General features: G+C 65.1%; 99 protein-coding genes and 4 tRNA genes (2 of these 103 only partly in view). 81 read left to right on the top strand and 22 right to left on the bottom strand.

Features of this window, described 5'->3' with window-relative positions:
* The 7 genes from NE591_RS05490 to smc form a co-directional block, all read left to right on the top strand.
* On the top strand, positions 1-277 hold the 3' portion of the coding sequence (locus NE591_RS05490) for a hypothetical protein (protein ID WP_022739695.1). 182 nt of this gene lie to the left of the window's left edge; only the last 277 of its 459 coding nucleotides appear in the window; its start codon lies beyond the left edge, outside the window; the stop codon is at positions 275-277.
* A gap of 119 nt (positions 278-396) precedes the next feature.
* Positions 397-954: a DUF177 domain-containing protein gene (locus NE591_RS05485; RefSeq protein ID WP_173113283.1), complete on the top strand. Its 558-nt coding sequence runs from the start codon at positions 397-399 to the stop codon at positions 952-954.
* 136 nt (positions 955-1,090) lie between these two features.
* A complete protein-coding gene (locus NE591_RS05480; protein WP_173113280.1) occupies positions 1,091-2,464 on the top strand; it encodes a chloride channel protein in 1,374 nt (457 codons plus the stop codon).
* Between the two features lie 129 nt (positions 2,465-2,593).
* A complete protein-coding gene (rpmF, locus tag NE591_RS05475) occupies positions 2,594-2,773 on the top strand; it encodes a 50S ribosomal protein L32 (protein ID WP_022739698.1) in 180 nt (59 codons plus the stop codon).
* Between the two features lie 227 nt (positions 2,774-3,000).
* Positions 3,001-4,059 (top strand): phosphate acyltransferase PlsX, encoded by a 1,059-nt coding sequence (gene plsX / locus NE591_RS05470; RefSeq protein WP_256156436.1) that lies wholly within the window; start codon positions 3,001-3,003, stop codon positions 4,057-4,059.
* Entirely contained in the window at positions 4,056-4,928 is an 873-nt protein-coding gene (rnc, locus tag NE591_RS05465) for a ribonuclease III (RefSeq protein WP_114549725.1), read from the top strand. The genes plsX and rnc overlap by 4 nt, the downstream gene beginning before the upstream one ends.
* Before the next feature lie 6 nt (positions 4,929-4,934).
* Positions 4,935-8,513 (top strand): chromosome segregation protein SMC, encoded by a 3,579-nt coding sequence (smc, locus tag NE591_RS05460; protein ID WP_173113273.1) that lies wholly within the window; start codon positions 4,935-4,937, stop codon positions 8,511-8,513.
* A gap of 5 nt (positions 8,514-8,518) precedes the next feature.
* Here smc and NE591_RS05455 read toward each other — a convergent pair whose 3' ends face one another.
* Together NE591_RS05455 and NE591_RS05450 are read right to left on the bottom strand one after the other, a co-directional pair.
* Positions 8,519-8,881, bottom strand: coding sequence for a hypothetical protein (locus NE591_RS05455; RefSeq protein ID WP_256156433.1), 363 nt, complete (start codon positions 8,879-8,881; stop codon positions 8,519-8,521).
* A complete protein-coding gene (locus NE591_RS05450; RefSeq protein ID WP_256156431.1) occupies positions 8,878-9,354 on the bottom strand; it encodes a hypothetical protein in 477 nt (158 codons plus the stop codon). The genes NE591_RS05455 and NE591_RS05450 overlap by 4 nt, the downstream gene beginning before the upstream one ends.
* A gap of 711 nt (positions 9,355-10,065) precedes the next feature.
* Here NE591_RS05450 and NE591_RS05445 point away from each other — a divergent pair.
* From NE591_RS05445 to NE591_RS05435, 3 genes are read left to right on the top strand one after another with little or no spacing between them, the layout of a single operon-like run.
* Positions 10,066-12,714, top strand: coding sequence for a molybdopterin-dependent oxidoreductase (locus NE591_RS05445; RefSeq protein WP_114549542.1), 2,649 nt, complete (start codon positions 10,066-10,068; stop codon positions 12,712-12,714).
* A gap of 3 nt (positions 12,715-12,717) precedes the next feature.
* Positions 12,718-13,341 carry a 4Fe-4S dicluster domain-containing protein gene (locus NE591_RS05440; protein WP_114549541.1) on the top strand — a complete coding sequence of 208 codons (624 nt, stop codon included), beginning with the start codon at positions 12,718-12,720 and terminating at the stop codon, positions 13,339-13,341.
* 12 nt (positions 13,342-13,353) lie between these two features.
* Positions 13,354-14,046 carry a molecular chaperone gene (locus tag NE591_RS05435; RefSeq protein ID WP_173113261.1) on the top strand — a complete coding sequence of 231 codons (693 nt, stop codon included), beginning with the start codon at positions 13,354-13,356 and terminating at the stop codon, positions 14,044-14,046.
* Between the two features lie 170 nt (positions 14,047-14,216).
* Here NE591_RS05435 and NE591_RS05430 read toward each other — a convergent pair whose 3' ends face one another.
* Positions 14,217-14,540 carry a heavy metal-binding domain-containing protein gene (locus NE591_RS05430; RefSeq protein WP_114549539.1) on the bottom strand — a complete coding sequence of 108 codons (324 nt, stop codon included), beginning with the start codon at positions 14,538-14,540 and terminating at the stop codon, positions 14,217-14,219.
* Positions 14,541-14,647: 107 nt separating this feature from the next.
* On the opposite strand from NE591_RS05430, the gene NE591_RS16225 reads away from it, so the two are divergent.
* The 7 genes from NE591_RS16225 (at position 14,648) to NE591_RS05395 (ending at position 21,500) form a co-directional block, all read left to right on the top strand.
* Entirely contained in the window at positions 14,648-15,241 is a 594-nt protein-coding gene (locus tag NE591_RS16225; protein WP_173113258.1) for a helix-turn-helix domain-containing protein, read from the top strand.
* Between the two features lie 69 nt (positions 15,242-15,310).
* On the top strand, positions 15,311-16,063 hold the full coding sequence (locus NE591_RS05420; RefSeq protein ID WP_241521407.1) for a Crp/Fnr family transcriptional regulator: 753 nt from the start codon (positions 15,311-15,313) through the stop codon (positions 16,061-16,063).
* 188 nt (positions 16,064-16,251) lie between these two features.
* The gene (locus NE591_RS05415; protein WP_256156429.1) at positions 16,252-18,684 is read left to right on the top strand and encodes a molybdopterin-dependent oxidoreductase; all 2,433 of its coding nucleotides are present in this window, start codon (positions 16,252-16,254) and stop codon (positions 18,682-18,684) included.
* Entirely contained in the window at positions 18,621-18,974 is a 354-nt protein-coding gene (locus NE591_RS05410) for a molybdopterin dinucleotide binding domain-containing protein (protein ID WP_256156428.1), read from the top strand. Before NE591_RS05415 ends, NE591_RS05410 begins: the two co-directional genes overlap by 64 nt.
* Before the next feature lie 13 nt (positions 18,975-18,987).
* Positions 18,988-19,596 (top strand): 4Fe-4S dicluster domain-containing protein, encoded by a 609-nt coding sequence (locus NE591_RS05405; RefSeq protein WP_114549535.1) that lies wholly within the window; start codon positions 18,988-18,990, stop codon positions 19,594-19,596.
* Between the two features lie 228 nt (positions 19,597-19,824).
* Positions 19,825-20,715 (top strand): Fic family protein, encoded by an 891-nt coding sequence (locus tag NE591_RS05400; RefSeq protein WP_173113252.1) that lies wholly within the window; start codon positions 19,825-19,827, stop codon positions 20,713-20,715.
* A gap of 50 nt (positions 20,716-20,765) precedes the next feature.
* On the top strand, positions 20,766-21,500 hold the full coding sequence (locus NE591_RS05395) for a bifunctional 2-polyprenyl-6-hydroxyphenol methylase/3-demethylubiquinol 3-O-methyltransferase UbiG (protein ID WP_173113249.1): 735 nt from the start codon (positions 20,766-20,768) through the stop codon (positions 21,498-21,500).
* A gap of 183 nt (positions 21,501-21,683) precedes the next feature.
* Here the strand turns inward: NE591_RS05395 and NE591_RS05390 are convergent, their stop codons facing one another.
* Positions 21,684-22,007 carry a heavy metal-binding domain-containing protein gene (locus NE591_RS05390; RefSeq protein WP_114549532.1) on the bottom strand — a complete coding sequence of 108 codons (324 nt, stop codon included), beginning with the start codon at positions 22,005-22,007 and terminating at the stop codon, positions 21,684-21,686.
* Between the two features lie 247 nt (positions 22,008-22,254).
* Here NE591_RS05390 and ahcY point away from each other — a divergent pair, with 247 nt between their 5' ends.
* Together ahcY and NE591_RS05380 are read left to right on the top strand one after the other, a co-directional pair.
* The gene (gene ahcY, locus NE591_RS05385) at positions 22,255-23,511 is read left to right on the top strand and encodes an adenosylhomocysteinase (protein WP_114549531.1); all 1,257 of its coding nucleotides are present in this window, start codon (positions 22,255-22,257) and stop codon (positions 23,509-23,511) included.
* 420 nt (positions 23,512-23,931) lie between these two features.
* Positions 23,932-25,260, top strand: a complete 1,329-nt coding sequence (locus tag NE591_RS05380; protein ID WP_231699480.1) for a glycosyltransferase family 2 protein — start codon at positions 23,932-23,934, stop codon at positions 25,258-25,260.
* A 316-nt stretch (positions 25,261-25,576) separates the two neighbouring features.
* Here the strand turns inward: NE591_RS05380 and NE591_RS05375 are convergent, their stop codons facing one another.
* On the bottom strand, positions 25,577-26,386 hold the full coding sequence (locus NE591_RS05375; protein WP_173113246.1) for a ComF family protein: 810 nt from the start codon (positions 26,384-26,386) through the stop codon (positions 25,577-25,579).
* Between the two features lie 477 nt (positions 26,387-26,863).
* Between NE591_RS05375 and NE591_RS05370 the strand changes: the two genes are divergently transcribed.
* A complete protein-coding gene (locus NE591_RS05370) occupies positions 26,864-27,931 on the top strand; it encodes a transporter substrate-binding domain-containing protein (RefSeq protein ID WP_256156426.1) in 1,068 nt (355 codons plus the stop codon).
* A gap of 284 nt (positions 27,932-28,215) precedes the next feature.
* On the opposite strand, the gene NE591_RS05365 is transcribed toward NE591_RS05370, so the two are convergent.
* Positions 28,216-29,145, bottom strand: coding sequence for a SufD family Fe-S cluster assembly protein (locus NE591_RS05365; protein ID WP_114539734.1), 930 nt, complete (start codon positions 29,143-29,145; stop codon positions 28,216-28,218).
* Positions 29,146-29,155: 10 nt separating this feature from the next.
* Entirely contained in the window at positions 29,156-29,932 is a 777-nt protein-coding gene (locus NE591_RS05360) for an ABC transporter ATP-binding protein (protein ID WP_157013067.1), read from the bottom strand.
* Positions 29,933-30,148: 216 nt separating this feature from the next.
* Here NE591_RS05360 and NE591_RS05355 point away from each other — a divergent pair, with 216 nt between their 5' ends.
* The 6 genes from NE591_RS05355 to rplT all read left to right on the top strand — a co-directional run bounded on the left by NE591_RS05355 (position 30,149) and on the right by rplT (position 36,296).
* Positions 30,149-33,064 carry an insulinase family protein gene (locus NE591_RS05355; protein WP_256156425.1) on the top strand — a complete coding sequence of 972 codons (2,916 nt, stop codon included), beginning with the start codon at positions 30,149-30,151 and terminating at the stop codon, positions 33,062-33,064.
* A 195-nt stretch (positions 33,065-33,259) separates the two neighbouring features.
* Positions 33,260-33,619: an SURF2 Surfeit locus protein 2 gene (locus NE591_RS05350; protein ID WP_114549527.1), complete on the top strand. Its 360-nt coding sequence runs from the start codon at positions 33,260-33,262 to the stop codon at positions 33,617-33,619.
* A 39-nt stretch (positions 33,620-33,658) separates the two neighbouring features.
* Complete coding sequence (locus NE591_RS05345; RefSeq protein ID WP_114549526.1) at positions 33,659-34,945, top strand: histone-lysine N-methyltransferase; 1,287 nt, start codon at positions 33,659-33,661, stop codon at positions 34,943-34,945.
* Positions 34,946-35,139: 194 nt separating this feature from the next.
* Complete coding sequence (gene infC / locus NE591_RS05340; protein WP_022739721.1) at positions 35,140-35,712, top strand: translation initiation factor IF-3; 573 nt, start codon at positions 35,140-35,142, stop codon at positions 35,710-35,712.
* Positions 35,712-35,909 (top strand): 50S ribosomal protein L35, encoded by a 198-nt coding sequence (gene rpmI / locus NE591_RS05335; RefSeq protein WP_022739722.1) that lies wholly within the window; start codon positions 35,712-35,714, stop codon positions 35,907-35,909. The genes infC and rpmI overlap by 1 nt, the downstream gene beginning before the upstream one ends.
* A gap of 30 nt (positions 35,910-35,939) precedes the next feature.
* Entirely contained in the window at positions 35,940-36,296 is a 357-nt protein-coding gene (gene rplT / locus NE591_RS05330; protein ID WP_114539739.1) for a 50S ribosomal protein L20, read from the top strand.
* Positions 36,297-36,371: 75 nt separating this feature from the next.
* On the opposite strand, the gene NE591_RS05325 is transcribed toward rplT, so the two are convergent.
* The 3 genes from NE591_RS05325 to NE591_RS05315 all read right to left on the bottom strand — a co-directional run bounded on the left by NE591_RS05325 (position 36,372) and on the right by NE591_RS05315 (position 40,084).
* The gene (locus NE591_RS05325) at positions 36,372-36,779 is read right to left on the bottom strand and encodes a NifB/NifX family molybdenum-iron cluster-binding protein (RefSeq protein WP_114539740.1); all 408 of its coding nucleotides are present in this window, start codon (positions 36,777-36,779) and stop codon (positions 36,372-36,374) included.
* 299 nt (positions 36,780-37,078) lie between these two features.
* Entirely contained in the window at positions 37,079-38,596 is a 1,518-nt protein-coding gene (locus NE591_RS05320; protein ID WP_114549525.1) for a DEAD/DEAH box helicase, read from the bottom strand.
* Positions 38,597-38,644: 48 nt separating this feature from the next.
* Entirely contained in the window at positions 38,645-40,084 is a 1,440-nt protein-coding gene (locus NE591_RS05315; protein WP_256156424.1) for a glycosyltransferase, read from the bottom strand.
* Positions 40,085-40,281: 197 nt separating this feature from the next.
* Between NE591_RS05315 and NE591_RS05310 the strand changes: the two genes are divergently transcribed.
* The 4 genes from NE591_RS05310 to NE591_RS05295 all read left to right on the top strand — a co-directional run bounded on the left by NE591_RS05310 (position 40,282) and on the right by NE591_RS05295 (position 42,991).
* Positions 40,282-41,283: a glycosyltransferase family 2 protein gene (locus tag NE591_RS05310; protein WP_114549651.1), complete on the top strand. Its 1,002-nt coding sequence runs from the start codon at positions 40,282-40,284 to the stop codon at positions 41,281-41,283.
* A gap of 79 nt (positions 41,284-41,362) precedes the next feature.
* Positions 41,363-41,437, top strand: a tRNA-Glu gene (locus NE591_RS05305).
* A gap of 65 nt (positions 41,438-41,502) precedes the next feature.
* Positions 41,503-41,907 (top strand): GtrA family protein, encoded by a 405-nt coding sequence (locus NE591_RS05300; RefSeq protein WP_114539743.1) that lies wholly within the window; start codon positions 41,503-41,505, stop codon positions 41,905-41,907.
* A gap of 136 nt (positions 41,908-42,043) precedes the next feature.
* Complete coding sequence (locus NE591_RS05295; protein WP_231699479.1) at positions 42,044-42,991, top strand: diacylglycerol kinase family protein; 948 nt, start codon at positions 42,044-42,046, stop codon at positions 42,989-42,991.
* Positions 42,992-43,035: 44 nt separating this feature from the next.
* Here NE591_RS05295 and NE591_RS05290 read toward each other — a convergent pair.
* Positions 43,036-43,111: transfer RNA gene (locus tag NE591_RS05290), tRNA-Arg, on the bottom strand.
* Positions 43,112-43,228: 117 nt separating this feature from the next.
* Between NE591_RS05290 and rlmD the strand changes: the two genes are divergently transcribed.
* The 8 genes from rlmD to NE591_RS05250 all read left to right on the top strand — a co-directional run bounded on the left by rlmD (position 43,229) and on the right by NE591_RS05250 (position 51,500).
* Positions 43,229-44,674 (top strand): 23S rRNA (uracil(1939)-C(5))-methyltransferase RlmD, encoded by a 1,446-nt coding sequence (gene rlmD / locus NE591_RS05285; RefSeq protein ID WP_315969921.1) that lies wholly within the window; start codon positions 43,229-43,231, stop codon positions 44,672-44,674.
* A gap of 99 nt (positions 44,675-44,773) precedes the next feature.
* Entirely contained in the window at positions 44,774-45,307 is a 534-nt protein-coding gene (locus NE591_RS05280) for a peptidylprolyl isomerase (RefSeq protein ID WP_114549649.1), read from the top strand.
* Between the two features lie 101 nt (positions 45,308-45,408).
* On the top strand, positions 45,409-46,794 hold the full coding sequence (locus NE591_RS05275) for a tetratricopeptide repeat protein (protein WP_114549648.1): 1,386 nt from the start codon (positions 45,409-45,411) through the stop codon (positions 46,792-46,794).
* Between the two features lie 90 nt (positions 46,795-46,884).
* Positions 46,885-47,289 carry a nucleoside-diphosphate kinase gene (ndk, locus tag NE591_RS05270; RefSeq protein ID WP_022739733.1) on the top strand — a complete coding sequence of 135 codons (405 nt, stop codon included), beginning with the start codon at positions 46,885-46,887 and terminating at the stop codon, positions 47,287-47,289.
* A 194-nt stretch (positions 47,290-47,483) separates the two neighbouring features.
* Positions 47,484-48,509, top strand: coding sequence for a 4Fe-4S dicluster domain-containing protein (locus tag NE591_RS05265; protein ID WP_114549647.1), 1,026 nt, complete (start codon positions 47,484-47,486; stop codon positions 48,507-48,509).
* Between the two features lie 5 nt (positions 48,510-48,514).
* Complete coding sequence (locus NE591_RS05260; RefSeq protein WP_114549646.1) at positions 48,515-49,417, top strand: FAD/NAD(P)-binding protein; 903 nt, start codon at positions 48,515-48,517, stop codon at positions 49,415-49,417.
* Positions 49,418-50,206, top strand: a complete 789-nt coding sequence (locus tag NE591_RS05255; protein WP_173113228.1) for an NADH:ubiquinone oxidoreductase — start codon at positions 49,418-49,420, stop codon at positions 50,204-50,206.
* 4 nt (positions 50,207-50,210) lie between these two features.
* Positions 50,211-51,500 carry a Ni/Fe hydrogenase subunit alpha gene (locus NE591_RS05250; protein WP_173113225.1) on the top strand — a complete coding sequence of 430 codons (1,290 nt, stop codon included), beginning with the start codon at positions 50,211-50,213 and terminating at the stop codon, positions 51,498-51,500.
* A 110-nt stretch (positions 51,501-51,610) separates the two neighbouring features.
* Here the strand turns inward: NE591_RS05250 and NE591_RS16220 are convergent, their stop codons facing one another.
* Positions 51,611-52,984, bottom strand: a complete 1,374-nt coding sequence (locus NE591_RS16220; RefSeq protein WP_256156421.1) for a response regulator transcription factor — start codon at positions 52,982-52,984, stop codon at positions 51,611-51,613.
* Between the two features lie 125 nt (positions 52,985-53,109).
* Complete coding sequence (locus NE591_RS05240) at positions 53,110-54,690, bottom strand: FAD-dependent oxidoreductase (protein WP_173113216.1); 1,581 nt, start codon at positions 54,688-54,690, stop codon at positions 53,110-53,112.
* Positions 54,691-55,025: 335 nt separating this feature from the next.
* Here NE591_RS05240 and NE591_RS05235 point away from each other — a divergent pair, with 335 nt between their 5' ends.
* The 12 genes from NE591_RS05235 to NE591_RS05180 all read left to right on the top strand — a co-directional run bounded on the left by NE591_RS05235 (position 55,026) and on the right by NE591_RS05180 (position 67,084).
* Positions 55,026-56,081: a rod shape-determining protein gene (locus NE591_RS05235; RefSeq protein ID WP_022739738.1), complete on the top strand. Its 1,056-nt coding sequence runs from the start codon at positions 55,026-55,028 to the stop codon at positions 56,079-56,081.
* A 14-nt stretch (positions 56,082-56,095) separates the two neighbouring features.
* Complete coding sequence (gene mreC, locus NE591_RS05230; protein WP_173113212.1) at positions 56,096-57,118, top strand: rod shape-determining protein MreC; 1,023 nt, start codon at positions 56,096-56,098, stop codon at positions 57,116-57,118.
* Positions 57,115-57,642, top strand: a complete 528-nt coding sequence (gene mreD, locus NE591_RS05225) for a rod shape-determining protein MreD (protein ID WP_231699478.1) — start codon at positions 57,115-57,117, stop codon at positions 57,640-57,642. Before mreC ends, mreD begins: the two co-directional genes overlap by 4 nt.
* Before the next feature lie 12 nt (positions 57,643-57,654).
* Complete coding sequence (mrdA, locus tag NE591_RS05220; RefSeq protein WP_114539752.1) at positions 57,655-59,829, top strand: penicillin-binding protein 2; 2,175 nt, start codon at positions 57,655-57,657, stop codon at positions 59,827-59,829.
* Position 59,830: 1 nt separating this feature from the next.
* Positions 59,831-61,087, top strand: coding sequence for a rod shape-determining protein RodA (gene rodA, locus NE591_RS05215; RefSeq protein WP_114539753.1), 1,257 nt, complete (start codon positions 59,831-59,833; stop codon positions 61,085-61,087).
* Positions 61,084-62,289: a YcjF family protein gene (locus NE591_RS05210; RefSeq protein ID WP_256156420.1), complete on the top strand. Its 1,206-nt coding sequence runs from the start codon at positions 61,084-61,086 to the stop codon at positions 62,287-62,289. The genes rodA and NE591_RS05210 overlap by 4 nt, the downstream gene beginning before the upstream one ends.
* Positions 62,282-64,282 (top strand): TIGR03960 family B12-binding radical SAM protein, encoded by a 2,001-nt coding sequence (locus NE591_RS05205; RefSeq protein ID WP_256156418.1) that lies wholly within the window; start codon positions 62,282-62,284, stop codon positions 64,280-64,282. Before NE591_RS05210 ends, NE591_RS05205 begins: the two co-directional genes overlap by 8 nt.
* Positions 64,282-64,932, top strand: a complete 651-nt coding sequence (locus tag NE591_RS05200) for a TIGR03936 family radical SAM-associated protein (RefSeq protein ID WP_256156417.1) — start codon at positions 64,282-64,284, stop codon at positions 64,930-64,932. Before NE591_RS05205 ends, NE591_RS05200 begins: the two co-directional genes overlap by 1 nt.
* Positions 64,933-65,198: 266 nt before the next feature.
* Complete coding sequence (locus NE591_RS05195) at positions 65,199-65,561, top strand: histidine triad nucleotide-binding protein (protein ID WP_114539757.1); 363 nt, start codon at positions 65,199-65,201, stop codon at positions 65,559-65,561.
* Positions 65,562-65,630: 69 nt separating this feature from the next.
* Positions 65,631-65,707 (top strand) — tRNA-Asp (locus NE591_RS05190).
* A gap of 20 nt (positions 65,708-65,727) precedes the next feature.
* Positions 65,728-65,804 (top strand) — tRNA-Asp (locus NE591_RS05185).
* A 338-nt stretch (positions 65,805-66,142) separates the two neighbouring features.
* Positions 66,143-67,084: a PLP-dependent cysteine synthase family protein gene (locus tag NE591_RS05180; protein ID WP_256156415.1), complete on the top strand. Its 942-nt coding sequence runs from the start codon at positions 66,143-66,145 to the stop codon at positions 67,082-67,084.
* On the opposite strand, the gene NE591_RS05175 is transcribed toward NE591_RS05180, so the two are convergent.
* Positions 67,051-67,734 (bottom strand): Crp/Fnr family transcriptional regulator, encoded by a 684-nt coding sequence (locus NE591_RS05175; RefSeq protein WP_022739748.1) that lies wholly within the window; start codon positions 67,732-67,734, stop codon positions 67,051-67,053. The two genes, NE591_RS05180 and NE591_RS05175, sit on opposite strands and share 34 nt — an antisense overlap.
* 150 nt (positions 67,735-67,884) lie before the next feature.
* Between NE591_RS05175 and hcp the strand changes: the two genes are divergently transcribed.
* Entirely contained in the window at positions 67,885-69,471 is a 1,587-nt protein-coding gene (gene hcp, locus NE591_RS05170) for a hydroxylamine reductase (RefSeq protein WP_256156413.1), read from the top strand.
* A 189-nt stretch (positions 69,472-69,660) separates the two neighbouring features.
* Here hcp and NE591_RS05165 read toward each other — a convergent pair whose 3' ends face one another.
* Positions 69,661-70,968, bottom strand: coding sequence for an isochorismatase family protein (locus tag NE591_RS05165; RefSeq protein WP_237974310.1), 1,308 nt, complete (start codon positions 70,966-70,968; stop codon positions 69,661-69,663).
* Between the two features lie 110 nt (positions 70,969-71,078).
* Between NE591_RS05165 and NE591_RS05160 the strand changes: the two genes are divergently transcribed.
* The 16 genes from NE591_RS05160 (at position 71,079) to NE591_RS05085 (ending at position 90,520) form a co-directional block, all read left to right on the top strand.
* Positions 71,079-72,014: an SPFH domain-containing protein gene (locus tag NE591_RS05160; protein ID WP_022739751.1), complete on the top strand. Its 936-nt coding sequence runs from the start codon at positions 71,079-71,081 to the stop codon at positions 72,012-72,014.
* 165 nt (positions 72,015-72,179) lie between these two features.
* Positions 72,180-72,527 (top strand): 50S ribosomal protein L19, encoded by a 348-nt coding sequence (gene rplS / locus NE591_RS05155; RefSeq protein WP_022739752.1) that lies wholly within the window; start codon positions 72,180-72,182, stop codon positions 72,525-72,527.
* 79 nt (positions 72,528-72,606) lie between these two features.
* Positions 72,607-73,395, top strand: coding sequence for a ribonuclease HII (locus NE591_RS05150; RefSeq protein ID WP_256156457.1), 789 nt, complete (start codon positions 72,607-72,609; stop codon positions 73,393-73,395).
* Between the two features lie 148 nt (positions 73,396-73,543).
* Entirely contained in the window at positions 73,544-74,044 is a 501-nt protein-coding gene (locus NE591_RS05145) for a YraN family protein (RefSeq protein ID WP_161127171.1), read from the top strand.
* A gap of 27 nt (positions 74,045-74,071) precedes the next feature.
* The gene (locus NE591_RS05140) at positions 74,072-75,544 is read left to right on the top strand and encodes a YifB family Mg chelatase-like AAA ATPase (RefSeq protein ID WP_256156412.1); all 1,473 of its coding nucleotides are present in this window, start codon (positions 74,072-74,074) and stop codon (positions 75,542-75,544) included.
* 3 nt (positions 75,545-75,547) lie between these two features.
* The gene (dprA, locus tag NE591_RS05135; RefSeq protein ID WP_223900722.1) at positions 75,548-76,495 is read left to right on the top strand and encodes a DNA-processing protein DprA; all 948 of its coding nucleotides are present in this window, start codon (positions 75,548-75,550) and stop codon (positions 76,493-76,495) included.
* 88 nt (positions 76,496-76,583) lie between these two features.
* Entirely contained in the window at positions 76,584-77,948 is a 1,365-nt protein-coding gene (gene trmFO / locus NE591_RS05130; RefSeq protein ID WP_223900721.1) for a methylenetetrahydrofolate--tRNA-(uracil(54)-C(5))-methyltransferase (FADH(2)-oxidizing) TrmFO, read from the top strand.
* Complete coding sequence (locus tag NE591_RS05125) at positions 77,945-78,913, top strand: tyrosine recombinase (protein WP_022739758.1); 969 nt, start codon at positions 77,945-77,947, stop codon at positions 78,911-78,913. The genes trmFO and NE591_RS05125 overlap by 4 nt, the downstream gene beginning before the upstream one ends.
* A gap of 619 nt (positions 78,914-79,532) precedes the next feature.
* On the top strand, positions 79,533-80,933 hold the full coding sequence (locus NE591_RS05120) for an MFS transporter (RefSeq protein WP_157011452.1): 1,401 nt from the start codon (positions 79,533-79,535) through the stop codon (positions 80,931-80,933).
* A gap of 84 nt (positions 80,934-81,017) precedes the next feature.
* Entirely contained in the window at positions 81,018-83,933 is a 2,916-nt protein-coding gene (uvrA, locus tag NE591_RS05115; RefSeq protein WP_157011454.1) for an excinuclease ABC subunit UvrA, read from the top strand.
* Positions 83,934-84,045: 112 nt separating this feature from the next.
* Positions 84,046-84,777 (top strand): hypothetical protein, encoded by a 732-nt coding sequence (locus NE591_RS05110; RefSeq protein ID WP_157011456.1) that lies wholly within the window; start codon positions 84,046-84,048, stop codon positions 84,775-84,777.
* Positions 84,778-84,931: 154 nt separating this feature from the next.
* Complete coding sequence (gene gdhA, locus NE591_RS05105; protein WP_157011458.1) at positions 84,932-86,263, top strand: NADP-specific glutamate dehydrogenase; 1,332 nt, start codon at positions 84,932-84,934, stop codon at positions 86,261-86,263.
* A 145-nt stretch (positions 86,264-86,408) separates the two neighbouring features.
* Positions 86,409-87,101, top strand: a complete 693-nt coding sequence (locus tag NE591_RS05100; RefSeq protein ID WP_198160958.1) for a DNA alkylation repair protein — start codon at positions 86,409-86,411, stop codon at positions 87,099-87,101.
* A 58-nt stretch (positions 87,102-87,159) separates the two neighbouring features.
* Complete coding sequence (locus NE591_RS05095) at positions 87,160-88,521, top strand: DNA repair protein (RefSeq protein ID WP_157011462.1); 1,362 nt, start codon at positions 87,160-87,162, stop codon at positions 88,519-88,521.
* Positions 88,514-88,999: a hypothetical protein gene (locus tag NE591_RS05090; RefSeq protein WP_157011464.1), complete on the top strand. Its 486-nt coding sequence runs from the start codon at positions 88,514-88,516 to the stop codon at positions 88,997-88,999. Before NE591_RS05095 ends, NE591_RS05090 begins: the two co-directional genes overlap by 8 nt.
* 63 nt (positions 89,000-89,062) lie before the next feature.
* A complete protein-coding gene (locus tag NE591_RS05085) occupies positions 89,063-90,520 on the top strand; it encodes a DUF2130 domain-containing protein (RefSeq protein WP_157011466.1) in 1,458 nt (485 codons plus the stop codon).
* On the opposite strand, the gene NE591_RS05080 is transcribed toward NE591_RS05085, so the two are convergent.
* A complete protein-coding gene (locus tag NE591_RS05080; protein ID WP_157011468.1) occupies positions 90,517-90,765 on the bottom strand; it encodes a hypothetical protein in 249 nt (82 codons plus the stop codon). The two genes, NE591_RS05085 and NE591_RS05080, sit on opposite strands and share 4 nt — an antisense overlap.
* A 192-nt stretch (positions 90,766-90,957) precedes the next feature.
* On the opposite strand from NE591_RS05080, the gene NE591_RS05075 reads away from it, so the two are divergent.
* On the top strand, positions 90,958-91,284 hold the full coding sequence (locus NE591_RS05075; protein WP_198160959.1) for an HIRAN domain-containing protein: 327 nt from the start codon (positions 90,958-90,960) through the stop codon (positions 91,282-91,284).
* Entirely contained in the window at positions 91,277-92,257 is a 981-nt protein-coding gene (locus tag NE591_RS05070; RefSeq protein WP_157011472.1) for a tetratricopeptide repeat protein, read from the top strand. Before NE591_RS05075 ends, NE591_RS05070 begins: the two co-directional genes overlap by 8 nt.
* 104 nt (positions 92,258-92,361) lie before the next feature.
* Here NE591_RS05070 and NE591_RS05065 read toward each other — a convergent pair whose 3' ends face one another.
* Entirely contained in the window at positions 92,362-92,682 is a 321-nt protein-coding gene (locus tag NE591_RS05065; protein ID WP_157011474.1) for a hypothetical protein, read from the bottom strand.
* 338 nt (positions 92,683-93,020) lie between these two features.
* On the opposite strand from NE591_RS05065, the gene NE591_RS16215 reads away from it, so the two are divergent.
* The 3 genes from NE591_RS16215 to NE591_RS05050 all read left to right on the top strand — a co-directional run bounded on the left by NE591_RS16215 (position 93,021) and on the right by NE591_RS05050 (position 99,902).
* Positions 93,021-95,720: a PD-(D/E)XK nuclease family protein gene (locus tag NE591_RS16215; protein ID WP_157011476.1), complete on the top strand. Its 2,700-nt coding sequence runs from the start codon at positions 93,021-93,023 to the stop codon at positions 95,718-95,720.
* On the top strand, positions 95,717-99,436 hold the full coding sequence (locus NE591_RS05055; protein WP_227070227.1) for an exodeoxyribonuclease V subunit beta: 3,720 nt from the start codon (positions 95,717-95,719) through the stop codon (positions 99,434-99,436). The genes NE591_RS16215 and NE591_RS05055 overlap by 4 nt, the downstream gene beginning before the upstream one ends.
* A gap of 160 nt (positions 99,437-99,596) precedes the next feature.
* Entirely contained in the window at positions 99,597-99,902 is a 306-nt protein-coding gene (locus NE591_RS05050) for a hypothetical protein (protein WP_157011480.1), read from the top strand.
* A gap of 109 nt (positions 99,903-100,011) precedes the next feature.
* Here the strand turns inward: NE591_RS05050 and NE591_RS05045 are convergent, their stop codons facing one another.
* Together NE591_RS05045 and NE591_RS05040 are read right to left on the bottom strand one after the other, a co-directional pair.
* On the bottom strand, positions 100,012-100,788 hold the full coding sequence (locus NE591_RS05045) for a dimethylarginine dimethylaminohydrolase family protein (protein WP_117284795.1): 777 nt from the start codon (positions 100,786-100,788) through the stop codon (positions 100,012-100,014).
* 154 nt (positions 100,789-100,942) lie between these two features.
* Positions 100,943-101,197 carry a glutathione S-transferase N-terminal domain-containing protein gene (locus NE591_RS05040; protein ID WP_117284794.1) on the bottom strand — a complete coding sequence of 85 codons (255 nt, stop codon included), beginning with the start codon at positions 101,195-101,197 and terminating at the stop codon, positions 100,943-100,945.
* Positions 101,198-101,578: 381 nt separating this feature from the next.
* On the opposite strand from NE591_RS05040, the gene serC reads away from it, so the two are divergent.
* The 5 genes from serC to NE591_RS05015 all read left to right on the top strand — a co-directional run bounded on the left by serC (position 101,579) and on the right by NE591_RS05015 (position 108,445).
* On the top strand, positions 101,579-102,661 hold the full coding sequence (serC, locus tag NE591_RS05035) for a 3-phosphoserine/phosphohydroxythreonine transaminase (protein ID WP_157011482.1): 1,083 nt from the start codon (positions 101,579-101,581) through the stop codon (positions 102,659-102,661).
* Between the two features lie 84 nt (positions 102,662-102,745).
* Positions 102,746-104,323 (top strand): phosphoglycerate dehydrogenase, encoded by a 1,578-nt coding sequence (serA, locus tag NE591_RS05030; RefSeq protein WP_157011484.1) that lies wholly within the window; start codon positions 102,746-102,748, stop codon positions 104,321-104,323.
* A 163-nt stretch (positions 104,324-104,486) separates the two neighbouring features.
* The gene (locus NE591_RS05025; RefSeq protein ID WP_114539165.1) at positions 104,487-106,007 is read left to right on the top strand and encodes a 2-isopropylmalate synthase; all 1,521 of its coding nucleotides are present in this window, start codon (positions 104,487-104,489) and stop codon (positions 106,005-106,007) included.
* Between the two features lie 146 nt (positions 106,008-106,153).
* Entirely contained in the window at positions 106,154-106,732 is a 579-nt protein-coding gene (locus tag NE591_RS05020) for a helix-turn-helix domain-containing protein (protein WP_022739788.1), read from the top strand.
* Positions 106,733-106,747: 15 nt separating this feature from the next.
* A complete protein-coding gene (locus NE591_RS05015) occupies positions 106,748-108,445 on the top strand; it encodes an AMP-binding protein (protein ID WP_157011486.1) in 1,698 nt (565 codons plus the stop codon).
* 159 nt (positions 108,446-108,604) lie between these two features.
* Here the strand turns inward: NE591_RS05015 and NE591_RS05010 are convergent, their stop codons facing one another.
* The 3 genes from NE591_RS05010 to NE591_RS05000 all read right to left on the bottom strand — a co-directional run bounded on the left by NE591_RS05010 (position 108,605) and on the right by NE591_RS05000 (position 110,883).
* Entirely contained in the window at positions 108,605-108,910 is a 306-nt protein-coding gene (locus NE591_RS05010) for a type II toxin-antitoxin system RelE/ParE family toxin (protein ID WP_232325489.1), read from the bottom strand.
* Positions 108,910-109,200, bottom strand: a complete 291-nt coding sequence (locus tag NE591_RS05005; protein WP_114539162.1) for a type II toxin-antitoxin system Phd/YefM family antitoxin — start codon at positions 109,198-109,200, stop codon at positions 108,910-108,912. The genes NE591_RS05010 and NE591_RS05005 overlap by 1 nt, the downstream gene beginning before the upstream one ends.
* Before the next feature lie 216 nt (positions 109,201-109,416).
* Positions 109,417-110,883 (bottom strand): response regulator transcription factor, encoded by a 1,467-nt coding sequence (locus NE591_RS05000; protein WP_157011490.1) that lies wholly within the window; start codon positions 110,881-110,883, stop codon positions 109,417-109,419.
* Positions 110,884-111,256: 373 nt separating this feature from the next.
* Between NE591_RS05000 and NE591_RS04995 the strand changes: the two genes are divergently transcribed.
* From NE591_RS04995 to caiB, 4 genes are all read left to right on the top strand, one after another.
* Complete coding sequence (locus NE591_RS04995) at positions 111,257-112,594, top strand: MFS transporter (RefSeq protein ID WP_157011492.1); 1,338 nt, start codon at positions 111,257-111,259, stop codon at positions 112,592-112,594.
* A 57-nt stretch (positions 112,595-112,651) separates the two neighbouring features.
* Positions 112,652-113,635: an acetyl esterase gene (gene aes / locus NE591_RS04990; RefSeq protein ID WP_157011494.1), complete on the top strand. Its 984-nt coding sequence runs from the start codon at positions 112,652-112,654 to the stop codon at positions 113,633-113,635.
* A gap of 69 nt (positions 113,636-113,704) precedes the next feature.
* Positions 113,705-114,853 carry a crotonobetainyl-CoA dehydrogenase gene (gene caiA / locus NE591_RS04985; RefSeq protein ID WP_157011496.1) on the top strand — a complete coding sequence of 383 codons (1,149 nt, stop codon included), beginning with the start codon at positions 113,705-113,707 and terminating at the stop codon, positions 114,851-114,853.
* 56 nt (positions 114,854-114,909) lie between these two features.
* Positions 114,910-115,343, top strand: partial view of an L-carnitine CoA-transferase gene (gene caiB / locus NE591_RS04980; protein ID WP_157011497.1) — the beginning only. The gene runs 781 nt beyond the window's last position; the window shows 434 of its 1,215 coding nt (coding positions 1-434); it begins with the start codon at positions 114,910-114,912; its stop codon lies beyond the right edge, outside the window.

The raw sequence follows: 115,343 nt of genomic DNA, 5'->3' as shown, positions 1-115,343 counted from the left end.
GCGCCAGAGCCTTCTGGACGATGCCGAGGTCGAGGCCAATCGCATGATCGAGGACGCCCGCAGCCAGGCGATCACCATTGCCTCCGAGCAGGAGATCGTGCGCATCTCCCAGCAGCAGGCCGATACCATCTTGGCCGACGCCCGCGAGCTGGAGCGCCAGACCCGCGCCGGCGCCGAGGACTACGCCGACGAGGTGTTCGGGCACATCGAGCAGAGCCTCGACACGCTGCTGAACAACACGCGCCGCTGCCGCGATCGCCTGAACGCCGCCCGCTAGGCTGCGTGGCGCCAGTAAGCAAGCAAGTGACGAAGGCGCGCCGTCTGTGGCGCGTCTTCTTTTTTGGAAGTAAATGCCATTTCGAGGTCGAAGTGGCATTTACGGAAAGGAATGAGAAAATGGCTACGGATGCCACGGCGATTATCGCCATTCCCGAGGCGCTGCTGGAGACGGCGGCGACCCGGCATTTCGAGGGGACGCTCGATCTGGCCGAGCTGGCCGCCGGCCCGGACACCTACACCTTCGCGGCGCCCGTCTCCTGGTCGCTGGAGGCCACCAACACCGGCGACGCCATCCTCATCCAGGGCACGGCCGCGGGCGACGCCGCGACCCAGTGCGCCCGCTGCCTGGAGGACGTGACCTACGGCTTGGAGGGCGATATCGAGGGATACTTCCTCATCGGCGGCGAGGAGGAAGCGGAGACGCCGGAGGATATGGAAGGCGACGAGTTCGACTTCCTGCCTGACAACCGCAAGATCGATCTGGTGCCGCTCATCGTGGCGGCCCTGCTGCTCGAGGTGCCGCTCGTGCCCCTGTGCGACGACGACTGCAAGGGGCTGTGCCCCCAGTGCGGCGCCAATCTGAACGAGGGGCCCTGCGGCTGCTCCCGCGACGAGGCGGACGTGGAGGCGAGCCCGTTCGCGGCCCTCAAGAACTTCGACTTCGGCGACAAGTAGAACATCCGGTCCATAACGGCTTTTCAACGAAGGGCGGCGCGGCGGAAACGCTTCGCCGCCCTTCGGGCTATGAGTGCGAAAGGTCGTCTAAAGTTGTCCCGTACGGTTCGGATGCGTGGGAGCGAGGAGGCATGCGGTGAAAGGGGCAGCGAGAGCGCAGGTGCTGCGCCACGGGGTGTTCGCCGTGGCCGTCGGTGTCGTGGGGGCGGCGGCCTCGGTGGTGCTGTGCCTCGTTGTCGGCTGGGCCTACGATCTCGTTTGCGCCCATGGCTGGCTGCTGTACCTTCTGCCCATTTTCGCGGTGGCGAGCCTTCTGCTGTACCGCGCCCTGAAGCTTCCGCTGGACACCACGACGCACACGGTGATAAACGATATCTGCGCCGATCGCCCCATCTCGCCCGCGCTCGCCCCGGGCATTCTGCTCGGCACGGCGCTTTCTATTCTCGGAGGCGCCTCGGTGGGCAAGGAGGCGGCCGCCCTGCACATGGGGGCCTCGCTGGGCGACCTTGTCGCGCGCCCTTTGAATCTGCGGCCCATGACGGGGGTTTGGAAGGGCGAAAGCCATGCCGACGGCGCAGGTGGCGCGGACGGCGGTGACGTCGCGGTTGGGAGCGCGGGCGCAAGCAAAGGCGCGGCCGGAGGCGCAGGCAGCGGCGGAGGCGCCAGCGGCGGCGTGCACGCCTATGCCGCCTCCTGCGGCATGGCCGCGTGCTTCGCGGCGCTGTTCTTCGCGCCCTTGGGATCGACGGCCTTCGTCATCGAGCTCTCCCGCTACGACCGCTCGGTTTGGCGGCATGCGCCCTTCATGCTGCTGGCGTGCTTCGTGGCCTTCGGCCTGGCGAGCATCATCGGCATCGGCGATGTCATCCCCAAGGTGCCGCTGCCTGCGCTGTCATGGCCCGTTGTCGGCCAATGCGTCGTGATCGCCGTCGCCTGCGCGCTGGTGGGAACCGTCTACATTCAAATCATCGACGGCGCCCAGCGCCTCACCAAGCGCATCTCGCAGAACTACTACCTGTGGGCAGCCCTGGGTGGCGTGCTCATGGCGGTGCTGGTCACGCTGTTCGATTGGCGCGGGTTCGAGGGCACGGGCGCCAACCTGCTCTCCGACGCGCTCGCCGGCCGCGCCGGCGGGTGGACCTTCGCCGTGAAAGCGCTGCTCACCATCGTGTGCCTCGGGCTTTGGCTGCGCGGCGGCGAGATCATGCCCACCTTCACCGTGGGCGCGCTGCTCGGCGCGAGCTGCACGGTCATGACCCAGGGCGATCCGGCTTTCTCAGCGGCTGTGGGGCTCGTTGCCTTCTTCGCCGCCATGAGCCGCTGCCCGGTGACCGCCTTCCTCATGGGCTGCGAGATTTTCGGCTGGGCCGGCGCTCCCGCGTTCGCTTTGGCCGTGGCCGTCTCCTTCTCCCTCGGCCGCGATGTGGGATTGTACGGACGTGGGGCCACTGGCATTCTGAAGCGCGCGACTTCGGCGGCGCGGGCGCGCCTTGTCGTGAAGAAGCCGTGACCGCTGGCGAATTCGTGGGAAATTGCCCTTGCGGGGCCGCGTGCGGTTGGGTATCATATCAGATCGTGCGTTTACAGAAGAAGTTGTGAACGGCACCCGCTGTTCCCAGCTATAGAAGGAGTAATCGAGATGGCAGTACCTAAGCGCAAAATGGGCCGTGCCCGTACCCACGCCCGTCGCAGCACCAACGACAAGATCGCGGCTCCCGCCCGCTCCATTTGCCCCCAGTGCGGCGAGGTGAAGCTTCCTCACCGCGTGTGCGGCAACTGTGGCTACTATCGCGACCGCGAGGTCATCGAGACCGAGTAGCTTTTGTGCGTGACGGTCGCGGAGGCGCCAGGTAGTCTCCGCGATGTCGGCAAAGCCTCCTCGCATGCCAAGCTGGATAAGCCTGGTCTGCCAGGGGGCTTTTTGGCTATAGGCCCGTGCCTCCGACCGTGTCCGCAGGCTGTGCGGGTAGGGCCGGATGCGCAGTGCCCGTGCAACGAATGACCCTGCCGCCCCGGGCGGCGCATCGTTTTGAGGAGATACGCAACGTGGCAGAACCAGTAACAATCGCCGTGGACGTCATGGGCGGTGACCGCGGCCCGGCCGTGGTGCTGCGCGGCGCCCTGCAGGCCCTTGAGGCCGATCCCGACTTGAGGCTCACGCTCGTCGGGCCGGCCGAGGAGGTGGAGCCCTTCGCCGCCGTTCACGATCGGGCGACGGCGCAGGTGGCCACCGAGGTCATCGAGATGGGGGAGCATCCGGCCGGCGCCGTGCGCGCCAAGAAGGACTCCTCCATCGTCGTGGGCTGCCGGCTCGTGAAGGAGGGCGCCGCCGATGGTTTCTTCTCCGCCGGTTCCACCGGCGCCTGCCTGGCCGCGGCCACGCTCGTCGTCGGGCGCATCAAAGGCGTGAAGCGCCCGGCCTTGGGCCAGGTCATTCCGGCTTGGGCCCGTCCGACCCTGCTCATCGACGTGGGAGCCAACGCCGACTGCAAGCCGGAGTACCTCGTGCAGTTCGCCCAGATGGGCGAGGTGTACATGAACGCCATCATGGGGGTGGAGCGCCCGAAGGTCGGTCTTCTGAACATCGGCGAGGAGGACACCAAGGGAGACCTGTTCGCCCAGGAGGCCCACCGTCTGCTGTCCGAGACCGTCCCCGCCTTCGCCGGAAACTGCGAGGGGGGCGACCTCATGGCGGGCGACTTCGACGTGGTGGTCACCGACGGGTTCACCGGCAATGTCTGCCTGAAGACCATCGAGGGCACCGCCAAGACGCTCATGCGGAACCTGAAGGCCGCGCTCATGTCCACGGCGCTTTCCAAAGTGGGGGCGCTGCTCGTGAAGGGCCCGCTCGGCGCGCTCAAGGAGAAGATGTCGCCGGACACCTACGGCGGCACGCCGCTGCTCGGTGTCAAAGGCGCCGTCATCGTGGGGCACGGCTCCTCCAACGAGACGGCCGTGAAGAACGGCATCGCCGTGGCCGCCGCCACGGTGCGCGCCCATGTGCCGGAGGTCATCGCCGAGCGCGTGGCCGCCGCGCCTGCGTCGGCTTCCGCGGCCGTTGGTGCCGAGGAGAAGGGGGAGGCCGCCGCCTCTGATGCCCGATGAGCCTCACCGCAGAACAGCAGACCAAGCTTGAGCGCGCCCAGAAGATTGTGGGCCGCACCTTCGAGAACACCCAGTACCTGCTCTCGGCCATCACTCATCCTTCCGCCACCGAGGGTCGGGCCGTGAAGTTCTCCTACGAGCGCTTGGAGTTCCTCGGCGATTCCATTCTGGGGGCCTTGGTGGCCAACGCCGCCTTCCATCAGTTCCCCGAACTGGACGAGGGCGGCCTCACGCGCATCAAGGTGGCCCTCGTCTCCGGCGCGAGCCTGTCGGAGGTGGCCGAGAAACTCGGGTTCGCCGACGTCATCGTGTTCGGCTCATCGGAGACCGGCACGGGCCGGCGCGGGCTGCACTCGGCGCTCGAGAACGTCTACGAGGCCGTGGTGGCGGCACTGTTCCTCGACGGCGGCATCGATGCGGCGTGGGCCTTCGTCGATCGCACGCTCATGCCCAAGATGTCGCTGGATCTCGCGCGCGAGCCGGAGAATCCCAAGAGCGCCCTGCAGGAGAAGCTGCAGGAGGGCGGCATCACGCCCACCTATCGGTTGGTGGAGACCCAAGGGCCGCCCCACGACCGCACCTTCGTCGCCCAGGTGTACGCCGGCGACAAGGGGCTCGCGCAGGGTGTCGGCCGCACGAAGAAGGAGGCCGAGAGCCAGGCGGCAAAATCCACGCTCGCGCGCCTCTCCGAGTTCTTCGGCATCGGCATGACCGAGGAGCAGGCCGCCGAGAAAGCGGCCGAGAAGGCGGCGCGCGCCGAGGAGAAGGCCGCCACGAAGGCGGCGCGGGTCGCCGAGCGCGAGGCTGCGGCCGCCGCGAAGGCCGCCGCGAGGGCCGAGCGCGCCGCCGCCAAGAAGAAGCAGGATTAGGCGCCCATGTATCTGAAATCTCTCGTTCTCAAGGGCTTCAAATCCTTCGCCGACCGCAGCGCGCTCACGCTGGAGCCGGGCATCACCGCCGTGGTGGGTCCCAATGGGTCGGGCAAGTCGAACATCTCGGACGCTGTTCTGTGGGTGCTCGGCGAGCGCAACGCCAAGAACCTGCGCGGCCAGGCCATGGAGGACGTCATCTTCGCCGGCTCCTCGGCGCGCAAGGCCTCCGGTCTCGCCGAGGTCGATCTCGTGCTCGACAATTCCGACGGCACGCTGCCGGTGGATTTCGACGAGGTGGCCATCACCCGGCGCATGTACCGCAACGGCGAGAGCGAGTACCTCATCAACGGCACCGTGGCCCGGCGCATGGACGTGTTGGACATCCTGCACGACTCGGGCCTGGGCACCGGCACCCATTCCATCATCTCCCAGGGCTCGCTCGACTCCATCCTGCAGAGCAAGCCGGAGGATCGCCGCGCGCTCATCGAGGAGGCCGCCGGCGTTCTCAAACACAAGCAGCGCAAGGCGAAAAGCGAGCGGAAGCTGGCGAACATGGACCAGCACCTTTTGCGCGCCCGCGACGTGGTGGGGGAGGTGGCCCGGCAGCTGGGGCCGCTCGAGCGCAAGGCCAAGAAGGCGCGCACCTACCAGGAGCTCGCGGTGCAGCAGGCGGAACTGGCGCTATCGCTGGCGGTGGACGATTTGCGGGGGCTTCAGAAGGAGTGGGATGCGGCCAAGGAGCGCGAGGCGGCGCTTTCCGCCGAGCTGGAGGAGCGAAGGGGCGCCATCCAGGAGGCCGAGGCCGCTGTAGAGGCGCTGCAGGAGCGCATCCGCCAGCAGACGCTGGACGCCGGCGACCTGTCGCGGCGCCATCGCGCGGCGGCGACGGTCGTCGAGCGCTTCGACTCCGCGGCCATGATGCTGCGCGAGCGGCGTCGGGCCGCCACGGCCCGGGCCGGCGAGCTGGAGCTTTCCATCGAAGCCAATGCCGTGAAGGCCGACGAGGCGGCATCCGAACTCGCGCGCGCGACGGCCCAGTACGAGGAGGCGGCCGCCGAGCTGGACGCGGCTAAGAAGAAGGTGTCGGATCTGGATGCGGTGTACCGCGATTTGGGAGTGCGCCGCGGCGCGCTGGAGCGTGAGCTTGCCGCCCTTTCCAAGGACGCCGAGAAGATGACCGCTGAGCGCGAGACGGCGCGCCGCCGCCATGCCGAGAACACCGAGGCGCTCTCCCACGGGCTTGCCCACGTGCAGGTAGTGGAGGGGCGCGCCGCCGAGCTGGCGCTCGAGCTCGCGCGCGCCCAAGAGGAGGCCGAGCGCGCGGCGGCCGGGGCCGCCGAGGCCGATGGCGAGCTTTCCGCGCTGGTGGCGGACGAGGCGGCGGCGCGCGCCGCCGTGGGCACCGCCGTGCAGTCCCGCGACGCGGCCCGCGCCGCCATGGACGAGGCTCGCGACGCCCATCGGGCCCTTTCGGTGGAGATCGCCACCTTGGAGGAGATGGAGCGCTCAAGCGCGCTTTCCGCCGGCGAGGCCCGGGCGTGGCTCGTGGAGCACGTCGACGAGGTGCTGGGGCTCTGCGAGCCGCTCTCCCACGTCATCCAGGTCTCGGCCGGCTTCGAGCCTTTGGTGGAATCGCTTCTGGGCGGGGACGTGGCCACGCTGCTCGTGGAAGACGCGGGCGCGGTAGAGCTCATCGCCGGACAGCTCGCCGCCGCCGGTGCCGCGGGCGAGGCGTCCTTCCTCATTCGCGACGACGCCAGTCCCTCCCGCATCCGCGGCGCGGCCCGTGTTCGGCGCGAGCGCTTCGGCGGGGCCGAGGGCGTCCCGCTCGTGGACGAGCTCCTCTTCCCGGAAGAGGCCCGGGGCGCCGTGGAGGCGCTTCTGGGCGATGTGGTGGTGTGCCCGACCCTGGAGGCGGCGCTTTCCGCCCACGGACGGGACGACGCGGCCCTGCGCTTCGCCACTCCGGATGGTGCCATTGTATGGCCCTCCGGCAAGGTGAGCGTGGGGGGCGCCGTGGTGGACGAGGGGGCCGGCGTGCTCGCCCGCGTGCGCCACTTGGAGGAGCTGCGGGCGCAGCTTTCCGGCGCGGCGGCGGCCCAGGCCAAGGCTGAGGAGGCCCACCGCTTGGCCGAGGAGGCCCTGCGCCAGGCCCAGGCCACGTCCCTGGAGCTTTCCCAGGCCCTGGCCAACCTGCGCGGCCGTGCCGAGGCGGCCCGCAACACCGCGAGCGCCGCCGCCGAGAAGCTGGCCTCCTGCCGCCGCGAGCTGGAATCCGTCGAGCGCCAGCGCGCCGAGGCCGAGGCCGCCGTGGCGTCGGCCCGTCCCAACGTGGAATCCTTCGAGGCCCGGGTGAAGGAGCTGGACGCGGCGCTGAATGCGGGCAAGAAGAAGCAGGAGGCCTTAAGCGAGGAGCTGGCGCCTCTGCGCCGCGAGGCCCATCGCGTCTCCGACAGCCTCGCCGAGGCGAAGCTGGCGCAGGCCACGCTCTCCGAGCGCACTACCTACGCCGAGCGCGTCCGCGATGCCCGTGTCCGCGACTTGGAGGCCCTTGCCGCCGCGAGCGAGGAGGCCCGTGTGGCCCTGCGCGCGAAGACGGTCTCCGCCGCCCGCATCGAGCCGGTGCTCGCTCTCATCGACGAGCTGACGGCCTCGGCCCAGAAGTGGACGCGTCAGCTGGAGGAGCGGGCTACTGCCGCCGAGGACTCCTCGAGCGGGCTGCACGCCTCTGTCACCGAGGCCCGCGGCCGGGCCCATGAGGCCCACGCCCTCTTCGACGGCGTAAGCGAGCGCCTCAGTGAAGCCCGCGTGCAGAAGGGGCGGCTCGAGCTCCAGGTTGAGGCGGCGGTGAACCATATCGCGACCGACCTGTCCGTGCCCCTGGAGACGGCGCTTTCCGTGCCGCCCCTGGAGAACCGGCCCGAGGTGGAGGACGCCCTGTTCAAGATCAACCGTCGCATCGCCAACCTCGGCACCATCAACCCGGACGCCGCCGAGGAGTACGACGCGCTGAAGGTGCGCTACGACTACCTGGCCGCCCAGCTGGACGACCTCGATCGCGCCCGGCGCTCGCTCGCGAAGATCAACCGCGTCATCGACGCGCGCATGAAGGAGGACTTCATCCGCACCTACGAGGCGGTGGATCGCAACTTCCAAGAGATCTTCTCCATCCTCTTCCCCGGTGGCAGCGCGAATTTGTCGCTCGTGGATCCGGATGATCTGGAGAACACCGGCGTGGAGGTGAACGCCCAGCCCAAGGGCAAGCGCATCGCGAAGATGATGCTTCTGTCCGGCGGCGAGAAGTCGCTTACGGCGCTGGCGCTGCTGTTCGCGGTCTACCGCATCCGGTCGACGCCGTTCTACATCTTGGACGAGGTGGAGGCGGCGCTCGACGACACGAACCTGCGCCGTCTGGCGGCCTACATTGACAGCCTGCGCGACGAGACCCAGCTCATCATGATCACCCACCAGCGCCGTACCATGGAAATGGCCGACGTGCTCTTCGGCGTGTCCATGCAAGGCGATGGCGTCACCAAGGTCATCAGCCAGAAGCTCGACCAGGCCTTAAAGCACGCGGAGTAGGGGTCTCAGGCCACCTCGGCGATAATTGTATCGAAAAGCCCCAGGGCCTCGGGGCATGCATAGACTTTGTTGCGTCGACCGCGACTGACTTGGGTAATGATGCCGTGGGAGGATAGCAGGGTAATTATATTGGAGACAGTTGTATAGCTTGCCTCAGTTGCATGTGCAAGGGAGGCGATGGAAAAGACTGGGGCTCCAACGATGGCAATAAGAAGTTTGCGCATTGTTTTTGTCAGATGAACTTCCGATGAAGCGAGGAGGGCCTCCCACTTGTCTACTATTTTCCCAATAATTGAAAATATCCCGTATTCGATCTGCACGGCATTTTGCGAAGCTCGGGCAGTGTGGTAAATCCAGTCGTCAATCATTTGCACTTCGGTTTTAAGGGGCGAGAACCGATAAGATTGCAGGACTTTTCCCGTTTGCTTGTCTCGAGGGCTGGTGTTACAGCTATTGGGAGTATGAGGCGCTTTATTAATCCTGCGTTTTGCCAAAGGCCTATCAACAGGGCGCAATTAAGTTGTTCGGTGTGGGAAGAAAACATTTTCGTTGCTTCCGTTTGATAATGGACGAGGGCGCCCTTGATTGAGGGGCTGAGTTTTGAATCGTTGATGAAAGCGGCAAGGTCTTTTAGAAATACAGGCAGTTCTAATGGCGAAGGTGGACGATAGATGCTCTCTCCCTGAATGGGGCGAGGAGCCGAAAAATCGTGATTTCGAAGACCTGCGGATACGCCTGGACTGTATATAGCGCTTAAAGTGGAGTGAAGCGACAGGATAAAACTGGGGGTAATGGTGCTGGGCAACCCTGAATCGAGCAGCTTGGTTTCGATGTTTGCCATCTGGCAGGCGCATCGCGAAGCGTTGAAGACATCCCGGTTTATTTCGTTGAGTCCAAACGATTCAAGACGAGAAATGCCGACAGTGCCTTTGTTGGTCGTGGGGGGGGGGGGCTCTCGTTGAGAAAATCGTTATAGCAACATAGCTGATAGCTGGCTTGCTTTCCCTCGCGAGCTGCGAGGAATATGCCATTGATACGGCTGACGATACGAACAAGTGAATTGATATATGGGGAAGATCCGATAATACAGTCGTACCTTGATGCAAGCATTTCGAATCGTGCTGCCTCGCCGAGGGTTTCGTCGCTCAATATAATCTTGCGGGTAGTGAGGGGAAAGGGAGTGTAGTGTGAATTTGCTTGTTGAGCAGGGGGCGTGAGGTGATCGGATACTGGAGGGAAGTGCGTAATGGCTGCAAGGTCTTGCGGCAGTTCGCTTCTGTCGAACGACGTCTTAAGTCCCACGTTTCCCTCCCTGGTTATTTGGAAACTTGTTTATGATAACAGAGAAGGCGATCGGGGATGCGATCAATGCTGTCGCTATATCAGTTTTCAAATTTTCGCAAACAAGGAGATAGGGGGGAATTCTACAAAAACGATTAATGCAAATAAGGACTCTGCCCGAGAAGCACCTGCTATTCCTTTGAAGATAATGATCCAGCGAGAGCATCTCGTTCGAGTGCTCATACATGTCATATGAAAGGAGTAGGGTGCAATGGAGGAGATGAAATCATCGGCCCTTGAGAGGGGGATGAGTAGGCGAAGCCTGCTGAAATGGGCGGGATTGGCCACGGTCGGCTCTGCTGCGCTTGGTGCGACAGGCTGTGTCGGTTTCAATGAGAAAACGCCGATAAGCGATACGGGCGATGTGGACGAGAATCCTGGTGAGTGGATTCCATGCAGCTGTTGGGTTGATTGCGGCAGCAAAGGGTTCAATAAGGCGCTGGTTAAAAATGGCGAGGTGGTACGCCTCGGCACCGATAAGTCGCACGAGGATTCTCCCGACTGTCCGCAGTTACGTGGCTGTGCTCGCGGACGTTCACTTCGTGGCATGATATTCGGGGCCGACCGGATCAAATACCCTATGAAGCGAAAAAACTGGCAGCCGGGCGGAGGGGAAGCTGCTCATGGCGAGTTGCGTGGTCGTGATGAGTGGGAGCGCATTAGCTGGGACGAAGCTCTGGACTTGATTGCAGGGGAAATTGAGCGAATTCTCGATACCTATGGAAATGAGGGCATCCTTCTGCCTGGCGGCGTCCCTCAGCGCATGGGTGATGTGGAGATTGGGCGCCTCATGTATATCAAGGGCGGATGCCTGGAGCAGACTGGCGCAGTGTCATCTGGGGCATGGACGGAGATGGCAAAGCTCATTGGCATGCCGGAGGAGCAGAATGATCGCATGGATATGAGATCGAGCGATGTCATTGTGCTCTGGGCGTCGAATCCTGCTTGGAGTCGTGCGGGGTTGCCCAATTACCAATACCTGCAATGTCGAGACGCAGGAGTGAAGTTTATTTGCGTCGACCCATTCTATACGCCCACGGCGCGTGCGCTGACAGATGATTACATTCCTATTCGGCCCGGTACGGACAGCGCCATGCTCCTGGGCATGGCCTATGTGCTTATTTCACAAGACGACCCCTCGACCAATCCTCTTATCGATTGGGATTTTCTCGAGCGCTGCACTATCGGTTTCGACGCAGACCATATGCCTGAAGGAGCCGATCCGAAAGACAATTACAAGGACTACGTTCTCGGTACTTATGACGGTGTGCCTAAAACGCCGGAGTGGGCGTCGGAAATATGCGGCACTCCCGCAAAAGACATTGAGCGACTGGCGGTCTTGCTGGGAAGTACGGAACGGGCTTCGGTAATCATGTCGTCGGCACCTGCTCGGACGGGGAGTGGCGCCGAGCTTTGTCAGAATCTCATGACATTTGGCGCTATGGCGGGCCTCATCGGAAAGCCGGGTTGTTGCTGCGCTTCTGATGGCGGTCATGCTGGTTTCCAAGGGCTATCCTATTCGCTGCTAAAGGGTGGTCAGCAGCATGCGCATTTGCGCAGAGAAACGTTCGGATGCCCCATTGAGTGGATAAACAATCCTCTGGAGAATCGCAAGGTTAACGTTAACCAAATGTGGACTTCGATTGTGGATGACCGCAATTATGTCGGACTTGACGGAAACATCTACGAAAACAAAGTGCACATGATCTATGACCGTCAGGAAAACTTCCTCAATCAAGGTCCTGCCACTATGAAGGGCATTGAGGCGTATCGGATGATGGATACGGTAGTGGCTCAGAATCTTGTTATGACTACAACCTGCAAATATGCCGATATTGTTCTTCCCGTTACAAGTCCATGGGAAAGATATGGCGACGTAACGAAAGGCATGCGCGAATCACTCTTGTGGTTCAGCCAAGTAGTCGACCCCCTTTTCGAATGCAAGAGTGATGCCGAAATTGCAGCAGAGCTTGCTGATCGGATCGGTGTTGATCGCCAGGTTCTCCAGCCTAAGACTGAAAAGCAGATGGTTATCGATTTGGTGGCCGCAGCTCAAGTCATCAAGGAGGATGGAACAGACTTCGAGAATCTCGTAAGTATTACTGAAGACGATTTGGCGACCTTGGGGGTGGAAGGTACTCCTCAAGAAGGACGCATTCCCATTCTCGATTTCAAGCGCGAGGGCATTTACTCCCTTGAACGTTCGGAGGGAGATAAGTATACAAGCGTCGCGCTCAAGTCATTCCGGGATGATCCTGAGGCAAATCCTCGCAAGACGGCCTCCGGGAAACTGGAGATTTACTGCCAAGCTGCCGTGGATAAGGTTCATGCGTTTGGCTTCAAAGAGATTGCACCAAGTCCTCGCTATGTCCCGCCGGTGGAAGGATATGAAGAGACATTTTCGAATTGGGATGAAAAAATCAAGGGAGACTATCCCTTCCAAATATACAGTCTCCATATTCCGCGGCACATCCACTCGAACTTTGCAAACGTTCCCAAGATGAGGGAAGCTTTCGACCATCCTCTTTACATGAATACACTTGATGCTGATCGATTGGGCATGGAAACGGGCGAGACGGTGCTCATCACTTCAAAGTGGGGTCAATGTCTACGTCCTTTGTTGGTAACCGAGACTATCATGCCTGGCGTCCTTGCGATGGGTCAGGGAGCCTGGGTGGAAATTGACGAGGAAACTGGTATCGATAAGGCTGGTTGCATGAATGTTCTTTGCGGTCCCAATGTGACGACAACGGGGTACCAGGCATGGAATACCTGCATTTGCAATGTGGAGAAATGGAATGGGGAGCCGCTTACTCCCGACTATCTATGGGACTCGCGCGAAGTTTTCAAGGAGGATTAAAGTATGGGGCAGCAAGGTTTTCTGATCAATACCGAGGACTGTATTGGATGCAAAGCATGCGAGTTGGCCTGCAAGGATCTGCATAGTTTTGACATCGGGCCTCGGACGCGTCGCGTATACGAGGTTTGCGGCGGCGATTGGTCTGTGGACGACGTCACGGGCGTTTGCGTGCCGTCCAATGTGTTTGCTTGTGCGGTGACTTTCTCATGTGGCCACTGTGACAACCCGGCTTGCGTGTCGGTCTGCCCTACAGGAGCTCATGCCAAAGATCCGGAAACAGGGCTGGTCACTGTTGACGCCGAGGTTTGCATAGGATGCGGATCCTGTGTCGAAGCGTGCCCCTATGGAGCTCCGCAGTTGGTGAAAGACGAGGGCGTAGTTCGGAAGTGCGACTTATGCCAGGGACTTCGAGAGCAAGGGGAAGAACCAGCTTGTGTTGCCTTGTGCCCGCAGCGGGCGCTCAAGGTGGGAGACATCGATGAGCTTCGCGCCGCCTATGGGACATGCGCTGACATACAACCATTGCCATCATCGGAGTATACCTCGCCAAACATTGTCGTTGTGCCCCATCGAAATGCGAGAATGAAGGAAGATGGCAGTTATCGTATGTTATCGTTGGGGCAGTAGGGGAATGGCGGCATGAACGACAACTGCGGGAAAGCGTCGATGGAGTTTCGGGACCAATTGGAGGCGGCTGCCGCTCTGTTTGTGCTGCTCGGTCGCATATTTCACGGTATTCCCGATCGGAGCCTTTTTGCCGAATTGGTCGAGCAGCAAGTTTTTGAGGATATACCCTATGTTGCCGGGAGTGATGCGCAAAATGCGCAGCGACGATTGCTGGCTTGGGCTCGCAGCTGCGACGTTGGCTTTTCGGAGAAAGACTACCATGATCTAAGGGCCGAGTATACGCGTTTGTTTGTTGGAACGAAAAGGGTTTTGGCGCCCCCTTGGGAATCGGTGTACTTCAACAAGGAGCGCATGGTGTTCCAGCATCAAACTTTTGAGGTAAGGGCCATGTATGCGAAACATGGTTTAGAGGTTGATCTGATTTCTCGCGAACCCGACGATCATTTGGCTTACGAGCTAATGTTTTTGGGTCATCTGCTCGCGAGAGGAGTTGGTTTCTTTGAACAAGGTGAGTCTGGAAAAATGCGCGAAACTCTCGTAGATGCAGTCTCGTTCACGGTGTGCCACCCTCTTAGTTGGGTGCCGCAATGGCGCGATACGGTGCATCGCCACTCGTCGAACGATTTCTATTGCGGTTATGCCGCGCTAGTGGAGGTTGCCTTGCGCCAAGTGGAGGATGATTTATCCTCGTTGCTGTTGCCTTGATTAGCCGGATAATCATAGCTCGGCCCGAAAGCGCCTCCTCCCTCTGCGCTTTCGGGCCTCTTTTTCGAATGTCGTCCCAGCATGTTGTCTTATCTGATGCCTAGAGTTGTTCGACACCGCAGGCGTTGGCCTCTGCAGTTGGAGGTTGCGCTGAAACGAGGACGTTTGCTTTAGACCGCTTCCACGGTAACGGCGGTGCCGGAGGCGGTGACCATGAGCATGTTGCCCTGGCCGAGCACCTCGTAGTCCATGTCCACTCCAACGATGGCGTGGGCGCCCAGGGCCGCGGCGCGCTGCTGCAGCTCCTCCAAGGCCTGGGTACGGGCCGCCATCAGCTCCTCCTCGTAGCCGGCGGATCTTCCGCCCACGAGGTTGCGGATGCCGGCGCCGAAGTCTTTCAAAAAGTTGATGCCGGTGATGACCTCGCCGAAAACAATGCCGTAATACCCGGTGATGCGGTATCCCTCTACCGAAGGGGTGGTTGTGACGATCATGGGGAGGCTCCTTTCTGGGTAATTGGTGATGCGAGTATACCGCTTTTCGCGTTGCGACGAGCTGGGGGTATAATAGCTTCTACCTTGTCGACGAGGAGGGGGTCTTCGTGAAGGGTAATAGCTATACGAGCAAATTGCGTTTGGGGGCACTGCATTGTCCTGTGCGGGAGTTCTGCCCGCTGGCTTTTCTGTGCGCCAAGCCATTTGACGGCGATCGACTCTTGCTGCCCAATATAGTTACGGTGGGCTACCGCGAGATGTTCTGGACGGATTTGTCTGCCCGGCGTCAGGCGTGCGTGTTCGACGGGGATGCAGTGAAAGACCAGATCAACAGTTTGGGTGTTCCTGCGGTGCCCGAGTTGCTCGCGCGTCTTTCCATGAACCAGGCTACGTGCGCCCATGGCCAGAAACTCACCCTTGCCCACCAACGGGCGCGCGACAAGGTGGCTTCGGTGCTGCTGCGCCTGGAGGCCGCGCTCTTGCGCGATCCCGCTTTCGGCGGCACGGTGCCCCTCTCCTATGACGACATCGCCTTTCTCGCCTGTACGGAACGAGCGACAACAAGTAGGGAGTTGAAGGCGTTTGCCCACGACGGTCTGATCGATTTGAGCTATCGGCGCATTGGCATTAAGCAGGGCCTGCACGAGCATTACGGTCATTTTATCGAGGCGCACCTGCCTTTCTACGATGAAGCCGGATAGGATTTCCCAAGGGATGATGGAACGCAATGACCCCGGCTTTCACTGAAGCGACGAGGAGATACGGTGAAGATGAACGAATATGCGGAGCGGTTGCGCCGAGAGGCGCTTTCCTGCCCCGTCCGGCCCGAATGTCCCTTGGCGTTCCTCTGCGCTTCGTGTGTCGGCACCGATCGCTATGCGCTCCCGACCTTTATCGACTTTGATTACGGCCATATGGCCTGGACTGATCTTACGCTGCGACCCTGCGTGTTCGTCGTCCGCAGCGGCTTGCTTATCGCTAAGGCCTATGGAAACGACGGGGTGGAGATTCCCTATCACGTGTCGGGAAGGGGCTCCGTTTCGGGAATTGCCGAAATTTACGGTCTTTACACCGCATCGAACTTCAATTTCTTGTCAGGCCTCGTTCCCGGGAGGTTGTGCAGCTTCGATTCGAGCTTCGTGAAAAAACGTCTTAACGACTTGCCGGGTCTCGAAGGCCACAGGCTGACTGCCCGCATATCCCTTAACCATACGACCTCGACGTACGGCCAGCTGCTCACGCTCTCCCATGCGAAAGCGCGCGATCGGGTGGCGTCGGTGCTCGTGAGGCTCGATGCAATGCTCGGGCGCGAGGAGGACTGCGGGCATGTTCTTCCCATCGCCCATGGCGATGTTGCCTTTATCGCCTCTCTTCGGCGCACGACGGTAAGCTGCGAGTTGAAGGCTTTGGCCGAAGAGGGGATGCTTCATCTGGGGTATCGGCGCATTGAGCTGCTCGAGAGCTTTATAGAGGAGTACGGATCTCTCGTCGAAGCGAGCCTGCCCTTTTACGGCGCTAGTTAGATTACATGTTACAACAGCGCCCTTTGAATAATTGTCGCGAGGGCGACAATTCAGCCTGTTTGGTTTGACGCCGGGGGCGCAAACTCTTTTTCGCTTCCGCGAGAAAATGCGATTGCCCGCAATGTCGTGCGCTGCGGGCGCATTGAGGGGATCTGATGATTCCGGGATGAGAGAAAGAGAGGAATGTTATGAGCGAGAACGGCTTGAACATCAGCCGCCGCGGGTTCGTGGCGGGGGCTGGCGCTGCGGCTCTCGGGGCCGGGTTGGCGGGATGCTCGTCCGGCACGGCAGAGAAGGAGGGGACCGATCTGGCGAGCACCTCGCCGGAGAAGACGGCCTATGATCCGGAGGCAGGGGAGTGGATTCCCACGACCTGCAACATGTGCTTTAACAACTGCTCCATCAAAGCCCATGTTGTCGATGGCGTGGTTGTCGAGTTGACGGGCAACCCCGAAAGCTCCATTGGCAACGGGCATATCTGCGGCAAGGGCGCCGCGGGCATTATGATGCTGTACGATCCCAACCGTATCACCAAGCCCATGAAGCGCACCAATCCCAAGAAGGGCTTCAACGAGGATCCCGGTTGGGAGGAGATTTCCTGGGACGAGGCGTATGATCTCGTCGACAGCCATATGAGGGAGGCCATCGAGCGCAGCGGCCCCCATGCAGTGATCGGCATGTCCATGGTTGCCAGCCAAATCGGCTCTCTTGTGCGCGGCAGCGCCCTCGGCGCCATTTACGGGAGCGCTGAGGGAGCTAGCTCCGATATTTGCGGCACGGGCGTCCACCAGATGGAATACCTGCTTACGGGTACGGGTAACGCGCGTCCCGACTACAAGTACTGCAACTACGTCATCCAGTTCGGCACCAATGCTGGCACGGCCACGCGCCACGGCTTCAACATGACCGCCGAGCTCTTCGCGAATCGTCGCGCCGAGGGTCTTCGCCATGTGGTGTTCGATCCTCATATGGGCGCATCGGGCGAGAAGGCCGACCTGTGGGTGCCCATTCGCCTTGGCACCGATGCCGCCGCAGCGCTCGCTATCGCCAACGTGCTCATCGAGGAGGGGCTCATCGACGTTGAGTTCCTGAAGACGCGCACCAATGCCCCGTCGCTCGTGAATGTGGAGACGGGCCGTATCCTCTTCGACGAGACGGCCGGCAAATCGCTTTACATGGACGCTGACGGCACGCCGAAGACCTACGACAAATGCGCCGATCCCCAGCTTGAGGGCTCTTTCGAGGTGAACGGCGTGGCGTGCAAGACCGGATTTACCCTGTACAAGGAGCGCGTGGCGAAGTACACGCCCGAGTACCAGGAGGAGATCACCACGGTGCCGGCGGCCACCATTCGCCAGATTGCCAAGGAGCTTGGCGAGGCTGCGCATATCGGCGAGACCATCGAGATCGACGGTGTGACGCTGCCATATCGCCCTGCAGCGGTGGATGCTTTTTCGGGCATTACACGCCACAAGCATGCATTCCATATTTGCTGGGCCGTGTTCACGCTGAACAACCTCATTGGCTCTACGAACTCCGTCGGCGGTTTCTGCGGCTTTGACCCGGCTTGCAACGGTTGGACCGACGATAATCCGAACATGTCTTGGCACCCCGCCGTGTGGGAGCCTGAGGGCCTTATCGAGTACGATGGGTTGCTGCTGGGCTTCCCGGGTTCCTATTACCAGAAGATTTACGAGAGCGATTATACGCCGACCAGCATGAACCTGATGGAGCTGCAGCCCCTCAGCGAAGATAAGCACTTCGTGCACGTATCGCAGGCCAATCCCGATTTGTACCATACCCAGCCTGCCGAAGTCGCTTTCTGCTATGCCTGCAATCCCATTAAGTGGTGGGGCAACTACGACGAGCAAGCAGAGATTTTCAAGAATTACAACTACGTTATCGGTATCGATATGTATTTGAACGAGTCGTCCTATTTCTACGACGTCATTTTGCCGGAGTGCTGCTACCTTGAGCGCAGCGAGCCTTTGCCCCATGCGGCGAACAATCACCGCATGATCGGCGGTATGGGCAATCCGTGGACGATCGCCGTATGGCAGAAGGTCGTCGAGCCCCGCGACGGCGCTCCTTCCAGCTGGGAGTTGTTCAGCGAGTTGGCCGATCGCGCTGGCAAGAACGCTGAGTTCATTGGTCTGCTGAACAAGTTTTTCCGCGTTAAGGAAGAGTACGCTGTTCCCATGGATCAGAAGCTCGAGGTCGAGGCCTTCGCCGATTCGGTGCTGAAGTCCAACATCGACGAGGAGCATGATTTCGCGTGGTTCAAGGAGCATGGCGTTTACGACCATCCGCGCGATGTCGATGAGGCGTATCTGTGGGCGAACGGCGACGCTGGTCGTGTGCCCATGTATTTCGACTTCATGCTGGAGGCCAAGGAGAAGGTGGAGGCCAAGGTGGCCGAGCTGGGCATCCCGTGGAGACCGATGACTACGAGGCGCTGCCCGACTGGAAGCCTGGCTGCGGTTACGAGGTGGTCGATTCCGACTTCGACATTATTCCCGTGTATCACACCGATGCCATCAACACCGATTCCTGGCTTATGGAGAACCCCTACGTCAACGAGATCAACGAAGAGAACCCCTACGGCTACACGATTGAGATGAACGCAGCCAAGGCCAAGGAGAAGGGCCTTGCGAACGGGGACAAGGTGCGCCTCTCCAGCCTTGAGGGCGCTTCGGTCGAGGGCGTGCTGGCAACCTCCGAGGGCGTTCATGCGGAATGTGTATCGGTAATCGGCGGCCATTGGGGATCGAAGTCGAAGTACATGCCCCGTGCGTTCAACAAAGGCGTGCCTGTCGTGCATCTGATTCCCGGTCAGACGCCGGATCGCTTAGACCACATCTGTTCCGCCTTTGATCAATGTGTCCGCGTTAAAATCGAGAAGATCGCTTAGGAGGGGATGAGATATGACCTACGGAATGCTCATCGACTTGAAGAAATGCGTGGGCTGCCACGCCTGCAGCGTGGCCTGCAAAGAGGCCCACGGCACCCGCCCAGGCGTGCGCCGCTCCCGCGTGGACCGCGTCTTCGAGGGCACGTACCCCGACGTGCGCAAGACGGCCTATCCGATGCTGTGCATGCACTGCGAGACGGCCCCCTGCGTGGAGGTCTGCCCGCAGGACGCCACCTACAAGCGCGAGGACGGCATCGTCGTCATCGATAAGGACAAGTGCATCGGCTGCGGCAGCTGCCAGACCGTGTGCCCCTACGACGCGCGTCACCTGGCGGCCTCCGAGGACGGCTACTTCGGCTCCGAGCTCAGCGAGTACGAGGCGGTCATGTACGAGACCATGCCGCCCATGACCATGGACAAGTGCACCTTCTGCGCCGAGCGCATCGACGCCGGCAAGGGCGAGGTCCAGGCCTGCGTGGCCGCCTGCCCGGCCGGGGCGCGACTGTTCGGCGACCTCGAGGACATCAAGGCCCAAGCCGAGGCTGCAGGTGGCTTCCAGCTCAAGGCCGAGGAGGGCACGAGCCCGTCTGTGTGGTACCTGCCCCACAAGGTGAACGAGTAACGTTTCCGCCGGGCCGCCTGCCCAGCACGGCCGGCGGCCCCCCTCCTCGCCGCCCGCGCAACTCCTCCTCCGCGGGCGGTGTCCCTCCCTTTGCGGCGGCCCTGTGCGGGCCGCCGCTTTGTGTTTCTGCCCGTGGAAATGCCGTGCGCCTGGCAACGGTCTAGGCTTTCCGCGCTGCCGTTCGCTAGAATGGATCAAGACAAGGCCGGCGGTATGAGACGGAGTGGCATGGGTGCGCGATACGAGATAGAGGAGCTGGAGTACGCCTCCGGCTACGAGAAGATGTACGGCGTGACCGACGAGCAGCTGGCATTTCTCTCCCGGCATCAGGACAATCTTCGCCGCTTCGAGGTCGAGCCGACCTACGATGCCGCGCTCGACGCCGATCTTGAGCGCCTGGCGCGGAAGCGCGACGAGCTCTCGCGGCACGGCTTCGATGCGGCCCGCGAGGAGGGGAGCGCCTCCGAGGCGTTCCGCGTGGAATTCGCCCATACGACGACGGCGCTGGAGGGCAACGGCCTCACCCTCGCCGAGACGGCCATGGTGCTTGAGCGCGACCTCACCATTCCCGGCAAGCCGCTGCACGACCATTTGGAGGTGATGGACGCCGACGCCGCTTTCATCCGGGTGCGCAAGCTCGCGGCGGATGGCGCGCCCCTTTCCGAAGAGATCGTCTTCGACGTGCACCGCCTCATTGCCGCCCACTTGGAAGAGGCCGATCCGGGGGAGTACCGCTGGGACATGCGCTACGTCACCTCGTCTTCTATGTATCCGCCCCCTCCCGCCCGCGTGCCGGAATTGATGGGCGCGCTGCTCGCATCGTCTTTGGCGCACCCGGGCGTGGCGACGGCGGCGCTGTTCCACCTGGTGTTCGAGGACATCCATCCCTTCGGCGACGGCAACGGCCGCACGGGCCGCGCCCTTCTCAACCTCATGCTCATGGAAGCGGGTTTCCCGCCCATCGCCTTCAAGGCCGACCGCGAGAGCGCCCGTCGCTACTACGACGCCATCGCCGCCTTCGCGGGCGACGTGGAGCATCGCGACGGCACGGCCCTTCTGCGGCTCGTCATTGAGCTGGAGGATCAGGAGCTCGGCAAACGCCTGGCGCTGCTGGGATAAAACGGTTTCTCTGATGGTCACGCGAAGAGGTTTAAAAAAGGAGAATGGCCGTGGAAAGCGATGAACTGCAGCAATACTACGCCGAACTTGCCTGCGATGGCGGGTTTGAGGCGCGCTGCCATATGGAGCTGCCGGAGCGGTCGCTGGTTGGCGCGCGCATCGTGAACGTGGGGTGCCGCCGCGGCAAGGGCACCTACAAGCTGAGCGAGCAGGTGGGGGAGGGCGGCTTCGTCGTCGGGGTCGACTGGAACGAGGCCTTTGTGGAGGCGGCTCGGGCGGGCGTGCCCAGGGCTCTTGAGCGCAGCGGCCTCTCCCGGTGCAACATGGCGTTTCGCGTTGGCTTCCCTGAAGATTTGGCCGCGGCGGGCCTTGAGGAGGGCTGGGCGGACTTCGTCTATTTGAACAGCTCCCTTTCACTGTTCGCCTCTCCGGCCCGGGCGCTTAGGGAGTGCGGTCGCGTGCTGGCGCCCGGCGGCGTGCTGCTGGCCGAGGTTCCCGTGGCGGAGCCGAACGGAAAGGGGCGCGCGGGCGATGCCGATTTCGCAGTGGATGCCAGTCGCGCGGCCGTCGTCGAGGCGGCCCGCGCCCTTCCGAACGCCGTGCAGGCGGCGCCGACTTTCGAGGAACTTCTCGCGTGGCTTGCGACGGCGGGGTTCTCCGAGCCCGTGATTCGCAGCGAGCGGCCGCTTTCCCCCGAGGAGGGCAGCGCGCCCGACCGCCCTGTCCCCACCGTGCCCGGCGACGACGCGACCTATCGCCTTCTGTCACTCGAAGGCGCTCGATGAGTCGACGAACGTGCCCATTTCTGCACGAGATCGCCGTTTACGAGCGTCTGAATGCGGAAACTGAAGACGCAATTAGCGTAAAACATGTATCAAAAGGGGAAGTAAGCCCTCTTAGACGCTCATAACGGTAAATCTCGTGCAGAAAGCGGCCTCTTCGCCAACCGGGGCGAGCGTATCGGCTCGCTACACCGTCTCTACCGTGACGGCGGTGCCGGAGGCGGTGACCATGAGCATGTTGCCCTGGCCGAGCACCTCGTAGTCCATGTCCACTCCAACGATGGCGTGGGCGCCCAGGGCCGCGGCGCGCTGCTGCAGCTCCTCCAAGGCCTGGGTACGGGCCGCCATCAGCTCCTCCTCGTAGCCGGCGGATCTTCCGCCCACGAGGTTGCGGATGCCGGCGCCGAAGTCCTTCAAAAAGTTGATGCCCGTGATGACTTCGCCGAACACGATGCCATAGTAGCCGGTGATGCGGTAGCCCTCCACGGTGGGGGTGGTGGTGACGATCATGGGGGAGTCCTTTCTCGAAGAGGCGCCACGCCGGCGTAAAAGCCACGGGCGCGCTGTGAATCCTGCGCGATCATGATACCTGAAGCGGCCGTGTCTCGGCGAGGATGCGCCGCCGATTGTCCAACCTGTGGGGAGGTTCCCGAAACAGCGCCGTGCGGGCACGGGTGCTGTGCTACCCTGTTGCCCGTGCACATTCCCCGGACGTCATCCGACCCGGAGAGACGAACGCTACGAAAGGAAGCAATCCGTGAGCCAAGCCTGCGATATTTTGGACATCAACCTGGCCGACGAGGGGCAGAAGCGCATTCTGTGGGCCGACCGCGATATGCCGGTGCTCGCCCGCATCCGCGAGCGCTTCGCCGAGGAGCGCCCGCTCGAGGGCGTGCGCATCGGCGCCTGCATGCACGTGACCACCGAGACGGCGAACCTCATGCGCACGCTCGTGGCTTCGGGCGCGGAGGTGACGCTCTGTGCCTCCAATCCGCTGTCCACCCAGGACGACACTGCTGCCTCGCTCGTGCGCGACTACGGCGTGCGCGTGTATGCCATCGCCGGCGAGGACGCGGAAACCTATGAGCGCCACATTGCCGAGGTGGTGGCCACCAACCCGCAGATCATCATGGACGACGGCGCCGATCTGGACACCGCCCTGCACACGAAGTTCCCCGAGAAGCTGGAAGGCGTGATCGGCGGCACCGAGGAGACCACCACCGGCGTGGTGCGCCTTATGGCCATGGCGAAGGACGGCGCGCTACGCTACCCGGTGTTCAACATCAACGACGCCAACACCAAGCACTGCTTCGACAACCACTACGGCACGGGCCAGTCCACCTTGGACGGCATCGTGCGCGCCACGAACCGCCTTCTGTGCGGCCGCACCATGGTAGTGTCCGGTTATGGCTACTGCGGGAGCGGTCTGGCCCAGCGCGCGAAGGGCATGGGTATGGACGTCATCGTCTGCGAGGTCGACCCCCTGAAGGCGCTTGAGGCCCACATGGAGGGCTACCGCGTGATGAAGGCCGAGGATGCCGCCCGCTTCGCCGACGTGTGGGTCACCGTCACCGGCGACTGCAACGTCATCGACGAGCCGGCCTTCAAGAACATGAAGGACGGCGCCATCATCTGCAACTCCGGCCATTTCGACTCCGAGATCAACATGAAATGGCTGCGCGCGAACGCCGTGAAGGTGGAGGAGCTGAAGCCGCTGGTGGAGGAGTACACGCTGCCCGACGGGCGCACCATCACCGTGCTCGCCGAGGGGCGCCTTGTGAACCTCGCCTGCGCCGAGGGGCACCCGGCCTCGGTTATGGACATGAGCTTCGCCAACCAGGCCCTGGCCGCCGAGTACCTGTTCAAGCATGCCTCCGAGCTTGAGGACAAGGTCTACGACGTGCCCGCCGCCATTGACGACGACGTGGCTCGCGTGAAGCTGGAGACGCTCGGCATCGAGATCGACACCCTCACCGAGGAGCAGATCGCCTATATGAACTCTTGGAATTTCTAGAAGCTTCCTAAACTGTCCGGCCGCGGGTCGGCGGAGGGGCACGTGCTCAAGCAATGGCTCGCTTGGTGGAACAGCCCACTGGGCTGTTCCAGTCGCTGCGCAACCTGCGCGCGAGCCCCTCCGCCGACCCGCGGCCTCCCGCACGTATCCTGCTGACGTTTCGGGCTTGAGCGCGAGCCCCTCCGCCGATCCCGGCCTCCCGCCCCTCCACCAAACCTTACGCTTCCCTTACAGGTATGGAGGGGATGTGGCGCAAATGCGGCGAAAAGGAACACTTTGGCCTCGATTGCCCCCATTTCGGCCGTCGTGACCCAACTGGCGCTGCCAACTTGGCTCGAAAGGGCTATACTTCAACCGTTTGTGCAGCCGCGCCCACGCCACTGACCGTGCGGGCGCATGTCATGTCCTAGGAGCCTCAAGGTGTTCGATACCGTAGCATCGCAAGTGTCGGCGTTGTCCTTCGTTGACATCTTCAATTTCTGCGTGTTTCTTACCTTCACTATTTGCTATACCTACCAGCTTTTCTACGTGCTCGTGGTGCTGACGCGCCGGGCACCGAAGAAGATGGCGCGCGCCAACCACCGCTACGCGGTCATGGTGGCGGCGCGCAATGAGGAGACGGTCATCGCCGACCTCATCCACTCCATCAAGGTGCAGAACTATCCCGCCGAGCTCATCGACATCTTCGTCATCGCCGACAACTGCACTGATAACACGGCCGACGTGGCCCGCGAGGCCGGCGCCATCGTGTTCCCCCGCAGCAACGACAAGCTGGTGGGGAAGGGCTATGCGCTCGATTACGGCCTGAAGGCCATCTGGGAGCAGTACGCCGACCGCGACTATGAGGCGTTTTTCGTCTTCGACGCCGACAACGTGCTCGATGTGAACTACTTCCGTGAGATGAACGCCACCTTCGATAACGGCGCGAAGGCCTCCACCTCCTACCGCAACTCCAAGAACTTCGGCAGCAACTGGATCTCCGCTGGCTACGGCGTGTGGTTCCTGCGCGAAGCGAAGTTCTTGAACCAGGCGCGCCTCACGCTGAACACCTCCTGCGCCGTGTCGGGCACGGGCTTCTTCATCGCCGCCGACATCCTGAAGGCCGCCGGCGGCTGGAAGTGGCACCTGCTGACCGAGGACATCGAGTTTTCCGCCGCCTCCATCATCGACGGCGTGCGCATCTCCTACTGCCCGACGGCGGTGCTCTACGACGAGCAGCCCATCACCTTCCGCGATTCGTGGAACCAGCGCTTCCGCTGGGCCAAGGGCTTCTACCAGGTGTTCGCCCACTACGCGGGCGGCCTGGTGAAGGGCACGCTGACCAATCCCGCGGGCTACCGCTTCGCCTGCTACGACATGCTCATGACCATCGCTCCGGGCATGCTGCTCTCCATCATCTCCATTCTGTTCAACACCATTATCATCGTGCTGGCGGCCACGGGCGTCATGTCCACGGGCGTGGCCATCGCGAGCTCGGTGACCTCGGTCGTGTTCTGTCTGTGCAACTACATCGTGTTCATGTTCGTCTTCGGCGTGCTTACCACCTTCGTGGAATGGGACTCCATCCGCACCACCACGGCGAAGAAGATCCGCTACATGTTCACCTTCCCCTTCTTCATGCTCACCTACATCCCCATTGCGCTCATCGCGCTCGTGAAGAAGGCGGCGTGGAAGCCCATCCGCCATTCCATCTCGGTGGACGTCGCCGAGTTCTCCGAGGCCGAGGGCGTTCGTCTCTCCTCGAAATAACTCCTTTCATTTTCTAGCGATGCTTGCTAGAATATAAGGCAGGCTCGAGGGGAGCCACTGGCCAGTGAAATCTCCCCTGAACCGTTTGTTATTTGGGCCGTCTTGCATGACGTGCCCGCCTTGCCTTTCGGCTCGAATCCGCGTACTCGCGGATTCGAGCCATCAGGTTCAGCAAGCAAGCCGCAAAACGAACCCAATCGCAAAGGTCCATTTGCCTGCCTTTCTCCCGTTGCCTAAGGTAGCGAAACGGGCGGGGTCGGCCAGCTCCCCGCCCCGAGGATGCTTCTTATGTATCCTCGGGGCGAAAGGCTGCGTCCTAGGTTCGCGCGAACGTGAGGCACCAGACGATCTTGGCACCGGCGGTGCGCAGGGCCTCGGTGGCGGCGAACAACGTGGCACCGGTGGTGCACACGTCGTCCACGACGATGACGGCGGCGGGCATGCTGGCGCCGGCCAGCGCGGTGAGCGAATGCCTCATGTTGCCGATGCGTCCCGTCCGCCCCAGCTTCCGCTGGTCGCGGCTGCGGGCGGCCACGAGCAGAGGGGCGAAGTCCAGCCCGGCGATGAACGACAACTCGCGGGCCAGATGCTCGGCATGGTCGAAGCCGCGCCGCCGCCGGGCGGCGGCCGTGGCGGGCACGAAGGTGACGACCGGCGCTGCGCCCATCCAGCGGGGCGGCAGGTAGCGGGCCATGATCTGGGCCATGGGCCGTGCCAGGCCGCGCTCGTTCTGATCCTTGTACACCGTTACAATGCGGCGGACGGCCTCGGTAAGCACGAGGGCGCTCGCCATCTCGTCGTAGGGCGGCTCCTTGTAGCCGAAGGGCTCCATCAGCACGGACGTGCACTCCGAGCACTGCACGACGCCGAAGGGCGCGCCGCAGCGCGGGCAGGCCGTCAGCGCGTCGATGTAGGGGAGCGCCGCGGCACAGGAGCCGCACAGCACCGCGCCGGGCTTATCGCACACCGCGCAGCGGGTGGGGTAGAGCGTCTCGGCCACCATGTCCGCGGCGAAGTCGCGCGCGGCGCGCCAGTCCGCGCGCAGGCGGCGGGAGGGAGCGGCGTGTTTCGCGGCCGCGCCCTCCCGACGGCTCTTCGCCGGCGTTCGCTCATCGAAGAGCGCCATCTGTCCTTTCATCGGCTTCATGGGGGCAGTCTACGCGCGCACGACCGTGGAAATGACGCGGGAATGTCCCGTTTCGTTCCCCGCGCCGACCGCGTTCGCGTCTCATCCCGCGCCCCGCGCCGACCGCACGGCTTTCGCACTTCGTAGGTTCTGCGGGGCTTTGCCCCGTCTAAGCCCACTTCTGCTACACTTAGCGATGCTTCTTTCGGGTCTGTAGTTGCGGAGAGACGCGACGTCTTTCCAAGTCCATGGCAGATGCGGTCGAAAGGATCCACGTAAGCGCGTGGGCGTTGCCCGCCGTGAGCATGGCGTATCCTAGAGGTAAGTCGCACCGCCCGCTGACATTTTCGCGGCACGGACGCCGTGACGGGCGAGAGGGCTACTAGCGCAAGCGAACGCCCCGGTGCGCGAGTGTGGGGTCAAAGACTAGGTCAGTCGAAAGAGGCAACGTACCGATTGAATTAGACGGAGGATGATGTGAGAAAGCGTTCGTTCGTTGCGGTTGCCTTTGCGGCGCTGCTCGCGGTCGGCCTGTTCGGCCTGGCCGGATGCACTGGATCGGGCACCTATCAGCCGGAGCTGAAGTCCGCCGAGGTGGCGCCCCCGGTCATCGGCGAGGAGGGCACCCTGCGCGTGGGCGTCAACACCGAGAACCCGCCTCTGGCCGGTATGGGCAGCGGCAAGATCATCGGAATCGACGTGGACATCGCCGCGGCTCTCGCCGACGAGCTGGGGCTGAAGCTGTCGGTGGTGGATGTGGGCAGCGACCCGGCCGGGGCACTCGCCAACGGCACGGTGGACGTGGTGCTCGGCATCGACGACTCCGCGAGCGACGGCGATTTCTGGCGCTCGGCCTCCTACCTGCCCACGGGCATCGCCCTGTTCGCGCTGAGCCCCGACGCGGGCACTCCCACCCAGGATTCCGGTGCCACCTTCGCCGCCCAAGTTTCCTCGAAGAGCGCCTGGGCCGTCTCCAACGGGTTCGGCGAGTCCAGCCTCACGCCCACCGACAGCCTGAAGGAGGCCTTTGAGGCGCTTGAGGCCGGAAGCGTGCAGTACGTGGCCGCCGACGCTGTCATCGGCCTGTACGCGGCCCATGGCCAGGGGCTCGACGTGTCCATCGTCGCCATGCTCATGTCGCCGACCGGCTACTGCATGGGCGTCTCGAACGAGAACGTCGATTTGCAGACGGCCGCCGGCGACGTGCTCGCGCGCCTGGTGAGCGACGGCACCATCAACGTCATTGAGCGCAAGTGGCTCGGCACCACCGTGGCCCTGGGCGATCTCACCGTCGTCAGCGATCTGACCGCCTCCGCCGCCGACGCCGCCACGGGTTCCGATAGCGAGGACGTGGGCGATTCCGACAGCGGTGATGCCGACACCGGCGACTCGGGAGACACGGGCTCCGAAGACACCGGTTCCGGCGACTCGTCGGACGGCTCCGATGAGTCCGGCGATACCGGTAGCGGCGACGATTCTGGTAGCGAGGGCTCCGGCGATGCAGGCGACTCCGGCAGTTCCGGCGACGAGGACGCGGCCGAATAGTGTCCTTTCCTTCAATGCACTGAGTCCCGCTTTCGGGAAGATGAGCCTCAGCTGTACGGACGAATGACAAAAGTGGCCCTCGGGCTGCGGGTTGAAGCGCTGAATCCGCAGCCCGAGGGCTCTTTTTGTCGTTTCACCCGCAGCCCGAGGGCCGAAAATGTCGTAGCACGATGCTCGCAGTGGCAAAAACCCGCCTCGGGCTGCGGTTTGCAAAAAGAAGAGGGCGGCTCCTTCGGGAACCGCCCTCGTTCGATGGTGATGCGGGTGCGGCGGTGCGCCAGCGCCTAGCTCAAGAAGTCGTCCAGGATCTCGGCCTCGGCCTCTTCCTCGGTGAGGCCCAGCGTCATGAGCTTCACGATCTGGTCGCCGGCGATCTTGCCGATGGCGGCCTCGTGGACGAGCATGGCGTCCTCGCTGGCGGCCTCGATGCCGGGGATGGCCTTCACCTTGGCGTTGCCCATGATGATGGCGTCGCACTGCACGTGCCCGCGGCAGGCGCACTCGCCGATGACGAGCGGGTTGAACACCTGCACGGAGTCGTCCTGGGCCACCGAGCGGGAGATCACCTGCACGGAAGAGCCCTCGCCCTTCAGCTCCACCTTCATGTTGGAAATGGCGGTCTGGTTGCCGTGGGTGAGCAGCTTCTCGGTGAGTACGAGCTTGGCGTCCGCGCCCAGCTCGGCGTTGGTGTCGCGCACGGTGGAGGTGACGCCGCGCAGCTGTACCATCTCCATCTCGCAGGAGGAGCCCTCCTCCATGTACACGTTGGTGGTGGGGTTCAGGATGCGCTCGCCTGAGCCATCGCCCTCGCCGTAGTGCTTCTCCACGTAGCGTACGCGGCTGTTCTTCCCCAGATAGAAGCTGTGGATGCCGTCGTGCTCGGAGGCGTCGTGGGAATCGTTGTGGATGCCGCAGCCGGCGATGATGGTGATGTCGCAGTTCTCGCCCACGTAGAAGGTGTTGTACACGACGTCCTTCAAGCCCGACTTCGTCACGATGACGGGGATGTACACCGTCTCGCCCTTGGTGCCGTCCGCGATGCGGATGTCGATGCCGGGGTTGTCGGTCTTGGTGGAAATGTCGATGTAGGCCGAGGAATGGCGCTCGACCAGTTCGCCGTCCTTGCGCACGTTGAAGGCGCCCTTCGGCATGCCGTGCATATTGGCGATCTCGGCGAGCAGGTTCTCGTCGATGGGGGAAAGATCAACGGTCATGATAGCTCCTCTAGCAGGTGGTGGGGATCTCGGTTAGGTGCAGCTCGGTGGGGGTGGAAAGCGGGCAGCCGTGATCGTCCAGGCTGCGGGCCGCGAACCCGAGCCGCGGCATGAGCTCGGCCGGCGTGCCCGTCTCGGCCACCTGGCCGTCGCGCAGAAGCACGATCTCGTCGGCCAGCGAGATGATGCGCTCCTGGTGCGAGATGATGACGATGGAGCGCCCGTCGCGGGCCTCGTGGATGTCGCGGAACGTCTCGGTGAGCCTGTCGAAGCTCCACAAATCGATGCCGGCCTCGGGCTCGTCGTAGATGGCCAGCTTCGGGTCGCGGGCCAAAATGGTGGCGATCTCGATGCGCTTCACCTCGCCGCCCGACAGCGACTTGTCCACCTCGCGGGTGAGGTAGCTCGCCGAGCACAGGCCCACCTTCGAGAGGTACTCGTTGCAGGCGAGCATGGGCAGCTTCTTGCCGGCGGCGATGTCGAGCAACTTCTTCACCTTCATGCCGCGGAAGCGGGCCGGCTGCTGGAAGCCGTAGCCGATGCCGAGGCGGGCGCGCTCGGTGATGGATTTGTCCGTGATGTCCTCGCCGTTGAAGAGGATCTGGCCGCTCGTGGGCTCCTCGATGCCCATGATGAGCTTGGCGAGCGTGGACTTGCCGCCGCCGTTGGGTCCGGTGATGACCGTGAAGCGGTCGTCGGGAATGGTCAGGGAGAGATCGTCGATGATGCGCTTGGTGCCCCCGTCGTCGGCCGGCACCTCGAACACCAGGTTCTTAAGTTCGAGCATGGGATACTCCGTATCTGTCTCGTCTCGTCTAGATAGTTCGGGGCTGATTATAGCGAAAATTCCCCCGTCGCGGAGAAATCATAACGACACCATATTGGTTGGAAACGGCGACGCGCGGACGGGTAGAATACTCACGAACACTCCGTTGCTCCGCGCCGGGCCGCCAGGGCCGGTCGCGGGGCCCTTCGCAGGAACCCTTCGAAAGGAAGACAGACCATGACCGATTTGGAACAGGTGGCCGCCTCCCACGGCTTTACCGCCGTGAAAAGCGAGCCGATAAGTGAGGTGGAGGGCACGGTGCACCTCATGCATCACGCCGCCTCCGGCGCCCGCCTCATGTTCATCGAGAACGACGACGCCAACAAGGCCTTCTCCATCACCTTCAAGACCCCGGCCGCCGACGACACCGGCGTGTTCCACATTTTGGAGCACTCGGTGCTGTGCGGATCGGAGAAGTTCCCGGTGAAGGAGCCCTTCGTCAATTTGCTGAAGACCTCCATGCAGACGTTCTTAAACGCCATGACCTTCCCGGACAAGACCATGTACCCCGTGGCGTCCACCAACGAGCAGGATCTCGTCAACCTCATGGACGTCTACCTGGACGCGGTCTTCCACCCCGACATCTACCGGCGCCCCGTCATCTTCCAGCAGGAGGGCTGGCACCGCGAGCTGGAAGGGGAGGGAGAAGGCGAGCGCCTTGTGGTGAACGGCGTCGTGTACAACGAGATGAAAGGCGCGCTCTCCGAGCCCGATTCCGTGCTCTACGACGGGCTGTCGGCGGCGCTGTTCCCGGACACGACCTACCGTTTCGAGTCTGGCGGCACGCCGGCGGCAATCCCAACGCTCACCTACGAGGGCTTTCTCGAGAACCATCGGCGCCACTACCGTCCCGACAACGCCTACATCATCCTATACGGCAACCTGGATGCCGACCGCTTCCTCGGCTTTCTAGACGAGCGCTATTTGGCGCCGCTGGCCGCGAAAGAGCGCGGGCCGCTGGACATCAACCCGCTCGGGCTGCAGGCCCCCGTGGCTCCCGCGCCGGTTGTCGTGCCCATGGCCACCGCGCCGGAGAACGCCTGCGCCGCCGTGGGCTTCGTCATCGGGCGCGCCGCCGAGCGCGAGCGCATTGTGGCCGCCGACATTTTGATGGACGCCATCATGGGGGCCAACGAGTCGCCCCTGAAGCGGGCGCTGCTCGACGCGGGCATCGCCGACGACGCCATCGGGTACGTGGCCGACTCCGTGGCCCAGCCCTTCGCCGTGGTATCCCTGCGGGGCGCCCGGCCCGGTGCCGCCGAGAGGCTGCGCGCCATCGTTGCGGCCGAGGCCCGGCGCCTCGCCGAGGGCGGGCTCGACCGCGAGCTGGTGCGGGCGGCCCTCTCCCACGCTGAGTTCGTCATGCGCGAGCGCAACTTCGGCTACCCCGACGGCGTGGTGCTGGCCATGTCCGCCATGGCCGGATGGCTGTACTCCGACGACGACCCGGCGGCCTACCTGCGCTTCGAGGACGTCTTCGCCAGCCTGCGCGAGAAGGTGGAGGAGGGGTACTTCGAGGCGCTTTTGCGCGAGCTGTTCCTGGATAACGACCACCGCGCCTGCGCCGAGGTGGTGCCCACGGAAAGCGACGAGGCCGCCGAAGAGGCCGAGGCAGCCGGCGAGCGCGAGGCGGCCGCCGAGCTCACCGAGGACGAGGCCGCGTCTATCCGCGAGGCCGTGCGCGCGCTGCGCGAGGCCCAGGAGGCGCCGGACGCGCCGGAGGCCCTCGCGAAACTTCCGCAGCTTTCGCGGGCCGATATCGGCGAGGCGCCCGCCGAGGCGATGTGGGAGGTGGGGGAGTGCGGGCCCTGGCGCCTCATCCGCCACCATCTGCCCTGCCGCGGCATCGCCTACGCCTACCGCTACTTCGCCATGGACGGCCTCGCCTTCGACGAGCTGCCCTACGCCACGGTGCTGGCCTGCGTGCTCGGCAAGTTGGATACGTCCCGCCACACGGCGGCCGAGCTGGACACGCTTGTCCAGGCCCATCTGGGCAACCTCGGGTTCGCCGTTGAAGTGCACGAGGACGCCGAGGACCGCGAGCGGCTGCGGCCGATGTTCGTCATGGGCTCCTCTGCCCTTGACGAGGAGGTGCCCTGGGCGGCACACCTGGCCGAGGAAGTGCTGCGCGAGACCGATTTCTCCGACATCGAGCGCATCCGCGACATCTTGGGCCAGCGGCGCATCGCCATGGAGCAGGCCTTCGCCTCGGCCGGCCACAGCGCCGCCATGGCGCGGGTCGCCTCCTACTACCTGCCGGCCGGGGTGGTGCGCGAGGCGCTCTCCGGCGTCGGTTTCTACCGCTTCTTGAAGGAGCTGCTCGCGAGCTTCGACGAGCGGGCCTGCGAGCTTTCCGCGAAGCTGGCCGAGCTGTCCCGCCGCCTGTTCACCGACGGCGACTGCACGCTCTCCTTCGGGGGCGACGAGGCGGCGCTCGCTGCCTTCCGGGAGGCGTCTTCGCCTTTCGGCGGCATGGCGGGCGCCCCGGCGCTCACGGTGCCGGCGCCTGAGGATGGGCACGAGGCCTTCGTCGTGGCGAGCGACGTCACCTACACCGCCTGCGGCTGGGACCGCCGCCTGCTCGGCGAGCCCTACGGCGGCGCGTGGCTTTTGGCCTCGCGCATCCTGTCCTACGATTTTCTGTGGACGGAGGTGCGCGTGAAGGGCGGCGCCTACGGGGCCGGCTTCCAGACGACGCGCTCGGGCTCGAGCCGCTTCTACTCCTACCGCGACCCGCGCATCGACGAGACCGTCGAGCGCTTCCGCACCTCCGGCGACTGGCTCGCCGGCGTCTTTAACCCCACGGAATCGGAGATGGACGGCTACGTGGTCTCCACGGTGGCCTCCCTGGACGCGCCGGCCAAGGCCCGCGAGCTTTTGCGTCGCCAGGACGGCCTATACTTCTCCGGCGCCACCTTGGAAGACCGGGCCCGGGTGCGCGAGGAGGTGCGCGCAGCCGGCATCGATGACGTGCGCGCGCTGGCCTCCTCGGTGGACGCCATCGCCGGGGCCGGACCGGTGTGCTGCTTCGGCAACGGCGAGGTCATCCGTGCCAGCGGCGAGGGATTCAACGTCGTCGACCTTCTGGCCTAAAGGGTGCTGAGGGGCGGCCGCCGCGACGGCTCTGCGGGCGTCGGCGACTGGCAACGGTTCTCCGGGTGCCTGCGCGGCGCCCCTCGCGCGGCGCCTTCGCGTGGTGCCCGGATGCAGAACTGGTGCAGCGGATGCGCGCCGCGCGGCCCATCGGCTATAATAGGGCAACCCCAAACAGAAAGGATGCAAGCTCCCATGGCGAATTCCAAGGAGTTCTCGCATATCACGGTCACGGCCGACGATGACGACGATGTGGTCATCCAGGCCGGCGTCGTAGAAGAGCCGGCCGCCGAGGAGCCGGTCGAGGAAGCGCCCCTTGAGGAGCCGGTCGACGAGCCGGGCGCCGAAGAGGCCGACGACGCGGTAGCGGAGGCTGTGGAAGAGGCCGCCGTGGAAAAGGAGGGTGCGGGAGAGACCGCCGATGCCGTCTCCTACCATGAGACGACCCTCGATGACTTGGAAGCGACCAAGATGTCCACGACCCAGAAGGTCATCATCGTCGTGGCCGTGCTGGGCATTGTCGCCTTTGCGGCCTGGTACCTTTTGGCCCACTAGCCCCGTGGGCCTTCGAGAAGCGAGAGGAACAGCGAGCACATGGTGAGAAGAAGCAAGCGCAACCGCGACGCCGGCATTAGCGCCGACGACGGCAATGCCATGGGCCTCACCGAGGCCTTCCACCCCGTGTCGGCGGATGGCTTCACCACGGCCATGCCCCCCGTGGACGAGGGCGACGGCTCTGTCGTCGGGGAGGATATCGTCGTCGACGAGGAGGGCGTCTTCGAAGAGGTGGACTTGGGCGATGGGGAAGTACTCGACGACGAGGGCTTGGCCGCCGGCGAGTCGTTTCCCGATGAAGCGGTCTTCGAGGACTTCTACGCCGGTCGTCCGCTGGACGCCGACGGCGCCGATGCCGCAGACGCCGACGGCGCCGATGCCTCGCCCGTGCCCGACGCTGTGCCCCTCGGCGTGGTGACGGCCGACGTGGCGCCAACCAAGCCTGCGAGCAAGGCCGCCCATGGCGCGAAGAAGGGCGACGGCGCCTCGCGCGGGCGCCATGCCAAGCACGCGAGTGAGATGAACGAGAAGGCCCGAAAGAAGGCGGAGCTGCCCGAGTACATGCGCAAGTCGCGCCGTATGCGCCGCATTCTTATCGTGGTCATCATCCTGCTCGTGCTCATTCTGGCCGCCATGGTCTACTTCGGCGTTCAGCTGTACAAGGAGGCCTCTTCCAGCGCGGTGCAGCAGGCGCTCTCCTCGGAGCAGGAGGTCGCCGCCATCGCCTCCGAGGACGCGACGGACTCCGCCGATGCCGCCAAGGTGACGACGGTGCCCGACTTGGTGAGCTTGCTGGGCCACACCCAGCAGGAGGCCATCGACATTCTGCAGCACGGCGCCACGGCCGCCGAGCCCCGGGCGGTGAACGAGGAGGGCAACCCCATCAAGAGCGAGGTGCGCGTCGCGCTCACCGCTGAGCCGGCTGACAGCCGTACGGGTACGCCCACGGTGTATTTGGGACTCGACGCCGACGGCAAGATCATTCAGGCGGGCTATTCCACGTCCACCAGCTCGCTCGGCTACGGCTCCCTCAGCTTCGCCGATGCCGTGCGCACCGAGCACATCATCGAGAAGACCCTGGCAGAAGCCGGCGTGTCGGTGCCCGAGGGCGCCGTGGAGCTGCCCGAGGACGCGGAGTCCTACACCTCCTTCGACACCGACGGCACGACCCGCACCAAGGAGTACTGCTCCTTCAACGGCGAGGTGGACATCGACGGTGCGCCCCATGCCTGGTCGGCGGTGCTCTCCTACGACTACTCCATGGCCAACGCCTCGGACAACTTGGCCGACACCGTCCGCACCATCTTCATATATGTAAACTCCTAGAATTTCCCTTGCGCGGGAGCGACGGCAACGCTATACTGGGCAAGCTGTCAATCAAGCGAGGGCGAAAGCTCTCCACCTGGTTCGGCGCCTTCCAAGGTTGCTGATGGGTACCCGCAGATAGAAACTTTGCGTGTAAGCCCGCCGTGCGCCTTGTTGGCCCGGCGGGTTTTTATGTGTGAGAACACGAAAGGGAGGTGAGCGCGATAGCTGCTCAAGAGCCCCGGCTCAACGATGAGATCACCACGCGCGAGTGCCGTCTCATCGATTTCGACGGGAACCAGATGGGCGTGTATCCCACGCACCAGGCCCAGCAGATCGCCGACGACATGAATCTCGATCTGGTGGAGATCGCTCCGAACGCCACGCCGCCCGTGTGCCGCATCATGGACTACGGGAAGTTCAAGTACGACCAGGCCATCAAGGCCAAGCAGGCTCGTAAGAACCAGAACAAGATCGAGGTCAAGGAGATGAAGTTCCGGCCGAAGATCGACGTGGGCGACTACACCACCAAGAAGAAGCACGTGCTGCGCTTTTTGGAGGCCGGCAACAAGGTGAAGATCACCATCATGTTCCGCGGCCGCGAGATGGCCCACCCCGAGCAGGGCCTCTCCATTCTCGAACGATTGGCCGACGACCTGAAGGACGTTGCCGTCATCGAGAACCAGCCGAAGATGGAGGGGCGCAACATGCACATGCTCATCGCGCCTCTGCCCGCGACCGCGAAAAAGAAAAAGGATTCCAAGAACGACGAAGGAAAGGACAACTAATGCCCAAGATGAAGACCCATCGCGGTATGGCCAAGCGCGTCCGCAAGACCGGTACCGGCAAACTCATGCGCGCCAAGGCGTTCAAGAGCCATATCCTCACCAAGAAGAGCCCCAAGCGCAAGCGCAACTTCCGCCACGAGACCGAGGTCGCCAAGGCGGATACCAAGGTCGTCGAGCGCCAGCTCGGCCTTCGCTAGTCCCATTCGTCTTCAAGGAGTGATTAAGATATGCCTCGTGTAAAGCGTTCCGTCCATGCCCGCAAGAAGCGTCGTACCGTCCTCAATCGTGCGAAGGGCTACTACGGTGCGAAGTCTCGTTCCTACCGCGCCGCGAAGGAGCAGGTGCAGCATTCGCTTCAGTACATGTACCGCGACCGTCGCAACAAGAAGCGCGAGATCCGTCGCCTGTGGATCACCCGCATCAACGCCGCGGCCCGCATCAACGGCCTGTCCTACTCGGTGTTCATGAACGGCCTGAAGAAGGCCGGCGTCGTGCTCGACCGCAAGGTGCTCGCCGACATGGCCGTGAACGACCCGACGGCCTTCGCCGCCCTGGTGGAAGTTGCGAAAAAAGCTGTGGCTTAATTTGCTTCGTTCGAAAGAGCGCACAAAGAAAGGACCCTTCGGGGTCCTTTTTCGTTGAGGGAGTGCGAGCGAGGGCTAAGCGCTTTGGGCGACGAGCTTAAGCTCGATGCGGGCGAAGGCGTCGTCCAGCTCGCCGAGAGGCTCCTCTTTGATGCTCTTTTCCGATAGGCCCTCCTCACCCATGAGCGTGCGGTAAAGGTACAGATCCGCCGCCTCGCGGGGGGACGCGGCGTTGGAGATGACGGCCTCGATGCCCGCTTCGTCCAAGGCCGCGAGGCCCTCGGGGGTGAATTGACGGGCTATGAGGGCATCGACGCCCATTTGCTGCAGGATGGAGGCCCGCTCGCGCGGAGTGAGCCCCATGTTCGGCACGTTGCTGCAGCCTGTGACGACGCCGCTTTGCGTGGTGTAACAGGCAAAGCTCGAGCAGGTGGCCGCAGCCGCGGCTATATCGAGTCCGTCGCAAGCGACAGCGATCTTCATGCAATATTCCCTTCCCCAGAAATACTGAGGTTACAATACCCGAACAATCCTCCGCTGAATGTGGAGTACGGCAAACGGAGGGTATCTTCCCGGCGAGCAGCCCGAACGTTGGACGGCTTGCCCGCTCGCGGGCGCAACGGGCCGCTGTGGTTCGGCTGCCACCGCCATGTTCCGGCAATGGTCGGCTTGTGCACGACTCCGTAGGGGCCGACTTCGGTCGGCCCTCTCGGCGATGGCGATCCTTGCGACAGGGAGCGACCAAGGTCGCCCCCTACGGAAAACTTATGACGTAGATGCTCTTAGCCGCGGCGCTTGCCGCCGCTGCGCTTGGCGGCGACGGCAGCGCGATGGGCGCGACCGGGGCGGAAGTCGCTCGACGTACGCGGCGCGCCGCTTGCCGCCGCGGAACCCGTCTTCGCGCGGTTGCCGCCCTTGGGCGCTTTGGATTTCGGAGCCGCCTTAGATCCCGTCCCGCTCTTCCTCGAGCTGTGCGCGGCGCCGGCGCTCTTGCCGCCCTGCTTCTTGCGCGTGCCGCGCTGGCGCGACTCGGCGGCAGCCTGCTCGGCACGCTCCTTCTCCTTGGCGCGGCGCTTCTCCTTCTTGGCGAGCTCGCGGGCGGCCGCTGCCAGCTCGGGGTCGCGTCGGGCATTGGCCCGCGTGGCGCGCTCGGCTGCGGCCTCGGCGGCCTCTTCCAAGTTGAAGCCCGCGATCTCGATCTCGGGGATGTCGCGCTTGATGAGCTTCTCGATGGCCGCCAGCTCGTCTTTGTTCTCGGGGCTGACGAAGGTGATCGCGAAGCCCTCGGCTCCGGCGCGGCCCGTGCGGCCGATGCGGTGCACGTAGTCCTCGGCCTGGGTGGGCACGTCGTAGTTCACCACATAGGACACTTCGTCGACGTCGATGCCGCGGGCCAGCACGTCGGTGGCCACGAGGATGTCGGTCTCGCCGGAGGCGAAGTTGTCCAGGGCGCGCTTGCGCTGGTTCTGGGAGCGGTCGGAATGGATGGCCTCGGCGTGGTAGCCGGCTCGCTTCAGCTTGCGGCAGGCAGCATCGGCCCGATGGCGCGTGCGGGCGAAGACGATGACGCGCTTGTGCCCCCGCTCCTTCAAAAGTGCCGCCAGAAGGTCGGGCTTCAGGGTGTGGGGCACGTGCGCGATGTACTGTTCCACGGTGTCGGCCGTCTCGCCCTTCGCGGCGATCTGCACAATGGCCGGATCGTCCAGCATGGCGTCCACCTGGTCGAGCACGCCCTTGTCGATGGTGGCCGAGAACAGAAGTGTCTGGCGGCTTTTCGGCGTCGCCTCCACGATGCGGCGCACCGAGGGGAGAAATCCCATGTCGAGCATGCGATCGGCCTCGTCCAGCACGAGCACTTGAACCTGGGAGAGGTCGACGGCCTTCTGGTTCATGAGGTCGATGAGGCGCCCCGGCGTGGCGATGAGCACGTCCACGCCGCGCGCGAGGCGGTCGATCTGCGGCTCGATCTTCACGCCGCCCACCACATTGGCGACGCGCAGGCCGCGGGTGCGGGCGATGGTTTGGCAGACTTCCTGAATCTGCATGGCCAGCTCGCGGGTGGGGGTGATGACGAGCATGGCCGGCGCCTTCTTGCGCTCGGCGCGGGCGAGGACGTCCAGGCTCGGCAGCGAGAAGGCGGCCGTTTTTCCCGTGCCGGTCTTGGCGGCGGCGATAATGTCGCGCCCCTGGAGGACGAGCGGGATGGCCTGGGCTTGAACGGGGGTCGGCTCGGTGTAGCCGAGATGATCGACGGCGGCAAGAACGGCGTCGGAAAGGCCGAGTTCGGCAAAGGTGGTCATGAAGCTCTCTTTCGTGGTTCGGATCGTGGCGGTAGCGGTTGGGGCGTCCTAGCGGACGTGGGCCGGCTTCTTGCCCCAGTAGAAGTGCAGGAAGTGCTTGGCCCGCAGCTTCGCGTCTCGCGGCGGTTCGCGCCGGATGAGGGCGAAGGTGGCCCGGGCGATGTCCTCGGCGGCGTTGGGGCGCCGCAGGATGGAGGCGTTCATCAGCATGGCATGGGCGCTCGCAGAGTGGTCGCTGATGTGGCGCAGGGTGTCCAAGAGCTCGCGAGGCGTGGTGGCGGCCATAGCGGCTCCGGCGGCGGTGAGCATGCGCACGTTGGCCTTCTCCTGGCCGTAGGCGCGGCCCAAGAGGATCATGGGCGCATGGGCGCACAAACACTCGGTCACCGTGAGGCCTCCCGGCTTGCAGATGACCACGTCGGCGGCCTCCATGAGCTCGGCCATGGCGTTCACGTAGCCGAGTACCGTGACGTTGGCCAGGCCGTATTCGGCCACCTGGCGCCGCAGCTCGCGCTCGTAGTCCTCGTCGGCCCCGGCGACGATCACCAGCTGCATCGAGGGCATCGCGTGCATGAAGGGGAGCATCTCCCCGATGGCGGCACGGAAGTGCACATAGGGTTGGGGGAGCTTCGCCCCGGCGAGCGCCAGCACCACCTGTTTGTCCTGCGGCAGTCCGAAGGCCTCGCGGGCCTTAGCGCGGTCGTAGGTTCGCGAGAAGGCGGGGCTGGCGGGGATGCCGGTGATGAGGATGCGGTTCTCGGGCACGCGCCGCGGGCGCAGCGTCTCGGCCATGGACTCGTTGGCGACGCAGAACAGGTCGGTGTGCAGATGGGGCCACAGCCCCTCGGCCTCGTAGTCGGTGGGCACGCAGACGATGGGGAAGCTCTGGCCCGTGATCATGCGAGCGCTCACGGCCACGTTGGCGGCGGTGATGTGGGTGGCGACGATGGCCGCCGGCCGCAGGCGGCGCACGTACTCGGTGAACTTCGGGTACATGAGGCGCGCCCAAATGGTGCCGCCGCCCCACAGAAGACGCCCAGTGAGGGTGTAGCGCCAGGTGAGGTCGTAGAAGGGACGCGTCCAGCCGGTGAACATGGAGGCGGTCTTGTCGCCGTCGAACACGATGCGCCCGAAATCGAGGATGTCGAGGACGCGCACTTCCGAGCGCGCTTCCAGCGAGTTGTCGTCCCCGGCCGCGCGGGCGGCCTCGCCGGCTTCCTCCAGCGCCTCGGCGATGGCGTTGGCTGCCGAGCGGTGGCCCGAGCCCACCGAGGCGTGCACTACGAGGATGAGCGGCCGGGCGACGGCCTCCTCGGCCGTGCGGGCCGGTTCGGCCAGGGCGCGCGCAATGGCCTCGGCGGCCGTGGCGCCTTGGGCGCCCGTGGCGAGGGGGGAGGGCGAGGGCTCGGCAGGGACGGCGAGCGTCTGGGCGGGGGCGGGAGCGATCGGAGCCGAGGGCTCCGTCGATTTCGATGCAGGTGTGTTCATGGAAGCTATCATAGCCTATTTTCCCCGCATCGGCCCCGCGTCGGCGGCAAGCCCGCCAAGATGCCAGAAAATCCGCTTATGGGTCGCAGGGGCTTTTCGCCGATTCGGTCAAAGTTTTTCTCGGGGGATTTTCCGCGCCCCCGCGTTCATTTAAGATAATGGACGCGGTCAACAATGGACAGGAGGTTTGTCTTCCCATGACCGATATAGCGACAGTTTCCAACGCCGAGGCCACGGCTGCCGCGGTGGATGCGGCCCGGCGCGGCGAGGGGGTGGCCGTGCTCGTCCCGTGCTACAACGAGGCGCCCACCATCGCTAAGGTGGTCTCCGACTTCCGCGCGGCGCTGCCCGAGGCGACGATCTACGTCTACGACAACAACTCCACCGACGGCACCGCGGACATTGCCGCGGCGGCCGGGGCGGTGGTGCGCCGGGAGTCCCGCCAGGGCAAGGGCAACGTGGTGAGAAGCATGTTCCGCGACATCGACGCCGAGTACTACCTCATGGTCGACGGCGACGACACCTACCCGGCCGAGGCCGCCGGCGACCTTCTGGCCCCGCTCGCGGCCGATGCGGCGGACATGACCGTGGGCGACCGCATCTCCAACGGCGCCTACGGCAAGGAGAACGAGCGGCCCTTCCACAACTTCGGCAACAACCTCGTGCGCCGGCTCATCCGCGTCATCTACGGCTACGCCTTCGAGGACGTCATGACCGGCTACCGCGCCTTCACCCGCGCCTTCGTGAAGACGATGCCCGTCATGAGCGGCGGCTTCCAGATCGAGACCGAGATCTCCATCTGGGCCGTGGACCGCCGCTGGCGGGTGGCCGACGTGCCCATCGACTACCGCGACCGGCCCGAGGGCTCGGAGAGCAAGCTGTCCACCTTCTCCGACGGCATGCTCGTGCTCGCGGCCATCGCGAGCCTGTTCCGCGACTACCGCCCCATGGCCTTCTTCGGATGGCTCGGCCTGGCGCTCGCCGTGGTGGGGCTGTGCTTCGGGCTGCCGGTGGTGGCGGAGTACCTCGGCACCGGCTACGTGGCGAAGCTCCCCTCGGCGGTGCTCGCCGTGGCGCTCATGATCGTGGCGGCGCTCTCCTGGACGGCCGGCCTCATCCTGGACACCGTGGCGAAGTCCCACCGGCGCCAGTGGGAGATGAGCGTGTACCGGGTGATGGAGGCGGATGCCGAGCGCTAGGGCCGTCGCCGAGAAAAAGCGAACGACGTCCTTGCAAAGTGCGGTGCACTCTGCCATACTATGCAAGCTGTTTTAAGCGGTCCCCATAGTCTAACGGTTAGGACGCGGCCCTTTCAAGGCTGAAATACGGGTTCGATTCCCGTTGGGGGCACCACTTGAGAATCGCTGAACCCCGCTTGCGAGCGGGGTTTCTTTATGAAAGGCCTCAGGGAGAATACGATGGGAAAGCTCGTCCAGCAGTTCATGAAGTTCGGCGTGGTGGGCGTTATCGCCTTCGTCATCGACTATGGCCTCATGGTGGCGCTCACAGAGCTGGCCGGCGTGAACTACCTCATCAGCGCCACCATCTCCTTCACGGTGTCGGTCGTCTTCAACTACCTGGCCTCCATGCGCTACGTGTTCACGCACAAGCAGGGGCTCTCGCGCCGGCGCGAGTTCGTCATCTTCGTGGTGCTCTCCGTGATCGGCCTGGGAGTGAACGATCTGCTCATGTGGCTCGGCTCGTCGGTTCTGGGCGTGAGCTACCTCATCGTGAAGATCGTTGCCACGGCCATCGTCATGGTGTACAACTTCGTGACGCGCAAGATCTTCCTCGACGGCGACACCGGCGCCGTTCTCGAGTAGCGAGCGGGCGACCCCTCCGTTTCGAAAACGAGTTGCGAACAGCGCGACTTGGTAGGTGAGGGACACGGTACTCGGTGCTAGAATGAGGGAAATCGCAGGTCGGCGTTGCGTCGGCTGCTTGGTTAGGAGGCAAGTCGTGGTTCCTTCCATAGAAGAGGGGCGCATCGTCCTCATCGCAAATCCCGTGTCGAAGAGCGGGCGGGGGGCCGTGGCCGCCTCCGAGGCGGCGCGGCTTCTGCGCGAGCGCGTGGGCGACGGGCGTTTCGAAATGCTTACCACGGCCTGGGCCGGCCACGGGGAGTCGCTGGCTCGCGAGCTGGGCCCCGACGTGGGTTGCGTCATCGCGCTCGGCGGCGACGGCCTGGTGAACGAGGTGGTGAACGGCCTTATGGCCCGCGCCCCCCAGGATCGCCCGGTCCTGGCCGTCATCCCCGTGGGCTCCGGCAACGATTACGCCGAGACGTTGGGCATGGCCTACTCCGTCCCCACGGCGGTCACCGAAATTCTGCGCTTTCAAACGGTGCGGGCCGACGTGGGGCGCGTCAACGGCCGCTACTTCGCCGAGACGCTCTCCTTCGGTTTGGACGCCGCTATCGCGCTTGACACCATGGACCGTCGCCAGAAGTCCGGCCGCGCCGGCACCATGCTCTATTTGGAAAGTGCCGTCGATCAGCTGTTCCACCACTTGCAGGTGTTTTCCTTCAAGATGGATGTCCTGGGGGCGGAGCCGGGATGCGCCCCTCATCCGGAATGGGACGATGCCTATCTGGTAGCCGTACAGGTGGGGCCCACCTACGGTGGCCACTTCCGCATCACGCCCAAGGCGCGCCTCGACGACGGGCTGCTCGACATCTGCTGGGCCACGCCGGAGCTTTCGTCCATGCGGGCGCTGGCGCTCCTTCTGCGCGCCCGGGGCGGCAAGCACACGGGAAGCGACCACATCCATTTCCGGCGAGCGTCCTCCCTCGTGCTCGACTTCGAGGAGGAGCCGCCGGCCCAGATGGACGGGGAGCCGGTTCACGGCACGCACTTCCTCATCGACTGCGTCCCCGACGCCCTCACCGTCGTTGTGGGCCAGCGGTAGGGCAATGAAAAAGCCCCGCGGGGGCGGGGCTTGCGCTTTGAAGGTGGTGCCCTCGACAGGATTCGAACCTGCGGCACCTTGCTCCGGAGGCAAGTGCTCTATCCCCTGAGCTACGAGGGCACGAATTCAGGGTCCCGACAGGCGGGTGCTGCGCTATTATAGGGCAATTGCGCCGCCACGGACGGCAAATCCGTAAAATACCCCTCAGATGGAACGAGAACGGAACAGGAGCCCCCAGTGATCGATACGTCCACCAGGAACGATAACGCCGCGTCCGACCGCTCCGTCGACACGGCGAAGGCTCAGGACGCGGCGGCCCCTGAGGTCGCGACGGCTCCCGCTTCGGCCCCGTGCGCCTCGGGCGCGCCCGGCGAGGTGGTGCCCATCGAGCGCATGAGCTTCGGGTCGGCGGCCGTGGGGCACCTGTCTGACGGCAAGACTGTGTTCGTGGAAGGGGCCGTGCCGGGCGATGTCGCCCGCGTGGAGCTGACCGAGGAGAAGCCCCGCTTCGCCCGCGGGCGTGCGGCCGAGATCCTTGAGGCCTCGCCCGACCGCGTGGCGCCCCCGTGCGCGGCGGGCTGCGGGGGATGTCCCTGGGCGCCCCTCGCCTACGAGGCTCAGCTTGTCGCCAAACGGGCGAACGTGGTGGACGCTCTAGTGCGCACGGCCCATATGGACGCGGCCCGCGCCGAGGCCCTTGTCGGTTCCTGCGTGCCCTCGAAACGCCAGTGGGGCTACCGCAACAAGCTGGAGCTGTCCTGCGGCGCCGACGGTGCCGGTCGCCTCATCTTGGGCATGCGTCCCGAAGGGGGCGCCGACGTCGTCTCGCTGGACGCGTGCCCCTTGGCCCACCGGAACATCGAAGGTGCCCCCAAGGCGCTTAGGGGCGCGCTACGCTACCTCTCCGGCGGCAGCGACCTGGGCCTGTTCCGCGTGGGGGTGCGCGGCAGCCTGCGCACCCGTGATGTGGAGATCGCCCTGTGGACGACCCCGGGTCCCTTCCCGCGGGCCGCGGCGGCCAAAACCCTCGCCAGCGCGCTGAAGAACACCTCCGTCGTCCGCGTCGTGGCCGACCCCGGGCGCGCCCGCAAGGTGAAGAAGGTGGAGGCCATCTCCGGCAAGGGCTGCTGGGAGGAGGAAGTGGCGGAAAGTCGCCTCCTTCTGAGCGCGCCCTCCTTCGCCCAGGTGAACACGGCTCAGGCCGAGAAGCTCGTCGAGCTGGTGCTCGCGGGTTTGGAAGTGGAGGCCGGCGACTACGTGGCCGACCTCTACGCCGGCGCCGGCACCTTCACGCTGCCGCTCGCCCGGGCCGGGGCCGAGGTGGTGGCCGTGGAGTCGGCGGGCAGCTCCGTGCGCGATCTGCGCCGCAACGCCGAGCGCGCCGGCGCCGACATCGACATTATCGGCGGGGATGCCGCCCGGGAGCTTCCCGAGCTGGGGGAGTTGGACGCGTTCGTGGTGGATCCGCCGCGCGCGGGGCTCGCCGAGGGGGTGGTGGCCTCCATCGCCGCCGCCTCGCCGCGGCGCGTGGCCTACGTCAGCTGCGACGCGTCCACCTGGGCCCGCGACGCGGCCCGTTTCGAGCAGGAGGGCTACCGTCTCATCCGCGCCACCCCCGTCGACCTCTTTCCGCAGACCTACCATGTGGAAGTGGTTAGCATTTTCGAGCGGTCCGGCTCCTAACCTGCTAGAATCATTCCCCGTATGCAATGAGACGCATTCGCGCCCGTAGCGCCCCCAAGCGCCGGCCGCCCGCGTCGCCGAGAACAAAGGAGGAGCCCCATGGCTCTCTACACCCCGGAATATCAGCCCACCGGCGAGGAGATTGCCGTCATCAACACCTCCAAGGGCACGATCCGCGTGCAGCTGGCGGGCAACGACGCCCCCATCCACGTCGGCAACTTCGTGGAGCTGGCGCAGAAGGGCTTCTACGACGGCCTGAAATTCCATCGCTACGTGCCCGGCTTCGTCATCCAGGGCGGCTGCCCCAACACCCGCGAGGCGACCCCCGAGCAGGTGGCCGCCGGCCGCGCCCCGGGCCTGGCCCCCTTCGGCACCGGCAACCCGGGCTACTCCATCAAGGAGGAGTTCACCACCAACCCGAACAACTCCCATGAGGACGGCGCGCTCGCCATGGCCCGCTCCATGGATCCCAACTCCGCCGGCTCGCAGTTCTACCTGTGCCTGGGCCCCCAGCACAACCTGGACTCCGGCTATACCGTGTTCGGCCAGACCATCGAGGGTAAGGACGTCATCGGCCAGCTGCGCGCCGGCGATGTCATCGAGTCCGTCGTCATCGAGAACGCCGCCGAGTAAGTACCGCCCCGCGAGAGGGGTCGGCGCCCGCCGTCCGAGCCGTCTCACCTCACTGCCGCGCCGCCTAAGCGGCCGCCCCGAATGTCGAGTGAAGGAAGTCTATGAACAACGAGTTATTCGATCGAGCAAATGAGCGCTACCGCCTGCGTGACTACCGCGGCGCGCTGATGGCTTTCACGGAATGCTTGCAGGACACGAACTTCCCGCTCACTCCCGGGGAAATGGGCCTTCTCTACCACCAGATCGGCAACTGTCTGGTGAAGCTGAAGAACCCGCGCGAGGCCATTCAGGCCTACAGCCAGGCCACGGCCGATACGGCCTATCGGGCGCTGGCGACGGTGGAGTGCAACCTCGGCATGGCCTACGCGTCGCTGCGCGACTACACGAACGCCATCAACTGCTTCGAGAAGTCGGTGGCCGACACGACCAACCCCACTCCCTACAAGTCCTACATGGGCATGGGCAACGCGCTCATGAAGCTCGGCAAGTCCGCCGAAGCCGGCGTGGCCTTCCGCGAGGCCGCTCTGGACGAGTCGAACCCCGACCCCACCAAGGCGCTTTTGAACCTGGGCGTCTGCTTCATGGCTCTGAACCGCCCGGCCGACGCCGTGGCCTCCTACGAGAGCGCCCTGCAGTTCGACATGCAGCCGGCCACGCGCAACAAGCTGCAGGCGAGCCTGGGGCAGGCCTACGTGGCCTGCGGCCAGATGGAGAAGGCGGTGCATGCCTTTGAGGAGGCCATCGCCGACAAGACGTACTACCTGTCCGATTCGGCCAGCGTCGACTACCAGCGCGCCGTGGGGGCCGTGGCCCAGGGAACGTCCGAGCAGAACCAGGCCACCCAGGTGCTGCAGCTGGCCGACATGTCCGGGCTCGACGTGGCCGCCGACGGCACGAGCGTCTACGACGAGGGCGCCTACGAGGGCGGCGACGTCTCCGAGGCCTTCTATTACGACGAGGGCACCTACGAGGCCGACCCGGCGAGCTTCCCCGGCTACGTGGGCGCCTACGAGAACGTCGACAACGACCGGTTCTTCACGGCCACCGACGCCGAGCTCGAGCAGTGGTCGCGCGGTTTGGCCAAGCAGGATCGCAAGCGCCGCAACGTGGGTTTGAAGATCCTGCTGTTCTTCGTCATCGTCATCGTGCTGGCCGCCGCGGCCGGCGTGTTCGCCTATACCCAGGGCTACGGCTACCCCACGGTGCAGACGGTGACCCAGGAGCTGTTCAGCGACCCGTCCGGCGCCGCCGACAAGGTGTTCTCCGCCGATGTGGACAAAGATGCCATCCCGGCCATGCTCGATCCGGTGGTGACCGATTCCAACGTGACCATCGACGGCGTGAGTCGCTCCATGACCGAGTCCACGGTGTACGCCACGGCCAAAACCGAGGAGGGCGGGTCCGTGCAGTACCGCATCTCCATGGTGCGCGACGGCATCACGTGGAAGGTCAGCAACGTGGAGCTGTACTTCCCGAGCCAGGCCTAAAGCGCATCGGGCCGTTTTCCGATTTCAGCAAACCCGGCCCGCGCCTTGCGGGCCGTCTGCAAGCAAGACCCTTACAACGAAAGGAATTCCATGGCTATCCAGCAGACCTACTCCATGATCAAGCCCGACGGCGTGCGCAACGGGCACATCGGCGAGATCATCAACCGCTTCGAGCGCGCCGGCCTCACCATCGAGCGCATGGAGCTGGGCATGGTCACCCCCGAGCAGGCGAAGGCGAACTACGCCGAGCACGAGGGCAAGCCCTTCTACGACGGGCTGATCGCGTACATCACCTCCGGCCCCGTGGTGAAGATGGTCGTCTCCGGCGAGGGCGCCGTGGCCAAGTGCCGTTCGCTCATGGGCGCCACCAACCCGGCCGAGGCGGCCCCGGGCACCATCCGCGGCGATTTCGGCCTCATCATGGACGAGAACGTGATCCACGGCTCCGACAGCCCTGAGTCCGCCGAGCGCGAGATCGGGATCTTCTTTGCCTAAACTCGCTGGTTGATTCCGTGAGGCCCCGCTGCGCCGATGGTTGGCGCAGCGGGGCTTTTTGCGTCTCTGTCTGGTTTTTCTGGGCCATCGGCCTGCGCGAGGGAGTGGGGCGGCGGAAGAGCCGTTACTATGGAAGGAGACGGAACCGTTGCGCGAACCGTTGCGCGCGCAGGACGTAAGGAACAGAATCGCCTATGCTGTATCGCGTCATTGACGAGACGGAGGCGCCGGCGCTCGTCGCCGCCTTCATGGAGCGCTACGAGGTGGTGGCGCCGGTCAAGCGGGGGGACAAGTACGTGTTCTCCGCCGTCGATTCCTTCGACGAGATCGCGCTGGACTACCCCACGACCATCGCCTCTCCCAAGAAGTACCTCCTGCCGGCCAAAGAGACCCTCTTCGAGTTCGATGCCGAGAATAACGAGGTGACCGATTACACCGATGAGGTGCGCCCCCGGGTGCTCTTCGGCGTGCACGCCTGCGACATCAACGGCCTGCAGAACTTGAGCAGCGTCTTCAACGACCCGCGCTATCCCGATCCCTACTACGCGGCCCATGCCGCCGCCACGCTCATCGTCGGCGTCGCCTGCATGCCGTCGGCGAACTGCTTCTGCAACCTCATGGACGCCGAGGAGGCACGGGCCGCCTACGACCTGTTCCTCACGAACATCGGCGGCCGCTACCTCGTTTCCATCGGCAGCGTCGTGGCGGCGAACATCTTGGAGGCGGCCTGCGATGTCCGTGAGGCCACCGACGAGGACCGCATCGCGTTTCGCGCCGCCACCCGCGCGCGCCAGGAGGCCTTCAACCGGGACATCCCCGATATCCAGGAGATCCCCATGCTCATGGACGCCTTCCACGAGGACGAGTTCTGGGAGGAGCTGGGCGGCCGCTGCCTTTCCTGCAACGCCTGCGCGAACGTATGCCCCACCTGCTACTGCTTCGATATCCGCGACACGCTGGATCCGGGCGCGGCCACGGGGCGCCGCGAGCGCGTGTGGGACGCCTGCACCTCGCCGCAGTTCGCCATGGTGGCCGGCGGTCACAACTTCCGGCCCACGCCGGCCTCCCGCGTGCGGCACCGCATGTACCACAAGCTCAACGGCTTTCTGGCCAAGCACGACCGCAACCTCTGCGTGGGCTGCGGCCGCTGCGTTTCCGCCTGCAAAGTCGACATCAGCCCCATCGAGGTGCTGAAGTTCTTCGACCGAAAGGGGGCCTAAGAGCCATGGCGAACGACAACATCGTGGCCGTGCATCCCTTCCGCGACGCCGGGCGCGAGGCCACCGGCGCCGAGCTCATGCACGCGAACCCCTACCGTCCGTGGCCGGCGCGCATCACCTCCATCACCGAGCTCACGCCCACTGAGAAGCTCTTCGAGTTCCGCTTCGTGGACGAGCGCATCCGCGAGGCCTTCCGCCAGGAGCCGGGACAGTTCGTGGAGCTGTCCATCTTCGGCGTGGGGGAGGCGCCCATCTCCATCTCGTCGTCGCCCACCAAGCAGGGCTTCATCGAGCTGTGCGTCCGCCGCACGGGACGCTTCACCGAGAGGCTGCACCAGATGCAGTGCGGCGAGATCGTCGGCATCCGCGGGCCCTTCGGCCGCGGGTTCCCCATCGACGAGATGCGCGGCCACGACGTGCTTTTGGTGGCGGGCGGCCTGGGCATCGCGCCTCTGCGCTCGCTCATCAACAACATCCACGACGAGCGCAGCGAGTTCGGAAAGGTCACGATCATCTACGGTTCCAAGAATCCCTCCGAGGTCATGTTCCGCAACCAGTTCGAGATGTGGAAGCACCGCAAGGATTTCGAGCTGCACCTGACCGTGGATCATCCCGACGATACGTGGGATGGGGAAGTGGGGCTGGTCACCAAGCCGTTCGAGCACTTGGAGATCGACCCGACGAACACCTTCGGCGCCCTTTGCGGGCCGCCGATCATGTACCGGTTCGTCGTGCAGGAGATGCGCAAGAAGGACATCCCCTACGATCGTATCTACATGAGCTTCGAGCGCCACATGAAGTGCGGCGTGGGCAAGTGCGGGCACTGCCAGGTGGGCCATCAGTACTGCTGTATCGACGGGCCCGTCTTCAACTATTGGGAAGCCAAGAACATTCAGGGGTCGATGTAAATGAGCGAGAACCTGTCACCGACCGCCGAGCGCCGTGCTCCCCGCGTGGTCGTTATCGGCCTGGCCAGCTGCTTCGGCTGCCAGATCAACATCACGAACATCGAGCGCCACCTCATGGACGTGCTCGGCCAGATCGATCTGGGATACTGGCAGCTGACAAGCTCGGTGCCGATGCCCGACGAGTTCGACGTGGCCGTCATCGAGGGGGCCGTCACCACCGAGGAGGCGGCCGAGACGGTACGCCGCGCCCGCGAGCGCGCGGGGAGCGTGATCGCCATCGGATCGTGCGCCGTCACCGGCGGCATTCCCGGCATGGCCTCAGGCGATCTGGCGGGTCATGTGGAGGCCGTCTACGGCGATGCGGCGCCCGATGCCTGCGGCGACCTGTTGGCGCCGCGGCCCGTGTCGGACGTTATCGACGTGGACGCAGAGGTGCGCTGCTGCCCGATTGACCCCTTCGAGTTCGTGCGCGTGCTCGACGGCGTTCTCTATGGAAGCAACCGGCTGCCGGCCACCTCGGCTTTGTGTGGCGAGTGCTCCCGCAACGAGAAGGGGTGCTTCTACAAGCAGGGCGTCATGTGCCTGGGACTCGTGACCCGGGCCGGCTGCGGGGCGAAGTGCCCGGCGCTGGGCCGTCCCTGCAACGGCTGCGCGGGGCTCTCTCCCGATTCCAACGTGGAGGCCGCCCGCTACGTCGTGGGAAAGCGCGGCCTTGAGGTCGCGCGCTTCAACGACGCCCTGGAGATGTTCAACGCCGTGGCGATAAACGCCGCGCAAGGGGAGGAGTAACCTCATGGCCGCCACCGAGATTTCCGTCGACCACATCGCCCGCGTCGAGGGCCACGGCGACATCCGCCTCGTTATCGAGGACGGCCAGGTCACGACCTGCGAGATGGCCGTGGTGGAGCCGGCGCGCCTGTTCGAATCCATGGTGCGGGGCCGCTCCTTCGAAGAGGTGCCCTACATCGCTTCCCGCGTCTGCGGCATCTGCTCGTCGAGCCACGTCGTCACCGACCTGCGCGCCATCGAGCAGGTCTTCGGTGTGGAAGTGACCGACCGCACCGAGGCCCTGCGCGAGCTTCTGCTCTACGGCTCCTACCTGCAGAACCACGGCACGCACCTGTTCGTGTTCGCCGCTCCGGACTTCTTGGGCCACAAGTCGGTGTTCCCGTTGGCCGAGGGCAACCCGGAGCTGTTCGAGCGCGCATTGGGGCTGAAGGCGCTGGGCAACGAGCTGTGCACCCTGGTGGGCGGCCGGTCCATCCATCCCATCACGGCGGTGGTGGGCGGGTTCACCCACGAGATCTCCGCCGACGAGTACCTGCGTCTGGCCGAGGCCATGGATGCCACGCGCGAGTTCGCCTTAGCCAGCGTCGATCTGTTCCGCGACTTCGACACCGTGGATGTGCAGACGGAGGGCGACCTGCTCGCCATGGTGGCGCCTGATGCTTACCCGGTGTGCACCTCCGACACCCTGCGCTTCGTTCGCGCCGGCTACGATTTCAGTGCCCAGGACGTGGAAGAGGAGATCGAGGAGTACCCGGTGGGGCACTCTGCCGCCTTCCTCGCCCGGGCGCGCCGCACGGGGCATCCCTACATGACGGCGGCCCTGGCCCGCGTGAACGCCAGCTGGGACGCGCTTTCCAAGGACGCGCGCTACGCCGCCGCCAAGGCGGGGCTGCGCCCCCCCGAGTACAACCCCTTCGCCAACAACATCGCTCAGGCGGTGGAGCTGGTGGACGTGCTCGACCGCTGCGCGGCTCTCTGCCGCCGTCTTGCGGCCAATGAGTTCGAGGGTGGAAGCGAGCCTGTGAAATTCGACGTGCGCGCTGGTCGCGGCGTGGGCTTTACCGAGGCTCCGCGTGGCGCCCTGTTCCATATCCTTGATATCGACGAGGGCGGTCGCGTGCGGCGCGCCTCCATTATGACGCCCACGGCTCAGAACATCGCGAACTTGGAAGCGGACATGCGCCAGCTCGCCGAGAAGATGGCCGCCGGCGGCTACGACACCGACCTCATCACCCTGGAGGTGGAGAAGCTCGTCCGCGCCTACGATCCGTGTCTGTCCTGCAGCGTGCATTAGAGCGGGGACAGTTGAATGCCTACATGCAAAATGAATTAATGGATTCGTTAAGAAGAGGAGTTTGCTGATTCGCTAATGGCTAGAGCATGTGCGCGCTCGCGATCGTTCATCTACGCCTGCTTGGGCTTTTCGATGAGGTATTTATCAAGGAGTTCCTGCCGGTCATGAACGTCCAATTTCGCGTATAGTCGATTTCGATGAGTCTTCACGGTATTGGGAGAAACAACGAGCTGCTCTGCAATACGGTTGACAGAGCGTCCCTGAACAAGCAAAACCATCACTTCTGTCTCACGTTTTGTTAATCTGAAAGCTTTGCTGAACGCTTCGAGATGCTCTTCTTCGGCAGTGCGTTTTTCAGAGGTCTTGGCCTGGGACTGTTTTGACGTCAAGCCTATGAAGTAAAAAGCTACTGCAAGTGTTAAAGCAAGCACGAGGGCTGCGATGGTCGAGCGCATTTCGCTGTCGATGAACGCGGTGTAGTGGAAAATGACTCTGCCTGTACCGATCGCGAAGAAAAAAGCGGAAAGATACAGCGAGGCCTTTGAGGGTGAAATATAGGCTGGTAATCGGTCCGGGGGGGGGGTAGCTGATAGCGAAAGAAGGAGGATGAAAACAGTCCAGAAGGCCATCATTGCCGCAGACTCAGCTATAACCATTGAGCCTTGCGTGAGGACGGCGGTAGCGAAAAGAGACAAGCACAGGGTAATTGCTACTGCCGTAAAGATAACCACAGGGGACTTCGCGGACTTAGGCAGACGAGAAACAAGGGCCAGAATCGATCCCACAAGCAACATTCCGATTGCCCTACTGTCCGTATTTGCTTGTGCAACGTAGTTGATTTGCGCAACGAGCGAGAGAGAAAAAACAAGAACAAGCGTACAGAGGGTTTTCTGATCGAAGGCTTCTTTAAAGAGGGGATGGGCTTCTGCTTCTAAAGAAGAGAACTTGCGCTTGAAGAAAAAACCCGTGCTTACGATAGAAACGAGAGCGAGAAGCGTGAATGATGAATTCCACGCGCCGGTCCCCCTCAAGACAAAGTATCCCAGCGATGCGATGACAAGTGCTGCTGATGTTTCGAATATGGCATTAGCAAAGGAGCGCGACTCTGCGAGAGACAGCCATAAAAGAAAACCGGCTCCGTAATAGAGTCCGATGACGAGAGAGACCAAGGAAATGCCCGATGACGGCATTGGAGTAAAGCTGCAACTAAATAATGCGGTCATAAGACCAACCGTTGTCAGGAAGATGAGAAGAACGGGAAAGAGTTTGTTAATGCACTCTTTTCGCAGAACAAAGAATCCGGCGATCAGTGTGAGACCTGTAGAGAAATTCCAAATACATTTGAACGCCAAGATGAGTTCGTCGTTTGCATCTGAGCCAAACCAATGATAAAAACTTGCTTGCCTCCAGTTCCAAAGCAAGAGAGCAGCAAGGGTTGTAACAGAGGCCAGCATACGCAGTCGTCGATCGGGCTCAACTATCACACGATTATCCTTCACTAATATCTTGCGGTCGCATAGACAAGAAAGTTTAGCATACTGACTGCGTTAGGTAAAAGAGGGCGCGATAGAGGGGGAGGGAAAGGATCGCGCCCTCTTTTACTGCGTGATTAAGCCGTTTCTGCTGCGGCGTTCTGGCCAGCAATGCGGCCGAAGGTGATGCAGTCGGCGATAGAGGTGCCGCTGCCCATGTAGTGGCCGTAAATCAGGCTGCTGCATCGACCTGCGGCGTAGAGACCAGGAATGACGTCGCCCGACACGCTAATGACGTGAGATTCCACATCAGTTTTAAGACCGCCCTCAGAGGTGTAGAAAGCGCTTTCAGATCCGTAGGGGCGAGCGTAGAAGGGGGGAGTCGCAATTGGCGCAAGATACTCGGGCTCTTTGCCGAACTGGCCATCCTCGCCCTGCTCTGCGAAGGTGTTGTACAGCGCGACAGTGTTTTCAAGGCTCAGCGGATCGATACCGAGTTGCTCTGCAAGCTCGGTGATGGTGCCGGCTTCGAATTCGGTAGCCCCAGCGATGGCACCGGCTTCGAATTCGGGGGAATCGCCAGAGCCGTCAAATGAGCCCTTAAGCGCGCTGTCAAAAACCAGGTACGCTTCAGGTCCGTTGGCCATAAGCGCCTCGCCGACCCAGCTGCCATATGAGGTTTCCGAGATGATGCGGCGCCCCGTCTTATCAACGAGGATGGCTTTTGCAGTGCTGGTGTCAGTGCCATAAATAAAGCAGGTATAGCAAATCTGGGACATGCCGAACAAGTCAGCGCCCACCTCTTGTCCCATTTTGATGCAAGTACCAAGTTCGTTTGGATTTCCGATAGGGCCACCGAAGGGAGTGGTGAAACGATTGTTGGCATCGATCATGTCCCTATTCATCGTGAAGCCGCCGCCAGCAAGGATTACGGCTTTGGCTGCACGAAAATACTGCTGCTTTCCGTCGCAGGTAACTTCTGCGCCGATAACCCGACCGGTCTCGTCGCGGATAAGTCTTTCCGCATTGGCGCCGTAAACAACCTGAATTCCCTCGGCTTCAACCGTTTTCTTCATCGGTTCGAAGATGCCCTTGCCGCAAGCATCTCCGGTAGAGTGTCCTCGCGGTGCAGGCACGGCGATATCGCGATAAGGCGCCTGAAGCTCATTGCCTGAATACGCGAGGCCAATGCCCGCGCGACCGCTAACGCCGTGGTTGAGGTCGAGATTCTCGCCAAATTTTATGCCGCAATCAATGCAGAATTGATACGTATCGGGGCCGTTCTCGCAGTAAATCTTCAATGCTTCCTGGTTGGCATAGGGGCCAGCAGCTGCAGTCATATACTTAAGTGTTTCTTCAACGCTGTCCTTCACGCCGAGTTGCTCTTGCAGGGGAGTGCCTCCCAGATAAATAAAGCCTCCGCAGAGAACGGTCGAGCCACCGCCGGCCTCGGTCGTCTCCACGATAGTTACCTCAGCTCCACCTCGTTTCGCCTCAATAGCTGCGGAAGCGCCTGCTGCGCCAAAGCCAACGACAAGCACGTCGGTTTCGACGTCCCAAGCAATGTCGCCCGTAGATGAAAGGGGGGTGTCGTTACCCTTCCCTTTTGCTTGAGGCGAACAGGCCGCCATCAACCCAACCGTTGTGGCCGCAACTCCAGATGCCACGGCACCCTTAAAGAAGTCGCGTCGTGAAAACTTGCTTTCCTGTTCGTTCATGAACCCTCCTTGATGCTCTCGTTTTCCCGATCTCTCTTATGCGAGGAGCCTTATATAAGCAGCTCGTATAAGCACGCATCTCTGTTTGCATGTCATCAATAAGATGCGCGTTGATATACCTTAGTGAAAATGTGAAATGGTGTGGTCACCCCCAATGTTGTATTTGACGCAAAGCTTGTCATCCATAAGGAGTGAACTGTGTAGCGATGGGCGGAAAGCAGGGAAAAATGACCGTAGATACTCCCTTACACCTATGGAGTTTCTAAGCCCCTAGGCCCCGTGTGATAAAATCTAAGGCTGACTGTAACCTATACGTATCCGAAGGGTTTGCCTGTATGTCATTCCTTGATTGGTTTTCGGGCCTGACCGGCCAGATGTCCGCGGACATGGCCATCGATCTGGGCACTGCCAATACCCTTGTTGCTATTACGGGGGAGGGCATCGTCATCAACGAGCCCTCCGTTGTCGCCATAGAAAAGTCCACTCAGCGCGTGCTGGCCGTCGGCCATGAGGCCAAGAACATGATCAACCACACGCCGGACGCGTTCTCCGCCGAGCACCCGCTCAAAGACGGCGTCATCGCCGACTACGATGTGACCGAGGCCATGATCTCGGCCTTCATCAACAAGGCGGCCGAGCGCAAGTACCCTTGGCAGCCCAAGCCCCGCATCGTCGTGTGCATCCCCTGCGGCGCCACTTCGGTTGAGAAACGCGCCGTGTTCGAGGCCACCATCCAGGCGGGCGCCCGCCAGGCCTACCTCATCGAGGAGCCCATGGCCGCCGCTATGGGCGCCGATCTGCCCGTGACCGAGCCGACCGGTTCCATGGTGGTCGATATCGGCGGCGGCACCACGGAGGTGGCCGTCATCTCGCTCGGCGGCATTGTGACGTCCAGCTCGCTTCGTTTGGCCGGCAACCGGCTCGACGAGGCCATCGCCATGCACCTGCGCGATTTGCTCGGCATCAAGATCGGCGAGCGCACGGCCGAGGTCATCAAGATTAAGATCGGCTCCATCCTTCCCTTCGAGGACGGCCGCGAGCGCGACATGATCATCTCCGGCCAGGACGTCTACACCGAGCAGCCCAAGGAGGTCACCATCCAGTCCGAGGACGTGCGCGCGGCGCTTCAGGCCCCCATCGAGGAGATGGTGCTGCACATCAAGGACACCTTCAAGAAGACCAACCCCGACCTGGCCAGCGACATCATCCAGAACGGCATCCTGCTCACGGGCGGCGGCGGCCTGCTCTCGGGCCTCGACCGCTACCTCACCGACAAGCTTGAGATTCCCGTGTGGGTGTCCGAGACGGCGCTGACCAACGTGGTGTCGGGCTGCCTGAAGGTGCTCGAGACGCCGACGGCCCTCAAGCAGACGCTCATGCGCTCGAAGTAGGTCTTTCGCTTCCTATGGCTCTCAACTTTCAGCAACACGAACCGGCCTCCGCGGGCCGGCTCTCGCTCATTATCGCGCTGGCGGTCTCGCTGGTGTGCGTCGGCCTGTACCAGGCCGAGGGCGCTACAGGCCCCCTGCATTCCCTGCAGTCCGCCGTGGAGGGCGCCATGGTGCCCCTGCAGCGGGCGAGCGCGCCTCTCACCGAGGCCGTGGACGACGCCGGGGCCGCGGCGGCCGAGGGTGGCGTTACCGAGGAGACCTACGCGACGTTGCGCCAGCAGAACGAGCAGCTCGTGCAGCAGCTGGCCGCCGCCGAGGAGCAGCGTCTCGAGAACGAGCGGCTGCGCGGCCTTCTGAACCTGCGCGACACCTACGAGATCACCGGCGTGTCCGGCCGCGTCATCGGGCGGACCACCGACGCGTGGAACCAGACGGTGACCCTGGACGTCGGATCGAGCTCCGGCGTGGAAACGGGGCTCACCGTGCTCGGCCCCACGGGCGTCGTGGGCCAGGTCATCTCCGTGGACGGCGGCTCGTGCCGGGTGCGCCTGCTCACCGATCCGCAGTCCGGGGCGGCCGCCATGGTGCAGTCGAGCCGGGCCGAGGGCATCGTGCGCGGCTCCATGGACGGCCTGCTCTATCTGGAGAACATCGGCGCGGACGTGAACGTGCAGGTGGGTGACGTGGTTCTCACGAGCGGCCTGGGCGGGAGCTACACCCGGGGCCTCATCATCGGCACGGTGGTGCGCGTCGAGGGCAGCGCTGGCAGCGACACCCGCAAGATCGTCGTGGCCCCCAACGACACCGTGAGCCTCATGGAGGAGGCGCTCGTAGTGTTCTCCGCGGCCGACGATGCGGCCGACCGCACCGTGACGGCGCCCACGAGCGCCGACGGTGGCGAGGGGGCGTCCGGCTCCGATTCGGGAGAGTCCGGCGACGGCAACGATGCCGGCAGCGGTGACGACAGTGCCAGCGGCGACGGCTCCGGCGACGATGCGGGCCGCTCTGACGGCACCGAAGGAGGCGAGGCCGCATGATGGAACTTTCCCGCGAGACGGTGGCGGGCGTCATCGGCGCCGTCATCGCCGTGCTTCTGCAGATAACCGTGGCGCCGGCCATCACGCTGTTCGAGGCCGTGCCCAACTTCATCGTGGCCTTTTGCATCGTGCGCGCCGTGGCCACGCCGGCTTCGGCCGGGTCGGTCATGCCGCTGGTTTTGGGCCTTCTCTTCGACCTCATGGGCGGCGGTCCTGTGGGAGGGATGGCCTTTGTGCTCGTGCTGGTAACGTTTCTGGCCTCGCGGCTGTTCATGGCGCTCAACAACGATACCCTGTTCATGCCGGTGGCCATCATGCTGGCGTGCATCATGCTCGTCGAGGTGATGTACGGGCTCATCGTCGTGGTCTGCGGCGCCGACGTGCCCTTGGGGGAGGCCTTCCTCTACCGCACGCTGCCCTGCATGCTCTACGACTGCGTCATCGGCCTTTTGCTGTATCCGATCGCCGCGCGGTTGATGGTCGATCGCCCGCGCGTCCAACCCGGGACGCCGGTCCTTCGTTAGGAAGGGGGAGCCGTGCTCGTAGCTATCATCGTCGCCGTCCTGGCGGCGGTCATCGTCATTGTAGCCGTGGCAGCGGCGCTCGCGCTGCGCGCCCGCAGGGAGACGCCCTCGGTCGGCCGCGCCAAGGGAGTCTCGGAGCTTTCCACCGTGGGCGTGGGAAGCTCGCCCTTCGAGCGCCGCTCCAAGGCCCAGGCCGCCCGCGAGGGCGATGTGACCGTGTCCAGCTCCGAGCCCGGGGCCGCGTCGAAGAAGCCCTCTGACGAGCTGGGACGCCGCTTTGCGGGTCTGGCGGCGGCGGCCGTGGCTATCTTTGGCGCCCTGTCGGCGAAGCTGTGGTCCATGCAGATCGCGGGATCTGAGGCCTACGCCCAGGCGGCGGAGGAGAACCTGTACACCACGGTGAAGACGCCCGCCCCCCGCGGCTGCATCTACGACACCAACGGCGAGGCTTTGGTGGTGAACCGCCCGAGCCAGACCGTCGTGGCCGACCCTGAGGTGGCCGACAACCGCGATGTCGTGCGCCGGCTCTCCACGGTGCTGGGGCTTCCCGCCAACGTGGTGCTCCAGCGCATCAACGATGCCGCCGCCGGCGCTCAGAGCCTGCGCGTGGTGGGGGAGGACGTGCGCCTGCGCGACGTGGCCTTCATCGCCGAGCATGCCGACGCTTTCCCCGGCATCACCGTGGAGGAGCGCTCCCAGCGCGAGTATCCCTACGGGGCGCTGGCGGCCCATGTGCTCGGCTACACCGGCTCGCCCTCGGCTGCCCGGCTTGAGGAGAAGATCGAGGGCCGCGACATCCTCGCCATCGACGTGGTGGGCAACGCTGGGGTGGAGGCCACCTACGACGCGTACTTGTCCGGCGAGCACGGCGAGAGCCAGGTCATGGTGGACGCCAACGGCCGGCGCATCTCGGTCATGAGCGACATCAAGGACACCAAGGGCAACGACCTCTACCTCACCATCGACGCCAGGGCTCAGTACGTGGCCGACGCGGCCCTGGCCAAGCTCATCGCGCCATCGGGCGGCGTCATCGGCACGGGCAAGGGCTCTAAGGGCGCCGTTGTGGCACTTGATGTGACCGACGGGTCGGTGCTCGTTATGTCAAGCTTCCCCACCTTCGACCCGACGAATTTCACCGGTGCCTTCTCCCAGGAACTCATGGATAGGTACAACTCCGAGGAGGCCTACGCGCCGCTGAACAACAACGTGGTGTCCGGCCAGTTCATGGCCGCCTCCACCTTCAAGGCCTTCACCTCCTTAGCTGGCCTGGAGTACGGCTTCGCCACGGAGAGCAGCTCGTGGAACTGCACGGGCAAGTGGGACGGCTTCGGCACTGGGGACGTGCAGCGCTGCTGGAAGCACGACGGCCATGGGACGCTCGATCTGCACGGGGGCATCGTGAACTCCTGTGACACGGTCTTCTACGAGATCGGCAAGGCTTTCTACGACCATGGGCCCGCCGGCACCGGCGAGATATCGGAGACGGCGCTCCAGGACTACCTGGGGCAGTTCGGCTTCGGCGAGAAGACCGACATCGATCTGGGCGGCGAGGCTGTGGGCGTCATTCCCACCCCGGCCTGGAAGGCCGAGCGCTGGCAGAACGTGCCCTCCGAAGCCACCTTCCGCGGCGGCGACTACACCAACATGATCATCGGCCAGGGCGATGTGCTCGTGACGCCCTTGCAGGTGGCCTGCGCCTACGCCGGCGTGGCCACGGGCCGCATCATGCGGCCGCACCTTCTGAAGGAGGTGCGCAACAGCGAGGGCGAGACGGTCGTCACCTACGAGCCGGTCGTCGAGCGTACGCCCGAGGTGACCGAGGCCCATCTGGCCTACGTGCGCGACGCGCTGCACGGCATGGTGCAGGAGTCCCACTCCGTGGCGCCCTTGTTCGAGGAGCTGGGAATCGATGCGGCCGGCAAGTCCGGCACCGGCGAGAAGCAGGATCAGAACGACACGGCATGGTTCGTGGCCTACGCCCCCTACAACGACCCGAAGTACGTCGTGGCCTGCGTGGTGGAGCAGGGCGGCGGCGGATCGGACACCGCGGCGCCGGTGGTGGCCGAGGTCATGGGCGCGCTCATGGACTGCGCCGCCGGCACGTCCTCGGTGAAGCCGGAGCGCATCTCCGGCTCGCCCGGCGAGTCCGTCGCCATCGCCAACGACTCCGGCGGCCGTGAGGACTAGCATGGCCCAGCAGCTTCCCCAAATCCACTCGGTTCACTCCAGCCAGCGCCGACCGGCCCACGGCTCGGCGCGCCCGGCTGCGCCCTCGCTGCTTGCGCGCGTGCCCTGGGGCTTCCTCGCCGTCATCGCGGTGCTCGTCGCCTACGGTCTCGTGGTCTGCTGGTCGGCGGTGCAGGGGGACGCCGACTACAACTTCAGCCGCCAGCTGCAGGGCGTGGCGGTGGGCCTGGTCGCCATGGTGGCCCTGTGGGCCTTCGACTACCGGCGCCTTTCGAACCTCACCACGGCGCTGCTCGTCATCAACGTGGTGCTCATCCTTCTGCCCCACATCCCGGGCCTCGGCACCGACGCGGGCATGGGGGCCAAATCCTGGATCAAGATCGGCATGCAGGTGCAGCCCGGCGAGTTCGCGAAGGTCACGGTGGTGCTCTTCGCCGCGAGCCTTCTGGCCCGCTACCAGGGCACGCTGGACGATTGGCGCGAGTACTGCAAGGTGCTCGGGATGCTGCTCGTTCCGTTCGCGGCCATCATGACCCAGCCGGACTTGGGCACGGGGCTGGTGTATATGGCCATCTCCGCGGTGGTGCTCGTCATGGGAGGCGCCAAGGGGCGCTACCTGCTCATCACGCTCATCGCCGGCATCGCGGCCATCGCGGCGGTGTTCGCCGTCGACGAGCTGCTGAAGTACCAGCAGTCCGACGGCACGTGGGAGTACCGCCTCCTGAAGAACTACCAGCGCAGCCGCCTGCTCGTGTTCCTGAACCCCGAGGGGGACCTTTCCGGCGACGGCTACAACCTCGCTCAGGCCAAGATCGCCATCGGCAGCGGCGGCCTGTTCGGCAAAGGCATCGGGAACGCCACACAGTCGACCCACGGCTTTCTGCCCGAGGCCCCCACGGACTTCATCTTCTGCGTTCTGGCCGAGGAGTTCGGGTTCGTGGGCGTCATGGCGCTTCTCGGCCTGTACGCCCTGCTCATCGTGGCGTGCCTCTCCATCGCCCGGCGCGCCGACAACCTCTTCGGCATGCTCATCGTCATGGGCGTCATCGGCATGTGGCTCTTCCAGATTTTGGAGAACATCGGCATGGACTGCGGCCTTATGCCCATCACGGGCATCCCGCTGCCCTTCGTCAGCTACGGCTCCTCGTTCATGGTCGTGAACTTCGCGCTCATCGGGCTCATCGGCTCGGTGTACTCCCATACGTCCACGCAGTCCGGCTTTGCCCGGACTCCCTCTCACGGAAGGAAGGCCTCATGAATCTTCCCCTCGATATCCCCGCCCTCCTGAAGGCGGCCACCGATATCGACGAGGCGCGCAACACGCCTCTGGCGGTGTCGGTCTACATCGACGAGACGGCCCCGGGCGATGTGGTGGGCCACGTGCGCAGCGCCTTTGCGAGCGCGGGGGCCAAGACCCGGGTGACCATCGGGTATCTGGATGACAACCTGCTCGCCGAGCCCTACGGGGCCGACGACATGGCGGTCATCGTCGCCGGCGATTCGCCCCGCATCGGCGAGCAGGCGGCCCACATCCGCGGCGCCGGCATCCCGGTCATGGTGGCCACCACGGCCCCTCACGCCGTGGCCGCAGCGGCCGAGGCGGCCGGCTGGCCCGTTCCCGAGGGGGACATCGTCGCGCCGAACATGACCAACCCCACGCCCTTCGGGGACGCCGCCTGGGCTCTGGCGCGCCGCATCACCGCCGGCCGCACCGCCAACGAGGCGCCCGCCGCCGCAGCCGCCGAGGCAGCGGCCGCGGCCGAGGCGGCCATCGAGGACATCGAGCACGCGCTGCCCGTGGCAACCGAGCCCGCCGATGCCGAGCCCATCCCGCTGGACGCCGAGGGCGCGGCCACGCTGGACCGTCGCATGGGGGAGTGGATCATCGCCGCCTGCAAGGACAAGCGCCTCGCCTTCGCGCTGGCCTTCCCCTTCGTGCGGCGCCCGCTGTCCTTGGACGCGGTGCGGGCCACCTCGGTGCAGAACGCCGGCGTGGGCGTGGTGGTGTTCATCCCCGGGGCCGACATGCCCATCATGACGCTCAACCAGGCGAAGATGCTGCTGCAGATCGCCGCTGCCTACGGCCAGCCGTTGTCGGCCGAGCGCATCAAGGAGCTGGCGGCCGTCGTGGGCGGGGCGTTTCTGTTCCGCAACATCGCCCGCACGGCCGTCGGCGTGGTGCCGGTGCTCGGCTGGGCCATCAAGGGGGCCGTCGGGTTCGCGGGCACCGAGGCCATGGGGCACGCGGCCATCGAGTACTTCGAGGCCGGCGGCGACATCGTCGGCGTGGCATCGGTGGTGCAGAAGGCCCGTGACGAGGCCGTGGAGGCCGCGTCGAAGGCGGCGGCAACCCCCGCCGGCGGCAAGGTGATCGAGGCGGCCAAGGGGGCCGGGGTCTCGGCCTTCCGTGCCCTGCGCGGCAAGGGGAAGGACGCTGGCAAGGGAGGCGCCCGTGGCTAGGCGCGATCTGTGGCCTCGGGTGGAGCCTTTGCTCTCCCGGGTGGAACGGCCGGCCCGCTATCTGAACCACGAGTGGGGCTGCGCCACGCCGGTGGCCGAGGGGGACTTCGCCTTCTGCATGATCTACCCGGACACCTACGAGCTGGGGCAGGCCAACCAGGCCGTGCGCATCCTCGTGAACGCCGTGAATGCCATGGGCGGCATGGGGGCCGAGCGGGCCTTTCTGCCGGCGGTGGACATGGCCGACCTCATGCGCGAGGAGGGCGTGCCGCTGTTCTCCCTGGAGAGTTGCCGCCCCGTGGCCGACTTCGACGTGGTTGGCATCACGCTGCCCCACGAGCTGGCCGCCACCAACGTGCTGGAGACGCTGGACCTCGCCGGCATCCCGCTGCGCACCGCCGACCGCGCCGAGGGCGACCCCATCGTGCTGGCCGGCGGCCCGTGCGCCTACAACCCGGAGCCCTACGCGCCGTTCTTCGATGTCATCTTGGTGGGAGAGGGCGAAGAGCAGCTGCCCGAGACGCTGGCGCTCATCCGCGAGCTGCGCGCATCCGGCGCGCCCCGGGCCGAGATCCTGCGCGAGGTGGTGCGGCGCGTGGGCGGCGCCTACGTGCCGAGTCTGTACCGCTGGCGCAGCGATGAGGAGGCCCAGGCGGCCGGCAGCTGGGCGGACCCCCTGTTCGACGATGTGCCATGCGTGGTGCACAAGCGCGTCTTCGAGGGTTTCGCCGACAGCCCGGCCCTCGAGCCCATGATCGTGCCCTATACGGAGGTGGTGCACGACCGGCTGAACGTCGAGATCCTACGCGGCTGCGCGCGGGGCTGCCGCTTCTGTCAGGCGGGCATGATGTACCGCCCGGTGCGGGAGCGCTCGGCCGACAACATCGTGGACGCCGTGGCCCGGGGCCTCGCCGAGACCGGCTACGACGAGGTGAGCCTGACGTCGCTCTCCTCCACGGATCACTCGCAGATCGCCGAGATCCTCTCGCGGGTGAACGCCGACTGCGCCGGGGCCGGCGTGCGCGTGAGCGTGCCCTCCCAGCGCCTGGACGCCTTCGGGGTGGAGATGGCCGAGCTCGTGGCCGGCCAGAAGAAGGGCGGTCTCACGTTCGCGCCGGAGGCCGGCACCCAGCGGCTGCGCGACGTCATCAACAAGAACGTCACCGAGGACGACCTGTTCGCCGCCATCGATGCCGCTTTCACCGCCGGCTGGCGCCGCTGCAAGCTGTATTTCATGGTGGGGCTGCCCACCGAGACCGACGACGACATCAAGGGCATCGCGAGTCTGGCCCAGCGCGCCTACGACCGCGCCAAGGCCGCCGTGCCGCCCGAGCAGCGCGGCAGCGTGCGCATGAGCGTGTCCTGCGCGGTGTTCGTGCCCAAGGCCCAGACGCCCTTCCAATGGGACGGCCAGATCTCCCCGGAGGAGACGCTGCGGCGCGTGGGGCTGCTCAAGCGCTCGGTGAAGTACAAGGCGGTGGACGTGCACTACCACGACCCCGCGACGTCGTTCGTCGAGGCGGTCATGAGCCGCGGCGGCCGCGAGGTGGCCGATTGGGTGGAGGCCGCCTGGCGGCGCGGCGCCCGATTCGACGCCTGGACGGAGCTTTTCAATGAAGAGGCGTGGACGGGCGCTGCCGGGGAGCTGGGGCTTGATCCCGCCGCGATCGCCCAGGCCGAGTTCCCGACCGACTACGTGCTGCCCTGGGCGCACATCACCGCCGCGGTCTCACCGAAGTTCCTCGCCCGGGAGCGGGAGCGCGCCGCTGCCGGCATCACGACGCCGGACTGCACCTTCGAGAACTGCTCCGCCTGCGGCGCCTGCCCCACGTTGGGCGTCGACATCGAGTTGCAGCAGGAGCGCGAGGGCAAGGAGGCGTCGCCGGCCCGCAACCCGTATCGCACGGTCGCGCATCCGAGGCAGGCCGAGCCCCCGCGTCCCGGGCGAGCAGGGCAACGCGAAGGAGCTGCTGGTAAGGAGGCGATTCGATAATGGCCGATCCCCGTCTGTTCCGTCTGCGCGTCACCTTCCGCGAGACTGGCCGTCTGGCCATGTTGTCGCATCTGGAACTGGCCCGCGCCCTCGAGCGCGCCGTGCGCCGGGCGCAGCTGCCCTTTGCGGTGAGCCAGGGCTTCTCGCCGCATATGCGCATCGCCTTCGGGGCGGCTCTGCCCGTGGGGGTGGGAGGCACCGCCGAGATATTCGATCTGTTCCTCACGGACTACGTGCCGGCGCTCCGTGCCCTCGCGGCGTTGCAGGAGGCGAGTCCCGCCGACTTGTACCCCACCGAGGCGCGCTACATTGAGGCGCGCGATGCCGCCGCCAGCGTGGCTTTGCCCGTGAGCACCTACGAGGTCGTGCTCTCCGAGGCTCCGGGCGCCATCGTGGTTCCCGAGGCCATCACCGTTGTGCGCAAGAAGAAGGAGAAGACGCTCGTGCCGGCCGACTTCCTCGTGGGCCCGGTGTCGCTGGACGGCGCCACGGTGCGCTTCTCCCTTGAGGCCAAGCCCACGGGATCCTTGCGCGCCGACGCCTTCGCCCGCGAACTTATTCGCGAGACCGTTGCCGCCGGTCACGCGACCAAGATGCTGCGGCCGATCACCTTCCTCCGCATCGACCAGCGCGCCGCCGAGGGGATTTAGCCCCGCAAAATGGCTTGGAAATCACGAAAGTTCGGCCGAAAGAGCGAAAATCGGGCTTCCTTGTAATACAGAACCGGATGTTTCCCCAGCTGGTGTATTACAAAAGGGCTTTCAAGAGCTTGGCATGCCCGATCTTTCGTCATTTCCAAGCCATTTCAGGCAAAGGAGGGGCGAAAAACGGCGCGATTGCCGATCTTTCGTTGTTTTCAAGCCAACGCGGGCAAATGAAGGTATGATTTAAGGGTTGGAAGTTGAAAGGAAGACCCATGGACGATTGCCTGTTCTGCAAGATCGTGTCCGGCGAGATCCCGTCGGCCAAGGTGTACGAGGACGATGTGTGCTACGCCTTCGACGACATCGAGCCCGAGGCGCCGGTGCACACCCTCATCGTGCCGAAGACCCACTACGACAACTTGGCCGCCGGCGTGCCGGCCGAGGTCATCGGGCATATGATGAGCGTCGTGCCGGAGGTGGCGCGTTTGAAGGGCGTCGGCGAGTCCGGCTACCGCACCGTGGTGAACACGGGCCCCGACTCGGCGGCCACGGTGAATCACCTGCACATTCACGTGCTCGGAGGCACCAAGATGGGCCGCTTCACCTTCGAGGGCTCCTACCGCGAGGCACAGTAGGAAAAATTCTCGAAAAAGGGGCTTGTGCGGAAGAGCGATTCTGTTAAACTATATGGGCTGCTGAAACACGGGGTGTTAGCTCAGTTGGTTAGAGCGCCGGCCTGTCACGTCGGAGGTCGCGAGTTCGAGTCTCGTACATCCCGCCATTTTCAGCACGACACCATTCGGGGTGTTAGCTCAGTTGGTTAGAGCGCCGGCCTGTCACGTCGGAGGTCGCGAGTTCGAGTCTCGTACATCCCGCCATTTAACTAGTTCAGGAGCCTACGGGCTCCTGTTTTTGTTTGATGCCGTACTGGGGATCCGGAAATACGAAAGCGCCCGACTTGAGTGAAATGCTCACTGCTCGAGCGCTTTGGCAAAAGTAAAGCGCCGGACTTATGTGAAATACTCCCCGGTCGGGCGCTTTGCTGATGTCTATGATAGCGCAGTTACTTATTTGACGACTTCGGCAGTGCGTGCGGAGACGTGCTGCGCCCCTCGGGGCGGGGTTTCGGCGTTTCGGGGAGGGGGCGGCAAAGGGAATCGGGGGCGATGCTAGAATCTGTCGTGGAAAACGATGACCCCGAAGGTGAGGGGAAGCTATGATCTGCGATAACGTTCTGGAAGCCGTGGGATCGACGCCGCTCGTGCGGCTGCGGCGCATGACCGGGCCCGACGACGCCCAGGTGCTCGTGAAGTTCGAGGCGGTGAACGTGGGCGGCTCGGTGAAGACGCGTACGGCGCTGAAGATGATCGAGCGCGCCGAGGAGCGCGGCGAGCTTAGCCCCGATTCCATTATCGTGGAGCCCACCAGCGGCAACCAGGGCGTGGGGCTCGCGCTCGTGGCGGCCGTGAAGGGCTACGCGGCCCGCATCATCATGCCGGACTCCTGCTCGGTGGAGCGCCGGCGCATCATGGAGCATTACGGGGCCGAGGTGATCTGCGTCCATGACGAGGGGGACATCGGCGCCTGCATTCGGGAGTGCATCGCCCTCGCCCAGAGGATGGCCGCCGACGACCCGCGCGTGTTCGTGCCCCAGCAGTTCGTGAACCGCGACAACCTGGCGGCCCATGTCGATGGCACGGCCGCGGAGATCCTTGCCGATGTGCGCGCGGCCGGCATCGCCATCGATGGCTTCTGCTCCGGCTTCGGCACTGGTGGCACCATCACTGGTATAGGCTCCGAGCTGCGCACGGTCTTCCCCAAGGTGCAGATCTGGGCCGCCGAGCCCGAGCATGCCGTACTGCTCTCGGGCGGCGCCATCGGCACCCATGTGCAGATGGGCATCGGCGATGGCATCCTGCCCGCCATCATGGACACCGCGCTCATCGACGAGATCGTCGTGGTGACCGATGAGGAAGCTCTGGAATGCGCGCGGCGCCTCGCCCGAGAGGAGGGCCTGTTTGCCGGCATCTCCTCGGGCACCAACGTGGCAGCCGCTCTGCGGTTGGCGCGGGTGCTCGGCCCGGGCAAGACCGTGGTGACGCTGGCCCCCGATACCGGCGAGCGCTACTTCTCCACGGTGCTGTTCGAGGGGGAGTGAGGCAGCGCGAAGTGGTTGCGGCGGCATCGGATGAGCCCCGCCTTCTGCATGCGGGACAGCTCCGCCGATAGCGCGCTGCGATCCACCCCCAGGTAGTCGGCGAGCTGCTGGCGGTTGAAGGGGATGTCGAACTCGCGGGTGCCGGTGCGCTCGGCCTCATTGGAGAGGTAGGCGAGCACTTTGCCGCGGATGGACTTGGGCGCTACGTGAAAGATGCGGCGCGAGAGGGCGAGGCTCTGCCGAGCGATGGCGGCGATCATGTTGCGGGCCACGAGGGCGTGGTGGTCGCAGCGGCACGAGCAGGGGCCGACCACCTTCGCGAGATTCAGGAAGAGGACGGTGCAGTCCTGGTCGGCGACGACGTCCACGAGCAGCGGCTCGCCGGCGGCGGCGTAGGCCTCGCCGAACATGGCACCGGGCCCGCGCATGCCCACGACGCTCACGTTGCCCCAGGGGTCGACGTGCTCGATGCGGACGCGCCCCGTGAGTACGATGCCGGCAGTGGACACCGAATCCCCCATATGATGGATGCGCTCGCCCTGGGCATAGCGGCGCTCATGGGCATCGAGGCAATCGAGCATCGCGCCGACCTCCTGCGATGCCACGCCAGAAAACAGCGGCGTTCCAGCCAGGAAGGCGTTTCGTTCCATGGGTCAACCTTTTCATTGAAGGAAGCTTCGTTTGTTGTGATTACAACATGCAATGCCCTGCCGTGCCAGTACCTTCACAACAGCGGCGCAACGGTGCCGTCTATCTACTGGAACACGGCCGCAAGGGCCGCGACCCGAAAGGGAGTGTCTATGGCGACAGAGCAAATGTTTTGCTTCCAATGCGAGCAGGTGGCGAAGTGCGAGGCCTGCACCGGCGGCGCCGGCGTGTGCGGCAAGCCGGCCGATGTGGCCGATGCCCAGGACGCGCTGACCGGGGCGATGATCGCTTTGGCCCGCACGGCCCGGGAGGCCGGCGTCAAGAACGACCGTATCTGCGATCTCATCGTGGACGGCCTGTTCACCTGCATGACCAACGTGAACTTCGACGGGCAGGCCGTGACCGCGCTTAAGGACGCAGTGCGCGTCGAGACGGCCGCCGTGGCCGCCGCGGCCGGCATCGAGCCGGTCTCCGACTACGACGTCGACCAGATCTGGGGCGACGACGAGGACATCCGCTCGCTCAAGTCCCTCGTGCTGTTCGGCCTGCGCGGTACGGCGGCCTACGCCTACCACGCCCGGGTGCTGGGCTACCGCGACGCGACTGTCGACGAGTTCTTCGCCGACGCCCTGGCGCAGCTGGCCGAGCCGGGCTCGGTGGACGCGCTTCTGCCCCTGGCGCTGAAGGTGGGCGAGGTGAACCTCGGCTGCATGAGGCTGCTCGATGAGGCCAACACGGGCACTTACGGCACGCCGGAGCCCACCACCGTCGCCATGGAGGTGGAGCCGGGCCCGTTCATCGTCATCTCCGGCCACGACTTGCACGACCTGAAGCTTCTGCTGGAGCAGACCGAGGGCACAGGCGTGAGCATCTACACCCACGGCGAGATGCTGCCGGCCCACGCCTATCCGGAGCTGAAGAAGTACCCGCAGCTCAAGGGCAATTTCGGTACCGCGTGGCAGAACCAGAAGAAGGAGTTCGACGGCGTGCCCGCGGCCTTCCTGTTCACCACCAACTGTCTCATGCCTCCCAAGGAGAGCTACGCCGACAACGTGTTCACCACGGAAGTCGTCGCCTTCCCCGGCTGCACGCATATCGGCCCCGACAAGGACTTCGGCCCGGTTATCCAGAAGGCGCTGGAGCTGGGCGGCTACGACGAGCCCCACACGATTCCCGGCATCAACGGCGGCACGACGATGACCACGGGCTTCGCCCAGGGCACGGTGCTCTCCGTGGCCGACACGGTGGTGGACGCGGTGAAGAGCGGCGCCATCAAGCACTTCTTCCTCGTCGCCGGCTGCGACGGCGCGCGCCCGGGCCGCAACTACTACACCGACTTCGTGAAGGCCACCCCCGACGACACGGTGGTGCTCACCCTGGCCTGCGGCAAGTACCGCTTCAACGACCTCGATCTGGGCGAGATCGGCGGCCTGCCGCGCCTCATGGACATGGGCCAGTGCAACGATGCCTACAGCGCCATCCAGGTGGCCGTAGCCCTGGCCGAGGCCTTCGACTGCGGCGTGAACGACCTGCCGCTGTCCATGGTGCTGTCCTGGTACGAGCAGAAGGCCGTCTGCATCCTGCTCACGCTGCTGTACCTGGGCATTCGGAATATCAAGCTCGGCCCCACGCTGCCGGCCTTCGTGAGCCCCGGCGTTCTCGACGTCCTCGTCGAGAACTACGGCATCGCCCCCATCACCACCCCGGAGGCCGACCTCGCGGAGCTTCTGGGCGAGTAGCGCCGAGCACAGAACGAGGAGCCCCGAGAGATCGCGCGAGCGCGACGCGATGCGAGGCAAACGGAAGGCGGCGACCGACGGAGGTCGTCGCCTTTTTCGTTGCCTTCCATGGTTCACGAAGAGTCGGCCGCCATTTTGTGGCGCCGCTCGGTACTTACCGAGAGAGGAGGATGTGGGGTTCCGGCGATGCTAGATCGCGAGCAACTCCAGGATGAGCTGGCAGCGGGTGCCGATGGGGAGCTGGTTGGCGTCCAGGAAGGCGCGCAGGTCGGCGCGGGCCACGGTGAAGGGCTCGATGAGCTCGGCGCTGTCGGGGCGCGCTTTTCCGGCGGCCTCCACCTGGGCGAAGACCACCTGGACGTTCTCCTCGGTAAGGCCCGTGGACGAGAAGCCGGGCTGGGGCAGCGGACGCACCGCCGGGGCGATGTCGTCGCGCAGCCGGTAGCCGGTCTCCTCGGAAAGCTCGCGAGCGACGGCCTCTTCCAAAGACTCGCCGGCGTCGATGAGGCCGGCGGGCAGCGATACGCACCAGCTGTTCAGCGGATAGCGGAACTCGCGCTCCAGCAGCACCGAGCCGTCGGGCAGAAGGGGCACGATGCAGACGGCGTCGGGGTCGGGCGCACCGGTGCTCCCTAAGGCCTCCAAAGCGGCCTCGTAGCGCTCGGGCCCCTTGCGGGAGACGCCCTCGTAGGTGTAGGGGCGCCCGTCGGGCAGCGTGTAGTGCAGGTGGTACTTGTTGATCCAGCCGGTGGAGACGGTCTCGACGGACTCCAGGGCCGGGGTAGGGGGCAAGGGAGCCCCCGAGTCATTTGCGGCCGCCGTATCCGCTGCCGCGTCCGTTTCCGTGTTCCGCGCCTTAGCCTCCAGCTCCAGGGCCACGGCCCGGGCCACCTCGGCCTCGGTGTCGCGGACGTGCAGAAGCCCGTTGGCCGCGAAGTCGTCGGTGTGGATAAGCTGGATGCCCGCGGCCTCCATGTCCGCCAGATTCGCCTCCTGTGCTTCGGGGCTGCGCGAGGAGGTGGCATCTCGCAGGACGGCCACGTTGAAGCCGAGCGCGAGACCGTCGTAAGCCGTCGAGCGCACGCAGTTGGGCGTGGTGGTGCCGGCGAGCACGATGGTGCCGATGCCCCGTGCGCGCAGCAGGGCGTCCAGATCGGTGCCGAAGAAGGCCGACCAGCTCGGCTTCACGACGACGGGCTCGCCAGGGGCCGGCGCCAGCTCAGGCGGGCAGTCCAGGCTTATCGGGTCGGCGGGGGAGAGCGGTCGCCCTCCTTCCGCCCATGCTTTCCAGCGTACGGCCTCCACGTCGCTCCCGTCGGCGGCGTAGGTGCGGCGCACGTGGTAGACGGGCACGCCGTGGGCCCGGGCAGCTTCAAGGGCGCGGGCGCAGGTGGGAACGGTGGCGGCGGCCCCGGCGATGCACAGGGGCGAGGCGCCGTCGATGAATCCGTTCTGCATATCGATGAGCAGGAAGGTGGCGCGCGCTGGTTCTATCACGGCAACTCCTTAAACTTCGCGGTAGGTTCGCTCCATTGTAGTACTATGGGAGGCGAATCAGGCGAGGCGTTGCCAATCCATCGCCTGGCCCCCTCGACGAAAGGAATCCCATGATCGGACTTGCTATCATCATCGTTCTTTTGGTGCTGCTTCTGCCCCAGGCGCTGTTCATCGTTCCGCAGCAGAACGTCTACATCATCGAGCGGCTGGGCAAGTTCAACCGCACCGTGGGCGCGGGCCTGAACATTAAGATCCCGTTCTTCGAGACCATCGCCGCCAAGGTGGACATGCGCACGCGCCAGGAGCAGTTCGGCATCGACGCGAAGACCCGCGACAACGTGACGGTGACCATGGCCATCGCCGCCCAGTACCGTGTGAGCGCCCAGCCGGCGGCCAACGGGCAGCCCTCGGGCGTGTGGCGCAGCTACTACATGCTGGCCAACCCCACGGCCCAGATGCGCTCCTACCTCATCGACGCCCTGCGCTCCAGCGTGCCGCAGTACACCCTTGACGAGGTCTTCGACAAAAAGGACGCCATCGCGTCGGACGTGAACCAGACCGTTTCCGGCCTCATGGTGGCCTACGGCTATGACGTGGTGAGCACGCTCATCACCTCCATCGATCTGCCCGCGGACGTGGAGCAGTCCATGAACCGCATCAACTCCGCCCAGCGCGAGAAGGAGGCCGCCCAGTCGCTGGCCGAGGCCGAGCGCATCAAGGTGGTCACCGAGGCCCGCGCCCGTGCCGAGGCCATGGAGCAGGCCGGTCGCGGCATTGCCGCCCAGCGCAAGGCCATCGCCGACGGCATCTCGGAGTCGCTTGCGGTCATCAAGAGCTCCGGCGTGTCGGCGGCCGAGGCCAACCAGCTGTTCATCTTCACCCAGTGGACCGACATGATGAGCGAGTTCGCCCGCAACGGCCGCCAGTCCACCGTGGTGCTGCCGAGCGACTTCACGGCGACGGCCTCCATGTTCGAGCAGATGCTCGTGGCCCAGGAGACGGAAGGCGCCGACGAGTTCGTCATCGTGGAGGAAGAGGAGAAGTAGCTCCTTTGTCGCGCCGCTTCGAGCTTCCGTGTGCCGTTCGTGGACTTTCCCAGAAAGGCGCGATAATTTCCCTTGCGCCGAGGGTATAGGGGCGATATACTGTCAAATCGCGTCCAAACGAGAAATGATGCAAGACCATTTAGAAGTATAGAGTAGGAAAAGGCAATGGATATCATTCGCGCTATTGAGCAGCAGCAGATCAAGCAGGACCTCCCCGAGTTCCACGTGGGCGACAACGTGAAGGTTCACTATCGCATCACCGAGGGCAACCGCGAGCGTATCCAGGTGTTCCAGGGCGACGTCATCCGCCGTCAGGGCGAGTCGGTCCGCGAGACCTTCACCGTGCGCAAGATCAGCTTCTCCATCGGCGTAGAGCGCACCTTCCCCGTGCATTCCCCGAAGATCGAGAAGATCGAGGTCACCCGCAAGGGCGATGTGCGCCGTGCCAAGCTGTACTACCTGCGCAACAAGGTGGGCAAGGCCGCCAAGATCAAGGAGAAGGCGTTCCGCTAGGCCTTATCTTTTGTGTTCGCGAGGGCTCCTTCGGGGGCCCTTTTTCGTATTCCTCGCCGGTGGGAAGGAGCCCGAGGTGATTGATCTGACCGTCCCCGAGATCCGACGGAAGCTGCAGGAGGCCGATGCGGCCGCCTTCGCCGTGTTGGAGCGGTCGCTTGTGGCCGACACGCGCAAGGGCGTGCGGGCCGCCGTGGAGGTGGCGCGGCGCCGACTTGAGGCCGAGGCCGCCGAGGAGGCGCGGCTCGCGGGGATGTACGCCTTCGAGCGAGAGCTCGCCGCCGAGCGGGGAGGGTCGGTGGTCATCGGGCTCGATGAGGTGGGACGCGGGCCCTTGGCGGGGCCTTTGGCCGTGGGGGGCGTGGTGCTGGATGCGGACGACCCCATCGCCGGGCTCAACGACTCCAAGCAGGTGAGGCCGGAGGACCGCGAGGCCATCGCAGGCGAAGTGCGCCGGCGCGCCCGGGCGTGGACGGTGCAGTACGTGGAGCCGGCCGACATCGACCGGGTGGGCATGACGGCGGCCCTGCGCCGGGCCTTTGCCGCCGCCATCGCCGCGGTGGAGGCCCAGGGCGTCGCGGTGGATGTCGTGCTTCTGGACGGCAACCCGCTGCATCTTGATCCGCGGGAGGTGAACGTCGTGAAGGGGGACGGGAAGTGTGCCTCCATCGCCGCCGCGTCGCTCGTGGCCAAGGTGGCGCGCGATCATGTGATGGAGGCCTATGCCGAGCAGTACCCCGGCTACGGCTTCGAATCAAACAAGGGATACGGCTCCGAGGGCCATATGGCGGCCATCCGTGAGCGGGGGCTTTGTCCCATCCACCGGCGCAGCTTCTGCTCCTTCGCCGCCCAGGAGAGCCTGTTCTAGGGATTTTGCGACGTCGATGCGACGCTAGTGCGACGCTGTTGCGACGCCAGTGCGGTCGGCGCGAGGAACGAAACGGGACATTCCCGCGTCATTTTTACGGTCGTGCTCGACTAAGGTGTGCTCCATCGAGAGGAAAGGAGCGCACCTTATGGCTGCGAGCAGTGAGGCGGGCGTGTTGGAGCGTCCCGCGATTAAGGAGAAGAAGCCCAAGTCCGCGTCGGCGCCCAAACGCAAGGCGAGGGAGGGATCGAGGAAGCGGCGGCCTGCCGACCCGAACGCCCAGGGACGCCGCAACCAGGCGCTGGGGGCGCGGGGCGAGGAGGCGGCCGCGCGGTTCCTCCAGCGCAACGGCTACACCATCCTCGAGCGCAACTGGACCTGTTTCGCCGGGGAGGCCGATATCATCGCCGTCAACGACGAGGCGCTCGTGTTCGTCGAGGTGAAGACGCGCCGCAACGCCGACAAGGGGCTGCCCAGCGAGGCGGTCACCCGGGCCAAGCGCGAGAAGTACGAGCGCATCGCCCTCGCCTACATCCAAGACCATTTCTTCGGCGAGGCCGTGGTGCGCTTCGATGTGGTGGCCATTATCGTGCTCTCCGACGACCGCGCCTTCATCCGGCACCATCTGGGCGCCTATTCGGTGGGTTGAGCCGTGGCGCGGGGTCAATGCGCCGTCATGGGGGCGACGGTTCGCGGCGTGGAAGTGGTGCCGGTGCGGGTCGAGGTGGTCGTTTCCGGCGGCCTGCCGGGCATGGCCATCGTGGGCATGCCGGATGCGGCCATCCAGGAGGCGCGGGAGCGGGTGCGCGCCGCGCTGCGGGCAGCGGGGTTCTCCATGCCGGGGGAGAAGATCGTCGTGAACCTGGCGCCGAGCCATCTGCGCAAGACGGGTTCGGGGTTCGACCTTCCCATAGCCTTGGGCATTCTGGCGGCCACGGGGCAGATCGATCCGGCTTGGGCGCGGGACGCGCTCTACGTGGGCGAGCTCTCGCTGGATGGGCGGGTGCGGCCGGTGGCGGGCACGCTCGCCTGCGCCATCTGCGCCCGGCGCCTCGGGCTGGACTTCGTCTGCGCCGCCGACAGCGATCCGGTGCCCTTAGACGACGTGCGGCTGCTCGCTATGACGTCGCTGGCCCAGGCGGCCCGTGAGGGAGGCGCGGCGGCGGTGCTGCCGGCCCACGGGGGACGGGCGGCCCCGGCGGCCGTCGAGGCGCTCGACTTCGCGGAGGTCGCGGGCCACGAGACGGCCAAGCGGGCCTTCCAGATCGCCGCGGCCGGCGGTCACGGGCTGCTCATGATGGGACCGCCCGGGTCGGGCAAGACCATGCTCGCCTCCCGAGTGTCCACCATCATGCCGCCGCTCTGTCCCGACGAGATGCTGGAGGCGGCCGTGGTCCATTCGGTGGCCGCCGAGCCCATCGATGCCATCATCGCGGGCCAGCGCCCCTTCCGCCATCCGCATCACAGCGCCACCTTGGCCGGGCTCGTGGGAGGCGGCAGCCCCCTGCGGCCGGGCGAGGTGTCCCTGGCCCACCACGGAGTGCTCTTCTTGGACGAGCTGGCGGAGTTCAAAAGCTCGGTTTTGCAGGGCATACGCCAGCCTATGGAGAGCGGATCGGTGATGCTCACCCGGGCCGACGGCAACGTGACCTTCCCGGCGCGGTTCATGCTCGTGGCGGCCAGCAACCCGTGTCCCTGCGGGTACTTCGGCGACGAGGAGCGGGAGTGCACCTGCACGGTGCCCCAGATTCGGGGCTACCAGAACCGCATCGGCGGTCCGCTCATCGACCGCATCGACCTGCATCTGGACGTCCGCCGCATCCGTCCGGCGGAGATTTTGGAGCGGAGGCGGGGGACGAGCTCCGCGCAGCTGCGGGAGGGGGTGATGGCGGCCCGGGACTTCGCCTCGTGGCGCGCATCGCAGATGGCCCAAAAGGAGCCCGATGGCTCCATAGAGGCCTTGGCCGACGGGCCGCGCCGCTTCATGATCGCCCAGGCGGATCTGCACGCCATGAGCGGCAGGGCCATCACGCGCACGCTCGCGGTGGCCCGCACCATCGCCGACCTGGCGGAATCCCAGGAAATCGAGAGCGCGCACATCGCGGAGGCCGTGAACTTCCGCGTGCGCGATGGAATAGGAGGAAAGTGATCGATGCCGGTGAAGGTAATGAGATTGGAAGGGGAGCGCTTCGAGCTTGCCTTGGAGGATTCGCTGTTCCCGAAGGCGCTGAAGAGCATACCCCACCCGCCGGCGCGCCTGTACGGTGTGGGCCGCCCCGGCGCGCTGGCCGAGGGACTGGCCGTCGTGGGTGCGCGGCGCGCGACGCCCTACGGGCGCGGCTGCGCCAAGCGCTTTGCCGCGGCTGCCGCCGAGCGCGGCGTCGCCATCATCTCCGGGGGCGCGCGGGGCTGCGACGCCGTGGCCCACGAGGCGGCCCTGGCCGCGGGCGCGCCCACGGTGGCCTTCCTCGGGGGCGGCTGCAACCAGCTGTATCCGGCGGAGAATGCGGGGCTCTTCCAGCGCATCGTGGCGGCAGGCGGCGCGGTGGTCTCCGAGCACGAATGGGACTTCCCGCCCCAGCCCCACACCTTCCGCGCCCGCAACCGGCTCATTGCGGGGCTCTCCCGGGCCACGCTCATCGTGGAGGCGGGGCTGCCCTCGGGCACGTTCTCCACGGCCGACGAGGCGCTGCTCGCGGGCCGGGAGGTATGGGTGGTGCCCGGGGCCATCACCTCTGCGGCGTCGAAGGGGGCGAACCGCCTGCTGTACCAGGGGGCGCTCCCCATTGTGGACGACGAAGCCTTCGCCGACGCGCTCTTCTCAACCTTCGGTTGTCTGAAGGAGCAGCGGGCCGAGGCTGCGGACGATCGCGGCAAGGCGAGTCAGCCCTATCGCGGCGAGGAGGCTCTGCTCGCGGCGCTGCAAGCGGAGCCTTTGGGCATGGAGGCCCTGCGTCAGTTGGCCGAGGACCATGCTCCGGCTGGCGACACGTTCACCTGGCTCATGATTTGGCTCGCCGAGGCCCAGCGCGACGGGCTCATCGCCCAGTACCCCGACGGGCGCTACGGCCCGCATCCGGCCCTGCGGACGGCGGTGTAGGCCATGGCTGTGTCAATAGGGAGAAGCTGGGGCGCCCAAGCGGAATTGACGGGCCTTACGGCACCGTTGTTTGGTATCCTTTTGCCCCATGAGCAATACGGTAACCATAGTAGGCGCAGGACTGGCGGGCAGCGAGGCGGCCCTGAACCTCGCCTCGCGCGGAATCTCCGTGCGCCTTGTCGAGATGCGCCCCGCGCATCCGACCGCCGTGCACCATACGGGGGACGCGGCCGAGCTCGTCTGCTCCAACTCGCTCAAGAGCACCAAGCCCGACAGCGCGGCGGGGCTCTTGAAGGCGGAGCTCGCGACTCTGGGATCGCCGCTGATCGCGGCGGCGAAGCGCCATGCGGTGGCCGCGGGCGGCGCGTTGGCGGTGGATCGGGTGCTGTTCTCCCGGGACGTGACGCGCCAGGTGGAGGAGCATCCCCTCATTGCGGTGGAGCGCCGCGAGGCGACCGACATCCCCTCCCTTGCCGCCGGCTCCGACGCGATCGTCTTGGCGAGCGGCCCGCTCACCTCCGATGCGCTCTCGTCGTCGCTTATGGCCCTGACGGGGCGAGACGCCCTGGCCTTCTACGACGCCGCGGCGCCGGTGGTGATGGCGGATTCCATCGACTTCGGGAAGGTGTTTCGCCAAAGCCGCTACGAGGACGCCGGTGCCGGCGGGGACTACCTGAACGCCCCGTTCACCCGGGAGGAGTACGACGCCTTCATCGAGCAGCTTCTCGCGGCCGAGCGCGTCATCGCGAAGGACTTCGAGACCCGCGAGCTGTTCCAGGCCTGCCAGCCCATCGAGGAGATAGCCCGGGCCGGCCGCGACGCCCCGCGCTTCGGCACCCTGAAGCCGGTGGGGCTCACCGATCCGCGCACGGGGCGCCGCCCTTGGGCGGCTTTGCAGCTGCGCGCCGAGGACGCCCACGGCGCCAGCTACAACCTCGTCGGGTTCCAGACCAACCTCACCTTCCCCGAGCAGCGCCGCGTGTTTCGCATGATCCCCGGCTTGGAGGAGGCGGAGTTCGCGCGCTACGGCGTCATGCACCGCAACACCTTCATCGACGCGCCGCGGTTGCTCGACCGTCGTAACCGGCTCGTCACGCCGCAGGCGGACGTCCTCGGCGTCCCCGTCTACGTGGCGGGGCAGCTTGCCGGCACCGAGGGCTACTGCGAGGCCATCCGCAGCGGGCTGCACGTCGCGCTGGCCGTGACCGCCGACCTTGCGGGGATCGCGCTGCCGGAGCTGCCGACGGAGACGGTGTTCGGGGCGCTTCTGGCCTACGCCACGGATCCGGCGACGAAGGACTACCAGCCCATGCACGTGAACTTCGGGCTCATGGCTCCGCTCTCGCCCCCGGTGCGCAACAAGCGCGCCCGCTACCAGGCCTACGCCGACCGCGCCAACGAGGCGCTTGCGGGCTACAAGGAGGCCCTGGCCGAGGCGGGGCTGCTGCCGTGACGGGGCGCAAAGGCGCTGGCGGCGGAAACGCCGCCGACGGGGCGCCGCTGCCCGGCGAAGAGGCGGTGGCGCGGTTCGGCGATCACCTCGCCTCCGAGATGGGCGCCTCGACCCATACGGTGCGCGCCTATCGCGAGGACATGGAGGCCTACCTGCGCTGGGCGCAGCGGGCGGGCGTCGATCCGCTCGCTCCCACCTACCGCCAGCTGAGGCGCTACCTCGCCGAGCTCGACCAGGCGCGCTACGCCCGCACCACCATCAAGCGGCACCTGTCGTCTCTGCGCACGTTCTTCCGCTGGGCGTGCGTGACCGGTCTCGCCCCGGCCGATCCCGCCAGCGTGCTGTCGGCCCCCAAGGTCGACCGCCGGCTCCCGAAGGTCGTGTCCGACGGCGACGTGGAGCGCCTGCTGGCCGTCTACGGCCCGACCGACGCCGACGGCGCGCCCCGCGAGCAGACGGCGGCGCAGATGCGCGACGCGGCGCTCCTGGAATTCCTGTTCTCCTGCGGCGCCCGCGTCTCCGAGGCCTCCGGGCTCCTCCTTTCCTGGGTGAACTTCCCCGAGCGCGAGGTGAAGGTGTTCGGCAAGCGCGCCAAGGAGCGCATCGTGCCCTTGAGCCGCCGGGGCGCCGAGGCCATGGCCCGCTATCTCGAGAAGGCGCGGCCGGAGCTGCTCGGCGACAGGCAGAGCGACTACTTCTTCGTCAGCAACCGGGGCAACCAGATGAAGCCCGACGGCATCCGCAAGATGTTCAAGCGCGCTCTGGCCGCTGCGGGGTTGGACGAGTCGCTCTCGCCCCATGCCCTGCGCCACTCCTTCGCCACCGACCTTCTGGAGGGCGGCGCCGATCTGCGCAGCGTCCAGGACATGCTGGGGCACGCGAGCCTCACCACCACGCAGATCTACACCCATGTGACCCCGGAGCGCCTGAAGGAGATCCACGGCCTCGCCCATCCGCGCGCGTAGGTCGCCTCCTACGGTTGGGCGCACTGCGGCCGATATGCGCGTAATTTACAAATGGCGAACAGAGGCGTTGCGCGGGGTCATCGGGGCGGTTGCGCCATCGTGACCAGTGGCTTTTCCGGGTCTTCCCCTCCTGTATTTTGTGCAAGAATCACCGTGACGATCCAGATGGACCGTCGATCGGACGGATTGCGCGGAAGGGAGGAGCCATGAGTCGCAAGAAGGCGAAGATGCTGTTTTGGGCGGCGCTCGTCGTGCTCGCCTACATTCCCTACCTCATGCAGTCCGCCAGCCACGCTGTCATGTAGGTTCCGGATACGCCACAGCGGAAACCCACTCAGGAGCCCTCGGGGGAGAGGGCTCCTTTTGCGCTCGCTGTCGGTTGCGGGGGGGGGGGCATGACCAGCTGCTCGCGGCGGCCGCCGTCGGCGGCTTTAAGGCGGCGGCGGGCGGCACGGGACTCCGAACCCTCGCGCGGCTTGCGGGGCCGTTTCATCGCTGAGTGGAAAACTCAGCGCAATCCCTTGAATTCCCCTGAAGCGAGGTTCATACTTCACCCACCCTTTCGGGATATCCGTTCCCAAGAGGCAGGCTGGCACATCTCGTTCATACGGAGGAAAGGATGCACAAAGAGGAGCTCACCGACGGGCAGTCCCTGCGCGGGTTCGCGCTCGCCACCATCGCGTTTCTGGCCATTTTCGCCGCCACGGCGATCCCGATTCCCCTCTATGCCGACTACCAGGCCACCATCGGGCTCACTACGGCGGATATCTCCAATACGATGTTCACCTACCTCACCGGCGTGGCCTTGACGCTCTTGCTCGCCGGACGCATCTCCGACGCCTTCGGGCGTACTCCCGTGACCAGCCTCACCCTCATGCTCGCCATCGTCGGCTGCATCATGTTCATGATGGCCGACAGCGGCGCGGCCGTGCTCGCCGCCCGCTTCGTCCAGGGCCTCTCGGCCGGCTTCGGCATGAGCGCCGTGTCCGCTCTCGTCATCGACTGCGTGGGGGAGAAGCACCTCGGCTGGGGATCCACCGTTGCCAGCTGCGGCGCCATGGTCGGCATCATGATCGGCTCGGTGGCCGTGGGCGTCCTCTACGACATCGTGCCGAGCATCGCCGTGCTCTACGGTATCATGATCGTCATCCTGGCCGTGTGCCTGTTCCTCATGCCCGTGGTGCACGAGCCCCTCGACCAGACGCTCTCGCTGCGCGCCGTGCTGAGGGTGCGCGTCTATATCCCCACCGACAACCGGCGCCTGTTCGCCGTGGTGGCCGTGTGCTACCTGGCTACCTGGCTCGTCTCCTGCTTCTACCAGTCGTTCTCGGCGCCCATCGCCCAGCAGTGCTTCGGCGAGACCTCGCCCCTGGCCGGGTCGGTCATTCTGGCCCTGATCATGGCGCCGTCGCTTCTCGGCGGCCCGCTCGTGCAGCGCTTCGAGCCCAAGCGTACCCTCGTCGTCTCCATGACGGCCGTGACTCTCACCACGGCGCTCATGGCGCTGTTCATCCTCATGGGCGCCGAGCTTCTGTTCATGGCCGACTGCGCCCTGTTCAGCTTCGCCATGGGCGTGGCGGTGTCCGTGTCGCTGCGCCTTCTGCTTCTGCGCGTGAGCGTGCTGCGCGTCTCGGCCATCCTCGCCTCGGTGAACCTCGTGGCCTACGCCGGCTCGGCGGTCACCGGCGTGGTCTGCGGCATCCTTTTGGAAGCGACCTCCTTCGTCTTCGTGTTCGCCGCCATGGCCGCCGTGCTCGTCGCTGCCAGCCTGTTCGTGGCGGTCTGCCTGCGGGCGCCCAGCGAGAAGAAGAAGGACGCCCGCCTCACGCTGTCCCGCTTCCGGAAGATGAAGGGCATGGGGGAGTCGTCGGCTCCCGAGCCCGCGACGGGGGAGGCCGTTCCCGAGGATGCCTCCGTCGCTGCCCCGCGCTCATATAACCTGAGCGCTCATCTATGCAAAATCCGTGAACACGAACAAAAGTTCCCTAAATTGCTAGCCAGCGGCCGCGCGAATCGTTAGAATACGCAGACGAAACAAGAGAATTCGGCAACGGGCGGCCCGCGCGGCGCCCGTTGCTTCACGTCTGCGAAGGAAATCCAGCCCATGGCCAACGAGATCGTCATCAAAGGCGCCCGCGAGCACAACTTGAAGGACGTCGACCTGATTATTCCCCGCGACGAGCTGGTCGTCATCACGGGCCTTTCCGGCTCCGGCAAGTCCAGCCTCGCCTTCGATACCATGTACGCCGAGGGGCAGCGCCGCTATGTGGAGAGCCTCTCCAGCTATGCCCGCATGTTCCTGGGCCAGATGTCCAAGCCCGATGTGGACTCCATCGACGGCCTGTCGCCGGCGGTGTCCATCGATCAGAAGACCACGTCGAAGAATCCCCGCTCCACCGTGGGCACCACCACCGAGATCTACGACTACCTGCGCCTTCTGTTCGCGCGGGTGGGCGTGCCTCACTGCCCGGAGTGCGGCCGCGAAATCAAGAAGCAGACCACCGACCAGGTGACCGACGACATCCTGCGCCTCGGCGACGACGCCCAGGGCGAGTCGACGAAGGCCATCCTCATGGCCCCGGTGGTGGCCGGCCGCAAGGGCGAGTTCACGAAGCTCTTCGCCGATCTGCAGAAGGAGGGCTTCTCCCGCGTGCGCATCGACGGCGAGATCGTGAAGCTAACCGGTGAGCCCGTTACCCTGAACAAGAAGATCAAGCACTTCATCGACGTGGTGGTCGACCGCGTCACGCTGAAGGAATCCGCCCAAAGCCGCATCGCCGAGGCCGTGGAGCTGGCATGCAAGCTGGCGGGCGGCCGCGTTCTTGTGCAGGTGCTCGGGCCCGACGGCAACCCGCTCGGTGCGGCCGGGGGCACCTCCTCCGGCGCCACGGGCGGCCTCGGGGAGGGGGAGCATTTGTTCTCGCTGGCCCTCGCGTGCCCCGAGCACGGCCACTCCATGGACGAGCTGCAGCCCCGCGACTTCTCCTTCAACGCCCCCTACGGCGCCTGCCCCGACTGCCTCGGCATCGGGAGCCGCGACGAGGTGGACCCCTCGCTCGTGGTACCGGATCCGTCCCTCACGCTGAACGAGGGCGTCATCGCGCCGTTCAAGAGCGGCAACTACTACCCCCAGGTGCTGCGCGCCGTGGCCCAGCATGTGGGCACCGACGCCGACACCCCGTGGGAGGACATGCCGAAGAAGGCCCAGAAGGCGCTCTTACACGGCCTCGGCAACGAGAAGGTACGCGTGGACTACCGCACCGTGGACGGCCGCGACACCTACTGGTACATCGAGTGGGAGGGCGTGCTCGCCGCGGTGAAGCGCCGCTATACCGAGGCCCAGTCCGACGCCCAGCGCGAGAAGCTGTCGGCCTATTTCGCCACGGTGCCCTGCGAGACCTGCGGCGGCAAGCGCCTGAAGCCGGAGGTCCTCGCGGTCACGGTGAACGACAAGTCCATCCACGACGTCACGGAGATGTCGGCGGCCGAGTCGCTGGCGTTCTTCGAGGGGCTGCACTTCACGGGCCAGGCGGCGGTTATCGCCCTGCCCATCGTGAAGGAGATCCGCGAGCGGCTGCGCTTCCTCGTGGACGTGGGCCTGGACTACCTCACGCTGGAGCGGGCCACGGCCACGCTCTCCGGCGGCGAGGCCCAGCGCATCCGGCTCGCCACCCAGATCGGCGCCGGGCTCATGGGCGTGCTCTACATTCTGGACGAGCCCTCCATCGGGCTTCACCAGCGCGACAACGAGCGGCTCATCGCCACGCTGGAGCGCCTGCGCGACCTGGGCAACACCGTGGTGGTCGTGGAGCACGACGAGGACACCATCCGGGCGGCCGACTTCGTGGTGGACATGGGCCCGGGCGCCGGCGAGCACGGAGGCCACGTCATCGCGGCGGGGACGCCGGCCGAGGTCATGGCCACCGAGGGCTCCGTCACGGCCGACTACCTGTCGGGGCGCCGCCGCATCGCGGTGCCGGAGACGCGTCGCAAGCCCGGGCGCGGCACGTTGAAGATGACCGGCGCCAAGGAGAACAACCTGAACAACGTCACACTGGAGGTGCCCATCGGCACGCTCACCGTGGTCACGGGCGTCTCCGGGTCCGGAAAAAGCTCCCTTATCACCGACACGCTGGCACCGGCGCTCGCCAACCGGTTGAACCACGCTCATCGCCGCACCGGACCCTACCGCAAGATCACGGGCCTGGAGAAGCTCGACAAGGTCATCAACATCGACCAGAGCCCCATCGGGCGCACCCCGCGCTCGAACCCGGCCACCTACATCGGGCTGTGGGACGATATCCGCGCGCTGTTCGCCAGCACGGCCGAGGCCAAGGCCCGCGGCTACGCGCCGGGGCGCTTCTCCTTCAACGTGAGCGGCGGCCGCTGCGAGGCCTGCAAGGGCGACGGCCAGATCAAGATCGAGATGCACTTTCTGCCCGACGTGTACGTGCCCTGCGAGGTCTGCAACGGTGAGCGCTACAACCGCGAGACGCTGCAGGTGACCTACCGCGGCAAGAACATCTCCGAGGTGCTCGACATGACCGTGGAGGACGCTCTGCACTTCTTCGAGAACATCCCGGGCATCCGCCGCAAGCTGCAGACGCTCTTCGACGTGGGCCTCGGCTACATCCGCCTGGGCCAGCCGGCGACCACGCTTTCCGGCGGCGAGGCCCAGCGCGTGAAGCTCGCCAGCGAGCTGCAGAAGCGCCAGTCCGGCAAGACCTTCTACATCCTGGACGAGCCCACCACGGGCCTGCACTTCGAGGACGTGCGCCAGCTGCTCGAGGTGCTGCAGCGCCTCGTGGACGCCGGCAACACGGTGCTCGTCATCGAGCACAACCTGGATGTCATCAAATGCGCCGACCACATCGTGGACTTGGGCCCCGAGGGCGGCGACCGCGGCGGCACCATCGTCGCCCAGGGCACGCCTGAGGAGGTGGCCGAGGTGGAGGGCTCTTACACCGGCCACTTCGTCAAGCGCATGCTGGAGGCCGACCGCCAACTGGCCTCCCGTTAAGCGTCCGGCCCTATCCCGGAGGGGCAGACCAAGGTCGCCCCCTACGGAGAGGGAATATGGAACCTCGTGCCCCGTCGCGCCCATGCGGCGGCGCTTCGGTATAATTTCCTCCATGAAGAAGCGTACCCGCGAAAAAGTCGCCCTGCTCGTGTTCGCGCTGCTCGTCGTGCTCGGCGGCAGCGTGCTTCTGCGCTACTTCGAGACGGGCCGCTCCTTCAATATGGCCGCCACGGCCGTGGACGACGCCTTCGGGCAGATGTCCGGATATACGGCCATCGTCTTCGACGGCACCTACGACGTCCTGGACGCGCTGCGCCCCACGAAGCTCCCCTCGGTGGATGGGGGCGCCGAGGAGCGTCCCGAGACACTGGGCGAGATGGTGGCCGCCGAGCTGGCGCGGTTGCCGCTGTCCATGCGCGAGCGGCCCGTGTACGCCTCGGACGTGCGCTCGTTCTACGAGGAGAAGGGCGCCGGCGTCCTCACGCTGAACGTGGACGACCTCGCCCGCTACGAGAAGCCGCGCATCCTCATGGCCGGCGACCGCAAGATCGGCGTCGTGGCCGTGGACTACTACGCCTCGGCTCGTCAGCTGAAAAAGCTGCACGACGAGCTCGCGTCCGCCGGCGCCGAGTCCTTCGTCTGCCTCGTGCCGCGCCTGAGCTGCCTGGCGGACACCGACGACTTCAACGTGGTCATCGTCACCGACGACGACCAGGCCGAGCCCGGCCGCGGCGAGGGCGAGGGAAGCGCGCACATCGTCTACGCGCCGGAGCGCGGGCAGGTGGGCGTCGTGCTGCTCACGTCCCTGAACGTCCCCTCCTCGAAGGTGTACGCCTCGCTCTAGCCCGTTTGCCGGCCGCCGGTGCGCAAATTCGCGGGCTTTGTTTCGGCTCAGTTAATTAGTCATCGTTTGGAAATTCTCCGTCCTATAATGCAGCGCGAAGGCGGAGGTGCACCGTGGCACCGCCGCGAGCCCTTTCCGCATAAAGGAGGTTCCTTTGAGCTACGTCGACAACGTCATCGAGCAGGTGAAGGCGAAGAACGCCGAGCAGCCCGAGTTCATCCAGGCCGTCACCGAGGTGCTCCAGTCCCTCGAGCCGGTCATCGAGGCCCATCCCGAGTACGAGCAGGCCGCGCTGCTCGAGCGCATCGTCGAGCCCGAGCGCGTCATCATGTTCCGCGTGCCGTGGGTCGACGATAACGGCAAGATCCAGGTGAACCGCGGCTTCCGCGTGCAGTTCAACAGCGCCATCGGCCCCTACAAGGGCGGCCTGCGCCTGCATCCTTCCGTGAACCTCGGCATCATCAAGTTCCTCGGTTTCGAGCAGATCTTCAAGAACAGCCTCACCACGCTGCCCATGGGCGGCGGCAAGGGCGGCTGCGACTTCGACCCGAAGGGCAAGTCCGACATGGAGGTCATGCGCTTCTGCCAGGCCTTCATGACCGAGCTGTTCCGTCACATCGGCGCCGACACCGACGTGCCGGCTGGCGACATCGGCACGGGCGCCCGCGAGATCGGCTACATGTTCGGCCAGTACAAGAAGATCAAGAACGTCTTCGAGGGCGTGCTCACCGGCAAGGGCCTTAGCTTCGGCGGCTCGCTCGCCCGCACCGAGGCCACCGGCTACGGTCTGGTGTACCTCGTGGAGGAGTACCTGAAGTGCAACGGCGATTCCTTCGACGGCAAGACGGTCTGCATCTCCGGCTCCGGCAATGTGGCCATCTACGCCACGCAGAAGGCCCAGCAGCTCGGCGCCAAGGTGGTCACCGTGTCCGACTCCACCGGCTGGGTGTACGACCCGGCGGGCATCGATGTCGCGCTGCTCAAGCAGGTCAAGGAAGTGGAGCGCGGCCGCCTCACCGAGTACGCCGCCCGTCGCGAGGGCGTCGAGTACCACGAGGGCCGCGGCGTGTGGGTCACCCCCTGCGACATCGCGCTGCCCTGCGCCACCCAGAACGAGGTGCACATGGAGGACGTCGAGAACCTCGTGAAGAACGGCTGCAAGATTCTCGCCGAGGGCGCCAACATGCCCACCACGCTCGAGGCCACCGAGTACGTGCAGGAGCACGGCATCGTGTTCTTCCCGGGCAAGGCGGCCAACGCCGGCGGCGTGGCCACCTCCGGTCTGGAAATGTCCCAGAACTCCGAGCGCCTCTCCTGGACCTTCGAGGAAGTGGACGCGAAGCTCAAGGGCATCATGGTGAGCATCTTCCACGCCATCGACGACGCTGCCAAGCGCTACGGCCACGAGGGCAACTACGTCATGGGCGCCAACATCGCCGGCTTCGAGAAGGTCGCCAACGCCATGATGGCCCAGGGCATCGTGTAATCGATTCCGTTCGCCCTGACGGGTCGAACGGATCTGCCGACGCTGCGAACAGCCTGTGAGTCGCATGAAAAGAACCCCCCGTGATGAACTGGGGGTTCTTTTTACGTGCTAGAATGACGGTGTTCATGCGATGGGGAAGGGGACCGTGGCGATTCACGAAGACATAGCGGCGTTTCTCGCCTCCCATGCGGACGAGGGGTACCGGGCGTTCCAGGCGAAACTCATCCCGAATATCGATGCGGCCACCATCGTGGGCGTGCGCACGCCCGAGCTGCGGAAGTTCGCGAAAGGACTCGCCCGGCGGGAAGATGCAGGGGAGTTTCTGGCGGCGCTGCCGCACGGCGCCTTCGAGGAGAATCAGCTGCACTCGTTCGTCATCGCGCAGGAACGTGACTTCGGTAAGCTCGTCGGCGAGATCGAGCGCTTCCTGCCCTTCGCCGACAACTGGGCCACCTGCGACCAGCTGTCCTGTCGCGGGCTCGCCGCGAATCCCGATGCCGCCCTGGTGAAGGTGCGGCAGTGGCTGGAAAGCGACCACGAGTACACGGTGCGCTTCGCCATCGGCGTGCTGCTGCAGCTGTTCCTCGACGAGCGGTTCCGACCCGAGTTCTTCGAGTGGGTCGTCGCGGTGTCGCGACCGGAGTACTACGTGAACATGGTGCGCGCCTGGTATTTCGCCGAGGCGCTGGCCAAGCAGCCGGCGGCCGCCGAGCGCGTCATCGCCTCCGGCGCCCTCGACGAGTGGACCCACAACAAGGCCATCCAGAAGGCCATCGAGAGCCGCCGCATCCCCTTTGAGCAGAAGGGCCGCCTGCGCGCCCTGAAGCGGCGGTCGTAAGCGGGAAGTAGGCTATTTCGTATAACTCGAACTAACGTTCCATGTTATACTGGGCGGCATGGAACGTGAGCGCACATATGTCTGTATCGATCTGAAGAGCTTCTACGCCTCGGTGGAGTGCGTGCGCCGGGGGCTGGATCCCATGACCACACGGCTGGTGGTGGCCGATCCGACGCGCTCGGAGATGACCATCTGTTTGGCGGTGAGCCCGGCCATGAAGGCGGCGGGGGTGAAAAACCGCTGCCGGCTCTATGAGATTCCCGAGGGGATCGACTACATCACGGCTCAGCCGCGCATGAACAGCTATATGGAAGTGTCGGCGGAGATCTACGGCACCTACCTGCGCTATGTGTCCCAGGAGGACATCCATCCTTATTCCATCGACGAGTGCTTCATCGACGCCACGCCCTACCTGGAGCTGTACGACCTGACGGCCCGCGAGTTCGCCGACACCCTGCGCTCGGCAGTACTCGCGGAGACGGGCATCCCGGCCACCGTGGGCATCGGCCCCAACTTGTTCCTTGCGAAGGTGGCGCTCGACATCTCGGCCAAGCACGCGCTGGACGGGGTGGGCGAGCTCGATGCGCGCTCCTTTCGCGAGAGCATCTGGCGACATCGGCCCATCACCGACATTTGGAACATCGGGCCGGGCATCGCTCGGCGGCTCGCGAAGTACCGGGTGTTCGATTTGAAGGGCGTCGCCGAGATGGATCCGGACGTGCTCTACGGCGAGTTCGGGGTGAACGCCGAGTACCTCATCGATCACGCCTGGGGCGTGGAGCCCTGCACCATCGCCGAGATCAAGGCCTACGAACCGGAGAGCTCCTCCATGATGAACGGGCAGATCCTGCCCTGCGGCTACAACTTCGACGACACCCTCATGGTGCTGCGCGAGATGGTGGACGACTCTGTGCTCGATCTGGTAGAGAAGCACCTGGTGACCGATCATATATCCCTGCATGTGAGCTACGGGAAGAGCGAGGGCGAGATGGCGGAAGATGCTGGGGGCGATGCGTCGGAGGGCTCCGCGAAGGCCGGGGAGCTCTTCGACGGCGGCCACGGCATCCGCCGTGTCGGCGGCGCTCGCCCACACGGGGGCGGCTCGCGCAAGATTCCCGAGCGTACGAACTCTTTCGCGAAGCTCTACGGCTATTTGGAGGCGCTCTTTCGGGAGACGGTGGATCCCGCTCGCACTATGCGCAAGATCAGCATCGGTTTTGGCAACCTGGTGGACGCCGATCTGGCCACGGTGGACCTGTTCACCGATGTTGCGGCCGCCGATCGCGAGCGGCGCCGCGCCGAGGCCGTGCTCGCCGTGAAGGAGAAGTTCGGGAAAAACGCCCTCATCAAGGGCACGAGCTTGAAGGAGCACGCGCTCGGTCGCGAGCGGAACACCATGGTGGGAGGGCACCATGGCTAGGGAAGTGGATTTGCTCGCGGGACTCGTATGGGAGGAGGTCGGCGGTGCGGGTGTTCCTGACAAGGGGGTCGCCGTTGGCGGGACGGTCGCCGATGCAGGGGCGGAGGGGCGGCAGGCCGAGGCGTCCTTGGATCCTCCTGTGCCGCCCGACATTGGGCGGCCGCACCCGGATCGTGCCCGCCAGTTCATGCCCTTCGCGGCGCTGCGCGGCTACTACGATCTCGTTCATGCAAAGGAAGTAGTGCCTGAGCCGCGTCGGCCGCTGGCTGACGACGAGGCCCGGGCGCTGGACGGGATTATCGCGAACCTCGTCCGCGGGGACGTGGTGCGCTGCCGCTACTACGAGGACGGCGGCTACCGGGTGGCCGAAGGGGCCGTGAGCCAGATTGACCTTACCTTTCGCGACCTGTGGATCGTGCGCCGTCGCATTCCCTTTTCGGCCATCCAGTCTCTGGAAATGCTGTACCCGGCCGGCTGACCTCCGGGCCGCCGCCTCGGCGGCGGTGTATGATTCCCTCGAGCAACAGGAAGGAACCGTTTCATGAGCAACGAGATCAAGTGCCCCCATTGCGGCGAGGCGTTCACGGTGGACGAGAGCGGCTACGCCGCCATTTTGAACCAAGTGCGCGACCAGGAGTTCCAACGCGAGGTGGACGCTCGCGTGTCTTTGGCCGAGAAGAGCCGCGAGCAGGAGGTGGCGCTGGCGGTGTCGAAGGCCGAAGAGGCCCTGCGCGCGCAAATCGCCGAGCGCGACGGCGAGCTCGTCAACCTGAAAGCCCAGCTGTCTACCAAGGAGAGCGAGGCGGAGGCGGCGCGCAAGCTGGCCGTGAGCGATGCGATGGCCGCCGAGGCCGAGCGGCTGCGCGCGGTGGAGCGCGAGCGCGACGAGCTGGCCCAGAAGCTGGAGAGCCAGCGCGCGCAAGCCTCTATGGAAACCCAGATCGCGGTGCAGAGGGCCGAGGCTGCGGCCAAGGACGCCCAGGTGGCCGTCGAGCGCGAGCGGGACGAGCTGCGCGGCAAAGTGGAGCGGGCACGTGACGAGCTGGAGGCGCAGAAGACCCGTGCCGAGGCCGAGCTGGCCCGGGCTCAGGCCGAGGCCCAGGCCCAGCTGGCCGAGAAGCTGCGGGCGAAAGACGAGCTCATCGCCGACCGCGAGCGCGAGATCGAGCGCATCCAGGACATGAAGGCGCGCCTTTCCACGAAGATGCTCGGCGAGTCGCTGGAGCAGCACTGCGAGATCGAGTTCAACCGCCTGCGCCCCACGGCCTTCCCGCGCGCCTACTTCGAGAAGGACAACGAGGTGGTGGAGGGCACCAAGGGCGACTTCGTCTTCCGGGACTTCGACGAGGAGGGCAACGAGATCGTCTCCATCATGTTCGAGATGAAGAACGAGGCCGACGACTCCACCCATAGGAAGACCAATGAGTCGCACTTCAAGAAGCTGGACGCCGACCGCCGCAAGAAGGGCTGCGAGTACGCCGTGCTCGTGTCGCTGCTCGAGCCGGACAACGAGCTGTACGCCGCCGGCATCACGGACGTCTCCTACCGCTTCGAGAAGATGTACGTCATCCGTCCGCAGTTCTTCATCCCGCTCATCACGCTTCTGCGCAATGCGGCGCTCTCCTCCATGGAGGCCCGGCGCGAGCTGGCCCTCGTGCGCCAGCAGAACATCGACGTGACGAACTTCGAGGACCAGCTGGCCGACTTCAAGGACAAGTTCGGCCGCAACTACCGGCTCGCCAGCGAGCGCTTCGCCAAGGCCATCGACGAGATAGACAAGTCCATCGACCACTTGCAGAAGATCAAGGAGCACCTGCTGGGGAGTGAGCGCAACCTGCGTTTGGCCAACGACAAGGCGGAGGATCTCACCGTGAAGAAGCTCACCCGCAAGAACCCCACCATGAAGGCCCTGCTCGACGAGGCCCGCGCCGCGAAGGAAGGTGCCGGGACAGATGACGAGACGGCGGAAGCGGCCGATACCGAGGTCGTCGACGACTAGGCCTTCTTCTCCCGCAGCTTGAGGGCGGCGGCGAGGCGGCGGCCCTTGCCGCATTTGGGTTTGGAAAGCGGGCAGCGCTTCTTGCAGCAGGTGCAGTGCGAAAGCGCAAGCGACGCCTTGGCCTTGGCGCAGCCCTTGCAGCCGGCGGCGCCCTTCTCGCCCGCGCAACCGGTGTGCTTCTTCTTGCGGGCCTTCTTTTCGGCCTTCTTGTCGGCGGCGGCCTTCTTCGATTTCTTGTCCTTCATGGTGTTCCTCGTCTTTCGGGGAAGCAGATTTCGTGTTAGCGGACTCTAACATAATCGTGTGGTCTCGACAACCATGAGCGATCTGGTCGGCGAAGGAGGCTTTAAGGTTCAGCTGTACCGAAGATAGTACACTTAATCGCTCGGGGGTCCTTTATTATGGTCGATCATAAGGTTATCGGTCAGGAGGAACCCATGGCAACTGCAGCTCAATCGATCCGCGTCGTAGAGGGCACCACCGTGGCGGGAACGCGCCACGTGCCCGCCATGGCGGCCATTGCGGAAGGCTACGGAAAAGGGGAGCGGTTCGCGCTCGTGCGCGACGCGGCCAACCCCCATGACGGCTGGGCCGTGGAGGTGCGCGATGGCGCCGACCGCCGGATCGGCTACGTCTCCTGCGAGTGCAACGAGTTCGTCGCCCGGCTCATCGACGGCGGCAAGTCCGTGGAGGGGCGCCTCACGGACAAGGAGCAGATCGGCTCGTGGACGCGGCTCGTGATGGAGGTGGTGCTCAATGACTAGCGCCGTCGCGGCCGCGGCTGCCCCTGTTGCAACCGCCCCCGCCGCCCCGGCCCGCGCCGAGGAAGTGGGCTGGACCCAACGCATGGCGAACCTGATGTTCGGCGCGCCCAGCGCGCGGCGGGCCTGCGGGGGCGCCGAGACGAGCTTCACGCCGAAAGTGCTGCGCAACGAGAAGTGGCGCCGTAGGCGCGAGACGGGCTCGGTGTTCGCCGTGGATCGCAAGGGCGTTGCCGGCGCGGGCGGCCTGCCCCGCATCTGGGTGAGCGAGCCGGCGCCCGACGGGGCCGGTCGCACCTTCGTTGCCTCCTACCCCGGTGGCGCCGACTGTGGCGGCTGGCGCGCACTGGAGCTGGCTGAGATCTATTTCAGCGAAGCCTTGGGTCTGCCGGGCGAGGAGCATCGCCGCCGACGCATCGACTGCTACCGCGCGGCCGAGATACTCCTTCTGCATGCCGCGGCCCGGGGCAATATCGGCGCCCATTGCCGTCTCGGCGTCATCTACGAGAGCGATCTGTGCGAGGGGGAGTACTGGGACGGTCTGGCCGATCGGCGCGCGCTGCACAAGGTAGACACCCCTTTCGACGAGCGCGCCTACCTGCACTTCTCCTTCGGCGCCTACCACGGCCACGGCGAGTGCTGCTGGCGTTTGGGTGACTTGGCGGCCGCGGGCCGGGGATGCGATGCCTCGACGGCCCGCGCGTTCTCGCTGTACCGCCGGGCCTTCGATTTGGAGAGCGGGCGCATCGACGAGGACCGGGCATCCACGGGCAACGCCGCCCTGCGCCTGGCCCGGGCCTTCGAGCTGGGGCGCGGCTGCGCCCAGGACTTCCGCCGGGCGCGCACCTGGTATCGGCTGGCGGCCATAAGCTTGGGTGCCGCTTTCGACGGCGGCCAGTGGCACTTCAAGCGCGAGCGCCTCGAGGCGCGCCGCGGCGTCGCTCGCATGGCCCAGGAGATCGCCGGTACCTACTAGGCGCGAGCGGGGTAGCAGACGACGAGAGCCGCCCGGGGAGGTGGCTCTCGATGGTGGTCGGCGCTCACGAGCGGGACTTCAACGGCATGCCCCGACTCCGGTGCCTATTGGCCGAGCGGGTGCGCGTAGGCCTCGGGCAGCTGGGCCGCCAGGGCCTCGTACTCGGCGATGTTGCGGCGCATGAAGTCGTTGAAGTCGTCGTAGTGCTCGCGCAGGGCCCGGGCGAACTTCTCCACGGGCCAGATCTCCGGGGCCTCTTCCAGGCCGCCGTCGCCGTCCACGGTGTGCTCCCATTCGATGATCTCGGCCTTGGCGACCTTAAGATCGTGAGGCAGCCGGCCCTCGCGCTCGAACTTCTCCAAGTCGGGCATCATGTGCTTCTGAATCTCGATGAGCTTGATAATCAGTTCCTGATACGTCATCATGCGCCTCCTGTCGCTTGCGGTTAGGGGAACGGGCTGGCCTTCCGGGGCGCGTCTGCGCCGGGTGTCATCGCGTTCCCTTGTCATGGTAGCCTCGGGAAGAGGCCGTCGACGCTCGACGGCCCACGGGTCACCGCGCGGGCGGCAATCCGTTGCCAAATGCTTACGGAGCCGGTGGCGACGACTCGTCCGGGCCGATTGATTTTCGGCTGCGTGGGGCTATCCGGTGCGAACGCGGTGCCAGCAGAGGGAAGTTCGGGCTGTGGAGGGACATAAAGAGGACACCGAAGCGTCCTGATCGCGTTAGAATGGTCGGAACTGATTTTTCAAGGAGGATGCCCGTGCCGACGACCGTTCCCATCAAGCTCTACCGCACCACCGAGCGTGCGAATGCTGCCGCCAAGGCCGCCGCGACCGAGGCGGGCGCCGGCGCCGCCTTCGGCACGCGCCGCCTTACGGCCGCGGGATTGGTGGAGGAGCTGTGGGAGCTGTGGGGCGATGGGCGCGCGCTCGTCAGGGCCGACGAGCGCCAGGTGCTGATGGCCCGGGCGGCCGCTGGTTGCGGGGCTGCCGAGACACCTGGTGCGCCGTCGGTGCTGGCCGCTTTCGCCGCCGAGCATGCGGCGGCCTTTGCCGAGGGGATCGGACGCGATGGGGATGGCTTGGCCCCCTTGCAGCGCGAGCTCGTCGCGTGCCTCCGCTCCTATTACGACGATCTGTCGGCACGAAACCTCATAGAGCCGGACGCGGCGGCCGCCCGTCTTGCTTCGATGGTCGCTGCCGGCCGGCTTCCCGTCATGGAGGTGGCAGTTCTCGACTTTCTGGATGCCTCAGAGGGGCTTCGGAGCCTCCTTGCGGCTTTGGGCGCCCGTGCGGAGGGCGCGGCCGACCTTGCGACGGTGCCGCCCCTTCCCCGGGACGTGCAGCCGTCCGTACTGATCGCTGCGGGAGCGGCGGCGATGCCGGAGCTTCTGCTTGAGACGATAGCGCGCGATGGGGGCAAAGCGGAGAACACCCTGGTTGTGAGCGCCGATCCCGCGGGATTGCTGCGGGTTTTGGGGGCGTCCTTGGCCGCAGCCGGCTTTCAGGTGGCGTTGCGGGGGGCCGTGCCCTGGGACGCCACGGCTCTCGGGCGTGCCTGGGAATGCGTGCGCCGCTTGGAGGAGGGGAGCCCCCACTGGCTCGCGGCGGCCACCGATTTCGCCTACAACCCGCTCTCGGGCCTCGACGACCGGAAAGCCCGGGAGATCAACGGGCGCTTGAGGGCTGATCGCCTGCTTCTCGCCGAGGACGCCGCCGGTATCCTTGCGGCGGAAAGCCGCTCCTATGAGGCCCTCGTCCGCGTGGTTCGGGCGATGGCCCGCGGAGAGAGCGTTCCGTCCGATGCGCTTGAGGCCCTCTCCGGCATCGTGGGCTCTGCGTTCCCGGGCGCTTTGGAGCGCGCCGTCGAGCGCGCCGCCCTCGACAGGCTCCGCGCCTTGGTGCAGACGGCGGAAGAGCTGGGGGCGTCCTCCCGCGCGCTACTGCCGATGCTCGCGGACGCCACGGTGCGCATCGAGGGCTCGTCGGATGGCGAGGGCCCGGTGTGCGAGATCGCGGGAACGGCGGTGCTGGATTCCCTGGCGCCGAAAAGCTGGGACACGGTCGTCCTGGCGGACGTCAGTGCGCGCACCTTCGGCATCTCCGAGGACCTTTCGGCCCTGGACGGCCTCGCCGAGGCGCTCGGCCTTCCCCGCGAGCCCTCGGCCCTTCGGCGCCAGCGGTCGCGGTTCGCGGCGGCTGGGGGGGCCGCGCGCCGCCGGTTCGTCCTGGGGGTGAGCCGCCGCGACGAGCGGGGGGACGAGTCGTTCCCGTCATTTCTCTTGGAGGAGTTCGCAAGTGCCCAGGCCCAAGCGGAGGCTTCCCGGGCCCTTGTGGAAGGGGACGGGGAGCTGGCGGCCCGGTGGCAGCGCTCCGATGCCGCGCGCCTCGGGCTGCCCGAGCCCTTGGCGACCGAGGCGCGCTGCGCCGGCGAGGGCGCGCTGCCCCAAGTCCTCGGCGTCGCGTTCGGCCCCATTGCCAGCTGCGAGGAGCTTTCCGTGCCGATGCGAGGCCGCTTGCGCACCCTTCCGCTTCTACGCTATCTCGCGCGCACGCCCGAGGGACTGCCCGTGCTGTCCCCCTCGGCTATCGAGCAGTACCTCTCGTGCCCCTACCGCTGGTTCGTGCAGTCCTGCCTTCGACCGGAGGGCCCCGATGAGGAGTTTGGCCCGCGGGAGCTGGGCAATTTCGCCCACGAGGTCTTCGCCCACTTCTACGACGGTCTCGCCGGGGAGGGCGTGCGCCGTGTGAGTGCGGAGAATATCGAGGCCCTGGCGCCCCGGCTCGAGGCGCTCGTGGACGAGCTTGCGCGGGTGCAGTCCGAGCGGCGACTGGGATCGCGCCTCGTCGCGGCCAACCGGGAGGAGCGGCAGCAGCTGGCGCAGCTCAAACGGCAGTTGGTTCGCAGCCTGCGCCTGCAGGCGCAGATGCCCGCCGGCTACGAGCCCGCCCTCTGCGAGCATGCCATCGAGGTTTCCGATGCCGTGGACTACGCCGGCGTGCGCCTGCGGGGCCGCATCGATCGCGTCGATGTCGACGCGGAGCGCGGGCGCTTCGTGATCGTGGATTACAAGGGCGCATCCAAGGGCTACGCATCAGGCCTGAAAGAGGGCGACGAGCCGTCTCTGCCGCAACACGTGCAGGGGCTCATCTACGCCCAGGCGCTTTCGCGCACCGGCTTCGGCCTCGCCTGCGCGGGCGCGCTGTACCTGGGCTACCGCGCGCGCGGCGCGAAGGAGCTTCTGGCCGGCGCCTACGATGGCGCGGCTTACGATGCGGGCGGCCTGTCCTCGAAAAACTCGGAAGTGGCCATGAACTTCTCGGCCTACCTGGATGCCATCGAGGCGTTGGTGGCCGCGCGGCTGGCAGAGCTTTCCGAAGGGGCCATACCTGTGAGCCCGTCCGCGCCGGCTGCCTGCACGTACTGTCCCGCCTACGATTGTCCCGGGAGGCTCGCGTGAATCTCGATAGCTGCAAAGAGGGCCAGCGCCTGACCATCACCACTTTCGATCGACCCCTCATGGTGGCCGCCGGCGCCGGCTCGGGGAAGACGTTCACCCTGACGCGCCGCATCGCCTACGGGCTGCTCGCCGGCGAAGGGAAATCCGGCGGCCTGCGATCTGTCGACGAGGTGCTCGCCATCACCTTCACGGTGAAGGCGGCCGCCGAGCTGCGCGACCGCATCCGCGGGCTTTTGCGCGAGGAAGGCCTGGTCGAGGAGTCGTTGAAGGTGGACGACGCCTGGGTGTGCACCATCGGCTCCATGGCCGCCCGCATCCTGCGCGAGAACGCCTTCGAGGTGGGCATCGATCCCGCGTTCGAGGTGGTCGACGAGGCGGAGGCGAGCTACCTTCGGGCTGAGGCCGTAGAGCAGGTGCTCGCCCACCTCGAGGAGGGCGCCGATCCGCTGCTGCGCGCGGTTGTGGACGAGTTCGGGCTCAAGGGCCGCGGCCCTTTCGACAAGGGGCTTCTTGAATACGCCCAGGAAGTGGTGGCCCGGGTGAGGGCGATGCCCGAGGGGTTCGGCGGCCTGCGGGTGGCGGAGCCGACCGCCGCGCCGGAGCAGCTTATGCGGCTGGTTCTGGAAGCGGCCCGGGAAATCCAGGGCGCGGTGCGGGAATGGGACAAGCCCACCGCCACCGACGAGGCGTTCGCCGCAGCTCTGGAGGAGGGCATCGAGGGGGCCGAGCGATGGCTTGCGGCCGATGCGGGCGAGGGCTTTCTGAGTGCGCGCTTCGATGCGGAGCTGTACCTGGACGTACTTCTGGGCTTTCCGCCCTCTTCGGAGAAGTACCGCGCCAAGAAGCCGGATGCCGAGGCATTCGCCGCCTGGCGCGAGGCCTATGCGGATGTGTTCTCCGAGGCCCGGGCGGCCCTGGGGGCGCGGGTTGCTGCCGCCGCCGTGACGCTCGCGCGCCTAGTGGAGGACGCTTATGCCCGGGCGAAGGGGAGCGGCCGGCTCGATCAGGGAGATTTGCTGCGTCGGTGCCTGGACGCCTTCGCCGAGCACCCCGAGCTCTCGGCGCGCTACCGCGAGCGCTTCAGGGTCATCATGGTCGATGAGTTCCAGGATACCGACAAGCTGCAGGTCGCCGTCATCGGCGCTCTGGCGCAACCGGGCTTCGCCAACGTGTGCACGGTGGGCGACGCGCAGCAGAGCATCTACCGGTTCCGCGGCGCCGACGTGAACGTGTTCTTCGAGTACCGCGACAGGCTGCGGAACCTCTCTCCCGACGCGCAGTTTCCCTCGCTGCCCCACAACTTCCGCAGTCACGGCGACGTCCTGGCGCTCGTGGATGCCATTTTCGGCCAACCCCAGGTGTTCGGTGATGAGTTCCTGCATTTGGAGGCGGCCGGCGCGGTGAACGCGACCGTCGATCCGATGTTTGGCCCCGACGGCCCGGCCCGCATCGCCGTGAGCGTCTTCCAGAACGACGCGAGCCACGCCACCGTGTCATCCGACGAGGCATCGAGGCGCTGCGCTCGCGAGGTGGCCGACCGCTTCGCCCAGCTGAGGGACGCGGGGGCGCGCCCGGGGGAGATGGCTCTGCTGCTGGGCAGCATGACCCGCGCCTCCCTCTATCAGGAGGCGCTGCGCGAGGCGGGTCTCGAGAGCATCGTGGCCGGCGGGTCGGGTTTCGGCCAGAGCCCGGAGGCCCAGCTGGTGGCCCTGTTGTTGCGCGTGGCCGTGAACCGCGACGACACCGAGGCGCTCTACCCGGTGCTGGCCTCCGAGCTGTTCGCGATATCCGACGATGCCCTTCTCGCCCTTGCCACGACGGACGCCTGGGCGGCCGGCGACGAGAGCGGGTACCCCCGCCAGTCCATCGCTCGCGGCTTCTTCGGGCGTGAGGAGGACGGCGCGTTTCCCCTGGGCGCCGATGATCGCGCTGCCCTGGCTTTGACGCGCCGCTGCCTGCGCTCCTTTGTGCGTCATGCGGTGCGGGAGGGCGCGGCGTCGGCCCTGCGGCGTCTCTTCGCGGACAGCGGCCTGGCGGATCGGCTCCAACTTGAAGGAGCCAACGGCATGGCGCGCGCAGGGAACTTCAACAAGGCCTGCGTCATCGTCGAGGGGCTCGAGCGCGACGGCTGCGGCATCGCCGATGTGTCGCGGCGCTATTCCGACTATATCGCCCTGGCCAAGGAGGCGCCCGGCGCACTGACGTGCCTCGATGCCGACTTCGTGCGCATCATGACCGTGCATACCTCCAAGGGCCTGGAGTTTCCCCATGTGGCTGTGGCAGAGTTGAAGGACGGCTATCCGGGGGGTAGCGCGCCCTCCTTCTTCGTCGAGAACATCGGCGAGGCCACCTATGTGGCTGCGGCTTGGATGCCCCATGGCTCGTGGGACAAGACGGCGGCGAAGCTGCGCAGCTGGGCACGGGCGCTGGACGAGGAGGGTCCCGCGGTGCCGATGGAAGAGCCGGCCGAGGCCGAGCGCGCTTTCTGCACGCTGCCGGCGGCGCGGTTTGGCGCGGCACTGGCAACCTATTCCGCCGTCCAGGAGCGCGAGGAGGCGCGGCGCCTCATGTACGTTGCCCTCACGCGCGCGAGCCGCTCGTTGCAGCTGGTCATGAGGGTGAGCGCGAAACCCGAGGACGGCTACGGGGACACCTGGGTGACCGGCGACGTCTTCGATGCGCTCGGATGGCCCATGGGCGAGGGTGCCAGTATCTCCATGGTGGACTTCGGCGGCCGCGCACCGGCCAGAGTGACGGCAGAGCGGCTACTCGTCGAGATGCAAGACGATGAGATGGGCGAGGGCGAGGGAGCTCTTGCCGGCGAAGAAAAAGTGGAGGACCGAGGATCCGACGGGGCGCGGGGCCAACGGGCCGACGAGGGGATCGTCTCCGAAACTGCGGCGACGGACATTTCCCCTGTCTTTCTGGTTCCGCTGCGCGAGCACCCCGAGGATCCGGTGCTCGTTCCGCGCAACTTCGCGCGCGAGGGGCTCTACTCCTACACGTCGCTTTCCGGCGCGCACCCCCACAGCGACGAGGCGGCCGTCGATACCGACGAGGGCTTAGTGCTTGTCGACTCGGAAGGAGCTGCGGTCGCCTCCGAATACCGCGCTTCAACTGACAGGGGCGCGCTTCCCGGCTCCGAGAGTGCGACGGCCCTGGGCACGGCATTCCACCGCCTGGCCCAGCAGGCCATCGAGCTGAGCGAGCGCGGGGCGCTCTTCTGCCCGGGCGAGGCGGCCATCGAGGCCCAAATTCAGAAAGAGAGCCTTTCGGCCGGTCAGCAGGAACGGCTGTACAGGGCGCTGACCCGCTGGCTCGGAAGCGACGAGGCCGTCCGTTTCGCCTCCTATGAGCACCGCCGCGCCGAGGTGCCCTTTACCGTGGCCTTGGGCGGCTTCTTCCTGGAAGGCGAGATCGACGGCCTCGCCGACAACGGCGACGGCGCGGCCTTCCTCATCGACTACAAGACCGGCGGCCGCGACGACGAGACGCCCGAGCAGCTCGACGAGAAGCACCGTCTCCAGGCGAGCTGCTACGCCTATGCGCTCATGCGCGCGGGCTACGAGTCGGTGGAGGCCCACTTCCTGCGCATCGAGCGCCCCGGCACCGATAACCCGCGTGATCCGCAGATCGTTCCGTACCATTTCGAGAAAACCGACCTGCCCGCCCTGGAAGCGCTTATAATCGCCAAGCAGCGCGAAGCAAGCGTTTGAGGTCATCCGTTCCTTAACGGCCGCAACCCCATCCGTAGGGGGCGACCTTGGTCGCCCCTCGGCGGCAGGCCCATCTGTGGAACGGAATTGGAAGAGCTTCGAGGCTGCGAAGGGGCGATCAAGGTCGCCCTCTACGATGAAGGATAGATAGGAGGCCGTCATGGCCCGTGAGCATACCGGAACCAATCGCGAGCGCAGCGAGTATTACGGGGCGCTGCAGGATGTCGTGGACGCGCTGTTCGCCCAATACGGCGACTTGGACCCCGCTATCGCCGAGGCCGTCGGCGCCAAGGTGCGCCGGCTCGATGTGGTGGTGGCTGCCGAGGCGGCCGACTTGCCTGACGAGCTTCTGCGCATCGTCACGCTGCTCCCGCCTGGCGACTACACGCGCCAGCGCCTGTGCACCCAGCTGAACAGCGCCATCGTCGGCCACGCTTGGGGCCAGGTCTACGGTACGGTGGAGTAGCGCGCGGTGACTGCCGTTCTTCCTAAAGAACGAGGCGAGGCTGAGCCGGTACGTAAAGAGGCCCGCGATCGCTCGCGGGCCTCATCTGGCATTCGGTAAGAGCAGCGGCTTAGAAGCGCAGCGACAGGCAGGACAGGCCGCCGTCCACCTTGCGGTATTCGGAGGTGTCCACCACCAGCGTCTTGTAGCCGAGGTCCTGCACCGCTTTCAGCACCGTGGGGTAGCCCTCGGGCACGATGACGGTGCCGTTGACCCAGATGCAGTTGGCGCCGTAGGCCTCGTCCTCGGGCACGACCACCTTGTTGTACTGGGCGAAATCCGGCTTCTCGATAAACTCGCCGGAAACGAGCATATTGCCGTCCTCCAGGTAGTTCACGCCGGTCTTCAGGTGCAGCACCTCCTCCAGCGGCACCTCGGAGCCCTCGAGCCCCCAGCCCTCGAGGATCTCGATGAACTGGCGGATGCCCTCCTCGTTGGTGCGAGCGGAACGACCCACGTAGAAGTGGTCGCCCACCATCATGACGTCGCCGCCGTCCAGCGTGCCCGGCGCGACGATGTGCTTGACGTGCTCGTCGTCGAAGAACTGGCGGATGGTCGGCTCGATCTCGTCCTTCTCGCCGTTGCGGGAATCGGCGCCGGGGTTGGTGATGATGGCGCCGCAGCGCGTGATAACCGCGGGGTCCTCCACGAAGCATGAGTCTGGGTATTCCTCCAGCGCCGGCAGCTCGGTCACTTCCACGCCGCATTGCTTCAGGGCGGCGATGTAGTCGTCGTGCTCCTCCACGGCGCGCTCGTAGATGGGCTGGCCCAGCTCCGGGGCGCTCGTGATGCCGTTGCACAGAGACTTGCCCGGCTTGCGGACGATGACGTTGGTGAACTTGGTCATAGAGACTCCTTGTCCTCGCTTGCGCGTTTTCGCGTGAGAACAGTGTAGCGCTGACGAGGCGTCAATGGCGCACTATCTTTGAGGAAGTCTTCCATAAAACAGGACGCGCCGGGTCGGGCCCTGGCGCGTCCTGTGCTTCGTCTGTTGCAGCCGCCTAGCCCTCTTCGCGCTCCAAGATGAGGTCGCCGAGGAAGCGAATGATGTCGTCGGACTCGAACATCGGCACGCCGTCCACGATAAGGCACGGCACCTGGCCCTTGCCGGCGATGCGGATGAGGTCGTCTTTCACGCCCGGCTCCAGGGTGTCGCGCATGGGCATGGCGATATCCTCCTGCTCCATGAAGGCGAGTACCTTGTGGCAGAAGGGGCAGGTAGGCTTGTAATAGAGAACCATGTTGTCGAAGTACATGAGGCTTCCTTTCCTCAGGACAAAAACTTTTCGTTTTTTGGTCACAAAATCGAGTTTTGAATTCGAGAATATGTTAAATGCTCTCCGACGCGCCCGAATTGGCGCTTGAAACTGGTTAATCGACTGTTGGAATTAACGAAAAACGAGCAATTCCAAGATAGGGAAAGAGCAAAACTCGATTTTGTGACCATTTTCGGCAAAATCTTTGCAAGGTCGTGAGGTCTTCGCCTCCGAACCGCTCGGCTCTTATGTTGAGGGCGCGACTCGCATATGGGGTTACAATGGCCGGGTAACTGACGGCTGCCCGGGGCGTATCGCCTGTGGGACGCGTGGGCGCACCACCGCAGACGCTTCGGGCGCGTGATGAAGGAGAATCGCCTCATGGCTAGGGTCTACAACTTTTCCGCCGGTCCTGCTGTGCTTCCCGAGGAGGTGCTGCGCCAGGCGGCCGCCGAGATGCTTGACTACGACGGCACCGGCATGTCCGTCATGGAGATGAGCCATCGCTCCAAGCCCTTCGCGAACATCATCGAGACGGCTGAGGCCGACCTGCGCGAGCTTCTGCAGATTCCCGACAACTACCAGGTGCTTTTCCTGCAGGGCGGCGCCACCCAGCAGTTCGCGGCCGTCCCGATGAACCTCATGCAGAACAAGAAGGCCGACTACATCGTGTCCGGCTCCTGGTCGAAGAAGGCCTGGAAAGAGGCGAAGCTCTACGGCGAGGCGCGCTGCGTGGCCTCTTCCGAGGACGAGAACTTCTCCTACGTGCCCGACGTGGCCGGCCTCGAGTTCGACCCTGAGGCCGACTACGTGTACATCTGCCAGAACGAGACCATCTACGGCACCACGTACCACACGCTGCCCGAGACCGGTGACATTCCGCTGGTCACTGATGTGAGCTCGATGTTCCTCTCCGAGCCCATGGACGTGTCGAAGTTCGGTCTCATCTACGGCGGCGTGCAGAAGAACATAGGCCCCGCCGGCGTGACCATCGTCATCGTGCGCGACGATCTGGTGCGCGAGGAAGTGCTGCCCTTCACGCCCACCATCATGCGCTACACCACCCAGGCGAAGGCGAAGTCGCTGTCGAACACCCCGCCGGCCTACGGCATCTACATCTGCGGCCTTGTGTTCAAGTGGCTGAAGGAGATGGGCGGCCTGTCCGCTATGGCCGAGCGCAACAAGGAGAAGGCCGCCATCCTCTACGATTACCTCGATCAGAGCAAGCTGTTCCGCGGCACCGCCCGCAAGGAGGATCGCTCGCTCATGAACGTGCCCTTCGTCACGGGCTCCGATGAGCTGGATGCGCTGTTCGTGGCCGAGGCGAAGTCCCATGGCATCGAGTCCATCAAGGGCCACCGCTCCGTGGGCGGCATGCGCGCGAGCATCTACAACGCCATGCCGAAGGCCGGTGTCGAGGCGCTCGTCGCCTTCATGGCCGAGTTCGAGAAGAACAACGGCTAGCGAGCAGGCAAAAAGGGGAGGCGGCGGCCTCCCTGCGACAAGACAGAGGCCCGGCGAGGGCGACGAATGCGGAAGGTGGCGCTCATGACGAAAAAGATCCTGGTCACGGAAGACTTGGTGCAGGAAGGCATCGATTCGCTCACCGAGCACGGCTACGAGGTGGACAAGCTCATCGATCCCACGCCCGAAGAGCTCGCCTCCGCCATCGCGCCCTACGACGCGCTCATCGTGCATCCGAACACGGTGGTCGACGCGGCTCTGCTGGACGCCGCCGAGAACCTGAAGATCATCGGGCGCGCGGGTGTGACCGTGGACAACATCGACATCGAGGCCGCCTCCGAGCGCGGCGTCATCGTGTGCAACGCGCCGAACTCGAACGTCATCTCGGCCGCCGAGCATACTATGGCGCTCCTGCTCGCCGCCGCTCGCCACATTCCCGAGGCGAGCGCCTCCATGCACGCGGGCCAGTGGCGCCGTCCCGACTTCATGGGCAGCGAGCTGTTTGGCAAGACGCTCGCCATCTTCGGCCTGGGCCGGGTGGGGGGTCTTGTGGCGGAGCGGGCCGCGGCCTTCGGCATGAACCTCATCGGGCACGACCCCTACTGCTCGCCGGAGCGCGCCCTGCATCTGGGCGTCACCCTCTACGACGACATGGCGCCGGTGCTCGCCCAGGCCGACTTCATCACGGTGCACCTGCCCCGCACGGTGGGTACCCTGGGCATGTTCGGCGCCGACGAGTTCGCTGCCATGAAGGACGGTGTCGTGCTCGTGAACGCTGCCCGCGGCGGCATCTTCAACATGGACGCCCTGGCCGATTTCGTGGCCGCCGGCAAGATCGCCGCGGTGGCCGTGGACTCCTTCGAGGCCGAGCCCTGCACCGACTCGCCCTTGCACGAGTTCGAAAACGCCATTCTGACGCCCCATCTGTCGCCTATGACCCACGAGGCCCAGCGGCGCGCCTCCACCCAGATCGCCGAGTACGTGGAAGCGGGCCTGGAGGGCGGTATGGTGGCCACGGCGGTGAACCTGTCGCCCTTGCCCCCGGAGGTCTTCGATGCCATCGGTCCCTACGTGCACGCCTGCAAGATGATGGGATCGATGGCCAGCCAGATCCTCGGGCATACGCCGAAGAGCCTGAAGGTGGAGCTGGCCGGCGGCTTGGCGGATGCCGACCCGGCGCCGCTGCTCGCGGCGGTGCTCGACGGCGGCCTGTCCTACCGGCGCCTCGGGGCCTTCTCGGCGGCCAACGCCGAGTCGGTGGCCTCCCAGCATGGCATTTCCGTTACCACCGCCTCGGCGCGCGATGCCGGCGAGTACGCCTCCTCGGTGCGCATCGTGGCCGATGAGGTGGAGGTGGCGGCGACCCTGTTCGGCACCGAGCACACGCCCCGCATCATCTCGCTCATGGGCTACAAGATCGACATCGCGCCGGCGACCACGTCGCTTGTGTTCGAGTACGTGGACGCCCCCGGCCGCATCGGCGTCATCGGCACCATTCTGGGCGATGCCGCGGCCAACATCACCACCATGCAGATCGGCACCAGGCCGGAGGAGTCCTGCGCGCTCGTGTACATGAATGTCGAGGGGGACGTGTCCGAAGCGGTGCTCGACCGCCTGCGCGGGGCCATCGATCTGCGCAACCTGTGGAAGATCACCCTGTAGCGGCCATCGACGGCTCCGATGTCGGGCTATAGAAAGATTTAACCGTGTCCAGCGGCGCCTTTTAACGGGGGTGCCGCTGGTTTTTGTTATGATGCTTTCGGTCAACTATGTCCGCGTCTCAGGCGCGAACTGTCGGAAGAAGAAAAGAAGAAAGAAGGATGGCATGACACGCAAGATCGACATCTTCGATACCACGCTGCGCGACGGCGAGCAATCGCCGGGCGCTTCCATGAACACGGAGGAGAAGCTCGTCATCGCCCGCCAGCTTCTTCGTCTGAACGTCGATGTCATCGAGGCCGGCTTTCCCATCTCCAGTCCCGGCGACTTCGAGTCGGTGCGCCGCATCTCCGAGCTGGCCGGCGACGCGGCCGTGGTGTGCGCGCTGACCCGCGCCGTGGACAAGGACATCGACTCGGCGGCCGATGCGCTGAAGTTCGCGAAGCGTCCCCGCATCCACACCGGCATCGGCGTGTCCCCCTCGCACATGCGCGACAAGCTGCGCATCACCGAGGACGAGTGCATCGAACGAGCGGTGCATGCCGTCAGCTACGCCAAGAAGTACGTGGAAGACGTGCAGTTCTACGCCGAGGACGCGGGCCGGTCGGATTTCGCGTTCCTCGCACGGGTCATCGAGGCGGTCATCAAGGCGGGGGCCACGGTGGTGAACATCCCGGACACCACGGGCTACTCGCTGCCGGAGGACTTCGGCGCGCGCATCAAGTACCTCATGGACAACGTGGCCGGCATCGACGATGTCACCGTGTCGGTGCACTGCCACAACGACTTGGGCATGGCCACGGCGCTGTCGCTGGCCGGCGTGCGCAACGGGGCCACGCAGATCGAGTGCACCATCAACGGCCTCGGCGAGCGCGCGGGCAACACGGCCATGGAGGAAGTGGTCATGGCCATGCGCATGCACGGCGAGGAGCTCGATGCGCACACCGACATCAACACCCGCGAGTTCATCAAGGCGAGCCGCTTGGTCAGCTCCATCACCGGCATGAACGTGCAGGCCAACAAGGCCATCGTGGGCGCCAACGCCTTCGCCCATTCCTCGGGCATCCACCAGGACGGCGTGCTGAAGAAGCGCGACACCTACGAGATCATCGATCCGGCCGAGGTGGGCGTGGGCCAGAGCCAGATCGTGCTGACGGCCCGCAGCGGACATGCGGCCTTGAAGCACCGCCTGGAGGAACTCGGCTACGAGTACGAGGGCGAGGAGCTCGACCGCCTCTACAACGCCTTCCTCGATGTGGCCGACAAGAAGAAGGAAGTCTACGACGAGGATCTGGAAGCGCTCGTGAACGAGCGCGATCGCGAGGAGTGCGCCATCTACACGCTGGAGGGCGTGCAGGTCAGCTGCGGCTTCCCCTTGAAGCCCACGGCCACGGTGACCCTGCGCGGGCCCGAGGGCGACGTGCGGACGGTGTGCGATTGGGGCGCCGGCCCGATCGATGCGGTGTACAAGGCCATCGATCAGATCGTGCAGGTCGACAACGACCTGTCCGAGTTCGCCGTGAACGCCGTGACCCGCGGCATCGACGCGCTCGGCGAGGTGACCGTGCGCGTGAAGGCCGCCGGTGGCGAGGTGTACGTGGGCCGCGGGGCCGATGGCGACATCATCGTCAGCTCGGCGAAGGCCTACTTGAATGCGCTCAACCGACTGCTCGCCGAGAAGCGCTAAAGGAGGCCTCTTCTCTAAGGGCGTTGCCGAAGAGCGTGCCTGGCGTTACGTTCACCGAAGCCGATGGGACATCTCATCGGCTTCTTTATTTCCCTTTTCCGTCCTCAAGTAAAATAGTGCGATATCGAATTTCAAGGAGGCACGTTATGGCTGAGGACAACAAGCTCGGGCGCAAGATCACCACGCTGCGCGAGGCGCATCATCTGACCTGCCAGGATCTGGCCGATCGTTGCGGTTGCGACGTGACGGTCATCGAGAAGCTGGAGGCCGGCGAGGTGCCGCCGTCCCTGGCGCCGCTGATCAAGCTCACCCGCGCCCTCGGCGTGCGCCTGGGCACCCTCATGGATGACGACGAGACCTACGGGCCCGCCTACATCAGCACCGATCAGATGGAGGAAGTGGAGCGCGTGAAATCGCTCCAGACCGCCAAGGACGCCGGCGACCTGTCCTACTTCAGCCTGGCGGCGGGCCGTCCCTCCCGTCATATGGACCCGTTCATCATCACCGTGAGCCCCACCGGCGAGGCCACGCACAAGCTGGATTCCCATGAAGGGGAGGAGTGGCTCTACGGCATGGAGGGTGAGATCGAGATCGAGTACGGCAATGAGACCTACGTGCTCGGCCCCGGCGAGTCCATCTACTACGATTCCATCGTGCCCCACCAGGTGCGCGCCCATAATGGGCAAAACGCTAAATTCTTGGCCTGTGTTTACACGCCGTTCTAAGCGGGGGAGGGATCTATGACCGAAGAGAACAAGACCACTGACGCTCCCGTTCCCGGGTCTCCCGATTATCCGCTGCACTCGGAGCTGACCATCGGCGCCTATCTGAAGCAGCAGGTGGCGATCGATCCCGATCACGAGTTCGTCGTGTACCCGGACCGCGACCTGCGCTGGACCTACAAGGACTTCGACGAGCGCACCGATGCCTTGGCCAAGGGCCTCTTGGCCATCGGCATGAAGCCGGGCGACCACTTGGGCGTGTGGGCGCGCAACATCCCCGATTGGCTCACCTTCATGTACGCCTCGGCGAAGATCGGCGTGGTCATGGTCACGGTGAACCCGGTGTACAAGTCCCACGAGCTCGACTACGTGCTGAAGCAGTCGGACATGAAGGCGCTTTGCGTGATCGACGCCTACCGCGATGTGGACTACCTGCAGATCATCCGCGATCTGGTGCCCGAGTCGCTGAACGTGCAGCGCGGCTTCCTCCATTCCGAGGCGTACCCCTTCCTGGAGAACCTCATCTACATGGGACCCGAGAAGCACCGCGGCTTCTACAGCGTACCCGAGCTTCTGCTGCTCGGCCAGCACAAGCCCGACAGCTCCCTGGAATGGGCCCAGGGCCAGTTCGACAACAACGACGTGGTCATGATGCAGTACACGAGCGGCACCACGGGCTTCCCCAAGGGCGTCATGCTCACCCATCGCAACATCCTGAACAACGGCTTCTACATCGGCGAGGGCCAAAAGCTCGGTGCCGAAGACCGTGTGTGCCTGCCGGTGCCGTTCTTCCACTGCTTCGGCTGCGTGCTGGGGGTCATGGCCTGCCTCACCCACCGCTGCACCATGCTCATCGTTGAGGAGTTCAATGCCGAGCTGGTGCTTCAGGCCCTCGACAAGGAGAAGGCGACGGCGGTCTACGGCGTGCCCACCATGTTCATCGCCGAGCTGAACCATCCGGACTTCGACTCCTTCGACTTGTCGCACCTGCGCACGGGCATCATGGCCGGCAGCCCCTGCCCGCCGGAGACCATGCGCGAGGTCATGGAGCGCATGAACATGCGGGACGTGACCATCTGCTACGGCCTCACCGAGACGAGCCCGGTGTTCACCCAGACCTCGGTGGACGATGACATTCCCCACAAGTGCGAGACCGTGGGCCGGGCCCATCCGCCGGTGGAAGTGCGCGTGCTCGATGTGAACGACGGCCACATCTGCGAGCCGGGGGAGCACGGGGAGCTGTGCTGCAAGGGCTACAACGTCATGAAGGGCTACTACAAGATGCCCGAGGAGACGGCCAAGGCCATCGATAAGAACGGCTTTCTGCACTCCGGCGACATGGGCACCGTGGACGAGGACGGGTATTTCCGCGTCACGGGCCGCATCAAGGACATGATCATCCGCGGCGGCGAGAACATCTACCCGCTCGAGGTGGAGAACTTCCTGCTCACCATGCCCGGCGTGCTGGACGCCCAGGTGGTGGGCATCCCCGACGCGAAGCTCGGCGAGATCGTCGGCGCGTTCATCCGGGTGCGCCCCGGCTTCGAGGATATGACCGAGGACGACGTGCGCGCCTACGCCATCCCGCGCATCGCCCGCTACAAGGTGCCCAAGCGCGTCTTCTTCGTGGGCGATTTCCCCATGACCCCCTCCATGAAGGTGCAGAAGTTCAAGCTCCGCGAGATGGCCGAAGAGCTGGTAAAATCCGGGCAGTAAGGAAGTTCCCGAACGGTTCGGAGGGCTCCGTTTCTCTATGCGAGCTCGCACCGATTCGGGGATGATTTCGTAGGGGGCGACCTCGGTCGCCCCTCCTCGAGCGAGGTTGCTCCACCAGCAGAGGGCTGACCGAGGTCAGCCCCTACGAGACGGCTTCCGCTACGAGAACCTTCCCATGGGGTTCATGCGCTGGTGCTCGATGTAGAACACTCTCACTTCGTCGGCATCGTAGTCGATCACGTAATAGATGGTGAAGGGGGTGTCGGGAATGGCGATCCACCGGCACGGAACCGAGAGGCGCGCCGCATCGTAGACGGGGTCGTACTCGCGGCCCATTTCCGGGAAGAGCGCGAGCATGTCCCTTTGGCGATCGATGGCGAGCGCCACCCGCTCACTGAAAACGTTCTCCAGGATGAACGTGCGCACAGAGTCCGTGAAGAGAACGCGCATGCCTTCGGCGGCCATCACTCCCAGCCCCTGAGTGCCCGCAGCTCGTCCATGACGTCCTGGGCGTCGTGAAGCTTGCCCTCCTGCATTTCCTGGATGCCTTTGAGCATGCCGCGGTAGGTGCGCATTTCCTGCTCGTAAATCTCGTTGCGGAAGGCCATGGCGGCATCGAAGGCGGCCGAGTCCATCACCACGACGCAAGCCGAGCCGTTGCGCGTGAGGTACAAGGGCTCGCCCGAGTGGCTGAGATCCTCGATGAGGGCGTTCTGGTTCCGGTTGAATTCGGACAGTGGCTTGATCTGCGGCATAGTAACCTCCTAAGAATTTGCTGTAAATATACAGTGAATAAGCAGAATTGGCAATGCCTCATCTTGTGTGCTATGGATTTGTCACGAAAGGTTATCGCATTATCCCGTAGGGGGCGACCTTGGTCGCCCCTCCTCAAGTGGGGTCGACTCGCCAGGGGAGGGCTGACCAAGGTCAGCCCCTACGGAGGGATCGGTTCCTGCCTATCGAGTCGTGCTCTAGAAATCTGAGCGCTGCATGTTCAGGTAGTTCAGAAGCTCACTGCGCTTGTGGATCTGCATCTTGTCGTAGATGTGGCGGATGTGGGTGTTTACGGTGTAAGGGGAGATGACGAGCTTTTCCGCCATGGAGTTGGTCGTGTGTCCGCGCGCGATGAGCAGCAGGATCTCCGCTTCGCGGGCCGACAGGCCGAACTCGGCTGCCGCTTCGGCGCAGATCTCCTCCACCTCGTTTCGCGTGGGCGGCGCAGCGGTGAGGGCCACGATGCTGAACTCCATGCGCACGAGCGGCACGAGCACGACGGCGAGCAGGCACATGAAGGCCAGGCAGGTCGGCGGTGTGAGGGCCTGGGTCACTGGCACTGCCATACTCTCGTACCACAGCGCCAGCGAGTTGCCCGCGGCGAGCCCCAGGCGCACGAAGCCGCCGGCCATGGCGAAAGTGAGCGCCGGGGTCGCGTAGCCTTTGGTGGTGAGGATGCCGAAGTACATGATGAGCAGCACTTCGAAGAGCGATTGCACGCCGATGCCGACGATGAAGGCGGGGAAGTAAGCGAACGTCGAGGAGAGGAACAGCGAGAAGCCCACCATGATGGCGATGAGCAGGGCCGGGTAGATCTTGAAGATGTTGAGGCGGTTGCGCGACAGCGTGTAGATGCCGGCGATGACGAGAATGAACAGAGCCCCGCCCAAAATGCCGAATGTGAAGGAGTCCTCGCCGGTGGGCAGCACTTCCCATGGGATGATGCAGCTGAGGAAATAGCAGGCGGCGCAGGCGAGCAGCGTGACGAAGCCAACGCCGAGCATGTTCTTGAAGCCGCTGCTTGTAGCGCTGCGCGGCAGGAGTACGGGAAAGGCGCGCTTTTCGTCCTTGCGGGCGAAGGCCAGAAGGGCTCCCGATGCCAGGGGGAGCAGGGCCGCCGCCGGCGCCGTTATCATCGGAGGCAGGAGCGAGGCGACGAACACGCACAGGAACAGCGTGATGCCGAAGACCGTGCCGATGTGGTTGATAGTGAAGTTCGCCTTCACGCAGGCGTAGCGCTCTCCCCAGAGTATCCAGAGCGTGGCCTCGGAGACGCTGAGGATGATGATCGCGACGAGGTAGAGGCCTGCGGGCGCGAGATGGAAGGGAAAAAATCCCAGGGCCACCGTGCCCGAAGAAGCCGCAATCATCGCCGCCGGCAAGACGATCGGGTGGTCGCTTAAGTGACGCTTTCGGCCGAGAAGCCCCGCCAGAATGAAGAGGAACACCGCCGTTAGCAGGAGGCTCGCTACCCAGCTGAGCGTCACGCTCTTGTCGAGCAGCTGGGTGTGGAAGAAGAAGTTCGGCACAAACCAAAGTACGTAGTGCCAGGCGAGCAGCAGGGCAAAGCCCACGTATTTCAACAAGGGCCTATCGAAGAGGGCGGAGGGGGCGAGTCCTTCTCTAGCGTCTGACGACTCGAATTCGGCGCGGCTTGCTTCCATAGGTGCTCTCCCCTTTGTCATCCCGCAGGTTGCGGTGTCGTTCGACCCTCTAGCTGATGTAGCGTCGATCATGGCGCTACGGTATCAAATCCGAGCGCTAAGTGTAAAGATCGTCAATGAAAAATGGGATCGCAAGTTTTTGAGTACTTCGCTTTTCGCAGGGGTTTTGCGATGCCTTTCAGGCTCTTTCGACGGGAATCGTCACCTCGCAAGAAAATGCGTAACCTCCCTTTCCTCTTTCGCGTGCGATGGCGTGCCGCCCCTCGAGCGGCAGAATGCATTCCAGATCGATCGATTGCGCGGAATTGTCTCGCGCAGGGCAAGCGGTCCGGCGGGAAGGCCGGGCCGAATCGGAGAGAAAGGAAGCTTTGCCATGTCGTTGCTTGCAAAGGGCAAAGGGGAAGTGACGTACAAGGATCTCACGTCGCTTCACAAGTGGGCACTCGTCGTGCTCATCTCCATGGGCTCGTCCATCATCTACGCGCCCATGTACCTTAAGAATGTGTTCTACGATCCGCTGATGCAGGCGCTCGGCTGCACGAACGCCGATCTGGGGCTTATGGTGTCGGCCTACGGCATCGCGGCCATGATCTGCTATCTGCCCTCCGGTATCGTGGCCGACAAGTTCCGCATGCGCACGCTGGCCACCGTGGGCTTCCTCGCCACGGCGGTGCTCGTGGGCATCTACGCCATGCTGCCGTCGGTGGAGATCTGCCTCGTGCTGTTCGTAGCCATGGGCATCACCTCCATCCTCGTGTGGTGGGGCACCCGCTTCAAGGTGATCCGCCTGTGCTGCGAGGAGGACGAGTACGCCTCGAAGATCGGCATCAGCTACTCCATCTACGGCGTGACCGGACTGGTCATCGGCCTCATCAACGCCGGCATCATCGCCGCCATCGCCAATGTCGCCCAGGGCGTGCAGGTCATGCTCATCTTCCTGGCCGTGGTCATCGCCGTGCTCGGTGTGGCCTCCATCTTCCTCATCCCCGACTTCAAGGGCGAGATCGACAAGAACGCCAAGCTGTTCAGCCTGAAGGAGGCCGTCGAGGCCATCAAGCACCCCGGCGTCATCTGGGCCTGCGTCGCCTACTTCTGCGTCTACGCCGTGTACCAGGGCGCTACCTATACCACGCCCTACCTCACCCAGTGCTTCAACGCCGACGGCAATCTCGTGAACGTCGTGGGCCTCATCCGCACCTACGGCATCGGCCTCATCGCCGGCCCTGTGGTCGGTTGGCTGGCCACGAAGCTGAAGAGCCCCTCCAAGGTCATCCTGGGCGCCTTCATCCTGTCCATCGCGGTGCTGCTCGGCTTCATCGTCTTCCCGCATGATCCGGGCGCGGCCATGGTCGCCGCCATCCTGGTCGTCGTGTTCGGGTTCACCACCTACGGCGCCTTCTCCATCGGAAGCTCTCCGCTCTCGGAGATCAAGATCCCCATGCGCATCTTCGGCACGGCCGCCGGCGTGCTGTCCGTGGTCGGCTTCATGCCCGACGTGTTCATCCACACCTGGTACGGCGGCCTCATCGACGCCCAGGGCATCGATGCCTACACGAGCATCTTCGGTTTCGAGATCATGTTCGGCGTCATCGGCTGCATCTGCCTCGTCATGTTGCTCCGCACCATCAAGAAGCACTTCGGCGCCGAGTCCGTCGATAAGACCGAGGAGGCCGAGGCGACCGAGATCGCCGGCGGCGAGGCCACCATCTAGCGACGCGAGGAAATCGGAAAGACCGCAGGATTCGGGAAAGGACAAGGAGATCCTATTATGCCGAACAAGATTGACGTGCTCGCCCGCATCAGCCCGCAGATGGCCGCCGTCCTCGCGAAGGAGGACGAGCTGGCCGGGGACGCCAACGACACAAGCGCCGGCTTCGCTCAGATGCGCGAGAACTACGTGGCCGGCCGCGCCTGGTGGAACGAGGGAGCCCCTGAGATGGATCGTGTGGTCGACGATGCGGTGGAAGGCTCCTTCGGCGCCATCGGCGTGCGGCGCTACTACCCCTGCGAAATCGCCGAGGGCGCGACGGCGCCGGCCATCGTCTACGTCCACGGCGGCGGGTTCGTCCTCGGCAACTTGGACACCCACGACCGCATCTGCCGCATCTTGGCGAAGCGCGCCGGCGTGCCGGTGGTGGCCGTGGATTACCGGCTGTCCCCGGAGGCGAAGTACCCCTCCGCCGTGCGCGAGGCGGCGGCGGTGGCCGCGCACCTGCACGAGGCGGGGAAGGCCTGGGGCATCGACGGCGACCGCCTGGCCTTTGCCGGCGACTCCGGCGGCGCGCACCTGGGCCTGGCCGCCACGCTGTATCTGCGCGAGGAGATGGGCGGCGCCGACTTCGTGAAGTGCCTGCTTCTGTTCTACGGGTGGTTCGGCCTGACCGACTCTTCCTCCATGCGGCTCCTGGGCGGTCCGTGGGACGGCCTCACCGAGGAGGACTGGCAGTTCTACCTGAACCTGTACGCCGAGGATCCCGCGGCCCTTGCGGCGGAGCCCTACGCGAACCTGTTTTTGAACGACCTGACCCATGATGTGCCTGCTTGCTACATCGCCGCCGCCGAGTTTGACCCGCTGCGCGACGACTCGGCCACCCTGGCCGCCATCTGCGAGCAGTACGGCACCCCCTTCCGCTTCGAGCTGTTCGAGGGCGTTATCCACGCCTTCTTGCACTACACCAAGATGCTCGATGCGGCCAACGACGTGCTGGAACACGGCGCCACCTTTTACCGCGAGACCTTGGGCCTCGCCTAGTTATTGGCAATCCGGGGGCGCGCAGGGCGCGTTCCCTTTGCAAAGCACCCTTTGAAAGGAGACAGAAGAATGGACTTCAAACTCACCGACGAGCAGGAGCTTATCGTCGACAGCTACCGCGAGTACATGGAGAGCGAGAACTGGGAGACCTACTTCCACGAGTGCGACGAGAAGCACGTCTACCCCCTGCGCTGGGTGGCGGGCCTGTGCGAGCTGGGCTTCGACCAGATCATGCTGCCCGAGTCCCACGGCGGCCTGGGCCTGGAGCAGCCCTGCGTGACGCTGATGGCCGTTTACGAGGTGCTCGGCCGCTACGGTGCGCCCACCTACGTGCTCTACCAGCTGCCCAGCTTCGAGACCATTATCCGCGAGGGAACCCAAGAGCAGATCGACGCCGTCATGAGCACGCTCGGCTCCGGCGAGCAGATCTGGAACTCCGCCTGCACCGAGCCGGGCGCAGGCTCGGATGTGGGGGCGCTGGCCACCACGTACAAGCGCGAGAACGGCAAAATCTACCTGAACGGCACCAAGACCTTCATCACCTCGTCCGCCGGCGTGAAGTACCTGGTCATCATGGCCAAGAACGCCGATGACGAGTCGCAGTTCACCGAATTCTTCGTCGATATGTCCAAGCCGGGCGTGAAGCTCTCCCCGCTGCCGAAGCTGGGGCTTCGCATGGACAGCTGCTGCGAGGTGTACCTGGACAACGTGGAGCTGGAGGAGTCCGACATCTTCGGCAAGGAGGGCAACGGATTTATGCGCGGCGTGTCCGACTTCAACTTCGAGCGTTGGCTCGTGGGCGCCTGCGACTACGGCACCGCCATCTGCTCCTTCGAGGACGCCATGAAGCACGCCAACACCCGCATCGCCTTCGGCAAGCCCATCAGCCGATTCCAGCTGAACTCGCTGAAGATCACCGAGATGTGCATCAAGCTGACCAACATGCGTAACATGCTGTACGAGGCCGCCTGGATGGCCGACAACAACGGCGGCGACTTCGACCCGGCCATGGCCGCCATGTGCAAGTACTACTGCGCCAACGCCTCCTTCGAGGTGACCGACGACGCCATGCAGGTGATGGGCGGCATCGCCGTGGCCTCCGAGCACCGCATCAACCGCATCTGGCGCGATCTGCGCGTCGACCGCGTCTCTGGTGGCACCGACGAGATGATGATTTTGGCCACCTCCAAGGGCGCCTGCAAGGCTTACAAGGCCTAACTTCCTTGGGCGAACCAGCGAGGTATTGAGAGAAACGCGATTTAAGGAGAGAAACAATGGCTATCCCTACCGAGAAACCCTCTTACGGTCCGCTTGATGGCGTGAAGGTGGTCTATGCCGCTGTTGAGCTGGCTTGTCCCAAGGCCGCCGACCTCATGGCCGACTGGGGCGCGGATGTCACCTGGCTCGAGAACACCGGCGCTGGCGACACCATTCGCGACACGGCCTATATCAAGCAGGCCGAGCGCCGCAACCAGCGTTCCGTGGCTCTGAACTACTTCTCTGAGGAGGGTCGCGAGATATTCCTCAACATGATCCGCGACGCTGACATCTTCATGGAGGCGTCGAAGGGAGGCACGTGGGCTCGCAAGGGGCTGACCGACGAAGTGCTGTGGGCCGTGAACCCGAAGCTCGTCATCGTGCACGTGTCCGGCTTCGGCCAGACGGGCGATCCCAAGATGGTCAAGCGCGCGGCCTACGATCTGACGGT

Source organism: Adlercreutzia sp. DFI.6.23 (genome assembly GCF_024462535.1).
In the GTDB taxonomy this organism is placed as follows: domain Bacteria; phylum Actinomycetota; class Coriobacteriia; order Coriobacteriales; family Eggerthellaceae; genus Adlercreutzia; species Adlercreutzia rubneri.
This window is presented reverse-complemented; position numbering and strand designations above follow the sequence as displayed.

Bases quoted from the DNA above. Each gene is read 5' to 3' on its own strand.
- NE591_RS05485 (WP_173113283.1), top strand. From the start codon at position 397: ATGGCTACGGATGCCACGGCGATTATCGCCATTCCCGAGGCGCTGCTG.
- rpmF (WP_022739698.1), top strand. From the start codon at position 2,594: ATGGCAGTACCTAAGCGCAAAATGGGCCGTGCCCGTACCCACGCCCGT.
- rnc (WP_114549725.1), top strand. From the start codon at position 4,056: ATGAGCCTCACCGCAGAACAGCAGACCAAGCTTGAGCGCGCCCAGAAG.
- smc (WP_173113273.1), top strand. From the start codon at position 4,935: ATGTATCTGAAATCTCTCGTTCTCAAGGGCTTCAAATCCTTCGCCGAC.
- NE591_RS05455 (WP_256156433.1), bottom strand. From the start codon at position 8,881: ATGATTGACGACTGGATTTACCACACTGCCCGAGCTTCGCAAAATGCC.
- NE591_RS05450 (WP_256156431.1), bottom strand. From the start codon at position 9,354: ATGGCAAACATCGAAACCAAGCTGCTCGATTCAGGGTTGCCCAGCACC.
- NE591_RS05445 (WP_114549542.1), top strand. From the start codon at position 10,066: ATGGAGGAGATGAAATCATCGGCCCTTGAGAGGGGGATGAGTAGGCGA.
- NE591_RS05440 (WP_114549541.1), top strand. From the start codon at position 12,718: ATGGGGCAGCAAGGTTTTCTGATCAATACCGAGGACTGTATTGGATGC.
- NE591_RS05435 (WP_173113261.1), top strand. From the start codon at position 13,354: ATGAACGACAACTGCGGGAAAGCGTCGATGGAGTTTCGGGACCAATTG.
- NE591_RS05430 (WP_114549539.1), bottom strand. From the start codon at position 14,540: ATGATCGTCACAACCACCCCTTCGGTAGAGGGATACCGCATCACCGGG.
- NE591_RS05420 (WP_241521407.1), top strand. From the start codon at position 15,311: ATGAACGAATATGCGGAGCGGTTGCGCCGAGAGGCGCTTTCCTGCCCC.
- NE591_RS05415 (WP_256156429.1), top strand. From the start codon at position 16,252: ATGAGCGAGAACGGCTTGAACATCAGCCGCCGCGGGTTCGTGGCGGGG.
- NE591_RS05410 (WP_256156428.1), top strand. From the start codon at position 18,621: ATGGAGAACCCCTACGTCAACGAGATCAACGAAGAGAACCCCTACGGC.
- NE591_RS05405 (WP_114549535.1), top strand. From the start codon at position 18,988: ATGACCTACGGAATGCTCATCGACTTGAAGAAATGCGTGGGCTGCCAC.
- NE591_RS05400 (WP_173113252.1), top strand. From the start codon at position 19,825: ATGGGTGCGCGATACGAGATAGAGGAGCTGGAGTACGCCTCCGGCTAC.
- NE591_RS05390 (WP_114549532.1), bottom strand. From the start codon at position 22,007: ATGATCGTCACCACCACCCCCACCGTGGAGGGCTACCGCATCACCGGC.
- NE591_RS05375 (WP_173113246.1), bottom strand. From the start codon at position 26,386: ATGGCGCTCTTCGATGAGCGAACGCCGGCGAAGAGCCGTCGGGAGGGC.
- NE591_RS05365 (WP_114539734.1), bottom strand. From the start codon at position 29,145: ATGACCGTTGATCTTTCCCCCATCGACGAGAACCTGCTCGCCGAGATC.
- NE591_RS05360 (WP_157013067.1), bottom strand. From the start codon at position 29,932: ATGCTCGAACTTAAGAACCTGGTGTTCGAGGTGCCGGCCGACGACGGG.
- NE591_RS05355 (WP_256156425.1), top strand. From the start codon at position 30,149: ATGACCGATTTGGAACAGGTGGCCGCCTCCCACGGCTTTACCGCCGTG.
- NE591_RS05350 (WP_114549527.1), top strand. From the start codon at position 33,260: ATGGCGAATTCCAAGGAGTTCTCGCATATCACGGTCACGGCCGACGAT.
- NE591_RS05345 (WP_114549526.1), top strand. From the start codon at position 33,659: ATGGTGAGAAGAAGCAAGCGCAACCGCGACGCCGGCATTAGCGCCGAC.
- rpmI (WP_022739722.1), top strand. From the start codon at position 35,712: ATGCCCAAGATGAAGACCCATCGCGGTATGGCCAAGCGCGTCCGCAAG.
- rplT (WP_114539739.1), top strand. From the start codon at position 35,940: ATGCCTCGTGTAAAGCGTTCCGTCCATGCCCGCAAGAAGCGTCGTACC.
- NE591_RS05325 (WP_114539740.1), bottom strand. From the start codon at position 36,779: ATGAAGATCGCTGTCGCTTGCGACGGACTCGATATAGCCGCGGCTGCG.
- NE591_RS05320 (WP_114549525.1), bottom strand. From the start codon at position 38,596: ATGACCACCTTTGCCGAACTCGGCCTTTCCGACGCCGTTCTTGCCGCC.
- NE591_RS05315 (WP_256156424.1), bottom strand. From the start codon at position 40,084: ATGAACACACCTGCATCGAAATCGACGGAGCCCTCGGCTCCGATCGCT.
- NE591_RS05310 (WP_114549651.1), top strand. From the start codon at position 40,282: ATGACCGATATAGCGACAGTTTCCAACGCCGAGGCCACGGCTGCCGCG.
- NE591_RS05300 (WP_114539743.1), top strand. From the start codon at position 41,503: ATGGGAAAGCTCGTCCAGCAGTTCATGAAGTTCGGCGTGGTGGGCGTT.
- NE591_RS05280 (WP_114549649.1), top strand. From the start codon at position 44,774: ATGGCTCTCTACACCCCGGAATATCAGCCCACCGGCGAGGAGATTGCC.
- NE591_RS05275 (WP_114549648.1), top strand. From the start codon at position 45,409: ATGAACAACGAGTTATTCGATCGAGCAAATGAGCGCTACCGCCTGCGT.
- ndk (WP_022739733.1), top strand. From the start codon at position 46,885: ATGGCTATCCAGCAGACCTACTCCATGATCAAGCCCGACGGCGTGCGC.
- NE591_RS05265 (WP_114549647.1), top strand. From the start codon at position 47,484: ATGCTGTATCGCGTCATTGACGAGACGGAGGCGCCGGCGCTCGTCGCC.
- NE591_RS05260 (WP_114549646.1), top strand. From the start codon at position 48,515: ATGGCGAACGACAACATCGTGGCCGTGCATCCCTTCCGCGACGCCGGG.
- NE591_RS05255 (WP_173113228.1), top strand. From the start codon at position 49,418: ATGAGCGAGAACCTGTCACCGACCGCCGAGCGCCGTGCTCCCCGCGTG.
- NE591_RS05250 (WP_173113225.1), top strand. From the start codon at position 50,211: ATGGCCGCCACCGAGATTTCCGTCGACCACATCGCCCGCGTCGAGGGC.
- NE591_RS05240 (WP_173113216.1), bottom strand. From the start codon at position 54,690: ATGAACGAACAGGAAAGCAAGTTTTCACGACGCGACTTCTTTAAGGGT.
- NE591_RS05235 (WP_022739738.1), top strand. From the start codon at position 55,026: ATGTCATTCCTTGATTGGTTTTCGGGCCTGACCGGCCAGATGTCCGCG.
- mreC (WP_173113212.1), top strand. From the start codon at position 56,096: ATGGCTCTCAACTTTCAGCAACACGAACCGGCCTCCGCGGGCCGGCTC.
- mreD (WP_231699478.1), top strand. From the start codon at position 57,115: ATGATGGAACTTTCCCGCGAGACGGTGGCGGGCGTCATCGGCGCCGTC.
- rodA (WP_114539753.1), top strand. From the start codon at position 59,831: ATGGCCCAGCAGCTTCCCCAAATCCACTCGGTTCACTCCAGCCAGCGC.
- NE591_RS05210 (WP_256156420.1), top strand. From the start codon at position 61,084: ATGAATCTTCCCCTCGATATCCCCGCCCTCCTGAAGGCGGCCACCGAT.
- NE591_RS05200 (WP_256156417.1), top strand. From the start codon at position 64,282: ATGGCCGATCCCCGTCTGTTCCGTCTGCGCGTCACCTTCCGCGAGACT.
- NE591_RS05195 (WP_114539757.1), top strand. From the start codon at position 65,199: ATGGACGATTGCCTGTTCTGCAAGATCGTGTCCGGCGAGATCCCGTCG.
- NE591_RS05180 (WP_256156415.1), top strand. From the start codon at position 66,143: ATGATCTGCGATAACGTTCTGGAAGCCGTGGGATCGACGCCGCTCGTG.
- NE591_RS05175 (WP_022739748.1), bottom strand. From the start codon at position 67,734: ATGGAACGAAACGCCTTCCTGGCTGGAACGCCGCTGTTTTCTGGCGTG.
- hcp (WP_256156413.1), top strand. From the start codon at position 67,885: ATGGCGACAGAGCAAATGTTTTGCTTCCAATGCGAGCAGGTGGCGAAG.
- NE591_RS05160 (WP_022739751.1), top strand. From the start codon at position 71,079: ATGATCGGACTTGCTATCATCATCGTTCTTTTGGTGCTGCTTCTGCCC.
- rplS (WP_022739752.1), top strand. From the start codon at position 72,180: ATGGATATCATTCGCGCTATTGAGCAGCAGCAGATCAAGCAGGACCTC.
- NE591_RS05145 (WP_161127171.1), top strand. From the start codon at position 73,544: ATGGCTGCGAGCAGTGAGGCGGGCGTGTTGGAGCGTCCCGCGATTAAG.
- NE591_RS05140 (WP_256156412.1), top strand. From the start codon at position 74,072: ATGGGGGCGACGGTTCGCGGCGTGGAAGTGGTGCCGGTGCGGGTCGAG.
- dprA (WP_223900722.1), top strand. From the start codon at position 75,548: ATGCCGGTGAAGGTAATGAGATTGGAAGGGGAGCGCTTCGAGCTTGCC.
- trmFO (WP_223900721.1), top strand. From the start codon at position 76,584: ATGAGCAATACGGTAACCATAGTAGGCGCAGGACTGGCGGGCAGCGAG.
- NE591_RS05120 (WP_157011452.1), top strand. From the start codon at position 79,533: ATGCACAAAGAGGAGCTCACCGACGGGCAGTCCCTGCGCGGGTTCGCG.
- uvrA (WP_157011454.1), top strand. From the start codon at position 81,018: ATGGCCAACGAGATCGTCATCAAAGGCGCCCGCGAGCACAACTTGAAG.
- NE591_RS05110 (WP_157011456.1), top strand. From the start codon at position 84,046: ATGAAGAAGCGTACCCGCGAAAAAGTCGCCCTGCTCGTGTTCGCGCTG.
- NE591_RS05095 (WP_157011462.1), top strand. From the start codon at position 87,160: ATGGAACGTGAGCGCACATATGTCTGTATCGATCTGAAGAGCTTCTAC.
- NE591_RS05090 (WP_157011464.1), top strand. From the start codon at position 88,514: ATGGCTAGGGAAGTGGATTTGCTCGCGGGACTCGTATGGGAGGAGGTC.
- NE591_RS05085 (WP_157011466.1), top strand. From the start codon at position 89,063: ATGAGCAACGAGATCAAGTGCCCCCATTGCGGCGAGGCGTTCACGGTG.
- NE591_RS05080 (WP_157011468.1), bottom strand. From the start codon at position 90,765: ATGAAGGACAAGAAATCGAAGAAGGCCGCCGCCGACAAGAAGGCCGAA.
- NE591_RS05075 (WP_198160959.1), top strand. From the start codon at position 90,958: ATGGCAACTGCAGCTCAATCGATCCGCGTCGTAGAGGGCACCACCGTG.
- NE591_RS05070 (WP_157011472.1), top strand. From the start codon at position 91,277: ATGACTAGCGCCGTCGCGGCCGCGGCTGCCCCTGTTGCAACCGCCCCC.
- NE591_RS05065 (WP_157011474.1), bottom strand. From the start codon at position 92,682: ATGATGACGTATCAGGAACTGATTATCAAGCTCATCGAGATTCAGAAG.
- NE591_RS05050 (WP_157011480.1), top strand. From the start codon at position 99,597: ATGGCCCGTGAGCATACCGGAACCAATCGCGAGCGCAGCGAGTATTAC.
- NE591_RS05045 (WP_117284795.1), bottom strand. From the start codon at position 100,788: ATGACCAAGTTCACCAACGTCATCGTCCGCAAGCCGGGCAAGTCTCTG.
- NE591_RS05040 (WP_117284794.1), bottom strand. From the start codon at position 101,197: ATGTACTTCGACAACATGGTTCTCTATTACAAGCCTACCTGCCCCTTC.
- serC (WP_157011482.1), top strand. From the start codon at position 101,579: ATGGCTAGGGTCTACAACTTTTCCGCCGGTCCTGCTGTGCTTCCCGAG.
- serA (WP_157011484.1), top strand. From the start codon at position 102,746: ATGACGAAAAAGATCCTGGTCACGGAAGACTTGGTGCAGGAAGGCATC.
- NE591_RS05025 (WP_114539165.1), top strand. From the start codon at position 104,487: ATGACACGCAAGATCGACATCTTCGATACCACGCTGCGCGACGGCGAG.
- NE591_RS05020 (WP_022739788.1), top strand. From the start codon at position 106,154: ATGGCTGAGGACAACAAGCTCGGGCGCAAGATCACCACGCTGCGCGAG.
- NE591_RS05015 (WP_157011486.1), top strand. From the start codon at position 106,748: ATGACCGAAGAGAACAAGACCACTGACGCTCCCGTTCCCGGGTCTCCC.
- NE591_RS05010 (WP_232325489.1), bottom strand. From the start codon at position 108,910: ATGGCCGCCGAAGGCATGCGCGTTCTCTTCACGGACTCTGTGCGCACG.
- NE591_RS05005 (WP_114539162.1), bottom strand. From the start codon at position 109,200: ATGCCGCAGATCAAGCCACTGTCCGAATTCAACCGGAACCAGAACGCC.
- NE591_RS05000 (WP_157011490.1), bottom strand. From the start codon at position 110,883: ATGGAAGCAAGCCGCGCCGAATTCGAGTCGTCAGACGCTAGAGAAGGA.
- NE591_RS04995 (WP_157011492.1), top strand. From the start codon at position 111,257: ATGTCGTTGCTTGCAAAGGGCAAAGGGGAAGTGACGTACAAGGATCTC.
- aes (WP_157011494.1), top strand. From the start codon at position 112,652: ATGCCGAACAAGATTGACGTGCTCGCCCGCATCAGCCCGCAGATGGCC.
- caiA (WP_157011496.1), top strand. From the start codon at position 113,705: ATGGACTTCAAACTCACCGACGAGCAGGAGCTTATCGTCGACAGCTAC.